General features: G+C 67.3%; 127 protein-coding genes (1 of these 127 only partly in view). 51 read left to right on the top strand and 76 right to left on the bottom strand.

Translation table 11 applies throughout. The features are described from left to right. Together PX554_RS20325 and PX554_RS20320 are read right to left on the bottom strand one after the other, a co-directional pair. On the bottom strand, positions 1–774 hold the 5' portion of the coding sequence (locus PX554_RS20325) for a capsule biosynthesis protein (protein ID WP_275504303.1). 477 nt of this gene lie to the left of the window's left edge; 774 of the gene's 1,251 nt are visible here — the first part of the coding sequence; the start codon lies at positions 772–774; its stop codon lies off the left edge, out of view. Next, positions 771–2,480 (bottom strand): capsular polysaccharide export protein, LipB/KpsS family, encoded by a 1,710-nt coding sequence (locus tag PX554_RS20320; protein ID WP_275504302.1) that lies wholly within the window; start codon positions 2,478–2,480, stop codon positions 771–773. The genes PX554_RS20325 and PX554_RS20320 overlap by 4 nt, the downstream gene beginning before the upstream one ends. A gap of 168 nt (positions 2,481–2,648) precedes the next feature. On the opposite strand from PX554_RS20320, the gene PX554_RS20315 reads away from it, so the two are divergent. The 5 genes from PX554_RS20315 (at position 2,649) to PX554_RS20295 (ending at position 6,044) form a co-directional block, all read left to right on the top strand. Continuing rightward, the gene (locus tag PX554_RS20315; protein WP_275504301.1) at positions 2,649–3,434 is read left to right on the top strand and encodes a SapC family protein; all 786 of its coding nucleotides are present in this window, start codon (positions 2,649–2,651) and stop codon (positions 3,432–3,434) included. A gap of 34 nt (positions 3,435–3,468) precedes the next feature. Then, positions 3,469–4,074, top strand: coding sequence for an OmpH/Skp family outer membrane protein (locus PX554_RS20310; RefSeq protein ID WP_275504300.1), 606 nt, complete (start codon positions 3,469–3,471; stop codon positions 4,072–4,074). A 16-nt stretch (positions 4,075–4,090) separates the two neighbouring features. Beyond that, the gene (locus PX554_RS20305; RefSeq protein WP_275504299.1) at positions 4,091–4,753 is read left to right on the top strand and encodes a hypothetical protein; all 663 of its coding nucleotides are present in this window, start codon (positions 4,091–4,093) and stop codon (positions 4,751–4,753) included. 22 nt (positions 4,754–4,775) lie between these two features. After that, positions 4,776–5,051, top strand: a complete 276-nt coding sequence (locus PX554_RS20300) for a DUF7662 domain-containing protein (protein WP_275504298.1) — start codon at positions 4,776–4,778, stop codon at positions 5,049–5,051. Between the two features lie 93 nt (positions 5,052–5,144). Beyond that, a complete protein-coding gene (locus PX554_RS20295; protein WP_275504297.1) occupies positions 5,145–6,044 on the top strand; it encodes a lytic transglycosylase domain-containing protein in 900 nt (299 codons plus the stop codon). 9 nt (positions 6,045–6,053) lie between these two features. Here PX554_RS20295 and PX554_RS20290 read toward each other — a convergent pair whose 3' ends face one another. Next, positions 6,054–6,467 (bottom strand): XRE family transcriptional regulator, encoded by a 414-nt coding sequence (locus tag PX554_RS20290; RefSeq protein WP_275504296.1) that lies wholly within the window; start codon positions 6,465–6,467, stop codon positions 6,054–6,056. A 235-nt stretch (positions 6,468–6,702) separates the two neighbouring features. Beyond that, positions 6,703–7,134 carry a hypothetical protein gene (locus PX554_RS20285; protein WP_275504295.1) on the bottom strand — a complete coding sequence of 144 codons (432 nt, stop codon included), beginning with the start codon at positions 7,132–7,134 and terminating at the stop codon, positions 6,703–6,705. Between the two features lie 359 nt (positions 7,135–7,493). Here PX554_RS20285 and PX554_RS20280 point away from each other — a divergent pair, with 359 nt between their 5' ends. From PX554_RS20280 to PX554_RS20190, 19 genes are all read left to right on the top strand, one after another. Then, complete coding sequence (locus PX554_RS20280) at positions 7,494–7,814, top strand: TrbC/VirB2 family protein (RefSeq protein ID WP_275504294.1); 321 nt, start codon at positions 7,494–7,496, stop codon at positions 7,812–7,814. Positions 7,815–7,870: 56 nt separating this feature from the next. After that, complete coding sequence (traL, locus tag PX554_RS20275; protein WP_275504293.1) at positions 7,871–8,161, top strand: type IV conjugative transfer system protein TraL; 291 nt, start codon at positions 7,871–7,873, stop codon at positions 8,159–8,161. A 3-nt stretch (positions 8,162–8,164) separates the two neighbouring features. After that, positions 8,165–8,734, top strand: coding sequence for a type IV conjugative transfer system protein TraE (locus PX554_RS20270; RefSeq protein WP_275504292.1), 570 nt, complete (start codon positions 8,165–8,167; stop codon positions 8,732–8,734). Beyond that, a complete protein-coding gene (locus PX554_RS20265; protein WP_275504291.1) occupies positions 8,731–9,534 on the top strand; it encodes a type-F conjugative transfer system secretin TraK in 804 nt (267 codons plus the stop codon). Before PX554_RS20270 ends, PX554_RS20265 begins: the two co-directional genes overlap by 4 nt. Next, positions 9,531–10,856 (top strand): TraB/VirB10 family protein, encoded by a 1,326-nt coding sequence (locus tag PX554_RS20260; RefSeq protein ID WP_275504290.1) that lies wholly within the window; start codon positions 9,531–9,533, stop codon positions 10,854–10,856. Before PX554_RS20265 ends, PX554_RS20260 begins: the two co-directional genes overlap by 4 nt. Beyond that, entirely contained in the window at positions 10,843–11,709 is an 867-nt protein-coding gene (locus PX554_RS20255) for a DsbC family protein (protein ID WP_275504289.1), read from the top strand. The genes PX554_RS20260 and PX554_RS20255 overlap by 14 nt, the downstream gene beginning before the upstream one ends. Further along, positions 11,706–12,461: a TraV family lipoprotein gene (locus PX554_RS20250; RefSeq protein WP_275504288.1), complete on the top strand. Its 756-nt coding sequence runs from the start codon at positions 11,706–11,708 to the stop codon at positions 12,459–12,461. Before PX554_RS20255 ends, PX554_RS20250 begins: the two co-directional genes overlap by 4 nt. Continuing rightward, the gene (traC, locus tag PX554_RS20245) at positions 12,458–15,040 is read left to right on the top strand and encodes a type IV secretion system protein TraC (protein WP_275504287.1); all 2,583 of its coding nucleotides are present in this window, start codon (positions 12,458–12,460) and stop codon (positions 15,038–15,040) included. Before PX554_RS20250 ends, traC begins: the two co-directional genes overlap by 4 nt. 4 nt (positions 15,041–15,044) lie before the next feature. After that, positions 15,045–15,521, top strand: coding sequence for a hypothetical protein (locus tag PX554_RS20240; RefSeq protein ID WP_275504286.1), 477 nt, complete (start codon positions 15,045–15,047; stop codon positions 15,519–15,521). Then, entirely contained in the window at positions 15,514–16,095 is a 582-nt protein-coding gene (locus tag PX554_RS20235; RefSeq protein ID WP_275504285.1) for a type-F conjugative transfer system protein TrbI, read from the top strand. Before PX554_RS20240 ends, PX554_RS20235 begins: the two co-directional genes overlap by 8 nt. Continuing rightward, positions 16,076–16,600, top strand: a complete 525-nt coding sequence (locus PX554_RS20230; RefSeq protein ID WP_275504284.1) for a S26 family signal peptidase — start codon at positions 16,076–16,078, stop codon at positions 16,598–16,600. The genes PX554_RS20235 and PX554_RS20230 overlap by 20 nt, the downstream gene beginning before the upstream one ends. Continuing rightward, positions 16,600–17,241 (top strand): type-F conjugative transfer system protein TraW, encoded by a 642-nt coding sequence (gene traW / locus PX554_RS20225; RefSeq protein ID WP_275504283.1) that lies wholly within the window; start codon positions 16,600–16,602, stop codon positions 17,239–17,241. Before PX554_RS20230 ends, traW begins: the two co-directional genes overlap by 1 nt. Further along, positions 17,241–17,516: a hypothetical protein gene (locus tag PX554_RS20220; protein ID WP_275504282.1), complete on the top strand. Its 276-nt coding sequence runs from the start codon at positions 17,241–17,243 to the stop codon at positions 17,514–17,516. Before traW ends, PX554_RS20220 begins: the two co-directional genes overlap by 1 nt. Then, on the top strand, positions 17,513–18,535 hold the full coding sequence (gene traU / locus PX554_RS20215) for a conjugal transfer pilus assembly protein TraU (RefSeq protein ID WP_275504281.1): 1,023 nt from the start codon (positions 17,513–17,515) through the stop codon (positions 18,533–18,535). Before PX554_RS20220 ends, traU begins: the two co-directional genes overlap by 4 nt. Further along, a complete protein-coding gene (trbC, locus tag PX554_RS20210; protein ID WP_275504280.1) occupies positions 18,535–19,290 on the top strand; it encodes a type-F conjugative transfer system pilin assembly protein TrbC in 756 nt (251 codons plus the stop codon). The genes traU and trbC overlap by 1 nt, the downstream gene beginning before the upstream one ends. Beyond that, on the top strand, positions 19,290–21,137 hold the full coding sequence (locus tag PX554_RS20205) for a conjugal transfer protein TraN (protein WP_275504279.1): 1,848 nt from the start codon (positions 19,290–19,292) through the stop codon (positions 21,135–21,137). The genes trbC and PX554_RS20205 overlap by 1 nt, the downstream gene beginning before the upstream one ends. 112 nt (positions 21,138–21,249) lie before the next feature. Then, entirely contained in the window at positions 21,250–22,011 is a 762-nt protein-coding gene (locus PX554_RS20200; protein ID WP_275504325.1) for a conjugal transfer protein TraF, read from the top strand. A 95-nt stretch (positions 22,012–22,106) separates the two neighbouring features. Further along, positions 22,107–23,477 (top strand): conjugal transfer protein TraH, encoded by a 1,371-nt coding sequence (locus tag PX554_RS20195; protein ID WP_275504324.1) that lies wholly within the window; start codon positions 22,107–22,109, stop codon positions 23,475–23,477. Between the two features lie 16 nt (positions 23,478–23,493). After that, on the top strand, positions 23,494–26,352 hold the full coding sequence (locus PX554_RS20190) for a conjugal transfer protein TraG N-terminal domain-containing protein (RefSeq protein ID WP_275504278.1): 2,859 nt from the start codon (positions 23,494–23,496) through the stop codon (positions 26,350–26,352). Between the two features lie 5 nt (positions 26,353–26,357). Here PX554_RS20190 and PX554_RS20185 read toward each other — a convergent pair whose 3' ends face one another. Then, positions 26,358–26,564, bottom strand: a complete 207-nt coding sequence (locus PX554_RS20185; RefSeq protein WP_275504277.1) for a hypothetical protein — start codon at positions 26,562–26,564, stop codon at positions 26,358–26,360. Between the two features lie 204 nt (positions 26,565–26,768). On the opposite strand from PX554_RS20185, the gene PX554_RS20180 reads away from it, so the two are divergent. The 4 genes from PX554_RS20180 (at position 26,769) to PX554_RS20165 (ending at position 29,323) form a co-directional block, all read left to right on the top strand. After that, positions 26,769–27,653 carry a hypothetical protein gene (locus tag PX554_RS20180; RefSeq protein WP_275504276.1) on the top strand — a complete coding sequence of 295 codons (885 nt, stop codon included), beginning with the start codon at positions 26,769–26,771 and terminating at the stop codon, positions 27,651–27,653. Between the two features lie 123 nt (positions 27,654–27,776). Next, complete coding sequence (locus PX554_RS20175; protein WP_275504275.1) at positions 27,777–28,043, top strand: hypothetical protein; 267 nt, start codon at positions 27,777–27,779, stop codon at positions 28,041–28,043. Positions 28,044–28,389: 346 nt separating this feature from the next. Beyond that, entirely contained in the window at positions 28,390–28,830 is a 441-nt protein-coding gene (locus PX554_RS20170) for a hypothetical protein (protein WP_275504274.1), read from the top strand. A gap of 22 nt (positions 28,831–28,852) precedes the next feature. Then, the gene (locus tag PX554_RS20165; protein WP_275504273.1) at positions 28,853–29,323 is read left to right on the top strand and encodes a hypothetical protein; all 471 of its coding nucleotides are present in this window, start codon (positions 28,853–28,855) and stop codon (positions 29,321–29,323) included. Positions 29,324–29,373: 50 nt separating this feature from the next. Here PX554_RS20165 and PX554_RS20160 read toward each other — a convergent pair whose 3' ends face one another. The 5 genes from PX554_RS20160 to PX554_RS20140 form a co-directional block, all read right to left on the bottom strand. After that, positions 29,374–29,904, bottom strand: a complete 531-nt coding sequence (locus PX554_RS20160) for a hypothetical protein (RefSeq protein ID WP_275504323.1) — start codon at positions 29,902–29,904, stop codon at positions 29,374–29,376. A gap of 277 nt (positions 29,905–30,181) precedes the next feature. Then, a complete protein-coding gene (locus PX554_RS20155) occupies positions 30,182–30,730 on the bottom strand; it encodes a DUF2726 domain-containing protein (protein ID WP_275504272.1) in 549 nt (182 codons plus the stop codon). A 1-nt stretch (position 30,731) separates the two neighbouring features. Further along, positions 30,732–30,932 (bottom strand): hypothetical protein, encoded by a 201-nt coding sequence (locus tag PX554_RS20150; RefSeq protein WP_275504271.1) that lies wholly within the window; start codon positions 30,930–30,932, stop codon positions 30,732–30,734. 43 nt (positions 30,933–30,975) lie between these two features. Beyond that, positions 30,976–34,038 (bottom strand): MobF family relaxase, encoded by a 3,063-nt coding sequence (gene mobF / locus PX554_RS20145; RefSeq protein ID WP_275504270.1) that lies wholly within the window; start codon positions 34,036–34,038, stop codon positions 30,976–30,978. Between the two features lie 3 nt (positions 34,039–34,041). After that, on the bottom strand, positions 34,042–35,829 hold the full coding sequence (locus tag PX554_RS20140; protein WP_275504269.1) for a type IV secretion system DNA-binding domain-containing protein: 1,788 nt from the start codon (positions 35,827–35,829) through the stop codon (positions 34,042–34,044). On the opposite strand from PX554_RS20140, the gene PX554_RS20135 reads away from it, so the two are divergent. Continuing rightward, positions 35,785–36,264, top strand: a complete 480-nt coding sequence (locus tag PX554_RS20135; protein WP_275504268.1) for a hypothetical protein — start codon at positions 35,785–35,787, stop codon at positions 36,262–36,264. The genes PX554_RS20140 and PX554_RS20135 overlap by 45 nt on opposite strands. An 82-nt stretch (positions 36,265–36,346) precedes the next feature. On the opposite strand, the gene PX554_RS20130 is transcribed toward PX554_RS20135, so the two are convergent. Further along, positions 36,347–36,637: a ribbon-helix-helix protein, CopG family gene (locus PX554_RS20130; RefSeq protein ID WP_275504267.1), complete on the bottom strand. Its 291-nt coding sequence runs from the start codon at positions 36,635–36,637 to the stop codon at positions 36,347–36,349. A gap of 439 nt (positions 36,638–37,076) precedes the next feature. On the opposite strand from PX554_RS20130, the gene PX554_RS20125 reads away from it, so the two are divergent. Next, positions 37,077–37,301, top strand: coding sequence for a DUF6437 family protein (locus PX554_RS20125; protein ID WP_275504266.1), 225 nt, complete (start codon positions 37,077–37,079; stop codon positions 37,299–37,301). A 177-nt stretch (positions 37,302–37,478) separates the two neighbouring features. Here PX554_RS20125 and PX554_RS20120 read toward each other — a convergent pair whose 3' ends face one another. The 11 genes from PX554_RS20120 to PX554_RS20070 all read right to left on the bottom strand — a co-directional run bounded on the left by PX554_RS20120 (position 37,479) and on the right by PX554_RS20070 (position 47,296). Then, the gene (locus PX554_RS20120; RefSeq protein ID WP_275504265.1) at positions 37,479–38,609 is read right to left on the bottom strand and encodes a DUF2493 domain-containing protein; all 1,131 of its coding nucleotides are present in this window, start codon (positions 38,607–38,609) and stop codon (positions 37,479–37,481) included. Between the two features lie 71 nt (positions 38,610–38,680). Next, the gene (locus PX554_RS20115; protein ID WP_275504264.1) at positions 38,681–39,214 is read right to left on the bottom strand and encodes a DUF736 family protein; all 534 of its coding nucleotides are present in this window, start codon (positions 39,212–39,214) and stop codon (positions 38,681–38,683) included. Between the two features lie 706 nt (positions 39,215–39,920). Continuing rightward, a complete protein-coding gene (locus tag PX554_RS20110) occupies positions 39,921–41,183 on the bottom strand; it encodes a hypothetical protein (RefSeq protein ID WP_275504263.1) in 1,263 nt (420 codons plus the stop codon). Positions 41,184–41,419: 236 nt separating this feature from the next. Then, positions 41,420–41,710 (bottom strand): DUF7673 family protein, encoded by a 291-nt coding sequence (locus PX554_RS20105; protein WP_275504262.1) that lies wholly within the window; start codon positions 41,708–41,710, stop codon positions 41,420–41,422. A gap of 15 nt (positions 41,711–41,725) precedes the next feature. After that, positions 41,726–42,160 (bottom strand): DUF4262 domain-containing protein, encoded by a 435-nt coding sequence (locus tag PX554_RS20100; protein ID WP_275504261.1) that lies wholly within the window; start codon positions 42,158–42,160, stop codon positions 41,726–41,728. Positions 42,161–42,256: 96 nt separating this feature from the next. Further along, positions 42,257–42,946, bottom strand: coding sequence for a DUF5983 family protein (locus PX554_RS20095; RefSeq protein WP_275504260.1), 690 nt, complete (start codon positions 42,944–42,946; stop codon positions 42,257–42,259). Between the two features lie 201 nt (positions 42,947–43,147). After that, the gene (locus tag PX554_RS20090) at positions 43,148–43,807 is read right to left on the bottom strand and encodes a DUF6915 family protein (RefSeq protein WP_275504259.1); all 660 of its coding nucleotides are present in this window, start codon (positions 43,805–43,807) and stop codon (positions 43,148–43,150) included. Continuing rightward, complete coding sequence (locus PX554_RS20085; RefSeq protein WP_275504258.1) at positions 43,804–45,615, bottom strand: PcfJ domain-containing protein; 1,812 nt, start codon at positions 45,613–45,615, stop codon at positions 43,804–43,806. Before PX554_RS20085 ends, PX554_RS20090 begins: the two co-directional genes overlap by 4 nt. Next, entirely contained in the window at positions 45,612–46,136 is a 525-nt protein-coding gene (locus tag PX554_RS20080; protein WP_275504257.1) for a hypothetical protein, read from the bottom strand. The genes PX554_RS20085 and PX554_RS20080 overlap by 4 nt, the downstream gene beginning before the upstream one ends. Positions 46,137–46,227: 91 nt before the next feature. Further along, on the bottom strand, positions 46,228–46,713 hold the full coding sequence (locus tag PX554_RS20075) for a hypothetical protein (protein ID WP_275504256.1): 486 nt from the start codon (positions 46,711–46,713) through the stop codon (positions 46,228–46,230). Positions 46,714–46,813: 100 nt separating this feature from the next. Next, a complete protein-coding gene (locus PX554_RS20070; protein ID WP_275504255.1) occupies positions 46,814–47,296 on the bottom strand; it encodes a hypothetical protein in 483 nt (160 codons plus the stop codon). Between the two features lie 144 nt (positions 47,297–47,440). On the opposite strand from PX554_RS20070, the gene PX554_RS20065 reads away from it, so the two are divergent. Next, a complete protein-coding gene (locus PX554_RS20065) occupies positions 47,441–47,638 on the top strand; it encodes a helix-turn-helix domain-containing protein (RefSeq protein WP_275504322.1) in 198 nt (65 codons plus the stop codon). Between the two features lie 10 nt (positions 47,639–47,648). Here the strand turns inward: PX554_RS20065 and PX554_RS20060 are convergent, their stop codons facing one another. The 3 genes from PX554_RS20060 to PX554_RS20050 all read right to left on the bottom strand — a co-directional run bounded on the left by PX554_RS20060 (position 47,649) and on the right by PX554_RS20050 (position 49,240). Then, positions 47,649–47,954 (bottom strand): hypothetical protein, encoded by a 306-nt coding sequence (locus tag PX554_RS20060; protein WP_275504254.1) that lies wholly within the window; start codon positions 47,952–47,954, stop codon positions 47,649–47,651. 116 nt (positions 47,955–48,070) lie between these two features. Continuing rightward, a complete protein-coding gene (locus tag PX554_RS20055) occupies positions 48,071–48,700 on the bottom strand; it encodes a hypothetical protein (RefSeq protein WP_275504253.1) in 630 nt (209 codons plus the stop codon). Positions 48,701–48,829: 129 nt separating this feature from the next. Then, on the bottom strand, positions 48,830–49,240 hold the full coding sequence (locus PX554_RS20050) for a winged helix-turn-helix transcriptional regulator (RefSeq protein ID WP_275504252.1): 411 nt from the start codon (positions 49,238–49,240) through the stop codon (positions 48,830–48,832). Between the two features lie 96 nt (positions 49,241–49,336). Here PX554_RS20050 and PX554_RS20045 point away from each other — a divergent pair, with 96 nt between their 5' ends. After that, entirely contained in the window at positions 49,337–50,062 is a 726-nt protein-coding gene (locus tag PX554_RS20045) for an SDR family NAD(P)-dependent oxidoreductase (protein ID WP_275504251.1), read from the top strand. A gap of 37 nt (positions 50,063–50,099) precedes the next feature. On the opposite strand, the gene PX554_RS20040 is transcribed toward PX554_RS20045, so the two are convergent. The 21 genes from PX554_RS20040 to PX554_RS19940 all read right to left on the bottom strand — a co-directional run bounded on the left by PX554_RS20040 (position 50,100) and on the right by PX554_RS19940 (position 67,728). After that, on the bottom strand, positions 50,100–51,023 hold the full coding sequence (locus PX554_RS20040; protein ID WP_275504250.1) for a hypothetical protein: 924 nt from the start codon (positions 51,021–51,023) through the stop codon (positions 50,100–50,102). Beyond that, positions 51,020–52,504 (bottom strand): DUF3560 domain-containing protein, encoded by a 1,485-nt coding sequence (locus PX554_RS20035; RefSeq protein ID WP_275504249.1) that lies wholly within the window; start codon positions 52,502–52,504, stop codon positions 51,020–51,022. Before PX554_RS20035 ends, PX554_RS20040 begins: the two co-directional genes overlap by 4 nt. A gap of 129 nt (positions 52,505–52,633) precedes the next feature. Continuing rightward, positions 52,634–53,137 (bottom strand): hypothetical protein, encoded by a 504-nt coding sequence (locus PX554_RS20030; RefSeq protein ID WP_275504248.1) that lies wholly within the window; start codon positions 53,135–53,137, stop codon positions 52,634–52,636. 150 nt (positions 53,138–53,287) lie between these two features. Further along, positions 53,288–53,539, bottom strand: coding sequence for a hypothetical protein (locus tag PX554_RS20025; RefSeq protein WP_275504247.1), 252 nt, complete (start codon positions 53,537–53,539; stop codon positions 53,288–53,290). Positions 53,540–53,602: 63 nt separating this feature from the next. Continuing rightward, positions 53,603–54,358, bottom strand: a complete 756-nt coding sequence (locus PX554_RS20020) for a hypothetical protein (protein ID WP_275504246.1) — start codon at positions 54,356–54,358, stop codon at positions 53,603–53,605. Positions 54,359–54,656: 298 nt separating this feature from the next. Further along, on the bottom strand, positions 54,657–55,625 hold the full coding sequence (locus PX554_RS20015) for a M28 family peptidase (protein ID WP_275504245.1): 969 nt from the start codon (positions 55,623–55,625) through the stop codon (positions 54,657–54,659). A 3-nt stretch (positions 55,626–55,628) separates the two neighbouring features. Continuing rightward, positions 55,629–57,200 carry a hypothetical protein gene (locus PX554_RS20010; protein ID WP_275504244.1) on the bottom strand — a complete coding sequence of 524 codons (1,572 nt, stop codon included), beginning with the start codon at positions 57,198–57,200 and terminating at the stop codon, positions 55,629–55,631. A 394-nt stretch (positions 57,201–57,594) separates the two neighbouring features. Beyond that, on the bottom strand, positions 57,595–58,830 hold the full coding sequence (locus PX554_RS20005; RefSeq protein WP_275504243.1) for a hypothetical protein: 1,236 nt from the start codon (positions 58,828–58,830) through the stop codon (positions 57,595–57,597). A gap of 30 nt (positions 58,831–58,860) precedes the next feature. Beyond that, positions 58,861–59,694 (bottom strand): Mom family adenine methylcarbamoylation protein, encoded by an 834-nt coding sequence (locus PX554_RS20000; protein WP_338061615.1) that lies wholly within the window; start codon positions 59,692–59,694, stop codon positions 58,861–58,863. 85 nt (positions 59,695–59,779) lie between these two features. Next, positions 59,780–60,535, bottom strand: coding sequence for a PRTRC system ThiF family protein (locus PX554_RS19995; protein WP_275504242.1), 756 nt, complete (start codon positions 60,533–60,535; stop codon positions 59,780–59,782). Beyond that, a complete protein-coding gene (locus PX554_RS19990; protein ID WP_275504241.1) occupies positions 60,525–61,184 on the bottom strand; it encodes a PRTRC system protein A in 660 nt (219 codons plus the stop codon). Before PX554_RS19990 ends, PX554_RS19995 begins: the two co-directional genes overlap by 11 nt. Next, on the bottom strand, positions 61,181–61,993 hold the full coding sequence (locus PX554_RS19985) for a PRTRC system protein B (RefSeq protein WP_275504240.1): 813 nt from the start codon (positions 61,991–61,993) through the stop codon (positions 61,181–61,183). Before PX554_RS19985 ends, PX554_RS19990 begins: the two co-directional genes overlap by 4 nt. An 8-nt stretch (positions 61,994–62,001) precedes the next feature. Next, positions 62,002–62,898, bottom strand: a complete 897-nt coding sequence (locus PX554_RS19980; RefSeq protein WP_275504239.1) for a hypothetical protein — start codon at positions 62,896–62,898, stop codon at positions 62,002–62,004. Positions 62,899–62,941: 43 nt separating this feature from the next. Next, positions 62,942–63,166, bottom strand: a complete 225-nt coding sequence (locus PX554_RS19975; RefSeq protein WP_275504238.1) for a hypothetical protein — start codon at positions 63,164–63,166, stop codon at positions 62,942–62,944. A 3-nt stretch (positions 63,167–63,169) separates the two neighbouring features. Further along, positions 63,170–63,379 (bottom strand): PRTRC system protein C, encoded by a 210-nt coding sequence (locus PX554_RS19970; RefSeq protein WP_275504237.1) that lies wholly within the window; start codon positions 63,377–63,379, stop codon positions 63,170–63,172. Positions 63,380–63,438: 59 nt separating this feature from the next. Then, positions 63,439–63,873: a PRTRC system protein E gene (locus PX554_RS19965; protein ID WP_275504236.1), complete on the bottom strand. Its 435-nt coding sequence runs from the start codon at positions 63,871–63,873 to the stop codon at positions 63,439–63,441. Between the two features lie 37 nt (positions 63,874–63,910). Then, entirely contained in the window at positions 63,911–65,554 is a 1,644-nt protein-coding gene (locus tag PX554_RS19960; RefSeq protein WP_275504235.1) for a PRTRC system ParB family protein, read from the bottom strand. A 192-nt stretch (positions 65,555–65,746) separates the two neighbouring features. Then, the gene (locus PX554_RS19955) at positions 65,747–66,040 is read right to left on the bottom strand and encodes a hypothetical protein (protein WP_275504234.1); all 294 of its coding nucleotides are present in this window, start codon (positions 66,038–66,040) and stop codon (positions 65,747–65,749) included. After that, positions 66,037–66,591, bottom strand: coding sequence for a hypothetical protein (locus PX554_RS19950; protein ID WP_275504233.1), 555 nt, complete (start codon positions 66,589–66,591; stop codon positions 66,037–66,039). Before PX554_RS19950 ends, PX554_RS19955 begins: the two co-directional genes overlap by 4 nt. Further along, positions 66,588–66,782, bottom strand: a complete 195-nt coding sequence (locus tag PX554_RS19945; protein ID WP_275504232.1) for a hypothetical protein — start codon at positions 66,780–66,782, stop codon at positions 66,588–66,590. Before PX554_RS19945 ends, PX554_RS19950 begins: the two co-directional genes overlap by 4 nt. Next, entirely contained in the window at positions 66,769–67,728 is a 960-nt protein-coding gene (locus PX554_RS19940) for a KOW domain-containing RNA-binding protein (RefSeq protein ID WP_275504231.1), read from the bottom strand. The genes PX554_RS19945 and PX554_RS19940 overlap by 14 nt, the downstream gene beginning before the upstream one ends. 350 nt (positions 67,729–68,078) lie before the next feature. Between PX554_RS19940 and PX554_RS19935 the strand changes: the two genes are divergently transcribed. After that, entirely contained in the window at positions 68,079–68,462 is a 384-nt protein-coding gene (locus PX554_RS19935) for a nuclear transport factor 2 family protein (protein WP_275504230.1), read from the top strand. 86 nt (positions 68,463–68,548) lie between these two features. Here the strand turns inward: PX554_RS19935 and PX554_RS19930 are convergent, their stop codons facing one another. From PX554_RS19930 to PX554_RS19870, 13 genes are all read right to left on the bottom strand, one after another. Beyond that, the gene (locus PX554_RS19930; RefSeq protein ID WP_275504229.1) at positions 68,549–69,082 is read right to left on the bottom strand and encodes an AAA family ATPase; all 534 of its coding nucleotides are present in this window, start codon (positions 69,080–69,082) and stop codon (positions 68,549–68,551) included. Then, positions 69,079–69,963 carry a hypothetical protein gene (locus PX554_RS19925; protein WP_275504228.1) on the bottom strand — a complete coding sequence of 295 codons (885 nt, stop codon included), beginning with the start codon at positions 69,961–69,963 and terminating at the stop codon, positions 69,079–69,081. The genes PX554_RS19930 and PX554_RS19925 overlap by 4 nt, the downstream gene beginning before the upstream one ends. A gap of 28 nt (positions 69,964–69,991) precedes the next feature. Continuing rightward, entirely contained in the window at positions 69,992–70,786 is a 795-nt protein-coding gene (locus PX554_RS19920) for an N-6 DNA methylase (RefSeq protein ID WP_275504227.1), read from the bottom strand. A gap of 123 nt (positions 70,787–70,909) precedes the next feature. Further along, positions 70,910–71,110, bottom strand: a complete 201-nt coding sequence (locus tag PX554_RS19915) for a hypothetical protein (protein ID WP_275504226.1) — start codon at positions 71,108–71,110, stop codon at positions 70,910–70,912. 146 nt (positions 71,111–71,256) lie between these two features. Continuing rightward, the gene (locus PX554_RS19910; RefSeq protein WP_275504225.1) at positions 71,257–71,619 is read right to left on the bottom strand and encodes a DUF3768 domain-containing protein; all 363 of its coding nucleotides are present in this window, start codon (positions 71,617–71,619) and stop codon (positions 71,257–71,259) included. Positions 71,620–71,759: 140 nt separating this feature from the next. Further along, positions 71,760–72,347, bottom strand: coding sequence for a hypothetical protein (locus PX554_RS19905; protein ID WP_275504224.1), 588 nt, complete (start codon positions 72,345–72,347; stop codon positions 71,760–71,762). A 121-nt stretch (positions 72,348–72,468) separates the two neighbouring features. Continuing rightward, entirely contained in the window at positions 72,469–73,374 is a 906-nt protein-coding gene (locus PX554_RS19900) for an ArdC family protein (RefSeq protein WP_275504223.1), read from the bottom strand. Positions 73,375–73,532: 158 nt separating this feature from the next. After that, positions 73,533–73,727 carry a hypothetical protein gene (locus PX554_RS19895; RefSeq protein ID WP_275504222.1) on the bottom strand — a complete coding sequence of 65 codons (195 nt, stop codon included), beginning with the start codon at positions 73,725–73,727 and terminating at the stop codon, positions 73,533–73,535. A gap of 106 nt (positions 73,728–73,833) precedes the next feature. Then, positions 73,834–74,322 (bottom strand): hypothetical protein, encoded by a 489-nt coding sequence (locus tag PX554_RS19890; RefSeq protein WP_275504221.1) that lies wholly within the window; start codon positions 74,320–74,322, stop codon positions 73,834–73,836. Next, positions 74,261–74,512: a type II toxin-antitoxin system Phd/YefM family antitoxin gene (locus PX554_RS19885; RefSeq protein WP_275504220.1), complete on the bottom strand. Its 252-nt coding sequence runs from the start codon at positions 74,510–74,512 to the stop codon at positions 74,261–74,263. Before PX554_RS19885 ends, PX554_RS19890 begins: the two co-directional genes overlap by 62 nt. A gap of 262 nt (positions 74,513–74,774) precedes the next feature. After that, positions 74,775–75,248 carry an HAD family hydrolase gene (locus PX554_RS19880; RefSeq protein WP_275504219.1) on the bottom strand — a complete coding sequence of 158 codons (474 nt, stop codon included), beginning with the start codon at positions 75,246–75,248 and terminating at the stop codon, positions 74,775–74,777. Positions 75,249–75,329: 81 nt separating this feature from the next. Further along, positions 75,330–75,521, bottom strand: coding sequence for a hypothetical protein (locus PX554_RS19875; RefSeq protein WP_275504218.1), 192 nt, complete (start codon positions 75,519–75,521; stop codon positions 75,330–75,332). 477 nt (positions 75,522–75,998) lie between these two features. Then, on the bottom strand, positions 75,999–77,048 hold the full coding sequence (locus PX554_RS19870) for a deazapurine DNA modification protein DpdA family protein (RefSeq protein WP_275504217.1): 1,050 nt from the start codon (positions 77,046–77,048) through the stop codon (positions 75,999–76,001). 109 nt (positions 77,049–77,157) lie between these two features. Here PX554_RS19870 and PX554_RS19865 point away from each other — a divergent pair, with 109 nt between their 5' ends. Next, a complete protein-coding gene (locus PX554_RS19865) occupies positions 77,158–77,427 on the top strand; it encodes a hypothetical protein (protein WP_275504216.1) in 270 nt (89 codons plus the stop codon). A 6-nt stretch (positions 77,428–77,433) separates the two neighbouring features. Here the strand turns inward: PX554_RS19865 and PX554_RS19860 are convergent, their stop codons facing one another. Continuing rightward, complete coding sequence (locus tag PX554_RS19860; RefSeq protein ID WP_275504215.1) at positions 77,434–78,741, bottom strand: hypothetical protein; 1,308 nt, start codon at positions 78,739–78,741, stop codon at positions 77,434–77,436. Positions 78,742–79,102: 361 nt separating this feature from the next. Between PX554_RS19860 and PX554_RS19855 the strand changes: the two genes are divergently transcribed. Beyond that, on the top strand, positions 79,103–79,582 hold the full coding sequence (locus PX554_RS19855) for a hypothetical protein (RefSeq protein WP_275504214.1): 480 nt from the start codon (positions 79,103–79,105) through the stop codon (positions 79,580–79,582). 11 nt (positions 79,583–79,593) lie between these two features. Here PX554_RS19855 and PX554_RS19850 read toward each other — a convergent pair whose 3' ends face one another. The 6 genes from PX554_RS19850 to PX554_RS19825 form a co-directional block, all read right to left on the bottom strand. Beyond that, the gene (locus PX554_RS19850; RefSeq protein WP_275504213.1) at positions 79,594–80,106 is read right to left on the bottom strand and encodes a thermonuclease family protein; all 513 of its coding nucleotides are present in this window, start codon (positions 80,104–80,106) and stop codon (positions 79,594–79,596) included. Further along, a complete protein-coding gene (locus PX554_RS19845; protein ID WP_275504212.1) occupies positions 80,103–80,288 on the bottom strand; it encodes a hypothetical protein in 186 nt (61 codons plus the stop codon). The genes PX554_RS19850 and PX554_RS19845 overlap by 4 nt, the downstream gene beginning before the upstream one ends. A gap of 766 nt (positions 80,289–81,054) precedes the next feature. After that, complete coding sequence (locus PX554_RS19840; protein WP_275504211.1) at positions 81,055–82,272, bottom strand: replication initiator protein A; 1,218 nt, start codon at positions 82,270–82,272, stop codon at positions 81,055–81,057. 157 nt (positions 82,273–82,429) lie between these two features. Further along, positions 82,430–83,500, bottom strand: coding sequence for a ParB/RepB/Spo0J family partition protein (locus tag PX554_RS19835; RefSeq protein WP_275504210.1), 1,071 nt, complete (start codon positions 83,498–83,500; stop codon positions 82,430–82,432). A 32-nt stretch (positions 83,501–83,532) separates the two neighbouring features. Further along, the gene (locus tag PX554_RS19830; protein ID WP_420833471.1) at positions 83,533–84,738 is read right to left on the bottom strand and encodes an AAA family ATPase; all 1,206 of its coding nucleotides are present in this window, start codon (positions 84,736–84,738) and stop codon (positions 83,533–83,535) included. Positions 84,739–85,001: 263 nt separating this feature from the next. Beyond that, positions 85,002–85,841 (bottom strand): hypothetical protein, encoded by an 840-nt coding sequence (locus PX554_RS19825; protein ID WP_275504209.1) that lies wholly within the window; start codon positions 85,839–85,841, stop codon positions 85,002–85,004. A 324-nt stretch (positions 85,842–86,165) separates the two neighbouring features. Between PX554_RS19825 and PX554_RS19820 the strand changes: the two genes are divergently transcribed. The 5 genes from PX554_RS19820 (at position 86,166) to PX554_RS19800 (ending at position 88,662) form a co-directional block, all read left to right on the top strand. After that, on the top strand, positions 86,166–86,411 hold the full coding sequence (locus PX554_RS19820; protein ID WP_275504208.1) for a hypothetical protein: 246 nt from the start codon (positions 86,166–86,168) through the stop codon (positions 86,409–86,411). Then, the gene (locus tag PX554_RS19815; RefSeq protein ID WP_275504207.1) at positions 86,392–86,730 is read left to right on the top strand and encodes a hypothetical protein; all 339 of its coding nucleotides are present in this window, start codon (positions 86,392–86,394) and stop codon (positions 86,728–86,730) included. Before PX554_RS19820 ends, PX554_RS19815 begins: the two co-directional genes overlap by 20 nt. 15 nt (positions 86,731–86,745) lie before the next feature. Further along, positions 86,746–87,864 (top strand): site-specific integrase, encoded by a 1,119-nt coding sequence (locus tag PX554_RS19810; protein WP_275504206.1) that lies wholly within the window; start codon positions 86,746–86,748, stop codon positions 87,862–87,864. Between the two features lie 76 nt (positions 87,865–87,940). Then, on the top strand, positions 87,941–88,204 hold the full coding sequence (locus PX554_RS19805; RefSeq protein WP_275504205.1) for a type II toxin-antitoxin system VapB family antitoxin: 264 nt from the start codon (positions 87,941–87,943) through the stop codon (positions 88,202–88,204). Continuing rightward, the gene (locus PX554_RS19800; RefSeq protein WP_275504204.1) at positions 88,201–88,662 is read left to right on the top strand and encodes a type II toxin-antitoxin system VapC family toxin; all 462 of its coding nucleotides are present in this window, start codon (positions 88,201–88,203) and stop codon (positions 88,660–88,662) included. The genes PX554_RS19805 and PX554_RS19800 overlap by 4 nt, the downstream gene beginning before the upstream one ends. A 123-nt stretch (positions 88,663–88,785) precedes the next feature. Here PX554_RS19800 and PX554_RS19795 read toward each other — a convergent pair whose 3' ends face one another. The 5 genes from PX554_RS19795 to PX554_RS19775 form a co-directional block, all read right to left on the bottom strand. Then, positions 88,786–89,286: an RES family NAD+ phosphorylase gene (locus PX554_RS19795; protein ID WP_275504203.1), complete on the bottom strand. Its 501-nt coding sequence runs from the start codon at positions 89,284–89,286 to the stop codon at positions 88,786–88,788. A gap of 3 nt (positions 89,287–89,289) precedes the next feature. Next, positions 89,290–89,640 (bottom strand): MbcA/ParS/Xre antitoxin family protein, encoded by a 351-nt coding sequence (locus tag PX554_RS19790; RefSeq protein ID WP_275504202.1) that lies wholly within the window; start codon positions 89,638–89,640, stop codon positions 89,290–89,292. Between the two features lie 122 nt (positions 89,641–89,762). Continuing rightward, complete coding sequence (locus PX554_RS19785) at positions 89,763–90,092, bottom strand: hypothetical protein (protein WP_275504201.1); 330 nt, start codon at positions 90,090–90,092, stop codon at positions 89,763–89,765. Positions 90,093–90,183: 91 nt separating this feature from the next. Beyond that, complete coding sequence (locus PX554_RS19780) at positions 90,184–90,414, bottom strand: hypothetical protein (RefSeq protein WP_275504200.1); 231 nt, start codon at positions 90,412–90,414, stop codon at positions 90,184–90,186. Between the two features lie 75 nt (positions 90,415–90,489). Then, on the bottom strand, positions 90,490–91,035 hold the full coding sequence (locus tag PX554_RS19775; RefSeq protein ID WP_275504199.1) for a FecR/PupR family sigma factor regulator: 546 nt from the start codon (positions 91,033–91,035) through the stop codon (positions 90,490–90,492). 173 nt (positions 91,036–91,208) lie between these two features. Here PX554_RS19775 and PX554_RS19770 point away from each other — a divergent pair, with 173 nt between their 5' ends. The 4 genes from PX554_RS19770 to PX554_RS19755 all read left to right on the top strand — a co-directional run bounded on the left by PX554_RS19770 (position 91,209) and on the right by PX554_RS19755 (position 94,638). Continuing rightward, positions 91,209–91,898 carry an energy transducer TonB gene (locus PX554_RS19770; RefSeq protein WP_275504198.1) on the top strand — a complete coding sequence of 230 codons (690 nt, stop codon included), beginning with the start codon at positions 91,209–91,211 and terminating at the stop codon, positions 91,896–91,898. A gap of 54 nt (positions 91,899–91,952) precedes the next feature. Further along, positions 91,953–92,507: an RNA polymerase sigma factor gene (locus PX554_RS19765; protein ID WP_275504197.1), complete on the top strand. Its 555-nt coding sequence runs from the start codon at positions 91,953–91,955 to the stop codon at positions 92,505–92,507. A 60-nt stretch (positions 92,508–92,567) separates the two neighbouring features. Beyond that, positions 92,568–93,563 (top strand): FecR family protein, encoded by a 996-nt coding sequence (locus PX554_RS19760; RefSeq protein ID WP_275504196.1) that lies wholly within the window; start codon positions 92,568–92,570, stop codon positions 93,561–93,563. Between the two features lie 256 nt (positions 93,564–93,819). After that, on the top strand, positions 93,820–94,638 hold the full coding sequence (locus tag PX554_RS19755; RefSeq protein ID WP_275504195.1) for a helix-turn-helix transcriptional regulator: 819 nt from the start codon (positions 93,820–93,822) through the stop codon (positions 94,636–94,638). 169 nt (positions 94,639–94,807) lie between these two features. On the opposite strand, the gene PX554_RS19750 is transcribed toward PX554_RS19755, so the two are convergent. The 5 genes from PX554_RS19750 to PX554_RS19730 all read right to left on the bottom strand — a co-directional run bounded on the left by PX554_RS19750 (position 94,808) and on the right by PX554_RS19730 (position 99,397). After that, positions 94,808–95,839 (bottom strand): class I SAM-dependent methyltransferase, encoded by a 1,032-nt coding sequence (locus tag PX554_RS19750; protein WP_275504194.1) that lies wholly within the window; start codon positions 95,837–95,839, stop codon positions 94,808–94,810. Positions 95,840–95,846: 7 nt separating this feature from the next. Beyond that, the gene (gene kdsA, locus PX554_RS19745; RefSeq protein ID WP_275504319.1) at positions 95,847–96,704 is read right to left on the bottom strand and encodes a 3-deoxy-8-phosphooctulonate synthase; all 858 of its coding nucleotides are present in this window, start codon (positions 96,702–96,704) and stop codon (positions 95,847–95,849) included. A gap of 8 nt (positions 96,705–96,712) precedes the next feature. Continuing rightward, positions 96,713–97,549 (bottom strand): 3-deoxy-manno-octulosonate cytidylyltransferase, encoded by an 837-nt coding sequence (locus tag PX554_RS19740; RefSeq protein ID WP_275504193.1) that lies wholly within the window; start codon positions 97,547–97,549, stop codon positions 96,713–96,715. After that, positions 97,546–98,538 carry a KpsF/GutQ family sugar-phosphate isomerase gene (locus PX554_RS19735; protein WP_275504192.1) on the bottom strand — a complete coding sequence of 331 codons (993 nt, stop codon included), beginning with the start codon at positions 98,536–98,538 and terminating at the stop codon, positions 97,546–97,548. The genes PX554_RS19740 and PX554_RS19735 overlap by 4 nt, the downstream gene beginning before the upstream one ends. Before the next feature lie 112 nt (positions 98,539–98,650). Beyond that, positions 98,651–99,397, bottom strand: a complete 747-nt coding sequence (locus PX554_RS19730; RefSeq protein ID WP_275504191.1) for an STN domain-containing protein — start codon at positions 99,395–99,397, stop codon at positions 98,651–98,653. Between the two features lie 351 nt (positions 99,398–99,748). Here PX554_RS19730 and PX554_RS19725 point away from each other — a divergent pair, with 351 nt between their 5' ends. The 7 genes from PX554_RS19725 to PX554_RS19695 all read left to right on the top strand — a co-directional run bounded on the left by PX554_RS19725 (position 99,749) and on the right by PX554_RS19695 (position 107,540). Further along, a complete protein-coding gene (locus PX554_RS19725; protein ID WP_275504190.1) occupies positions 99,749–100,444 on the top strand; it encodes a helix-turn-helix transcriptional regulator in 696 nt (231 codons plus the stop codon). Positions 100,445–100,452: 8 nt separating this feature from the next. After that, positions 100,453–102,225: a ShlB/FhaC/HecB family hemolysin secretion/activation protein gene (locus PX554_RS19720; protein ID WP_275504189.1), complete on the top strand. Its 1,773-nt coding sequence runs from the start codon at positions 100,453–100,455 to the stop codon at positions 102,223–102,225. Positions 102,226–102,537: 312 nt separating this feature from the next. Continuing rightward, complete coding sequence (locus tag PX554_RS19715) at positions 102,538–104,352, top strand: DUF2341 domain-containing protein (RefSeq protein ID WP_275504188.1); 1,815 nt, start codon at positions 102,538–102,540, stop codon at positions 104,350–104,352. Between the two features lie 22 nt (positions 104,353–104,374). After that, on the top strand, positions 104,375–104,791 hold the full coding sequence (locus tag PX554_RS19710; protein ID WP_275504187.1) for an ExbD/TolR family protein: 417 nt from the start codon (positions 104,375–104,377) through the stop codon (positions 104,789–104,791). 46 nt (positions 104,792–104,837) lie between these two features. Continuing rightward, the gene (locus PX554_RS19705) at positions 104,838–104,990 is read left to right on the top strand and encodes a hypothetical protein (protein ID WP_275504186.1); all 153 of its coding nucleotides are present in this window, start codon (positions 104,838–104,840) and stop codon (positions 104,988–104,990) included. Beyond that, positions 104,990–105,703, top strand: a complete 714-nt coding sequence (locus PX554_RS19700; protein ID WP_275504185.1) for a hypothetical protein — start codon at positions 104,990–104,992, stop codon at positions 105,701–105,703. The genes PX554_RS19705 and PX554_RS19700 overlap by 1 nt, the downstream gene beginning before the upstream one ends. A 40-nt stretch (positions 105,704–105,743) precedes the next feature. Further along, complete coding sequence (locus PX554_RS19695) at positions 105,744–107,540, top strand: putative porin (protein ID WP_275504184.1); 1,797 nt, start codon at positions 105,744–105,746, stop codon at positions 107,538–107,540. Positions 107,541–107,820: the final 280 nt, after the last annotated feature.

The raw sequence follows: 107,820 nt of genomic DNA, 5'->3' as shown, positions 1-107,820 counted from the left end.
GTCGCCGGGCGCGTGTGCGGCGAAGGATGCGACGATCGTGGCGATCGCATCGGCCATTCCTGCGAACGGCGAATGGGTGCGGATCTGGTGGTCGGAATCGAGCTGCAGCGGCAACATGAAATAGGGCCGGCTTCCCAGCCTCGCGAACGCGCGCGCCGCGCGCCGGCGCGCGATCGGGCGGCACAGAAGCTTGCGCATCCAACCGCCCAGCTCGGCCGCCGCGCTATAGGGCCTGTGCGAGCGAAAGCCCGGATAGCGCACGGCGAGCAGCCATGTCCCGACGAAATAGACCAGCGCCTCGCGGGCGCGCAGGCGGAAGCTCGACGGAATGGGCGGATGGTCGGGGAGTGGCGGGACCGTCTCGGCGAGCCGCAGATACACCGCCGGGTGGCGCGGCAACGTCGAGAAGCCGTTCACGCCGTCGCGCTCGAGCGTCACCCAGTCGGGGCGGATATAGCCTTCCTCGAACACATGGATCCGGGCGCCGAGCGGTCCTGCCATCCGGCAGGCGACGCGGTGCAGCGGGCGGCAGTCGCCGTAGAGAACGATGTCGGTGATCTGTCGCGAGCGCACCAGCCCCTCGAAGCGGGCGGGCCAGTCGCCGATCGTTCCCCTGAAGTCGACGGCCGGCGCCGGCCAGCTCAGCCGGTCGCCGCCGTTGAAATTGACGCGGTGGCACTGGTGGCCTTCCGTCTCGAGGCGACGGGCGAGCTGCGCGAAGAAGGGACCGGGCGGACCCTGGAGGAACAGGAAGCTGCGGGCCTCGACGCTCATGCGCGCAGCGCTCCCAATGCGCGCCCGGCGACGGCCATCCGTCCCTGGACCATGCGCAGCCGGCTGAGCAGGCCCGGACGGGCCTTTCCGAACAGGGTGGCGTAGCGCCACACCAGCACTTCGGGCGGGCAGGGGAGGTTGGTGACCGGATCGAGATAGCGGGGATAGAGAATGAGCGCGCCGGCCGCGAGCTGCTCGATCGTGAGCCTGCGCTGCCGCCGCGCGATCGGCGGCGCCATGTCGGTGGTGAGCCCCCAGCCGGCATAGAAGGGCTGGCCGTGGGTGACGACCTCGCATCCGCGCGTCAGCGCCTCGAAGCCGGTAAGCGAGGTGAGGACGTGGACGGCATCGACCTGCGACAGGATGTTCGCCATGTCGCCGTCCGGCAGCACGATATCGGCGTGCGCCAGCGCGTCGTTGTGGAGCACATGGCCCTTGCGCAGGCCCGCGACGACGTCGGGATGGGGCTTGTAGGCGATCCACGCGTCCGGCTCGGCTTCGCGGGCGCGCCGCAGCAGCTCCAGGTTGGAGCGGATGCCGGCACCTCCGAGACGGACCGAGAGATCGTCCTCGACCTGGCCGGGCACGAGCACCCGCCGCGGCCGGTCGGGCAGCTTGAGCGGGTCGAGCAGGCCGGCGCCATATTTGGTGATGCCGTAACGGGTGATCATGTGAAGAAGGTCGGCGGCGCGGCGGATCAGCGCCTCTTCGAAGTCGGTTTCATTGAGCAGCCGTTCGAGGCCGCTCGGGCCGCCGGGGTCGAAATGGATGCCGTCCATGTCGACGACGATCGACCGGGGCGGATGGAGATGGGCGCCGAGGCCGATCGAACGGATGAACCCGTCCTCGATCCGCGCGATCGGCCTGCCGGCCTGCGCGGCGCGGGCCGGCAGGTCACGCGGGCTTCGCGAAGGCCAGATCGCGATCGCCTTATCCTCGGACACACAGGCTGGGTCGATCGACCGGGAGAGCGTCACGCGTTCGGGCGACCAGAGCAGGCTGGCGACTGCCTCGCGCTTCCATTTGGCGATGCCGACGGCGACCGCAATGCGCCGGTTCGTGTCGACCTGGCGCCGCCAGTCGCCGAGGATCGTGATCCAGTGGGCGGCATCGATCGGACGGCCGCTATAGGGATCTCCATAGCGGTAGGCGGCGATGCGCTCCGCGAGCCGCGCGAGGATGGACGCCCGGTCGAGCGGCTGGCGCGTGCCGGGGTCGAGGACGGTCCGCCCATGCGCGCAGGCGAGCAGCGCGATCTCGTCGTCCGGGCCGGCGACGATCAGCTCGGCCTGCTCGATGAGCGCCCAGGGATCGGCGTCTCCGTAGAGCGTTTCGACGCCGGGCAGGACAGGCGAGGCGGCGAGCCGGCGCGCGCGGTCGGACAGCGACACCAGGATATCCTGCGCCTTCCCGCCGGTCGCGTCGACTGCGCCGCGCGCGTCGCGCAGCGACCGGAGGCGCAGCAGCGTCCTGAAGGACCGTTGGGGCCGGACGCCCCAGAAGCTGCCGCCGACGCGCGCGGCGGCGATGAGCGCGGCCAGGGCCTCGGGCGAGAGCGTTTCCTGAGGGCTATCGACCCGCACGGGCCGGCCGCGGGGACGCGCGCCGCGGAACGGCGGCGCGCGCAGGATCGGGCGCGTGCCCGCCGTCGAAACGACGCGGGCATCGCCGCCGGGGTTCGGTCCTGTGTGCCCGTTCGTCGTCATGTCACCAGCAGGAATCGGAGAATGGTTGCCCTTGCCGTCATATCGCCAGGCCAGTGCCCGTTGGGGACTACAGGAATATGTAGTCCCCCGAAGCGTGGCCGGTTTCTAGGAAGCATCGGCGCGGCGCGTCCGATTGCGTCGTCGCCCCATGCAAGCAGCAGGATCTGGATGACCGAGACTTCCCCACCGCCGGCGCACCAGCCTTTGGCCGCCCGGTCGCTTGAGCCGCTTTCGCCCGAGCGGCATGCCGCATGGCGCCTGAAGACCGCCGATTTCGGCTTTGCGCGCGAGGCGCCGTTTATTCCGGTCGTGGTCAGCGAATTCGCCCGGGCCGCGCGCACCTATCCGATCGTCTTCTCGGCCTCCGATCCCTCGCCGCTCGCCTTGCTCGGGATCGACCGCGCCAATCTTTTCCTCGGCGATGCGTCCGGGGATGCCGCTACGCCCGGCATCGTCTGGCGGGAAGGCTATGTTCCCGCCTATGTCCGCCGCTATCCGTTCGGCTATCTGCGCGTCGGCGAGTCCGACCGGTTCGTTCTGGGCATCGATCCCGGATGCGAGGCGATCTGCACCGACGGGACCGAGGGACAGCCGCTGTTCGAGGACGGCGCGCCGGCGGCGATCGTCCAGACCGCGCTGGCCATCTGCCAGGCGTTCCAGGGGCAGGCGGAGGCCAGCATGGCCTTCGTCCGCGCGCTCGAGGACAGGGGATTGCTGGTCGAGCGCACCGCCGAACTGACGCTGGACGGCGGCGGCCGGCACCGGCTCACGGGTTTCAGGATCGTCGACCGGGCGAAGTTCGATGCGCTCGATGGACCCACGATCGTCGAATGGCACGCGAAGGGCTGGCTCGAGGCCGTCTCCTTCCATCTCGCATCGCTCGACCTGCTGGCCGCGCTGGTCCGCCGTCACGGCGACCTGCAGGCTGCATTGCCCGATCAGGTCGCCGCCTGAACGCCTGTTTTCCCTTGCAGAGGATTGCTTTCCCATGCGCCGCTTTCTGTTGCTGTCCATCGCGCTCGCTTCAACTGCCCCGGCCCGCGCCCAAACCGCGGGTCCGGCGCCTGCCACGGCGGGCCTGGGCGGGCCGCTGGTCGCGGGCGTCTGCCTCCTGTCGCGCGAGGCGGTGTTCGCCAACGCCAAGGTCGGTCAGGCGATGACGGCGCGGCTGCGGGAACTGGCGCAGCAGGCCCAGGCCGAGGTCGATGCCGAGCGGCGTCCGATCGAAGCCGATATTCGTGCGTTCAACGCCGAGTCCGCCCGGCTGTCCGCCGACCAGCGCCGGACGCGCGAGCAGGCGCTGGCCGCGCGCCTGCAGCCGGTCGATGCCAAGGCGGCGCAGCGCTCGCGTGAGATCGACGCGACGCGCGTCAAGGCGCTCGGCCGCGTTTCCACCGAGTTTCAGCCGGTCGTCGCGCAGGTCTATCGCCAGAAAGGGTGCGGCCTGCTGCTTGATCGCAACACGGTTCTTGGCGGCAATTTCGGCAACGACTTGACCGCCGCGGTCGTCCAGGGGCTCGATGCGCGCATCCAGACGATCAGCTTCGAGCGCGAGGTCCTGCCGCCGGCAGCTCCGGCGGCCCAGCGTCCCTAGAACATCGGTACGGGCGATGCGGCGGCTGCAGGGTAAGCAGGCATTGGAGCGGGGGGTTCACAACCCCACCGCGAGGCATGAGGAGTCTGACGGGAACGGGGCCGCGCCGGGGAGCTTCCTGATCAGCCTGACCGACGTCGCGCGGATCGTGATGTGGGTCGGGGACATCGATGAGGATGCCGAACGAACGGTATTGCAGCGCCTGCTCTATTTTTCGCGCCTCGATTTCCCGCTGGCGCGGGCGCGCGCCTACGCGCCGCGCTACCTCACGGTCGCGGCGCTGCTGAAGATCCTCGTGGCCTTCGAGCTGCAGCAAGCCGGGATGCCGCCGATCCGGGTCGTGCGCCTGGTCGAGACCGATTGGGAGGCGATGCGGCATGCCTTCGCGGCCGCCGGCAGCGCCTCCGGAGCCAGCGCGGCGCCCGTACTCATGCTGGCGCCGGTCGCGCTCGCCGAGATCGCGGTCATCAAGTCGACGGTCGAGGAGCCGCTGTCGGAGACGCTGGGATACACCGCCGATGCCGCCGTGCTCGCCGACGCCGCGCGCAAGCATGCACGGCTCGTGGTGATCGACAGCTATCGCCTCGTTGAGCGGCTGCGCGCGGCGCTGCGCCGGCTCGGCGGCCTGGTCGGACGCGACGCGGACAATCTGATCCGCGAATTCTGCCAGTCCGCATAGCAGGGTGAGCAAATATGATCCCTTGCGCCGCTTCCTGCGGCGGCGCTCGCGCGAGGATGCGGTCACGCTGCGCTTCGACGAGATCGAGCTGATCCTCGGCGCCATGCTGCCCAAGGCGGCGCGCGAGGCGGCCTGGTGGTCCAATGCGCCGCCCATGGGCCGGGGCTATGTACAATGCAGCGCCTGGCTCTCCGCCGGCTTCGAGGCCGAGTTGCTGGCCGGCGAGCGCGCGCGGTTTCGTCGCAAGGGGAGCGCGGGACTGCCGGCCGCGACGCAGGCCCTATGCCCAGTTGAATAGCGCCGGGACGGGCCGCGGGCGCAATCGGTCGCGATTGACAGCTCGATCGGGCCTGTTCTCAACTCTGCACAATTGCTGTGGAGAGTGCCTGCGATGCGATCCTTTCTTCGAGCCGTCACGGTCCTCCTTGCCCTTGGGATCGCGGCGACGTCCGCTGCCGGGACCGCGCAATCTCGCTCCGCCCAGGTCATCGCGATGGCGGCGGGGCAGGGGGCAGACGCCGCGCCACCATCCGATCGGCCGCCCGCGACGGGCGAGGCGATAGTGCCTGCGTCCGCCGAAGCGGCGTTCCGCGTCCATGATCTCAGCCGCCGGTGGGTCGAATATCAGATGGCCGACAGCTTCACAGGCGTCGCGGCCGAGGGAACCGGCGCGGCGCCGCCCGAAGCGGCTTCGGCCACGCCGCTTCCGCCGCCTGCCATTCCCATCCCCGCATGGATGCTCGGCGACCGGTTCCCGCAGACGCCCGTCGGCGACCCGGCCGGCTGCGCCGCCGGTCCCTATCGCCCGGCGGGCTTTCTTTCGGTCGACGCCGAGACGCGCCGGCGCGTCTATTACGACATGATGCGTGGTATCGCCTGCGAGCACGGCATTCCGGTCGGACTGTTCGATGCCCTGATCATCAACGAGAGCCGCTATCGCCCCGATGCCGTGTCGCACAAGAACGCGTTCGGACTGACGCAGCTCATGCCGGACACGGCGACCGGCCTCGGGGTCAATCGCTACGACATCCTCGACAATCTGCGCGGCGGCGCGCGCTACCTGCGCCAGCAGCTCGACCGGTTCAGGCAGCCGCATCTGGCGCTCGCGGCCTATAATGCCGGGCCGGGCCGGGTACGCGGCGGGGAAATGCCGCCATTCCCCAACACCCGGGCCTATGTACGCGACATATTGCTCGACTGGCGCCGTCTCGCGGGTGCGTCCCGCCCGGTAGACATGCCACCGGCCATCAAGGAGCCGGCGTCGCGCCATGCGGCGATGCTGATCTTCTGAGGCAGCGGATCAGATGGAGAAGTCGCTCAAGGTGGCGCGGCGCGTGGCGGTCGCGTTGATTTCCTCGACGACACGGCGAACGACCGCGCGGCGCAGCACGTCTGCCCAGCCGGGGCGCACCTCGGTGCCGTCGATCCCTTCGAGCGTTTCGAGCTCGTCGATGACGTTGAGCGGCAGCTCGCGGAACATGTTGCACAGCATCGCCACCACGCGCGCATAGCGTTCGGAGTAGAGCAGTTCGAAATCGCCGATCGTCTCCACCAGGATCACCGCCAATATCGGGTCGATCTCGAGTGCCGACAGGATCTTTCGGAACTCGGTGAGCCGCATCGTCGCGCGGCCTTTCCCCGTCCGCCGGTCGGGGTCGCCGTGCAGCAGCAGGCCGAGCCGGGTCTTGGCGATTCCGGTGCGGGTCGAGAGCACGCGAAGGCTCACTGCGCGCGAGCGCATCGCGTACCGGATCAGCGGTATATAGTCCTGTCCTTCGGCTTCATCCCTGGGCGGTGCCCGGCCGGAATCAGCCGATCCTGCCGTTTGCTCCATGGAGGCACTTGCTCCACGCCTTCGTGGGTTGGGCAGTCAATCATAAGCTGATGAGTGTGGCAAGCCGGACGGACAGGTTTCCGCTTTCGAATTCAGCCTGTTGCGGTGCAGCGGATCAAGGCGGGCAATCGTCCTCGACCCCGCGCGGCTCGCTTGCCGCATGGCTGCTGCGGCGCACCGCGAGGTCGGTGGCGCGCTCGGCGATATAGTCGAACAGCAGGATCGAGAGCGCATCGCCGACGGTCAGGTCGCCGCCCAGTTCCTGCGCCAGCCGCTTCTTCACGTCGATCAGCGAATTGGCGCTCGTCCGCGAGATATTGAGGTGGATCCGGATGCCGCCCTTGGTCGGCGTCGCCTCCAGATGCTCGCGCAAGGACACCAGATCCTCGACGCCGAGCCTCGGTTCGACCTGCAGGCGGTCGGTGACGAGCTTGGCCAGCGTCTGGTAGCGACGTGTTTCATTAGACCGCAAGCGAATGCCCTCGGTCGTGAGCAGGAAGAGGTGTTCCGAGATATCGAGAGCGTAGGCGCGTGTACGGCCCGTCATTCCTGCCTCTGCTTGCGGTGGGTCCTCTTTTTGAAACCGGCCGGATGTCGGGAGCATGACAGCCCCGCACCGAATCGGTTTCGACTGCACGTCAGTCTAGCCCGAGTCGGGGTCGTCCCCCAACAAGGGACGCACGATCCATAGTTTCAGGACGGCACGTCCCGAAAGTCGGGACAGCCTGTCCCGTCCGCCAGGCATCGCCGTCCCGAAATCGCGGACGAGGCAAAAATAATCGGCCCTCGCTCGGCCCGATTCGCGGCGCGGCCGCAGCCTCGCATTGCGTGGGCGTCTCCACGGGCGAAGTTCCTTTCCGGGGGCAGCAAAGCACCCGCCTCATCTCGCCTGGAAGGAATTCGCTCATGCAGCTGACCTATGACCGGAAAAGAGCCTTGGAATACGCCCTGTTCCTCGCCGCGATGCTCGCGCTCGCCATGGTGCTGTTCGCCGGCGCCGCCCATGCCGGCGCCGACACCACCTTCGACACAGCCCTCACCAAGTTCACCGATTTTCTCGAAGGCTCCGGCGGAAAGATCATCACCGTCCTCAGCCTCGCGGGCGGCATCGTCGCGCTTGCCTCGGGCCGCTTCTCGCTCTCCCAGGTCGCCATTCCGGTCGGCGTCGGCGTCGGCGCCGGGACCGGTATTCCGATCGTCACCTCGACCGTGACGGCCACCATCTGAATCGCGGCATTTTTCCCGGCGCCGTCTTGCGGGCGTCGCCGGGCAGGGGGTGGCGTATGGCAGCAGACCGCTATGTCGTTCCGCAGCATCTGGACGATCCCGAGCTGATCGGGCTCTGGACGCTGGATGAAGCCCTCGCGATGGTCATTCCCTTCGTCGCGGGCATCCTGACCCAGCATATCCTCATTGGCACATTCTTCTCGTTTGCCGGCTGGTGGGGCCTCAAGAAAGCGAAGTCAGGGCGGAGGGCATCCGGGCTGCTCCATCTGGCCTACTGGTATTTGCCGGCGGGATTCATGGGCCTCCGGGCCACGCCGCCCTCCCACCTCCGGCTGATGGCGGGCTGAGCGATGGACCTCGCCCACAGCCACGCCCTCGGCCAGCGCGTGCTGCGCCAGCGCAACCTGCTGGCCCTGCTCGCCGCCGGCCTGGGCGCACTCAGCCTGATCCTCCTCCTCGTGGCCGGCACCCGCGACCGCGAAGTGGTCCTCCAGCCGCTCTTGACCTCGCCGGTGACGATCTCGAGCTCGGGCGTGTCGAAGGACTATCTGGAGATGATCACGCGCGACGTCGCCGTGCTCACGCTCAACCGCAGCCCCCAGAATCTCGACTATTGGCTCCAGTCGGTGCTGGCGATCGCCCACCCGCGCGCGCAGGGCCAGCTCAAGGCCGAGCTTCTCAAGATCGTGGAGGAGCAGCGCGGCTCGAGCATCGTCCAGGTCTTCACCATCCGCTCGATGCGCGTCGATCCGCACGCCCTCGTGTCGCAGGTGACGGGCGAACTCATCACCATCGTCGGCAACAAGGTGGTTTCCCGGGAAGCCCGGACCTTCCGCTACACCTGGGAATATACCGGCCTCAGCCTGAAGCTCGTCGGCTTCGGCATGGTGGCGGCCGACCAGCAGGACAAGCAATCATGATGTCGGTCTGCCTCATCGCCGGTATGGCCGCCGGCTGCGCCTTTCTCTCGCGCATCGACTGCCACGCGAGCCGCACGACCGGCGCGGTCCTGGTTGGCGGTTCGCTCCTCATCATGGCATCCCCCGCTTTGGCCGACCAGACGGTGATGGCTGCCGACAGCGCCCAGGTCGATTGCACCGCATCCGCGCGCGATCTCACCCGGATCAGCCTGGTCGAGGACCAGTTCGCATCGGTATCGAAGGTGTCGTCCGGCTCGGCGCAGGACGATTTCACGGTCGTCAACGAGCCGCTGCGCGGCGATATCTATCTGAGCGTGCCTGAGGGCTATGGCCGCCCGTCGCTGTCCTTCTTCGGCACGACGCGGCGCGGCTATGTCTACAAGTTCGTCTGCCGGATCGACGGTGACGATGCGCGCCAGGTCTTCGTCAGCAATCCCGCGATCGCCCGCGGCGACGCGGAGGGCGCGCGCCATGAGCGCGCAGGGCCGCGCGAGGCCGCCGTCGCGCTCATCCGCGCCATGTACGGCGGCGGGGTGATCGACGGCTACGAGATGCGGCAGCGCTCGCTCGCGCCCGCCAATATCGGCGCCCTCAAGGTCCAGCTCATCGCCGAATATCGCGGGGAGATGCTGAACGGCCGGGTGCTGCGCATCGAGAACAAGGGCCGCGACACGATGACGCTCGACAGCAAGGTCATCGCGCCCGCGAGCGCGCTCGCCGTATCGGTGGCCGAGCCCGAGCTCGCCCCCGGCCGCGTCACCACCGCCTATCTCGTCTGGCAGAATGGGAGCAGCCAATGAGCCTGCGGGCACTCCTGCGCCGCCGCGCCGCTTCGGCGCCGGCCGGAACCGACGATGTCAGCCCGGTCGCGCCCGAACTCGGGCTCAACGATGCGGTCCGCAAGCGCCAGCGCATGCTGCTGGCGGGCGCGGGGATCGCCGGGATCGCGCTCTCGAGCCTCTGGATCTTCTCCGGCGGCGAGGGCGACACGGCCAAGGGGGACAAACAGACCGCCGAGGTCGAGGTGTCCACCGCCGATCTCGTCAATCGCAATCTCTCCGACCGGGAATGGATGGCGCTTTCAGAAAACCGCTTCCAGTCGACCGAGAACCAGCTGCGCGCGATGGGCGCGCAGCAGCAGCGCGTCGACCAGCTCGCCCAGCAGGTCGAGCAGCTGCGCGGCGCGAACCAGGCGATGGCCGCCGACGGGCAGCGGGTCTTGTCCGCCTACCAGGCCGAGAACGAGCAGCTGCGGCGCCAAGTCGCCGAAGCGCGCGCGGCACCCGCGCCGGCGCCCGGCCCGACCGCGCTCTACGGTTCGGGCGCGCCGCCCCTCTATCAGCGCCCCGGCGACGCCGCGCCGCCTGCCGGCGGCGCTCCGGCGGCATTGCACGCGAGCGAGGTCAAGCTCGTCTCCTTCACCACCGGCGAAGGTGGCGCGGCGACCCGCGCGCCGGCGGGCAACACGGTCTATTCCAACAGCCCGAACTATCTGCCCCCCAACAGCTTCGCCTCAGCGCGCGTGATCGTCGGCGTCGATGCGAGCGCCGGGGTCAACAGCCAGACCGATCCGCTGCCGGTCGTGCTGCGCGTGACCGGCCCGGCGCGGTCGGTCTTCGACAAGGGGCGGCTGCTCACCACCAGCATCGAGGGCTGTCTCATCAACGGCGCGGCGCGCGGCGAGCTCAGTTCCGAGAAGGTCTATGTGAAGCTCCAGCGCATGACCTGCCCGCAGCCCGGCGGTCGCTATGCGGTGAGCGAGGTCAAGGGTTTCATCGCCTATGCTGGCAAGACCGGCGTGCGCGGCCGCGTCGTCAGCCGCGAGGGCTCGCTCGTCACCCAGGCCTTCATCGCCGGCCTGTTCGGCGGGTTCGGCCGCGGCTTCTCTGCCAATGCCAACAGTTTCCTGCAAGGGACCAACATCACCACCAACGGCCGCCGCGAGCAGCTTTCCGCCGGCGACATCCTGCAGGGTGGGTTCGGCGAGGGCGTGTCCCAGACCGGCGACATGGTGTCCAAATATCTGATCGAGCGCGCCGAGCAATATCAGCCGGTGATCGAGATGCCGACCGGCATCGACGTCGAGATCGTCTTCCTGGAGGGTGTCTATGTCCGCAACTAGCCGATGGGCGGCGCTGCGCCGGACCCGTCTTCCGCTTCGTCCCCTGTCTGCTATCGCCGGCGTCGCCGCGCTCGGCGCCGCCGGCCTCGCGCTCGCGGGCGGGTTCGGCGATTCCGGTGCCGATGTCATGGCGCGGCTGAAGGAACGGCTGCCGAAGACGCAGATCACCAAGCTCGACTGCGGCAAGCTCGCCGGACTGTGCGAGGTCACCGCCGGCAGCAACCTCTTCTATGTCGATCATGGCGGGCGCTATCTGGTCATCGGCCGCGTCTACGACATGGAGACGCGCAAGGACCTGACCGCGGCGCGGCTGCTGGAGATCAACCCGGACATGCTGCTGGGCGGCGCCGCCGGCGCCGGCCGGGGCAGGGAGGCCGATGCCGGTGCCGAACTGGGCGCGCGGGCCGCCGCCGCGCCCGCGGCGCCGCGCACCGTCTCGGTCGCCGGTCTGCCGAGCGACGGCGCGATCGTCTGGGGGAAGTCGGGTGCGCGCGACACGGTGACGATCTTCACCGATTTCCGCTGCGGCTATTGCCGCGCGCTGCACGAGGCCCTCTCGGCGATGGACGTGCGCGTGGTCGAGCGCCCCATCTCGATCCTCGGCAGCCGCGATCTCGCCAACCAGGTCTATTGCGCAAGGGACAAGGCGGCGGCGGTTCGCGCGGCCTATGGCGGCCGCGACGTCGCCGGCAGCGGGCGCTGCAATACCTCGGGCCTCGACGCCAACGAGCGTTTCGCGCGCGAGCATGGCTTCGGCGGCACGCCGGTGATCGTCAGGTCGGACGGCGCGATGCTCGAAGGGTTTCGCCCCAAGGAGTTCCTCGCCCGCTGGCTGGCGGAGGGACGCTCGTGAGCGCGCGCGCCACCCGCCCCGCGCTCGGGCGCATCGACCGCGCGCTGCTGCCGATTGCCGCGCTCGCCGGCCTTGGCGGCTGCACGTCCTTCCTCGGCGGCAATGTCCGCGGCGACTTCCTGTGCCGGGCGCCCGGCGGCACCTGCGCGCCGAGTGCGATGATCGACGACCAGGCGCTTGGCGTGATCGCGCCGCCCGAGGAGGCGCGGGCCGAAGCGCCTCCCTTGCCCGAGCGCCGGTCGGCGGGCGTGCGCGCGGCATCCGCCGCGCCCGCGCGCTCCCGCGAGAAGGTTCTTCGCATCGTCTTTTCGCCCTATATCGACGAGCAGGGATGGCTGCACGAAGCAAGCGCCGTCCATGCCGTCGTCGAGCAGGGCGACTGGCAGATCCCGGCGGCTCCGGGCGACGCAGCGGCAGCGCTGGCTGGCCCCGGCCAGACGCTCGCCGATGCGGTCGACCGGCCGATGGCCGCCGAGGCGCCGGCGGCGGTCGCTTCCGATCCCCCGTCGGAAGCGGCCGTCGCCGCTGCGCGGGCACGCGCCCCGACCAGCGTCGAGGCGATCCGGGCCGATGTCGAGGCACGGATCGCCCAGCGTCGCGCCGAAGCAGCATCCGGGCAAGCCGCCCCGTCCACGCCGCCGCCCGCATCTGTCCCGGCCGCGCCGCCCCAGGCAACTCCGGCTCCGCCCGATGGCGTGGCGCCGGTCGTCCGCGCCGGAACCTTCCCGTCCGGCATGGAGGATCCGCAATGACGGATCGCGCGGGCCTGTTCGACGGGCTCCTTGCCCGGCTGTTTGGCGAGCAGAGGGCGCCGGATCGCACCCGGCCCGACCTCGCCGTGCCGATGCTCGCGCATTGGCTGCCCTATCGCAGCTACGACCAGAAGACGGGGCTGTTCTACAACTCGGCGTCACGCGGGTTCGTCGTCGAGGCCGCGCCGATGGTGGGATCGACCGAGCGGACCGGCGAGATCCTTGCCCAGTTCCTTTCCGAAGGCGTGCCGTCACCGGGCTGCGTCCAGTTTACCCAGTGGATGAGCCCGCGCGTCGGCGAGCGCCTCTCCCAATGGTATCTGCCGCGCTATGCAGCGCGCGGCGTCTATGAGCGGATGGCGCGCCATCGCACCGAGTTCCTGACGGACGGCGTCTGGCAATCGCTGTCGGCCGACGCGCCCTTCTCCTTACGCAACCACCGCGTCCTCGTCTCACTCTCCTTCCCCGAAAGCGCGTCCATCTCGGTCGAGGACATCGTCGGCGTGCGCGAGAGCCTCATGTCCACCCTGCAGTCCGTCAATGTCGGCGCCCGCGCGCTCGATCCGGTCGCGCTCATCGCCTGGGTCGACGATCTCACCTCGCCGACGACGGCGGCGGGCGACGACGCGCTCTCCTACAACGCGCTCGATCCGATCGCCGAGCAGGCGGTCAGGCGCGATATCGAACTCCGCATCGAACCCGACCGGATGCTGCTGCGCACCGAGCGGTTCCGCCCGACCGGCGCCGATATCGACGGCGCCCCCGAGATCGGCGAGATCTATCCCGACACGTTCGACGTCCGCTCTTTTTCGGTCCGCAACCTGCCAACCCGCTGGGCGCCCTGGGATGTCGCCCGCCTGATCGGCGACATGTTCACCGACAAGCTGCGCATGCCCTGCCCGGTGGCGACGACGCTCTGCCTCGAATTTCCCGACGCCGATGCGCTGTCGGGGCGGGCGAGCTACAAGTTCATGCGCACGACGAGCCTCGCGGACTCGCAGTCGGCGCGCTTTCTGCCGCAGCTGCGCGAACAGTCGCGCGAATGGCAATATGTCCAAGAGGAGCTGCGGCAAGGACGCAAGCTCGTCCGCGTCTTCTACGGCGTCACCGCGATCTCGCCGCTGGGCCGTGGCGATGCCGACGAGCGGGTCCTGAAATCGGTCTATCGCGCGGCGGGCTGGGATCTGCACGACGATCGCTACCTGCAGATGATGGGCCTGCTCTGCGCCATGCCGATGACGCTCGGCAACGGCCTCGCGCGCGACCTCGACCGCATGAAGCGCATGCGCACCATGCTCACCACCACCGCGGCGAGCCTGGCCCCGCTCCAGGGCGAATATTTGGGCGGCGCGGTGCCGCACCTGCTGCTGGTCGGGAGGCGCGGCCAGCCCTTCTTCTGGAGCCCGTTCCAGAACGCCGCCGGCAACCACAATGTCGCGGTGTTCGGCAAGTCGGGATCGGGCAAGTCGGTGTCGCTCCAGGAACTGTGCGCGGCCTTGTGCGGTGCCGGCGCCCGCGTGGTGGTGATCGACGACGGCCGCTCATTCGAGCACAGCGCCAAACTCCAGGGCGGCGCCTTCGTCGAGTTCACGATGAGCTCGGGATTCTGCCTCAACCCCTTCGGCATGATCGACCCCGAGCGGGCCGCGGACGATCCCGACTATCTGCTCGACTGCATGGCGATGCTGAAGGCGATCGTCGGCCAGATGGCCCGGCATATCGATCGCCTCAACGACACCGAACGCGGGTTGATCGACAGTGCGGTGAACTCGGTCTGGGCGGCGAAGGGCAGGAACGCGGGGATCGACGACCTGATCGCCGCGCTCACGGACAGCGGCAACCCGCTCGCGGCCGATCTCGCGATCGCGATGGGTCCGTTCGGCAGCCGCGGCACCTATGGCGGCTTCTTCGTCGGCGAGGTGTCGTTCGAGCTTTCGGCGGGGCTGACCGTGTTCGAGCTGTCGGACCTGTCGTCGCGCGAGGAGCTTCGCTCGGTCGTCCTCACCGCGATCATGTTCCTCTCGAGCCAGGTGATGCGCCGCATCGACCGGGCCATCCCCAAGATGCTTCTGATCGACGAGGCCTGGCAGCTCCTCAAGGGCGGGGCGATGGCCGATTTCGTCGAGGTCTATGCCCGGACCTGCCGCAAATATGGCGCCAGCCTGGTGACGGCGGCCCAGTCCCTGAACGACTATTACAAGGCGAGCGGCGCGGTGGCGGCGCTCGAGAACAGCGACTGGTTCGTCATCCTCGAGCAGAAGGAGGAGACGATCGCCGATCTGCGCAAGCACGAGCGGCTGGCGCTCGACGACTATGCCGACGCGCTGCTGCGGTCCCTGAAGCGCCACGGCACCGAATATTCCGACATCATGATAAAGGGACCGGACACGCTGGCGATCGGCCGTCTCGTGCTCGATCCCTTTTCGGCCACGCTTTATTCATCGAGCCCCCGCACCTTCGCGGCGGTCGAGACGCTGGTCGCGCGCGGCTTTCCCATCGACGAAGCGATCGAACAGGTCGCTTTCCCCTTGAGCGACGAGGCAGCCGCCGACGGCGATGCCCGCCAGGCAGCGGAGTAGCAGGATGGCGACACAGTATAGTCCCGAATTCGCGCGTGCCGATCGCAAGCCGGCGCCGGATCGCCGCCCGCGCGGGGTCGGCGTCCTCCTCCAGAACTGCCTGGAGGCCGAAGCGTCGGGCGCGCCGGCGAGCGATCCCGTAGCGGCAAAGGGCGGGGACGCGCCCGGTCCCCGGCGTCTCGGGATCGGCGACATGATCCATTTCTTCCTGCATCTGCTGGGCGTCGTCATTTCCTCCCAGCTGATCGTCTGGGGCATGTTCTTCCTGCTGTTCCTGCTGCTCGGCAACGCCTCGATCGACGGGATGATGCACCAGCTCGCCAACCTCTCGACCCGCTATGTCGCGGCCGGCCTCGACCGGCAGATGCAGTTCAAATGGATCTTCGCGGCGGCCGACCTTCTGCTATGCGCCGGCGTCCTCCTCCTGCGCTGGCGCCATCTTCTGCCGCCCGAGCGCCCCGGAGCGGCGAGCGATGTCTGAGCGCGAACCCGAGCTGGACCTTCCCCATCCCGTGCTTCCGGCGCGTACCGCGAGCACGGGGCTCGCCGGCTTCACCCGCGGCCAGCTCCTCTGCGGCGTCCTCGTCATCGCCGCGCTCGTCTGGGCGATCTGGGTCACCCACGCGATTCTTGCCCGAGCCGACCGGCGGCAGGACATCGTATCGGTGCGGCTGTCGTCGATCGTCGGCGAATATGTCCAGGCGCAGGCGCGCAGCGCCGCTCCGCCCGAACGGGTCGAGGCCGAGATGCGCCGGTTCATGGCAGCGCTCGACCGGCAGCTCGAACGGCGCGGCGCGCAAGGGCAGATCGTTCTCGTCGGCGAGGCGGTGCTGAGCCGCAACGTGCCCGACGTGACCGACGATCTGCGCCGCGCCGTCTATGCGTCGGGGATCGCGATGCCGCAGGGTGGGCCGGTTGCTCCGCCCGCCGCCGCGCCGGCCGCAGTCGGCGGCGCCATGCCGGGCGCTGCCGTTCCCGCTGACGCGCTGCCGCCGTCGCCGTTCAAGGGCATGGCGGGATCCGAAGGAACGGGCGATGCCGGCGGCGCGAACTGAGCCCTTCCGCCCGCGCTGGCGCCTGTGGATCCTGGGCGCGGCGTCTTTATGGGCCTGTCTGGCCCTGGGGGCGCTCGCAGCCTGGCGCGACGGCCATGCGCTTTTGATCAATGCAAGCGACTCGCTGCCCAACTGGGCCTTTTTCATCGAACGCAACAAGGCGCCGGTGCGCGGCGACTATATCTTCTTCGATCCTCCGGCCTCGGCGCTGCTCACGAGGCATTTCGGGAAACGCGCGGGACCGTTCGGCAAGCGCGTCATCGGCCTGCCGGGCGAGCGCGTCGAGCATCGCGGCGCCCTCGTCCTCGTCGCGGGCAGGGTGGTTGCGCATATGAAGCCACGCACCCGTCTGGGCGAGCCGCTCACGCCCGGTGCGACCGGCATGATCCCGCAGGGCTGCTATTATGTCGGGACCGATCATCCCGACGGGTTCGATTCGCGCTATGCCGAGATCGGATTCATCTGCCGCCGCCGGATCATCGGGACCGGGAGCGCGATCCTGTGATGCGCCGCCGCGCCCGCGCCGGTGCCGCCGTCCTGCTGGCGTTGCTCGGCCTGTCATCAAGCCAGGCGCGGGATCTCGGCGTCCTCGGCCAGACCTTCCCGATCGTCGAGCCGGACCTTTTGGCGACGATCGAGGCGAAGCTTCGCCGCCTTGAACAGACCGGCGGGATCGCGGCGGCCAATGCCGAGTTCGCACGGCGCGCCGAGCGGCACGTCCGCAGGCCGAGGCCCGTCGACGGCATCGCCCATGCGACCGAGGCGCGCAGCTGGACCTTCGATCCGGCGATCACGCTCGAGAGCGATATCCGCGATCACAAGGGCAACCTGATCGCGGCGCGCGGTGCGCGCGTGAACCCGCTCGATTTCGTGACGGTTCGCCAGGATCTCGTCTTCGTCGACGGCGACGATGCCCGGCAGATGGACTGGGCGACCGCCACCTATGGCGACGCCAAGGCGAAAATCATCCTGGTGGCGGGATCGCCGATCGATGCGATGACGGCACGGCGGCGGCGCTTCTATTTCGACCAGGAGGGCCGGCTCACCGCGCGGTTCGGCATCCGCCACGTTCCCGCGATCGTCACCCAGGACGGCAAGGCGATGCGGGTGCGCGAGGTGCCTCTGAAGCCGAAGGGGGCGGGATGATGCCGCTCTGGCTCGATCTTTTGCGCACGCCCATGGCGGCGCCGGAGACGCCGGCGCTCAGGCGCTGGCGCCTGTGCTGGCTCGGGCTTTGCGTCGCGCTGGCCGGATCGATCCTTGGACGGGCTCTCTTGCACGTTGCGATCGGGCGCGGCGCATCGGCGGCGGTGGCCGGCCTGCTGCTCGCGGTGGTCCTGGTCGGCCTCATCTACTGGCGCCGGAAGCTGGCGGCCGACCGGGACTGGCTCGACCGCATGGGACAGGAGCCGGACGCATGAGCCGGGTCCGTCCGATCCTCCTCATGGCCCTGCTTGTCCTCGCAGGCCTGGCCTTCGCCCCCGGCGGCGCCCGCGCGGCCAGCCCCACTTGCAACGGCAAGTTCGTGAACCCGGTGACCGACGTGTGCTGGAGCTGCCTCTTCCCTCTGTCGATCGGCGGCCTCAAGATCTGGCCGAGCGGCCGGCCCGACACCAACAATCCCGCCTCGCCGATCTGCGCCTGCGCCGATCCCCTGCCGCGCATCGGCATCTCCGCGGGCTTCTGGGAGCCGGTGCGGCTTGCCGATGTGTCGATGAAGCCCTGGTGCTTTCCCAATCTCGGCGGCCTGCGGATCGCGCCTGGCCTCGACATCGGCCAGGGCTATATGGCCGGCCCCTCGATGGTCGGCGGGCGGGCCCAGTCGACCGCCAAATGGCATGTCCACTGGTATGTCTATCCGCTGCTCTACTGGCTGGAGATTCTGACCGACTTCCTGTGCTTCGAGCAGGCGAGCTTCGACATCGCCTACATCACCGAGATCGATCCGCTCTGGCAGGACGACACGCTCACCGCGCTGATCAATCCCGAAGCCGTGGTGTTCGCCAATCCGCTCGCCGTCGCCGCCTGCGCGGGCGACTGCGTGGCCGCGACCGCCCATCTTCCCCTCGACAGCCTGTTTTGGTGCGCTGGCTGTCAGGGGTCCATGTATCCGCTCAACGGCAACATCCCCGCGAGCATCGGCCATGTGCAGTCCTCGCGCCTCGCTCTGTCGCGCTTCGCCTACAAGATGCACCGGCAAGGCCTCGCCTGGGGAACGATGGGCTCCAAGGGCCTGTGCGAGAAATATCTGATGCCGATCATGCGCAAGCAGCAATATCGCATCCAGATGGTCAATCCGATCCCGACCGTGTCGGGGCGTTTCGCCTGCTCCGCGATCGGAGCCTCGACCATGCCGCCCGACGCGGGGCGCGCCTATCCCGCCGGCGGCGAGGACATGGGCTATCTCGTCTGGCGCAAACGAAACTGCTGCGTGCTGTGATGAAAAGGACGCACCTTCTTCTCGCCGGCCTCAGCGCTCTCGCGGGATTAAGCGGCCTGTCCGCGCTGCTTGCCCAGAGCGTCGATGGCCTCGACCTGGAAGCGGTCCGCAAACGCGCCGCCGAGCTGCGCGCGGACGCCGAGACCTTCGCCGATCATGTCCGCAACCGGGGCGAAGCGCATCGCGCCGAAGCCGAGCAGCTGCGCACCGAGGGTATGGAAACCCTGCGCGATCTGGCGGGCGTCGAGCTGCCGGCGGGGCCGTCCGGCCCGGTCGATTTCGACGAGCTCGTCACCGGCGCCGGCGCCAATGCCGCGGCGCCCAGGGGCGAGGCGCCGCAATTGATCGTCTTCGCTTCCTTGTCGATGCCCGAAGCCTCGCTCAAGCGCCTGATCGCCGACACCGCGCGAGCACGGGGCGTGGTCGTCTTTCGCGGCTTCCCGGACAATAGCGCGAAACGCTTCACCGCGGCGATCGCCAGACTGGTCAGGGACGAGGCGGGCTCCGCCGCGATCGGCATCGATCCGCGCCTCTTCCGTGCGTTCGAGGTGCAGGCGGTGCCGACCTATGTCGCCGTCTCCAGCGATTTCGACCTGTGCGAAGGATTCTCCTGCAAGACGCAGGTTCCTCCCTTCGACCGGCTCGTCGGCAATGTGACGCTCGACTATGCCCTGTCGGCCTTTGTCGAGGGGCGGGGATCCGGAGCGGCGGTTGCCAGTGTCGCGCTCGCCAATCTCCGGCGGGAGGCGCCGTGATGCGCCCTCATCGCCTCGCCGCCCTGCTCGTCATGCTGACCGCCCTGCCGGTGATCGGGCAGACGACGCGCGAGCAGGCCCGCGAGGAGGGTCGGACGCTCGCCGAGGAGGCCAGGAAGAACGGCGCCCTCGTCCCGAGCGAGGAGAGCCAGGCCGAGGTCGTCCCCGGCTATGCCGGGACGACCCTGCCTCAATCGACCTATTTCGACGATCCCGACAAGCTGGTTTCGGATGCCAGCGCGGCGGCGGTCTCGAACGACAGCTATCGCACTGTCACCGACCCGGACAAGCTGCGGCCGACCTTCGGCAACGCCGAGATCCTCGCGACGACGCATCGCGCGACCGCGATCGAGAACGACCCCTCGACCTATCTCGAGGGCGAATCCTATGGCGGCACGGCCGGGAGCTGCACGCCCTTGCCGCCTTCGGCCGGCGCCGAGGGCTATTATGAGGCGAGCTGCAACACCGGCACCAAGGTCGAGAGCGCCTATCGCTACTGCCAGGTTCCGCTCGTCGCGGAGGGTGGCGGGGCGTCCGCCTACCACTATTATGTCGCCGGCGACACCGTCTATGGCGCGCCGTTCCCGCGCGAAGGGAGCTTCACGGCAGCGCTGGCCGCCGGAACGTGCCGGGCAACGGGCAAGTCGCTCGGCGGATGTCCGGCGAGCACCGCCGTCGGCCTCGACCCGAACAAGTTCTGCGGCGACTATTCTGTCCGCGAGATCGTCTGCTCCGCCGAAATGTCGGTATCGGCCGGGCCGGGGACATTCATCATGCCGATCACCGGACAGCATTGGTTCGCCCGGGAAGCCGGCGGCGAGCCCGAACTCCACCAGGACGAAAGCGCCTGCGCGGCCTATGCGGGCAATGCGCAATGCTCCCGGCAGATCGACATTTGCACCGAAGGCAACGAAACCAGGATCATCAACGGCGTCCCCGTCAACCAGAACTGCTGGGCATGGCGGCGCGAATATTCGTGCAACGAGCTGAAGCCGGCCGATGATTGCTCGGACCTCGAAGGCAATGCCGCCTGCACCTTCGATCGGAACGAATGCCTGGACGAGGATCCCGGCGGCGGCCCCTGCAAGGTCACGGAGAAGGTCTATCGCTGTCCGGTGCCGGGCGGCCCGGCTGCGTCGGACAAGCAATATATCTGCGGGGACGACGTCTATTGCATCAACGGCGATTGCGAGCCGATCGTCCGCGAGGCCTCGACCGAGTTCAAGGACGCGCTGGTGGCGCTCCATGCCCTCGGCCAGGCCGGCGACGAGTTCGATCCCGCGAACCTGACCGTCTTCTCAGGCGAACGCGATACCTGCCACAAACCCGTGTTCGGGCTGATCAATTGCTGTGCGGGCAAGGTGTCGGGCCTGCTCACGGTCGGCGCGGGCGCCGCGGCGCTCGCGGGCGGCCCTGCGGCGATCGCGGCCGTGGCGACGCCGTTCCTGACGCTGTTCGCCTGCTCGACCGAGGAGAAGATGCTCGACATCAAGGACCGCATGGGCTTCTGCCACAATCTCGGCACTTATTGCTCATCGAGTTTCCTCGGCATCTGCTCGACCAAGCGCACCGCCTATTGCTGCTTCGAGAGCAAGCTCTCGCGCATCTTGCAGGAACAGGGCCGCGTCCAGCTCGGCAAGCCCTGGGACAGCGCCAAGAAAGAGCAATGCAAGGGCTTCTCCATCGACGAGTTTGCCCGGCTCGACCTGTCGAAAATGGATTTCACGGAGGTCTATGCCGAGTTCATGGACGCGGCGAAGCTGCCCGACGAGATCGAGACGATCGCCGACATCCAGTCGAAGATCACCAACTATTACGAGCTTCATGGAGCGCCCGGTGGACCCTGACCGCATCCGCATGCCGGCGGGCCGGCACGGCCGTTCCTCGAACCATCGCACTGTGTGCGTCCTGTTGGCTCTGGCGGCCACCTGCCTCGCCGCAGCCGGCCTGACGCCGGCGATGGGACAATCCGCGGGCGGCGCGGCCGACGGCGTGGAAACCGCCCGGCCGCAGGACGATTTCTATTGCGGCGAGCGCCGGCTCGGCACCTGGTTCTATTGCGACCGGCCGAAGCCCGCCCCGGAGGCGCAGGCGCAAGCCCCTGCGCCCGAACCGCCCGCCGCCGAGCGGCTCGCGGCGATCACCCATCGGCTCGACGAATTGAAGGCGCGGGCGATCCTCGAGCCTTCCGAGGAGAATGTGATCGCCTATGTGCGCTTCCAGCGCGAGCAGCTCGACCGCGCCTCGACTTTCTCCGACGTCTGGCAGCGGGCGCTGTGGCAAAACCCGGATCTCGACTATACACTGCAGCGGCCGGTTTCGACGCTCGGCAAGCGCGCCTGGCTCGACAATCGCCGGGCCGATCGCGACGCGGTCCTGACCAGGCTCGGCGAGCGCTACGGCATCTTCTATTTCTTCGCGCAGTCCTGCGCGGCCTGCGACATCTTCGGGCCGGTGCTGCGGTCGGTCACGGACAGCCACCGCCTCGCGGTCATGGCGGTGTCGATGGACGGCGGGCCTTCGCGCGACTTCCCCAACTATGTCGTCGACAGCGGCCAGCGGGCCCGCATGGGCGTTCCGGGCAATGAGACGCCGGCGCTGGTCCTGTTCGACACCGCGACGAAGCGCACCGTTCCGATCGGCTTCGGCATCATGAGCGCCGACGAGCTGATGGACCGGATCTTCGTGCTCACCAACACCAGCGTCGGGAGCGATTACTGATGGACCGACCCGCTTTCACCGCACGCCGCACGCGCTGGCGCAGGTCCGCCGGCCTCGCCGCCATTGCCGCAGCGCTCCATCTCGCCGCCGTGCCGATGACGGCGCACGCCGATGTCGCTGGGCAGATGAACAGCTTCTTCAACGACGCTTCCGGCGCCGCCAATGTGACCGGCCCCACCGCCTTCCAGGGGCAGTCGGCCGGCTATTATTCGCTCGGCAATCTCTGGACGCGCTTCCCGCAGCGCAGCGTCTCGCCCTTCAACCTCCAGCTCCCCTCGGCGCGCGCTGGCTGCGGCGGCATCGACCTATTCTCGGGCAGCTTCTCCTTCATCAACGCGTCCGAGATCATCGCGATGCTGAAGGCGACCGCCAACAATGCGCTCGGCTTCGCCTTCAAGCTGGCGATCGATTCCGTCAGCCCCGAGATCGGCAAGGTGATGGACGAGTTCAGCCAGAAGGCGCAACTCCTCAACCAGATGAACATCAACTCCTGCGAGACGGCGCAGGCGCTGGTCGGCGGCATCTGGCCGCAGATGGACACGACCCGGGCAACGATCTGCGAGGCGGTAGGCAACAGCCAGGGCGTGTTCAGCGATTGGGCGGCGGCGCGGCAGGGATGCAACAACGGCAACCAGCGCGACAGCACGATCGCCGGCAACAGCGATGCGGCCATGGCCGGCCAGCTCGTCGGCGAGCCGCACAACTACAGCTGGGAGGCCTTGAAGAAGTCCGCGAAGTTCGGTGCCTTCGACCAAGAGTTCTCCGAATATATCATGACGCTGGTCGGCACCATCGTAACGCGCCCCTCCGACGATCCGGCGGTCGGCGGGACCGTCGTCATCCACGGTCCTGCCGAAGACGCGGTGGTGACGGCGCTGCTCGACGGCACGGCCGACGCACCGCCGGTCAGGATCCTGCGCTGCAACGATGACCCTTGCCTCGACATCGGCGAACAGACGCTGAGCGTCCCGGCATCTTCGGCCTTGCGGCCGCGGATCGCTGCGATGATCCGCGACATCAGCCTCAAGATCCGCTCGGATACCGCAATCGATGCCGCGGAGAAGCAGCTCCTGAACCTCGCCACCGTTCCGCTGTTCAAGATTCTCGCAGTGCAGGCCGCCGCCAAATATGCCCTGACCGACGGCGAGATCGAGACGCTGGCCGAGATCGTCTCGGTCGATATCCTGAACGCCATGCTCGACAATGTCCTCGATCGCGTCGAGCAGGCCAAGATCCATTACCAGACCGCCGACCAGGCGACCGCCGGACAGTGGCAGCAGCAGATCGCCGCGACCCGCCAGAAATTCGCGCAGCGCGGCGTCAAGCTCGATCAGAAGCTCGCCGTCACCATGCAGATCATCGATCGGTCGATCATGCTCGAATCGACCCTCCAGAATAGCATGACGCCGGGGATGGCGGCGGCGCTCAACTTCTCGCGGGGACTGAGCGCCCAGGGTCTCAACTGAACGGCGGGGCGGGGCGATGCTCGAGGTCTTCACGATCGGCGGCGGCGAATATCTCGTCAATGTCTTCAATGCCGTGGCGGCCTGGTCGGGGGGAGGAGGCTATCGCGCGCTGATTCGCGTCGCGATGGTGATGGGGCTGATCTACGCGCTGCTGGTGGTCGCCTTCACCCTCAATTACAGAGCATGGTTCACCTGGTTCCTGCAAGCCACCGCCATCTATTTGTGCCTGATGGTGCCCACGGTCGATATCAAGGTGACCGATCGGCTCAACCCGGACCTGGCGCCGGCGACGGTCGACAATGTCCCGCTCGGCCTCGGCGTGCTGGCAAGCTTCACCAGCCAGGTGGGCGACTATCTGACGCGCACCGCAGAAACCGTGTTCGCCATGCCGAGCGAGCTCAATTTCAGCGGCAACGGCATGATCTACGGATCGCGCCTGCTCGATGCGACCCGCAATTTCGAGATCCGCGACGCCGAGTTCGCGACCAACCTCGAGGAGCATTTCAAGTCCTGCACCTTCTATGACGTGATGCTCGGCTTCAAGTCGATGACCGACCTCGCCAAGGCCGCGGACCTCTGGGCCGCGATCGGGCCGGGCTCGGAAGCGCGCTCCCAGAAATGGGTCGAGCGCCAGACGGACGGTTCGGTGGCGACCTCGATCCTGACCTGCCGGACGGCCTGGCAGACGCTCGACGCGCAATGGACCCCGATGATCGAGGCCAGCCTGCCGGTTTGGGGCAAGTCCGCCTATCCGAGGCTCAGCAATACCCTTGCCGCCGAGAAGCTGCGCCACGACGTCCCCATCGCCGCGCAGGCCTTCACCGGCGGCTCGCCGACCTACGGAACCGTCCTGCGGCAGAACAGCGCGATCAATGCCTTCGCCCAGGCGCGCAACAGCATGGCGGGCGGGGCAGGGGCCGCGGCGATCGACACCTACGCGACGACGCGCGCCGATATCCAGGCGCGCAACACCTATACTTCGATCGCGCAGCAGGCGATGGCCTGGGTGCCGGTACTCCATATTGTACTCACCGTGGTCTTCTTCGCCATGTTCCCGGTGATCTTCCCGCTCTTCCTGATGCCGCAGACCGGCGTCACCGCGCTCAAGGGCTATGCGACGGGCTTCTTCTATCTGGCCGCATGGGGACCGCTCTACGTCATCCTCCACATGATCTGCATGACGCGGGCGGAATCGGCGTCGAACGGGATCGCCGGCGGCGGCGTGACCCTCGGCACCTACGCCGGCATCGGCGCGGTCAATGCCGAAGCCGCCACCATTGCGGGCTTCATGCTGATGTCAGTCCCGTTTCTGGCGGCGGGCCTCGCCCGCGGCGCCATGGGCATCGCCAGCCATAGCATGTCGATGCTGGCGCCCGCGCAGAACGCGGCCGAGCAGGCGGCGGCCGAGCAGACCACCGGCAACTACAGCTATGGCAATGTGAGCGAGGGCAACTGGACCACGAACATGCGCCAGAGCAACCAGTGGCTGTCCGCCGCCAGCTATATGTCGGGCGCGCCTGGCGTCACCGTCCGGCAGGACAATGGCGCGACCGTCGGCGGCTTCGGCAACGGCATGGACGTGATCGACACCAGCGGCGCCATTTCGCGGCTGCCGTTCACGCCGACGATGACGACGGGTACGATCGCTGAATGGCGCCAGATGGCGAGCGAGGCCGAGCGCCAGGCCCAGAGTTTCCGCAATGCCGCGGCTTCCGTGCTGACCGCGCAGCATCGCGACGCGGTATCGACCACGCTGTCGCACGAGCGAACCGCTGGCGCCGAGGCGAGCAGCGGCGTCCAGTCGGGCACGTCGGTCGAGCAGTTCGACCGACGCACGGGCACCAGCGGCGAGAGCATCGAGCAGCGGTCGAGCGAGAGCGAGCGGTCGGCGGTCACGGATAATCGCGACCGGCGGGTGATCTATTCGGAATCGGTCGGCGGCTCGATCAACGCCGGCTCTCGAGTCGGCGCCGGCGGAGGGGGGCAGGGCCGGCCTGCCAGAACGGGCGGAGGGAACGCCGGCACGCAGGGCGGTAACAGGCAGGGCGGGGTTGGTGGACCAATTGGCGGAATTTCGGGCTCGGTTGGCATCAACGCCAACCAGCAATCCTCTCTCGATCATCAAACCCAGCGGTCCAGAAACGCGGAAAGCCAGAGCAGTTCCTCCAGCTCGATGCGCGACGATCACGCGAGCGGGGATTCCGCCTCGTCCTCTGAGGGCACCTATGAGCGCGCGGGATCGTTCAACCGCTCGTCGACGACGAGCTCGGATGCCTCCGTGCGCGAGGATTCGCTGGCGCTGGCGCATTCCTACACGCGCTCGGCCGAGCGGCTCGAGGAGATCGCGCGGTCGCTCAACCGCGACGCGAGCTATGCCGAGAACCACGGCATGCAGCTATCGGAGAATCTGAGTCAGGATCTCACGCAATGGTATCGCCGCGAGCAAGCCCGCAATCCAAGCATGGACGTTCCCGATCTATGGGCGACGGATCTTTCTCATCATCGCCAGGCCGTCCGCGCGGAGCTGATCGCCCGCTGGATGGACGAGCGCAGCGACGTCATCCGCTCGGAGATCGACGGCGATCTACGGCGCCCGGATCTTGTCCACGTCGAGCGGCCGGATGTGGGATCGGCGGCTGATGTCCGCGGACGCTATGCGCCCAGCCGCGTCGGCGGCCGTGGCGGGCCGCCGCAAGCGCCGGGCGCGCCCGACGCGCAGGCGATCATCGATGCCGGAAGGGCGGAACTCGACGAGCAGCGCGCGGCGGCACGCGCGGGCCGCAATCTGAACGTCGAGGCGGGATCGCAGGTCCGTCAGGAGGTCGACGGCAGCCACAATATCGGGTTCTTCAACGACCCCGATCTGCGCAAATAGGCTTGCTACGAAACCGCGAGCTTCATCGCGACCAGCCCCAGGCAGAGAAGCACCGCGCAGAACATGTTCGCAGCGATCTTGGCGTTCGAGGAACGGCCCACATCTTCGGGAGGCGAGGAGAGCAGCCCTTCGTCATCATGGGCGTACAAGACCACCGGACCATCGGAGCGATCCTGAGTGGCGTCGAACGTATTCCAATCGAACTTTTGCATGATGAACCTTTACGGTCATGTTACAATGTTCGATACTTGTTCACAACCAGAATTGGCGTGAGGCGACTGCGCGCGTTTGAATGTTGCGAGCACGGCAGCCAAAGCTCTTGGAGGCTTCCCCATTCCTGATATCGTCGAGCGCGCGGCTTCGACCGGATGCAGGACGGTGACGATGTGTTCTCGCGGCATTGACAGGATCTCCAGGTGAACCGCAGCGGCGATGGCCGGATCGCCGCGCCCGATTTTCGCGTATCGCTCGATCCCGACCTGCCGCCGATACCCGGCATGTCATCGGCGGTCCCGTCATTGCCCCCGCTCGCATCGAGGCTATGGTCCCTGCTCGCGGCCTCGGGCGCGCACATCGTCCTTCCGCCGGCGGAGACGCCCGATCCCTCGCTCGTCGACGAATTCCACGCGATCATGACGGCGGCCCGGTCCTTTCGCCTCGGGCCGGACATGGATCTGGCCGAAGCGCTCTGGACGCGGGCAGGGGCCTTTTGGGCCGGAGAGGTGGCAACGAAGCTTCGGGAGATTACGCGGATTCATGGTCGAGCCGCCGCGCAGGGTTTTCTGCTGCTCTATGCCGGGGATGTGGACGATCGAATCGTCTTTTCGGGCCATGCCAGCCCGTTCGCGGTGACGGACAGGATCGACCGATCCGATTTCGCGATCGGCCCCTGGCTGGTTCTGATCGCCTGCCGCCTCGACCCGATTGGACAAGCCGAGCCGGTGCGCGGCTATGCCCAGCCGATCCTGAGCGGCCGCCGTTTCGTGCCGGTAGGCTCGACCCTTGAGCGCGATGCCTTGACCGCGCTGATCGAGCTTCAGGCGAAGCTCGATGCCTATGGACTCGACGCGACCATCGAACGATCCTTTCCGGCTGAGAGCGCGGCCTGCGACGTGCTGCTCTCCATCCGCAACCGCGATGGCCATACACAGGAATTGCGGATCGCCATCGCTGCGGCCGAAAGGGCGATCGGGAAAACAGCGCCGGAGGATAGCGACGGCTTCGTTCTCACGCCGCGGAATTGGCAGGATGGTTCGTTCGTCGCCTGGCTTGCGCAGACGATTCTCGAACGTCCGGCATAGCCGAAGTCTTTCGGCCCGCCGTGTTGGCCGTCCCGGCGCTCGGACCTGCCGTCAGGAATGACTCGACGCATGTTCTCTATTCGTTCTAAATCGCGGCGACTGAACGTCTGATGGAGATTCGCCATGCCTGTGACGACCAGAACGATCGACTATACGGTGCCGTCCCATGCGGACGATCCCGATGCGATGATCAAGGCCCATATCCGCGGCTTGTTCGAAGCACTGGGCGGTGCTTGCGAGGGCGCGGCCGGTGAGTTGGGATCGGCTTTCGCATTGGGCGGCGAAGGATTGCGCGGCCTCAGTCCCGACATTCATGAATGGTTCGCCAATCTCGTTCGCTCGAGTCGCCAGCAAGCGGATGATCGCCAAGGCGAACTGCCTTTGTCATGATTAATTGCATCAACCAATCGATACTAACCTAATATAGGATAAATGCCCACGATTTAACATAAGATATCTTATCGCTCTTATAGTATGTAAGCGCAATTTTGAAAAGAGACATCTTCGTAATCTTCAAAATCGTCGGAATTTAGCAACCCTTGAAAGCACAGATCACTTCCAGAGTCACGCGCGGAGGCGTTTTTTCGCGTTTAATCAGCGCAGCAGGCAGACTTGCTACCGCAACATCGCGAATCTAGTTTGACCCCTGTTCACAGATATCAGGGGGAGAGTGTGAAAGGAGAGCCCTGTGCCCATCCCCCCTGCGCTTGCGGCTCCATCGGCGCCCGAAGCCCTCATGATCGATGCAGTGCGTTGCTGGCGTGAGGCGGTTGACGGGCGCCAACCAGTCGTCCCCATCCTGTTCGCCAGGCTGGAGTCGTGTCGCGCCGGTTTTCTCGCGCCGGCCGTCGATGCGCTGCTCTCCCTCCACGAAGCATGGTCTGGGCGCCGCTTCCACGCCGGCACGGCGTCGGCTTCCGATCTGACCGGGGACGAACGGCAACTGCTCCTGCTGCTCGAAGCCGGCGCGCCATCCGCAGCGACAAGCGCGCTAAGGCCTATGCTCACCGGCCCGATGCGGATTGCGCTACATTCGACAGCAATCATCCTGCACCAGGTATTCGGATGGCAGACAAGCCGATCGAATTCATCAGCCCCGGATCGCGCGATCTTCTTTTCCTCGGAGACTCCAGCGCCTGCCTACAGGACCGCCGACCCTGAAAGGGAAACCTGCTAACCTTTGACCCCGATGGAGAGGCATGGGTGCGATGGACATACCGGCAATGCTAGCAAAGTGGAAAGAAAGCGCCCTTGCCAAGGTCCAGGCGGCCGAACTCGCCACTGCAACCGACCTTCCCGGCCATGCTCTGACGGTCTTGAACGGTTTCTGGTTCACCGCCGAACAGATGAATGACGCGTCGCTGATCCTCAGCGCCGTCCGCGAGGAATTCGAGAAGAGCCCAATGACCGAAGTGGCTTTCCTCAGTGAATATGCAGCGTCCGAGCGACTGGAACCGGAAGATCATGCCGCCGCGGCCTTATATGCGCGAGCGAGGGCGCTGGAGAACTGGGTCGAAGACTGCGATCGTCCGCAACGGTTCGACGCGCGGGAAGTGTTCGATGCGGCCACCCGCTGCGAGCTGATCGAGATCGATGGCCTTCCGTCCTTCGATCACGATCGCCTCCGATTGATGCTCGTGATCCGCAACGACGATATCGACTGGGAATAGGCATCCCTGCCCCTCCGCATCGAACGCCGTCACCAGTCTCGCGCAAGCGATCAGCCGAACAATTCGCCCTGGCGGCTGAAACGGGCATGGGCGGCGGCCCTGGGCACAGGCTGCATGAGGAGACGCCGCACCGGTGGCGCCAGGGTATAGACGGCCTGGCGCCCTGCCCCGCGATTTTGATGGTCGACACGATAGCCCTGATAGTGCCGCCGCAGCAGACCGGCGTCGACCAGCTCGGAAACCGCACGGCTGAGATTGGTTTTGCCCGCACGGCGAACGCGCGCGCGAACCTCCTCCTCGATCACTCGCTCTCCAAGGCCGGGCTGGTCGGGCAACTGGCCGCTACGCTCCAGCTCGTCCCGGACCTTCGCGGCAAGCGCGAGCCGGCGAGGATCACGATCGCCCATCGGCGAGAGGGCATCGCACAGCCAATCGCGCAGCGAGACGAGCGCCCTGCCCTGCACCACGAGCGGACCTGCGCTCCCGTCAGGACGGGCCGCCTCGGCGATCAGATTGAGCAGCATGAACGCGTAGCGCGGCCGTTTCGACGCCTTTGCGACCACGGCCACCAGCGTCGGCATGTCGAGCTGGTGGGCGGTTATTCCAGGGAGCGGCGCAACATTCGTCATGGCGGAACGAATCAAGCACATAACGGCGCCGATGTGAATCCCCGATCGCCAGATTTCACCGGGATTCCTGCGCTTTGTCACCTGCGACACTTTACCTGCGGCGACGCGCAAAAGTGTCACGTCTCGCCTTCGCGTCCTTGCCCCTCCCCTCTTCCATCCGGCAACCATGAGGGATCGTCAGCCTATATCGATGCTTCCGAAGCTCACCCTCGCCCCCGAGGGTAAAGTGTCACGACTGATTATTTCCTGGTCGATCCCCCTGCTCTCCCGGCAAGAGCCCGGCGATCGCTGGCCTCACATGGGATAGCGTCGGCCGCGCCGCCGCCGGGATGCGAATGGTGCGATACCCGGCCCGGGCGGTCATTTCGTCCCGATATCGGTCCCGTTCAGCATCGTGGCTTCGATCGTCCACCTCGACCAGGGCGATCACCGCGCCCGTCGCCCGATCCTGAACGACAAAGTCCACGATCTTGCGCGCATAGGCATTGCGCTCCCAATATTCTGTCCGCCTCTGTCGATAGCCCGGCGGGGCCAGAAGCGCTCCCATCGCCACCTGCGCATGGATCCGGCAGGCCGGAAGCAACTGCTCGAGGACAAGGAGCATGGCCTGCTCCCGCCTGGTCAGCAGCGGTTTTGCCACGACCTGAGGAACATGCCGCCCTCCTGCACGCCAGCCGCCGAGGGCGGCGATCAGCAGCATGCCGCTCAGGATCAGCACGGCGAGACCGAGATAGCGCCCGAAATTCTCGGTGAGCGCATGGGCGAGCACGTCGGCCACCTCAGTTCCAGCCATTGCGACGCCCCTCGCCACAATCCTGGAGGTGACGGCCGTCCAGGGCGGATTGGCGAATTTCAAGCTCGATCCGCCCGCCGACATTGCGTGTGCGGACATCGCCGGATTCGAGATAGTTTCGCTCCGCAAAATCCCGCGCAGCGCGTTCATCGGCAAAACTGCCGGCGCTTTTGAACTGCCAACCCATATCGCTACCTCCCTCGCAAGGCGGGTTTCCCGCCGGATAATGGCTAGAGATCGAGCCCGATGCTGCGTTCGGGCAATGGCAATACCGGCGCCGGCGCCTCTTTCCCCGCAGGGGGAGAAGGCGCCTTCAGACTTTCAGCGTCGGAAACCGCGGGCTTGGCGACGATGGGCGGCGGCGGCTCGGCGGCGGGCCACTCGCCGCCATCGGGGGGCTTGTCGAGTTCGGGCGGGAGGGCCGGCGCGGTCGGTGCCGGACTCATCGGCCCTCCCGTCCCCCCTCCGGTCAGCCCGCTAATTCTGAAATTCACCCGACCCGTGGTTTCGAGCGAGGAGGTCTTATCGCCGGTATTGCGCTCAAGGGCCCGCGCCAGCTTCTCGACATCATCGACCACGAGATGAAGCTCGTAGCGCACCCGCGTCACTATGACGTTGAACAGCCGCTGGTTAGACAGATTGCGCTCGTAGGACGACATCACGGCGATCGCGTTGTCGACCGAGATGCCCTGCGCCATGTGCATGTTGAGGCTGTAGGCGAGATCGATACGGCCGAGCATGGGATCGCCAGCCGGAAGCGTCACCTGCTGCTTGCCGGCCGTCTCGACGACGACGTCATTGCCATTGACGGCAAGCACGCGCGCGAGCGCGCTGTTGTCCATGCCGCGCTTCTTGTCGGTGGCCGTCCAGCGAATCCGGTCCCCTGCCTGAATCTGGATCTCCTTCCTGATCGCCAGCCCGAGCCGATCCTCCTTGAGATCAGGCGGTATCTGCTTCGGGTCGAAACGATGGCGGTGCTTCCCATCCGTCACCTCGACCTTGCCGCTCGCAAGCACCCTGGTCACAGTGTAGAGGCCGCGGTCGAGGCCGATCGCGCGAACGGACAACATCGCCTCGAGCGTCTGGCCCGGTCGATAATTATGGGTATATCGCAATTCCTCGCGCGTCAGATTCACCCGGTCGAACACGGTCAGCTTGAGACTGGGTCCACCGATCGAGCCTTCTGCGGCCAGACCGTCCTGGATCAGCCGGTTGAGTTCGGCGCGTGTGTCACGGCCCGACGCGAACACGGCCGTCCGCTCGCGTTCCTCGGGGCTCAGGGCGAGCCACATATCGGCCGCACGGGCGACGTGCTCCTTGTCCTCGATGACCTTCCCGCCAAGGACTTCCATCGCCTTGCGGGGCCGACCCATATTGGCGAGCGCCGCGACCGCGCGCAGTTCAGGCGTGCGCTGCCGCAGATTCTGGACCATGCGTGCCATGGTCGCGCCGGCAGCCTGAATCAGGGCGAACGCCTTTCCCGCGTCGATCGACAGGAGCTGCTTGCGGTCGCCGACCACGACGAGCTTCTCGACCTCGAGCAGATTGGCGATCTGGTGCAATCGCAGCATCTGATCGTTCGAGACCATCGACCCTTCGTCGACGACCAGCACCTTGCCGCGCATCGCATCGCGCGCTTCCTCGAAATACGTCCCCGACGGCTGCCGGAGATGGCGGCCATGCTCGATCAGGAATGAAGCGATCGTCCGGGCCTCGATCCCGGCATCGTTTGCCAGATCCCTCACCATCTTGTTCTGGAACGCGAGGCCGATCACCGTGCGTCCTTCCGCCTCGGCGACGCGCGCCACGGCGTGCAGCATCGTGGACTTGCCGGCGCCGGCCAGGCCCTGGATCGTGACCATGCGGTCCTCGCTCGACAAAGCGAGCACTCCGGCGGCGATCTGTCCGGCATTGAGCGGCTCTTTTGCGACCGCCCGCAGGCGGTCCGGCGCCTCGGCCGCGGACAGGATTGCTATTCCTTTTCCCTTGCCTTGCTCCATTTCGGTCAGGATCTTGGTTTCGGTCGCAAGCGCCTCGGCGGTTGTAAGTTCCTTGATCGTCCCGTCATGACGCGGGACGCCCTGAACCAGCGCGCCCCGCTCGACGAGCTGGTCGATGCGATGCTCGACGGAATCGACCACGACGCCCCGCAGCCCCAGATCGAGCGCGGTCTTGGAGAGCTGGTGCCGGTCGAAAGCGGCCTCGCGCTGCGAGAGGATCCGGATTGCCGACGCGACGGCGAACTGCGCGCGCGCCGTGCCGGGGGACTGGACAAGACGCGCGAGCCCGCGGTCGACCAGAGGATCGGCGGGCCGGAGAAATTCTCCGACCTTGGCCCAGGCGCCCGAGATCGCCGACGACACCGCCTCATAGCCGCGGCCGAGAATGCCGGTGGCGGATCGGTCGGTGCTTCGTGCCTTCGCTTCCGCGAGGAGCTCCGATCCCGTGAAGCCCAGCTCGCTCGCTTTCTCTTTCCATTCCGCGCGCAGGCTCTCGCGGTCCACGACATTGAGCTTGGGATCACGCGTGTTGATGGTCACGGCGTTGCGGCCCTCGGGTGTGCGGATGCCAAGCTCGGCCGCTTTCTCGAGAATGGTCGTGCGTCTCTGGCTGAACGCATCGATCACCGCTCGGGAGATGCCGGCGATCTCGAACATGCCGTGCTTGCCGGCGCTTTCGATCCGGTAGCCCAGCTGTTCCAGCCGCTCGCGCAGATGCGCGTGATAGATGGCGCCGATCACCGTATTGTGGCGCCAGATCGCGCCATTGTGGAGCGCCTGCCACTCGCCGTCCGGCATCCTGGTCAGGTTTTTGACGACGGCGTGAATATGGCCCTGAGGATCGAGCGCCCGGCTCGTATCATGGGCGAACAATGAATAGACGAGATTGCCGCTTCGGATTGGAACCTTCCGGTTGTCGATGTCCTTGCGGCCTTCGGCGAGGTTCTTCTCCACCCATCGCATCGTCTCGCGCACGGCCGCCATGTTGGCCGCGAGTATCCTGCGATCGCCGCCGATATAGGCCATGATCGACGCCGATTTCGGCATGGAGAAGGTCAAATCCATGCCGGGCTGACGGTTCTCGACCTGGCCGACCATCTCCCCGTTGGGCAGCTCGCCGTTCAACAGCTTCTCGAACGTCTCCTTGTCCACCTCGCCGGCAAGGCCGAGTATCTCGGCCCCCTCCCCGCCCCATGCGCTGGTCTCGGCGGACTCTTCGGACGTATAATAATCGTCCTTGGTGAAATATTCCGCACTGCCGGCGGCCGAACGGATGGGGCTCATCGACAGCATGGGTCAAAGCCCGAGATCGAGGTCGTCGCGATCCGCCAAGCGGCCGGAATAGTCTTCGCGCAGTTCCCTCAGCGTCTGGTCCTCGACATCCGGCGCGCGTGCAGGCGTATCCCGTCCTGTCCGCTGCTCGGCATCGCGCTGAGCGCTATTGTCGATCGCGGCACGCGCCTCGGAACCACTGACTGTTGCCGGTGTCTCCGCTTGCGAGGATGGACTTTCCTCAGCATCACGCGACACTGGCCGCCCCGCCTCCGTGTCATGGGTATCGTCCGATTCTGCGGACAGGATTTTGGCCGCCAGTTCCTTTGCGACATTGATCGGTTCGGCGGTGGCTTCGGTGATCTGCACCGAACCGTCGCGGCCTCCTGCCTCCCCTTCTTCGGTATCGTCGAAAACCGCCTCGGCGCGTCGCGAGCGAACCGGCATGAGGTTCGGACGGGCAATGAACCCCTCGGCGACGCTGGGGTAGTTATGCCATTGCAGCTCGATGCGCGCGGCCGGAAAACCGTCGGGAAATTTCACATATCCGCACATCGAGGGGAGGTTCGTGATGTCGTCGGGCAGCACCAGCGGCTCGACCTGCTTGCGCGGGGTCAGCGTCGAGGCGTCGCGGGTGTTGTTGTAGCCATAGCTATAGGCCTCATCCATTTGCCGGACTTCGCGGCTGCCGATATATTGCGAGCATTCCTCGGCGGTCTTGATGTCGCCGGTGGCAAGGATCAGCTTGGTGCGCGCCAGCGACGAGAGATTGCGCGCGCCTTCCTCGCCATAGACCTCGACCAGTCGCTGGAAACTGTGGAGGCCAAGGATCATCGCGCCACCGAAGTTACGCGCCGTCTGAAGCCCCTTGGTGATGGCCGGCAGACGGTGAAGCGCGCCAACCTCATCGAACATAAACCACGTCCGCAATTGGCGGGTTCGGGGCATTCGCATCAGGCTGTTGATGGCGAGATCCATCCACAGCGTCAGCAGCGCCTTGTTCATCTCGAGATCGTCATAGTCGGAGGTGACGAAGAGGATCGATCCCGGGGCCTTGTCGGTCGTCATCCAGCGGCGGATCGAGAACGGCTCGCCCTCGTCGGGAAGGAAGCGAAGAATCTGCGCGTTGGTATTGAAGACGGCCCGTACGGATTCGGCCATGCGGGCCGCTTCCGGGGCCGTCAAGGGATCCGCGATTGTGTTTACGAGGTAGCGGTGAACCCGCTTCAGGTCGGCCGTCATCAGGTTCTCAGCCAGGGCCAGATTCGTCGTCTGGCCCCGCTCCTGAAGCCGGACACACATCTCCACGAAAAGCGTGCGCGCGGCCAGTGCCCAGAAGGGTTCTGCGGACCCGCCATCGGACGGAATCAGCGCGGCCGCGGCAGTGGTGAAGTTGCTGTAGCTCGAGCAGTCGTTGAAGATCGACCAAGCTGGACAACGCGTGTCCATCGGATTGAGGATCGTATCGCGATCAGGATCGTAGAAGGCTTCGACATAGGCGCCGGTCAGATCGAAAACGACCGCCGTATCCTGTCGCCGGCGCATCTGTTCGATGAGGTTGCGCAGTGCGGTCGTCTTGCCCGCTCCGGTCGTCCCCATCAGCATCGTATGGGATTGCTCCAGCCGGTACGGCCAGGGAATTCCCGCAAGCGTATAGGGATGATGGACACCCCCGGCCTTGCGCGTCTCGAAGGGGAGTTTGAGCACCTGGCGAGGGGTCAGGTCGGGGAATAGTTCGCGGGCTTCGGCTTCGAACCGGCTGCGGTTATGTTCAATCACCTCGGCCTGCAGCAGATCGCGGTCGACGAGCATGGCGCCGCGTTCATGGCGCTCCTGAAGGATCGACTTTCCGCGCCTACGCGACAGATCGACGAACCAGATGCTCAAGGGAATCGCGGCGAAGCCGGCGACCAGAAACGCGCCGAGCAAACCTCGCAATCCTTTCGCCCAGGCCGCCTCGACCTGCGGGACCGACTGGACGATCGCCATGACCGTGCGGCGCACGCTGCCATCGGGCAACGTCAGGTTCACGCGCTTCATCGGATCGAAATCGACCCAGTCCCAGGCGAGGGCATAGAGCTTCATCAGGATGAGCTGGATCTCGTGCTCGTCGAGGGTGAAGGCGAGGATCAGCGAATAGGCGACAAGAAAGACGATCGCCCAGACGATGAACGGGAGCTTGGCTCCCGCGAGGAACATCAGCACCTCATGGGTGAGGAGCTGCGAGCCGCGGGTGAAATTCCCTGAATTACGCTGCACCTCTCCGCGAGCGGAATGGTGCGTGAGAGGGATGGGACGTCCGTCGCTGCGGATGTCGGTGCGGGTGCGGTTACGCGCCATGATAGCGTTCCACCCTGCGCGGCGTTTCTTCCACCAAGCGGTCGCGATACTCGGGAAACTGTTCCCGGATGATCACGTCGATCGCCATCTGCATATATTCAGCGATGTGCGCCAGCCGGCGCTGGCTCGACCCGATCTGCTCGGCGGCATCGGCATAGGTTCGAAGAGCTATGCGCATCGCAGCTGCCCGGGAAATGCCTTCCTGGGCGGCGATTCGATCGAACCGGCTGAACAGCTCGGCCTCGAGGCGAAGCGAAGTCTGAACGCTGGATGGTCGCATACAGCCCCCTTGCGGATGGGGCTGATGGAGCCTCAAGATTGGGCGCATTCTAGCGGACGGCGCGAGCTGCGGCAACGAAAACGCACCCTGCCGTGCGCATCCCGTTGCATCCCGCATAAATGGCCGAAATCCGCCCTTTCGCTTGCCTCCTCGCCGTGCATCCCAACGGGATGCACGGAATGTGATTCACTAAGTGCTTGCAAAGCAAGCATAACCCCATGCACCTTGGTGCATAAGGTGTGCTGAGAGCTGCCAAGTCGGTGGGGTGGTGCCGTGTGGGCGCCCGTTCCGGGCTGATGAGGGATTGGTCCCGCCTCCGGCGGGGTATTGGCGTGGCCGCAAGGTCGGGCAGGACGCTGGGGCCGCTATCCGCCGGTGCGGCGGGCGGCTATGATACCGGTCGGCAAACGGGAATGGTCGATGTGCGAAGGAGTCGAACATGCCCAAAAAGGGACCGAGCAATGCCGCCGCGCTGGCGCGGCTGGCAAATGAGCGTGCGAAGCTGGACGCGCGGGAGCGGGAGATTGTCGCGCGTGTGGGCGAGGAGCTGGGCGCGGTGATGGTGGCCGCCGGACTGGCGGACATGACGCGCGCGCAGTTCGCGCCGATCGCGGAGCGGATCGCGGCGCTTGGGGTGGCGGAAGCGGCGCGGCGGCTCGCCTGATCGCTGCGGTTATCCGCATGAAAAAAGGGCCGAGCGGCGTAGCCGCTCGGCCCCTTCATTTCGACACGCTCGATCCTGGGCGGGACGGCGCGGGCTAGCGCGATGCGAGCGCCGCCGTCAGGCGGCGCTCGGACCGATCGGGGGTGCCATGCGCCACCCAAGGGCGGCGCATGGTGGTCAGTAGCGCGAACCCATGTTGCCGAAGGGCGCGTCCTCTCCCTGCTCGAAAGGCGTCGCCGTCCCGCGCCATTCGCGCGGCTGGTCGGGGACGATAAGCGGTTCGCGGTCGCGGTCGGTGAAGTGCCTGCCTTCGGCGCGCGTTTCGGACACGGTAAGGGGGCCGCGCCCGCCGTTCTGTTCGCGCTTGCGAAGGATATGCAGGGGAATGTTATTGGCCCGCAGTTTTCGGGCAAGGTCAACCTGCACATAGGAGTTTTCGCCAATGACGGCTTCGGCAAATTCGGTGCGTTCCCAACGGTCGTTGCGATAGAAACCGGCGCGCTTGCCGAGGGATTTCTTCAAGCGCCAAAGCACCGTGTCAACGCCCCTTTTGGCGGCCCATTCGGTGCCGATTTGCTCGATGCCGGTCCATTGCGCGCCGGTGTGAAGCACCATGTTCGGATAGCGCGCCTTGATGCCGTCGAGTAGCTGGAAAACCATGTCCACATCTTCCCACGCCCCGCCGGATACGAGGACGTTAACGCCCTTGGGATTATGCTCGAAATGCTTCGCCGCTTCGCGGGCTTTCAACCAGTCGATGGCTTCGATTTGCGAGGCGGACAGGGCGCCGCCGGTCTTGCTGCCGCGTGTGGTGTTGAATGGGCGGCCGGCTTCGGCCGCGTAGATCGCTTCGGCATGCCTGCGCATGGTTTCGATGGAGGCGCGGGCTTCCGCGAGCGACTGGCAAATCTGCTGCTTTTCCTCGACCTGTGTTTGATAGACTTCGCTCGGATCGAACCTGCGGGCAAGGTCGCCAAGCTCCTGCGCGGCGCGATCCTCGGTGCGGTTGATGCGATCCGCGACGACATGGAAGCTATTGACGAAACCCCAAGCGAGGCTCTGGGCGTATTCCTCAAGTCGCGTGTCGTTGGTGAGGCGGAAAATCGCGGAAATGATCTCCTCCACGCAAAGCCGCGCGGTGTGCGCATCGGGCATTTCCGCTTCGGTCGGTTCCGACATGATGGAAAGGCGGGACTCGATCACGGTTTCGGTGAAGCTGGACGCGAAGTTCTCGGCGCTGGTCAAGCTGGCATAGACTTCCGCGAGGTCGGTGAAACTGCTAAAGGATTTCGGTTTCGTTCGTGCCATGTGATTTCACTCCGAAAGCGAATGGCGGGGACGAAAGGCCCGGAGTGCTTCCATCACTCCGGGCCAATCGCTTAGACGGCGGGGGTGGGTTCCTCGGCGGGCTTGTTCGCCTTGCCGCGGCGATTGCCGCTATCGACGGGATCGCCCATCGGCGCGGGATCGCCAGCGGGGATGGGCGGCAAGCCGGTATTCGGCGCGGTGCTTTCGCCGAGGCCGTCATCGGCGGGGACACCCGGTTCGCCACTGCCAGCCATTTCGGGGCTGCTCATCGGCGCGCGGCGGTTGTTGCTCGGCTCGTTCAGCACGACGTTGAAGCTGCCGTCGTTCTGGCGGAACAGGGTGATGTAATAACGCTTGTCGGTCTTGGGCGGGGTGATGGAACCCTGATAGAAGATCACGCCCGTTTCGCGCGCGGTCTGCTCGAACAGCGCGCCGAGCCGCGCCCAATCGCGCGACGGATTGAGGCCCATCACCTCGCAGACGGGGGAGCGTTCCTTCGTGCGCTCCACGGTCGCGAGATAGACCGTCACCGAGAAGTCGGGCGCGACCAGACGGCCGATGAAAACACCCTGCTCGTTGCGCTTCAAGTTACCGATGTTAGCCATGTTCAATACTCCGAAAGCTCCGGCGCTTCCATCGCCGGGGTTGATGCCGTCCAGGGCGCGTCCCCTTCCGACATCCTCTTTATACAAGAGGCTCGAAAAACGGTCTATCTCATTGTTTTCTTGACACATTTCATCGTGCCTGGTGAACCTGAGCCTGAACCGGGAGCGAAGCGACCCACAAAGAAACATATTGCGGAGCAATTCATAATTGATCAGCCGAGGAGAGCGGCGTCGCCGTCGATCATCGCACCCGGAGCCACCTTCGCCTGTGTCCCAAGGCGCAGGCCCGCCCGCCGGGGGCAACAGAAATCACGGAGGGTCCGCCGCGCAGCGGTGGAAACCGTTATTTCTGTTGAGGCGGCTTCCAAACAAACAAAAATATCGGCCGCTTGCGGCCGATTCCATCTTGCCGCCGACCCCGGCGGGCGGGTCTGCAACGCCGGGACACTGGCGAGGGTGGCGCAGGGTGCGATGATCGACCTGCTCCGAGGCTGATGCGGGGCGCGGCGTCCCCGACGCGCCCCGCCAAACAAGTGACGCGCGGTCCGTCAGGACCGCCTGCCGCTGACATCCCGCCGGCGATCGGATGCTCAGTCCTGATCGATCCCGGCAGCGTTGCCTTTGAGCGCGGAGTTGGCGGAGCCGGCCGCATCCGGCCGGCGACACAGGATGGCTCCGGGGTGACGGGTCTGATGTCGTAGCCGATCTATGTGAGGTGATTATATTGGTCGGCGACGTCGCGCGCGCCGCGCGCGGGGCCGGCAAGATCGGCGACCCGCGGCTCGAGATGGCTGCGGACGATGGCGCGTGTCAGGCCGGCCTTCCCGGCGGCGACCCGGGCGAGCTGTTCCTCGAAGCTGAGCGGGCGCTGTGCCTGCGCATGCCGTTCGGCGATGCGGGCGGCCTGTCGTGTAGCCAGCCAATGCGCCTTGGCGTCCGCGAAGCTCATGGATGCAAGGAGCTGGCGGAAGGCGAAGATATCCCGCGCGCCGGCCGGAGGCCAGAACGGATCGGGCGAAACCTTCCGGCGCGCGCTGCCGGGCAGCGTTGGCGGCGGCAGGGATCGCCCCTCGCGTGCCAGTTCGGCGGCGAGCGCATCGCGGAGGCGATAGGCCGAGGACGTTCCGATCACCAGTTCGAGGGCGGCGCGGCGGACGGGGACGCGGTCGAGCAGCATGGCGCGCAGCGCCTGCTTTTGTGCGTCGGTGACGAACCGGCTGCTTTCGGCGTGGACATGCCGGATGCCGGCGGCATCGCATCCCGGCAGGCTCTCGCCCTTGCGGCGCAGGCGGCGCACGAGGCGGTCCCGAATCCGGGTGCAGCTCGTCTTCGAGACGCCGGTGCGCTGGGAGACTTTGGCGGTCCCGAGCCCTTGCATGAACAGCGCCTCGACCTGCTTGCGTTGTGCCGGGTCCAGTTTGGCGCCGCTATAGGCCATGCCGCCGCCGGGCGGTGGCAGCGGCGCCTTGCCGCGCGACAGCAGTTCGCGATTATAGCGGCGGCGCTGTTCGGATACGCAGGTGGCCGAGATGCCGAGGCGAAGCTGGATCTCGGCGCCCTTCAAGCCCTTCTTCAGGGCATAGCGCAGCCGCTCGATGCCAGCATCGGTGAGACGGCCGCGTGCATCGCGTTCGGCGGGTCGGTAGCCGTGTCGGATGCAGAGCGCGATCGTCACCGCGTTGGAGGCGCTCGCCTCGCAGACGCCGAGATGCTTCCCGATCGCGGCGAAGGACCAACCTTCAGCCTCGCGCAGCCGGATGGCTTCGTCCAGCGCCCCGCCCTGCAACCGGGTTTTCGGGGCGGGGCTGCCATGCTCTGTCTTGAGGCCGAGCTTGTGGGCCTTGGCCTGGATGGCGTGCGGGCTCCGGCCGGGAAGCCGGGCCGCGAGGCGGCATCCCTCGTCGGGGTAGCAGGCGCGCAGCGTGGCGAGTTCCGGCGCCGACCACCGCGCGGCTTTGCTTGTGTCCATGATGAAGGCTCCGGGTGAAGGGAGCTGCCGCAGGGGCGCCCGGCCGGTGACGGTCGTGGCCCATGCCCGGGCAGCTTCCCTGCCCCTTCACCTCCTTGCCTTCATCGCCGGTCCCTTCGGGACCGGCGGGTCCGTCGCTCGCCGGGGATGCCGGTGATCGTTCAGCCTTTGGTGGCCGGGCGCGTCCACTATGTCGCGATGCTCCGCGCGGCGGGCGGTGCGCCGCTGGCCGAGACTCAATCGTCTGCGAGGTCGCGCCAGTATCGGAGCAGGACGACGATATCGTCCTTATGACCGAACGCATCGGGATAGATGGCGCCGGGATGCTGGCCGAGAAAGGCGAACACTGTCGCCATGTCGGTGCTGACCTCGCGGTCGACCGCGAACAGGTCGGCGAGGTCGAAACCACCGCAGTCTGCGCCATTGTGCCAAGCGAGCAGGAAGTTCGCCACCCGGCGGGCTTGCCCGGTATCGCTGCGCGCAAGATCGAACAGACGGTCGACCGCGGCGCGGACGTCGGGAGGCATCCATGCTCGGCTCCGTCAGGCGAGGGGAATATCGTAGCGCGGATCGCATCCGGGTTCGCCGGGAAAGATGCCGAGCGGATCGCAGAACAGAACCTGTAGCACGCTATAGCGGTCATGGCCGAGATAGCGTGCCGCCATCAGCGTATAACGCCGTGCGGCGCCCGGCCCGGCCAGTTGAATGCGCACCGGGAAGCGGCCGCCGAGGCTGATCTCACCGTCGAGCGGCTGTCCGGCCGAGCGCATGCGCTGCCCGAGATCGTTGAGGATGTTGCCCATGGTGTCCGGCGCGAAATTGCCGAGGATCAGCAGTTCGGGCAGGCCGTAGCCGGCATTGCCGACCGTGTAGGCGAAGCCGGGTTCCTCGTCGTCGGGGAAGACCGCGACGAGATGCTGGCCGGCGCGATCGATGTTGGCCTGGATGAGGCCTCTATATTGTTCGAAGAAGGGCATGGCGCTCTCCTGAAGACAGGGTGCGTAGCGCGCTCCCGCTCCAAAGTTGGGCGGAAGCGCGCGAGGGTGGTGAGGCCGGCTTCGCCGGCCTGCCGATCAACCGAACAGGGGCAGCGGCTCGATCAGCTCGCCCTGCGGCCCGATCAGCGCATAGTCGGCACCATGAGTGCGAGCGAAGCGAAGGATTAGGGCAAGATCCTCAGGAAGCTCGGCGACGATGTGATGGCGAGCCGTCGGAACGAGCCATCCGAACAAGGTGCCGAGGGCTTCCAGCGGGTGGTCGGCCGCACGCGTTCCGGTCCATTCGGCAAGCTTGTCGCGCGTGCCGGCGGTGAGATGCTCGGTGCTGATCCGCAGCACACGTTCGTCGACATACATGGCGCCGCCGGTCAGCGGTTCGGGAGCGATCGAGCTGACCCCGATCCCGATACGGAACCCCGGACGATGCCCCGAACAGGCTTCGACCGTGGCTTCGTCATCGATTGTCGCGGGGTCGCGGTCGTCGCCGACTTCGGACCAATGTTCGCGACAGTAGCTGGCCATGTCGGCGACGAGGGCGCGCCTGGTGGGTGCGAGAAAATGGTGGATGTCCCACGGCAGGTAGATCACGCCGTGGTGAACGTCGACGGGCCAGGGAACCTGCCAGGACCGGAACTGGTGCTGCACGGCCTCGATCTGGGCGGCAAGCAAGGCGCCCTCGCCGCCGGCGAGATTGCCGGGCGTCACGAGAAAGGTTCGCATCCGGTCGAGCAGTTCGAGATGGTCGATGCGCGTCAACAGGGTCATATCGGTTCTCCAGTCGGTCAGGATGGTGAAGGAGGAGCGGCAAGCCGGCTCTCACCCCGGCTCACTCCCTGCCCTCCCCCTCCCCTTTCGCTGGCGAACCAGGGCGCGGATCCTTCCCGGCGCCGGAGGCGACGGGTGCGGCAGATGGCGAAGCTGGCAGCGATTGGGAGTTCGCGGAGCGGGACGCCGCCTGGCAAGGCATCAGGTAAGGCCGATGCGGTCGCGCGAGGTCGCCTGCAGCATCCAGCGCTGGCCTTTCATCCGCCGGAACAGGTCCGGCGCCGCCGGCAGGCGGCCGAGGATGGCGCGCACATGATGTTCAGCGACCACCCGGGTCGGCACGGCCCCGTCGCCATTGACGAGAGCGGGTCCGAAGCGATGCTCGGTTTCATGGATGCCGAAGGCCTGATGGCGGAAGAACAGATGGGCCGGGCCGCCGGTCCACGCGCTCGTGGCGAGGAACCAGCGGTGAAGCGGCAGATAGTGGCGGGCTTCGCCGCCGAAGCGCCGCGCGCTGATGGCGGCGAGGTCGCCCGCGTCGGGCAGGACGGCCGGGAACCAGGCGGGCATGTCGAAGTCCGCGAGCCAGTCCGCCGCCGAGGGCAGGTAGCGGCAGTCCTCCTGGATATGCTGTCGCGCCAGCGTATCGACCGCTACGGTAACGCCGTCGACATTGCGGACGGTCGTTCCGAAGACGGCGACGGCCTCGGCGATGCCTTCTTCATGATGGCGCAGCGCGCGATGGGTGAAGTGGCAGTGGGCGGCCTTCGAGGCGTCGAACCAGGCGTGGAGGGCATGATAGTCGGTCCAGCTTCCGCCGTGGATTCGCGCGGACGAGCGCGCATGATCGTAAGGGTTCATGGAAGTGCCTCCTGTTGGGAGCCTTTGGTCTGGACCTGCTGGTCCCGGCGGGTGACGGCGCCCAGGATCGTGCCGAACGCTTCGGTCAGCCCCGAGGTGACGCACCATTCGTCGAAGCTGTCAGGCACGCCCCTGGGAAGCAGGACGCGGTAGAGCGGCCATGCCATGCGCGCATGGTCGAGCGGTAGGGGCGCGTTGCGATAGGCATGGTCCCCCGACCCCTCCATGTCCTTGCGGTGGGCCGCGATCCTCGCATGGGCGATCGGATGACGGCCGGTTTGCAGGTCTGTCAGGAACTGCTGGAGGATCGCCTGGGGTCCGGCGCCGGGCGTTCGGTTCGAGTGGGTCCTGAACTGGCCGACCCTGATCGCGAGCCTGCCGCTCGGCGCTTGCGACAGCAGCAGTTCGAGCGTGGCGCGCTGACCATCGGCATGGCGAAGCGAGAAGATCTGCGTGTCGCCGCGCCGGCATTGCGGATAATAGCCGCCGACGCAGTGGTTGAGCGCATTGCCCTCGGCCACGAGATCGCCGGCGCCGGTGAGCGGCACGATTGCATGCTCTCCGTCGGCCGATCGCCAGGGTTCGCACAAGGCGGGCCAGCCGGGCCGGTCGACCTTGTTCTCATGACGGACCGCCGCGAGCGTCGCCGCCCGGCGGTGCCAGGCCTCGATCGCTTCTCCGAACGATTTGACGCCGCGCGGCCCGATGATGGCGTGACGCAGCGCGCGTAGCCAGAGCCGGTGCGCCTCGCCGCCCGAGACATGGGATGGCGGTGTAAGGGAGCTGATGAACCATTGCAGTTCATAGCCGTGCGTCCGGTCGACCGGTCCGGCGAGGCTGCCCGCGAGCGGACGCAGCAGATCCTCGCTGAGCGCGGCGATCGCATCCTCCCCGCCCGACGCGGCACTGATATAGTCTGGACGCAGCAGCGCGTGGATCGCTCTGGAATCGAATATGTCGGCTTCCCACTGGCGCCCTTCGGGCCATTCATGGAGCGGCACTTCGTGTAGCCGCAAGGCGTCGATCTTGGACTGATGGTCGGTTGCAGCCCCGAGCGCCTCGGCGAATGTCCGCACGCCGCGCAGCCGGGCCAGATGCGCCGTCTTTATGTCGAGATGGTCGGCCAGCACGCGCCGCAGCGGTCTGCCCTCGTCGATCGCGGCGCTGATCGGCGGTTCGAGCAAGGCTTTGGCGACGGCGGCGTAGATGTCGAGCGCCTGGCGCCGTCGTGTCATGACGAGCGCGCGTTCGGGCTGGCCGCACAGGTGGGTGGCAAGCGTCCATTGCGCGACCGGCAGGAGATAGACCTGGTTTCGCTGGACGAAGCCGATGTCACGCGAGCAGATGACCCGGAAATGCGACCGGCCCAGTGTCGTCGCCATGTCTCGGAGCGTCGTGAGCGCCCGGCCGGCGATATGGGTCGCCTGCATGATGGCAGAGGGCGTAGCGCCTGCCTCGACCAGCCGGATGACGAGCTGGGCGAAGCCGTGCGTGTCGAGCCATTTTGCCGGATCGAAATGGCCGTGAATCTGTGGCTGGAGGAGCGGTTCGCTGATCGCCTGTGCGAGCAGATCACCCAGTTCGGCCGCCAGCGGGTGAGTGGCGATGTCGGGCTGGCAGGCCGGATAGGCCATGACATCGTTCTCGCGCTGGGCGATGGTGATGCTGACGGTGGAGAACGCCATGACCGTCGTCAGCGCGTCGACCGGCTCGGTTTCGGCGAGAGCCTCGATCTCGGGCACCGCGGCGGCGAGTTCGCGCAGCGCGGACGCCTTGCGCGCGCCGAAGGCGTTGGAGGGGCGGGTCATGCGCCTGCCTCCTCAAAGGCCGTCTTCTCGAACGGGGCGATGTCGGGGAGGAGGTCCGGGCTGTCGTCAGCGGCCGTCCCGGCGATCTCGAACGCGTCGAGCATCGCGTCCGGTTCGTCCGGATCGTCCGGATCGTCCGGATCGTCATCCTCGTCATAGTCGTCGTCATCATAGTCGTCGTCCGCGCGGTAGGTCATGTCGCATTCGACGCGCTCATGAGGGTCGGTTTCGAGCGGGCGGATGGTGACCGTGCCGTAGCCGCCTTCATTGTTGACCCAGTCGCCGTCGGGGAGGTCGCTGGAATAGTCTTCGAGGAACCCGCCGAGGAGGATAGGACGGCCGTCGTTGTGGAGCGCGATCGGGAGTTCGGGCAGGCGGTAATCCTCGCGGCCGTCGGCATAGCGGACCGTTGCGAGGGTGCTTTCCCCGGAGTCGCCGCCGCCGTCGAGCGCGAAGGTCGCGGCGACGATGCCGAGTGCGCGGAGCAGGTCGCAGGCGCTGTCGATGAGAATGTCGGACATGGGAATCTCCAAAAAAAAACACGAAAGCCCGGCGCGCGGCCGGGCTTTGGGGGGGAGGGTCGGGTGGATCGGGCCTGAGCCCGGAGCGGCGTCAGGAGCTGGCGGCTGGCGCCCCGGCATGTTCGGGATAGGCGGCGACCAGATTCGCGCGCATGGCCGCCTGGGCCTCGCGGTCGGGGAATTGTCCAAGCGTCAGGACGGCGGCGCGGATCCCCGAGGCGAGGTCGCCATGCGTGACGTGGATGACCGCGCCGCGCTCGCCATAGTCGACCGGCGCCGTGAAGCCGGCATCGTGCCAGCGGCCCGGTCCCTCGTCCTCGAGGCGCAGCGCATAGGCGCGGGCGTCGGGGTCGCCGTCGTCGACCCGGACCGCGAGATCGTAATAGGTGCCGAAGTCGTGGGGATTGGAGCGGACGGCGATGGTGACGCCTTCGGGCGGCGGACCGAACATGGCGACGAGCGCGGCGCGATGGAGCGTGCATTCCAGCCGGGCGATGCGCTCGAAGTCCGGCGTATGCCCGAGCTGGGCGCAGCTTTCCTCATAGGGAACGGGGCCGACGATGAGGGAGGATGTCATGGGAGTATCTCCTGGGCCGCTTCATCGCGGCCACCCTCTCCCTCCCCCTTCCCCTTGCCTGACCGTGGGCGCATCGCGCCCTGACGCCGGGAAACGCGGCTCAGTGCCGGCCGAGGATCAGGTCCGCCGCGCGCTCGAAGGCGAGAGGATCGTCCTCCTCGAGCAGCACCGCATCCGGCGTCCGGGCGACGGCGACCAGCTCGATCAGCATGCGGTTCGCAGGCGTCGCGGGGTAGGCGCGTACGCGGTCCTGTTCGATCGCGAGCACCATATCGCGCAGGCGAAGGCGCAGGTCGGCGATAATCGCGGCGCGATCCGCGAGCATGGCGACCTCCAGCTCGAGCGTCGTCGGGAAGCTGTGCCCTTCGGCCTCGACCGGCGGCCGGCTGTGCGCCAGTTCGGCATCGACCTGCGTGCGATCGAAGCCACGGAGCGCACGCAAGCGGATCCGGCCGTCGCGAGTGTGGTTGTCGGCGAGGAAGGCGCGCTGCCCGTCGATCATCACCGCGCCCCAGAAGCGGAGCGGCCGCGCCCCGACGGGCAGGGTCACGCGCGTCTCGCAAAGCTCGATCGTCATGGACATGCGGTCGATTCCGGCCTGATCCTTGCACGGTGGTGGTCGAGACGATGTTTAGCATGCGTTCGAACGAATCGGAACTATCGTTCCTAGAACGATCCTTCCGATACTGGTTCCCATCATGTCATGGATCTCAGGGAGATCATGGCGATGAATGTGCGTCGGTTACGTCATGATTGTCAGTGGACGCAGGAAGAACTGGGCGAACGTGCCGGGCTGAGCGCGCGCTATGTGGGGGCGGTCGAGCGGGGCGACGTCTCCGCCAGCGTGACGGTGCTCGGCAGGATCGCCGACGCATTGGGCGTGGAGCCGGGGGTGCTCCTTCGCAATGGCTCTCCTGCTCCGTAGGCGGGCTGGGTCAGCGCACCCAGGGCGCGCGGGGCCGGCTGCCTTCGCGAAGCCGGTCGGCCCGCAGGGCGCGGGCGAAATCGTCGTCGAACGATGCGAACGGGCGGATGGCTTCGAGCGCGGGTTCCGGTTCGCGGATTTCCTCATAGCCCGTGCCGATCCAGAGCAGGATGGCCGCCTCGTCATCGACATCCTCGTCCTCACGCCGGACGATGGCGAAATAGGTGGCGAGCGGCGGATCCCAGCCGATCGCGACCGAGAGAGTGCCATCCCGGGCGATGGCATCGGAGCTGGGAGCGAGTTCGTGGCGGCTCATGGCAGCGTCCTTCCTGGGTGGGTCGGTGCTCAATCGTCGTGCCGTGGGATGATATTATGTAGGATCGGCGTCAGCGCGGCATTGATTCGGTAGAGCTGAAGATGGCTATCGCCATGTCATGCCACCAGCGCGTTTTCGAGGCGAAGCTCCCGGGCGATCCGGTCGGCCAGCGTGATGGGGTCCGTCAGTTCCTCGACCGACGCCCAGTGATTGCCGCCGCCGCTATAGTCCTGCCGGCTGCTGACGCTGCGGAACATGATCTCGCGCCCGTGGCCGAGGCAGCTTTGCCCGAGCTGGACATAGATCTGCTCGCCGTGGAGGATGACCTCGCCCGAGCTGGCGATTCCGCCGCGGTGGGATCGCACCGAAAAGTCGGCGCGCGGCAGCGCGAGGGCCTTGGCGAGCGCGCGCAGCGCCTTCTGGCCTTCCCGGTGGAAGGCGTCCTTGGCCTGCGCGTCGTAACCGAGGTCGCTGGCCATCAGCTGGGGGAGCAGCGGCTGGCGCGAGGATCGCTCGACGGCCATTTCGCAGGCGCGCAGCAAGGCGTCGTCGGCTGGCCCGCGTGCCTGTGCGATCATGCCGAGATGACGGGCGAGAAGCAGCAGGGCAGGATCGGCGTTGTGATCGAGGCCGCGGCGTTTGCAGTCGTCGATCGCGGACAGGATCGCGGCGAGGGACGAAGCGATCGTGTCGAGACCGGACGGATCGAGCGCGACGGCGTAGCGGCGGGACGGCGAGAAGGTCATGGCAAGGCTCCGTTGCTGGATACGCCCTGCCCATCCCCCTCTCCTTTTCGCGGGAGATGCCGCCCGCCCGCAGGGCGGTGACGCGAAGAAGATCGCCGTAGCCGGTGTCTGTCGTGCCCCGGCCGACGCTCAGGGTTCGGCGAGACGGACGGCCGGAAGCTGTCCTTCCTGCATATCGCGCAGTGCGCGGTGCTGTTCGATCTCGTCGAGATGGGAGAGCATCCACATCGCCAGTTGCGTCAGCGGCTGGGCGAGTGACTGGCCGAGAGGGGTCAGGCCATATTCGACCTGTGGGGGCACGCTGGGGTGAACCGTGCGTGTCACCAGCCCGTCGTGTTCCAATGATCTGAGGGTGCGGGAAAGCATCTGCTGCGAGATGCCGCCGATCAGCCGTTTGAGTTCGTTGAAGCGCCTTGGCCGGTCCATCAGCATCGTGACGACGAGAATGGTCCATTTGTCGCCGATGCGGCCGAACATCCGGTTGACGCGCTGGCACACCCCATCCGTGCCGGGCTGATCGGGTGGGGCGGGCATAGCCATGTGACCAGGTCGTCCTGAAAATATGCGTTCTTGTGAAGCATAAGTCCCACAATCATAGTTGGTCAACTGAACATACTACCTACGAAGGAACCAACGATGACCGACAAGAAGACGATTGCCCTGTTCGGCGCGGGAAGCGGGCTCGGCGCCTCCCTCGCCACCCGCTTCGGACGCGAGGGCTACCGGGTCGCGCTGGTCGCGCGCAGCGCCGGGCCGCTCGACGAGCGCGTCGCCGAGCTCGCGGCCGCGGGCATTGAGGCCGCCGCCTTTCCCGGCGATCTGACCGACCTTACCGCCATTCCTGCGCTCGTCCGTGCTATCGAGGCGCGCTTCGGCGGCATCGATGTCGCGGTTTATGCGCCGGTTCCGTCCGATGTCGGTTTCGTGCCCGCGGTCGACCTCGATGCTGCGGGGCTCCGGTCGGTGACGGACATCTTCACCTATGCGCCCATTGAGGTGGCGCATGCGGTGCTGCAGCGCCAGCTGACGCGCGGAGACGGCGCCATCGTCATTGTCGGGGGCTTGACGGCGCTGGTGACGATCCCGGGACTGAGCGGCGTTGGCCCCGCCATGGCTGCGGCACGCAACTATGCGCTCACGCTTAACGCCGAGGTGGCGTCGCGGGGCGTCTATGTCGGCACGGTCAACATCGGCGCGATGATCGAGCGTTCGGCGGGCCTTCGCGCGGCGACCGCCGGCGGGACCGAACTGGATCCGAGCTTCCCCGTCATCGATCCCGACGAGATTGCCGGGGAGATCTGGTCGCTCGTGACGCGGCGCGACCGGGCGGAAGCGATTTTGCCGGCCGGTGCCGGCCATTGACGAAGATGGGAGCCGCGACGGAAATGATCGCATCTTTTCAGTCGTTCGCCAGATTGGTGATCCGCACCATATAGTGGCTTTGCCCCGGCGACGCGCCGAGATGCGTGCGGCACTGCTCGACGATCGCGGTCCAGATATGCTCGGGCATGTCGGAATCGGAGCCTTCGCCGCCAAGGTCCGGGTCGACCAGGACGACGACATCGGAATATTCGTCGGGCGCGTCGCCGCGATGCCAGGTGAACTTGGGAACGTCGCTGCGCAGCCATGCGACGAAGTCCTTGTCGGCGAAGAACTCCGGCGCGTTCAGCACCAGTCCCTGGCAACGCTCGGCGTCGAGGCTCGTGAACGCTGCCTTCGGGTGCTGAAGGCGAATGCGGATGATCTTGGTGCGCACCTTCGCCGTCGCGAAGGTGTCGTGGGGCAGATGCTCCAGCACCTCCATGCCTTCGGCCTCGAAGCTGTCGGGCACCAGCGCGACCAGTGTCGGCGCCTCGACATGCCCATGGGGTCCCATGAGGTCGAGCGCCGCCGCGATATGCTGGCGCGCATGGCTGAACGGCGGGTTCATGAGGACGCGGGGGAACTCGACCTTCCCGCGCACCTCCGCCGAATAGTCGAGAAAGCACCGGTTGATCACCGTCCCGAACCGGCGGAGTTGGCTTGCAACCCCGATATGGCGTTCCACCTGCACCAGTTCGCAGCGGCTGTGCCCGCTTTCGAGGAGCGCGCGGGAGAGATTGCCCGTGCCCGCGGACGGCTCGAGTGTCAGATAGTCGCCGACCGGACCGAGATAGCGCACCATCCGTGCCGCGACCTCGGGCGGCGTCACATGGCACTCGGTGGCTTTGTCGACGGCGACGATCTCGGGGGCGGACGGGATGTCGACCTTGTCGAAGTCGCTGCGTGCCTTGGCCGCGATGCGCAGGGGCTTGGCGGGCCGTGTATAGACGCTGCGTTTCATGCTGCCGTCTCCTCGCTCGCGGCGCGGCGCGCGGCCGCTTCGACGGCATCGAGATCGAACGGCAGCGGCTTTCCGGGCTTGTCGGTGAGGACCACTACTGAGTCGGGCTTGTAGAATTCGCTGCCGATCGTCGAGATGCGGATGCGGGCGACCGGCTCGCCCGACCGCACGCGCTCCTGCCTTTGCCATTCCATCCGCACGCGGCGGGCATCGGCGGCGATCTCTATCGTCTTGAAGACATCGTAGTCCCCTTTCGAATTGGCCGAGTAGATCGCCTGGGTCGTCTTCCGCACCTCCGCCGCCTTGGCCGCGCCGGGCTTGCCCTTGCACGCTGCGGTCATGTGCAGGTCCCATATCCGCTGCAGTTGCTCGGCCTGTTCCTGCGTGAGATTGATCAGCGGCACGCTATCCGGCTTGGCCGAGGCGCGGCGGGCTTTTTTCTCGGTCACGATGTAGCCGCTCGACTGCATGAGGTCGCGCCAGTCGTCCTCGCTCAATTCGAGGGCGGTTTCCGACGCGATATGTGCAGGGAGCGGCACCGGGCTTTCGAGCTGCAAGAAGCCCGGATCGGTGGCGGTGCATTTGGGGCTTTCCGCGCCATGCTCGCGCGCGAAGGCCTGGAGGATGACCGGGGTCAGCGCGCCCTCATAGCGGGGCACGTCACCCAGCATCGAGCGCTCGAAGGCGAGCCGATTGAGGACATGCTCGATCCAGCGTCGGCGCGTCGGACCGTTGACGGCAAGGGTCGCGGCAGCGATACATTGTTGCCGGGCGTCCGCTGGGGTGATCTCGCCTTTGTCGACCTTGGAATAGAGCTCATAGCTCGACCAGGTGCGGCGCGAATCCATATGACCGAGGACGTGCCGGATCTGGGCGTCGGTTGTGCATGTTTCCCAGATTGCCAGCGCCGCATGGGCCGCGTTGATGCCGCGCTGAAGATCCCGCAGTTCGGTCAGCAATGTCTTGATGCGGTTGGCGCGCACGCGCGGGTCGCCCTTCATGTTCGCGAAATGCTCGACTCCGCCGGCGCGCGAGAGCCAATAGTTGGCGGCTTGTCCGGCTTTCACCGCCGCGCTCTGCGCCGCGTGCATCCGCTCCTGTGTCTTGCGCGCCCGGCGTTCGCTATGATGGCCGACCAGGATGGGCTGCCCCATATCGAAGGCTTGGCTGAGTTCGTCGGCGCGGCGCGCGAAGGCATTGGCTTGCGCATAGCGCTTGTGCGCGAGGCCGTCGAGCCGTTCGGCCTTGATCACGGCGCGCTCGACGAGCGTCATCTCCTCCGCCTCGATCTCGCCTGCCAGTTCGACGGCGAGATCCTCGCGCTGCGGCGTCCATTTGGGCGCGACGAACAGTTCTTGCTTGGGGGCCCATCGGAAGCCGGCCTCCTTGATGCGGGCATAGGTTTCCTCGTCGAGGCGCGTGGATGCGTAGAGGCGAAGCTTGTTGTCTTCCGGGCTGTAGGTCGCAGTGAAGCTGGTCATGGGCCGTCCTTTCGTGAGGCTTGCCGTCGGGCGCGCGAAGGGCAAGCTGGAGTGCGGCGCCGACGCGCGTGCCGGCGCTTGATGGATCGGTGATCTGGGCGATCGCCCGGTTGCCGGGCGCCGGGGATGTCAGGCCTGCGCCGCCATCGGGCACACGCGCAGGAAGACATGCGCGGGATGGGTCTTGTCGATCATGCCGAGCAGCAGCGTGACCCCGGCGAGCAGCTCGCGCCGGCTGGCGAACGTCTCCGTCGTATAGGCGCCGCGCGCCAGCAGGTCGGGATCGCTGTCGAGCTGTCCGGCGAGCTGCGCCGGCCATTGGCACAGCAGGAGCCAGGGCCAGCCGGGTTCGCTCGGCGCAAATTCGAAGAAGGTGACGCCGGGTACCTCGATGCTGCTCGGACGGTGATCCAGCAGGTTGGGCGGCACCGGCCTGTCACGGTCGGCCGACAGGAAATCTTCGAACTCGCCGAGCTCCTGCTCGTTTTCGACGATGACCGGATAATAGCGGCCGAGCGCCAGTCCGTCGCCGGCGAGCGTCCGGGGAATGTCGATGACCATGAGCAAGGGCGCGAACGGGCGCGGGTGGCGGTAGAGGTGCCGGCGCGCGGCGATATGATCGGTGAGACGCACGATCATTCTCCTTGTGCAAGGGGGGAAAGGGCCGAAACGGGGCAAGGTCGTCGTCCCGGCGGCGCATCCTCCCCTCTCCCCCTCGCCTTCACAGCCGCCCGACAAGGGCGTGATCGACAAGGGCGCGATCCGGCATTCCAATGGCCGTGCTCACGGATCGGGCGGGGCATCTCCCGACGCGATCTGTTCTTGCACGAGCCGCCATTCGGCCAGCGCGGCGTCCCCGCGGGTCTTGAAGGTCGGTCGCTCCTCGAATGGCCGCGGATCGCAGACGATACGCCACTTGCCGTCGGGATAGTTTCTCGAGACGCATCCAACCGCCCGGCTGGGGTAGGTGACGCCGTGGACATACCAGCCGCCGTGGCGCCAGCGCGAATAGGTGAAGGTGGGGCCACGGGTCATGGGCGGTTGTCCTTGTCTGGAACAGGATCCAGCGACGCGGGCGGGTCCGTGGTTGTCGGGCGCCTATCGCAACCGGGCCGTGCGACTGCGCGCATGGGCGATCGCAGTCCTGGCGATGTCGTAGAGCGCGCGGCAGCGGGCCTCGTCGTCATTGCCGTCGATGTCCGCGATGGAGCGCGCCCGACGGATATCGCCCTCGGCTACATCGCCGGGTGCCAGCGGGGCGAGCCGGTCGTCGGCGCGCAGCATGTCCGCGATGACCGCGCGAATGTCGGCGTCGCCCGGTCCGCTCCGGTCCTCGAGCAGCGGCGGCTCCTCGGAGACACCGAACAGATCGGCCTCGAGATCGTAGAGGCAGTCGTAGAGGGTCTTGCCGGCGATCCGGTCGGCGGTGATGACGGTGACGCTGCCGCCGGGCGCAGCGAGCGCGTTTTCGACGGCGATCCCGCCATGGACGGTCAGGATGGTGATGCGGCCGATGGTCGCCGAGCGGGCGACGATATCCTGGAACAGGGTTTCCCAGGCCTGCGCGGTCAGGTCGAACCCGATCGTCCCGTCACCCAGCGTCATGAGGTCGATCGCCGCTTCGAGCAGGTTGACCGCGGCGGGCGACCGGTCGTGGCTTTCGATCGCGGCCGCGCGCAACTGGCCGAGCGGCAGGACCAGCCCCTCGCGGATGCCCGTCCTGCTGTAGAACTGGAGCCCGTGCGGAGCGGACAGATGGTCGAACATGGCGGTGAGGACGAGTCGTTCGAGTGGCGTCATGTCGCTTTCGGGAATCGCGGGTTGGACGGAGGAAAAGGAAGGAAAGTCGGTCATGTCGGTCTCCTTTGGGCTTGAACCGCCACCGCCCTCCCCCCTTCGCTTTCCCGGCGCGGCGTCGACCGCCCGGAGGGCGGGGACGAGAAAATCGCCTGCAAGGGGCAGAGGATGGCCGGACGTGGCGCGGGGCTGGCCGCCCGTTCGCGGGCGAACCCGGGCGATGGCGCTGCTATGAGGATGTGGCGAATGTCCGGCGGGGTTGTCCGCGTGCCACGGGGATCGCTCCGTCGAACGATGGAATGGAAGAAGGGAGTGGCGGGGACAGCCCCCTCGGATCGCCGGCGCGACTGGCGCCCTACAACGGCATGAGCGAACGGTAGGCGGCGCGGTCGTTCATTTCTTCCTCCCAGGCGGCTCGCCGGAACTCGTCCGCGGTGATGCCGCATTCCTGCAGGATCTGTGCGGCCAGCCGAGGATATTCGGCGACCGCCTCGACGAAGTCGTCGCGACTGCCGCGATAGCCTTCAAACCAGTCCCAGCGATCGTCCTCCTGGACCGATGGGTCGCGCGCGATAGTCAGACGGGAGGCGTCGAACCGCAGCATCGCGGCCAGCAGCTTCTCGCAGTGGCGCACGTCTAGCGTTTCCAGGGGGCCGTGCTGGCCGTGATAGCCGACCGACAGGTTGGAGCATTCGGGAATGATGCCCGCATATTCGTTGGTGTCGGTGTAGATACCCGTGTCGTCGGGTTCGTATCGGAAGTCCGGGTCGAGGTTGTTGAGCGCCGCTGCCAGGCTCTTGGCGAACGCGTCCGAACTGGTCCGCCCATAGCTTTGATGCGTGATCACATCGTCGAAATCGGCGCGGTCGAAGGCGATGGCCGCGTCGAATCTTTTCAGAAGCGCGGGATTGTTCTGCTCGATCCAGCGCGATCCGAGGCAGCCGCGTTCCTCGCCGCGGTGGAACAGGTAGAAGCCGGGACAACCGGCCGCGATCATGTTGAGCATGATCCAGATGCCGGCCCCGTCGTCGGCGCCGAGCGACATGCCCGGCTTGCCGTCGCTCAGCGCCGCAACCCCGGCGGCGTCGATGCAGACCTGCTGATATCCGTCGCGGCGCGCGACGGTATCGATATGGCAGCTCCACATCACCCGGGGCGCATCGCCGATCGCGAGCATCCGGTTGCCGAAGACGTCGGCGGTCATGCCGGGAACGGTATCGAGGAATTCGCGGGCAAAGGCGCGTTCGGCGGCGCTGTCATGGGGGCGTGCCCATGACAGGATTTCGAGCAGGCCGGCGCGGCCCGCAACGCTGCAATAGGTCATGGGTCAGGCTCCTGCGTAGGCGTGGACCGGAACGGGCGCGGTCGTCGCGATGGCGGCGAGAGGATCTCCGCGCGGGCTGGGCGGCGCATCGTCGGCGAGTGGCTGGATATTCTGGCGCAGCGTATCGATACGAAGCTGGGCGGCCTCGGCTCGCTCGCGCCGCAGGCGCTCGGCCTGGGCGCGCGCACCGGCGGCCTCCCAGAGGGCGACCTCCGCGTGGATCGCGGCCATCTCCTCCTGGAACTGGTGCCAGGTCAGGATATGGGCGTTGGCGAGAGCCTCGTCGTCATCGTCGAACGGCTCGGGAACATGGTCCTCGCTGAGCCATTCGCCTTCATATTCGGTGAGGTCCTCGGCGTGGAACCATTGGCCGGTCGCGGCGCATTGGCGGCAGGAGCTCTTGGCCCACCATTCCTCGCGGTCGTCCAGATAGACGGCGCCGTAATCCTCGGCATTCTCCTCGAGGACGGTGTTCGCACCGCGGTTGTTGTAGACGGTGACGAAGGATTCATCGTCACTATAGCGGCAGTTGTTATAGTCGCAGTAGGTGCTGTGATCGCCGCTGCAATCATAGCACCATTCCTCGGTGCTGCCGTCTGCGAAGTGGACCGTGTCGCGGTCGTCGGTTTCGCGGTCGCAATGGTCGCAACAGGTTGGAGCGTCCGCCACCCCGTTGGTGTTGTCGGACGAAATATCGCCCTCGCCGATGACGAGATACTTGCCGTCGTCGCGCAGATTGTCGCCCTCGTCGATATAGGGGACGACGAAACTGTCGCCATATTCGATGCGCCGGATGCGCGCGCCGTTGAGGCTTCCTTTGGTGTAGCCGGCATTTTCGAGGAGCAGCCTGAGACGCGACACATCGCCGTAGATGCTGGTGTAGATCTTGCGGGCCGGCCATACGACGCTGCGGGCCAAGGCGTCCTTACGCGGGCCGATATAGGCGAGCGCCGTGTCTGGCCCGGCATAGACCCGCGTGGGGTGGCATCGGCTTGTGAACACACTGGCCTCATGGGCCATGCAGCTGCTCGGGCCGCCGACATAGACCTCCTCGATCTCGTCGGCGTCCTGGGTGATCTTGAGGGCATGTTCCTGGAGCAGCACCGAGAGCCTGGCGCACCACTCCTCGATCGCATTGTTGTCGAGATACTCGCTGAAGAAGCGGTGGAGATAGCGGCCGGGCGACATCACCAGCTGGCGGTCGGCCTGGCCCTTGGCTGCGTTCTCGGTGAACGCGATCTTGCCCGGCTGCGCGGCGGAGATGTGGCAGAAGTGCTCCTCGTGCCGGGCCTGATACCAGGGCTCGTCATGCCAGGGTGTGGGCTGATAGGCGCCGTCGGCGAACCGCAGCTTCTCGCGCGTCTGCCAGTCGAGGTCGCCGATGTTCCCGCCGGCAAGCGTTATGCGCAGTTCGGCATCGGGCGATTGTCGCAGAAGGCACTGGCGGGCGGCTTCGGCTTCTTTGTAGCTTGACCAGAGATATTGCTGGCCCTCGTGCGGTGCGTAGCGGAAGCCGATCGTGAGCGGCCGCCATTCGTTCTCGGTGTGGGGATAGAGGATCTGGAACTGTGTCATGGACATGACTCCGCGCAGCCGGGCCTGCGTGGGCGCGGCTGGATTGATGGGGGAATCCGGGGAGGCGCGGCGGACGCGCGGACGCGGCGTGCCGGACGTCGGTGACGTGGCGGGCACGCTGAAGCTGCCGCCGGCGATGGCGGGTTCGATTCAGGCTTGGTGTGAAGCGATCCGGTGGCGACCGTTGGTCAGGCGCGACCTATCAGGACACATCTTGTCCGTTCGGCGGGATCGCGGCCGGGGCATGCCGGGCGGACCCGTGGCGAAGCCGCGAAAGAACTGGTCGAGGCTCAGGCGAACCGAAAGGCGCATGGGGGTTCTCCGGGACTGTTCGCCCCTCATCCCCCTCTCTCCTCTTGCGGCGCGCTCGCGCGCCTGGCGCCGGGTTCGCCGATCAGACGAGCCGGAGCGAAGCCGCAAATTGGCGCAAGAGCTCGGTCATTGCGTTTCGCGCATGGCGCTTGTTGCCGATGACGATCTCGGGATGGAGTGCCTCGCCGAGCGCGGTGCGGTAGCCGATCGCCGGGCCATCTCCGTCCTCGATGACGATGCGGTGGCCGCGCGGCTCCGCCGGGCCGGCGTATCGCGCCGTGAAGTCCCCGAGGCGCCCCGAGAGCCCGGCCGCCATCTTGCTCCATCTGATATGTCCGCCCGCGAACTGGTCGCCGGGCGCGCGGCCGCGAGCGAGCCAGCGGCGGAATTGCGCGCGCTGCTGGATCACCGAATTGCGGGTCCGTTCCATCGTTCGGGCAAGCGGCAGGAGAGCGGCGTCGGCGTCGAGACGGCCGAGCTCCGCGGCGTCGGCAACGACCAGGATATCGGCGTGGTCGCCCTCGCGCAGCAGTCGGCGCAGCGCGGCGCCATCGGTGGGCGCCGGGTCCGTAAGGAGCGATAGCGGGCGCAGCCCGGTTGCGGCATCGATGACGAGGATCGTCGCGGCTTCATGTCCGGGCCGTTCGCGGAGCATCGCAAGGATGTCGATTTCCCCGGCCACGACCTCGCCGGCGCCGAGCAAGAGCAGGCGCCGTCGCCATGAAACGGGCGCCGGGACGTCGGTCGGACTAGGCCATTGGCTGGGAAGCGACCGTGCGGCGCGCGGACTATCCGTGCGCAGTGCTTCCGGGGAAGCTGCCGCGAAGGAGCGGCGGGCGACGTCGAAAAGGTCGTCGGGCTGGCCGCCGCCATCCAGAAACCCTTGAGCATAAGCGGGACGGCGGATATCCGGTTCGCCCGGTCGCGGCGGCGAAGGCGCGCGCGCGATCCATCCGGCTCGGGCTGCGTAGCGCCCGTCGGCATAGGCGACCGCAGCGTCCCAGCCATAGCCGTGGACGTCGCGGGCGTGGAGGATCGAAACATGGCGGCTGTCGGTGCTGCCCTGTGCGAGCTGGCGCTCGATCGAGGTGAAGTTCGCGGTCACGCGCTGCCGCTCGCACTCCAGTCCGATCGCCTCGTTGAGCGGGCGAAGCGCCTGGACGCGCTCGCGGGCGCGCGCCATGCGCGCGTCGAGCGGCGCATCGTTCGGCAGGTCGGGGAAGCGGCGCCAGGCGTCGGCGAGCGCATGGGCGTGGTGGGTCGGACGGCCGTGCGCCATCCAGCATCCCGCATCCGCGGGATCGAAGCGGTCGGTCATGTCGAGTGTCCCCTGGACGGGGCCCGCGCGTCAGCGGGCAAGCATGAACGGAAATTGCGGATGCGCCCGCGGGAGTTGCTTGGGATAGGGTTTGCGCGGGAGCGCCCGACCCTGCCGCCGCGCCGCGGGGGTGAGCTCGAAGCTGTACGCGAACAGGCCAAGCGTCCTTTCGGCAACCAGGATGCGATCGCGCCGCAGCCGGGCTAACCAGATGTCGGGTGCTTCTTGGATATTCGGTCGTGGCGCGCCGAGACGCACGAGCTGGTCGATCGCACCCGCCGCGCCGCGCTCGCCGAGCCGGATCTTGGACAGGCTCCGCCCGGAGATCGGGGTGCCCGCGATACGGTAAGCGGTCCTGGGCGGGGTCATCCCGCGGAAAGCGCCGCTCAACGCAGCATAGCACTGGCCGATATGGCCGGCCTGCGGGTCCGAATAGGAGACGACGGCCTCGATGCCGGGCCGCTCGCGGCGCAGCAGGCGAAGCGCCCGCGACAGGAACCAGGTTTCACCATTCCCAGGGATTTCGGACAACAGGAAGAAGCGCGCGAGGGTCGTGCCCCGGGCCGGGTCGGCGAAGCCGGTATGGCGAGTGATAACGCTGGCCGTCGACGGCGTGGCGAACACGGCAATGCCGACCAGGGCAGCCTGCTTGCCGAACAGGCCGACCGCGACCTGTGCGGCGGGGTAGTTCGGCAGATAATGGTGCGCGGCAACGAATTGGCGTGCCGGCGACGGGTCGAGTTGGTCAACCGCGAAGTCGCTGGGGTCGATGACGGTCAGGTCATCGACATAGCGGGCGCGGCGTTCGCGCCAGCGCTGGCTGCGGGTGGTGAGCATGGTGGCGATCTCCATGATGATCGCCATCGCCCTCCCCCTTTCCTCTCGCGGCCCGGAGGGCCTGGGGAAATGTCGGCCGGCAGGCCTCCGCGGAAGGTTATGCGCTTGCGCTTCACTCGGTGCGCGGTAGCGGGATCGGGACGGTCTGGCCGCTGGCGAGGTTGATGAATCCACCGGCGTGGCCGATTGAACCGCGCCCCAGGAGATCGAACAGGAGTCCAAGCGCGTGGCTCGCGACGATCCGGTTGATGAACAGCGATTGGCGCCGGAGCGCCTCGGCGATCGAGCAGGACGGCGCATCGTCGTCGGGCTGGCTCTCGTCGGCCAGCTCGGGGAAATATTCGAGCACGGTCGGCAGGCGGCGATATTCGTCGACCGCGCGGCTCGGGCAGCCGATCAGATATTGTCCGTCGGTGGCGCGATTGCCGAGATCCATCCAGTAGACAGGGACGCTCCTTGCGTGGTCGAGCGCCGCCCCGAGCGCGCGGCGGGCTGAGGCCGTATCGACGCAGCTGATGAGGATATGGGAGTCATCGACCCCGATCGCTTGCGGAGCGCGGCCGTGAACCGCCGTCCAGTCGAGGCCATGCGCCAGGTTGATCCGTTCGGTGAGCGTGTGCGCCTTGGAGTTGCCCAGGTCGCAGCGGTAGAAAGGCTGGCGGCCCAGATTGGCTTCGGTCACGATATCGTCGTCGACCGTCGTGACGTGCAGCGATCGCGGGGAGATCGCGCGCAGCGCCGTGTCGAGCGATGCCAGGCCCATCAGCATCTGGCTGCCGTTGCCGCCGCAACCGACGAGCAGGATATTGATCGTGCGATGGGCGAAGGCGGCGGGAAGATAGTGGCGGTCCATGGCGTCAGGCTGCATGGTGATCTCCTGCGAAAGGACTGCGCGGCATCGGCAGGAACAGGCCACCCGCGCACAGCCGCGAGGCCGTCATCGGGCCGTCCGGCTGGCCGAGCCGGCCGAAGACGAGCGCCATCTTCGTCGCGTGCATGTCGTCTTCATTGTCGGTGGCGCTGAAAAAGGCGCGGCCGATCCCGTGACTGTGGATGTCGCAGACCAGATGCCAGCCGGATTCGAGGACCGGGGGGCGGTAGACGAGCCGGGTCGGCGTGGCCTCGTCGATGGCCGGCAGACGCACGACGAATTCTCCGGTCGTCTCGTGCCACAGGATGAACGCGGCCGCCTCATTGGGCAGCGCCGCGTGGAAATGATCGAGAATCTCGTCGAGATGGGCGCGGGGAATGCGGCCGCAGCGCAGATCGGCCCTGGGCGCGCCGACGCTGCCATAGGGAAGATAGGCGTCGATCGGCGGCGTGACGAGAACATCGAGCGCGAGCCAGGGCCGGCGCAGGACCAGCATGACGCCGTCCTTCCCGATCGCCAGACCGTGGCCCGTGCGGGCCGCGCGCAGCGCATCGAGGCCGGGCGAGCGTCCTTGGTGCGGGACCGGATAGCAGGGCATGTCGGCAAGAACCGCGGCCGCGGTCGGATCGTCGGCGAACATGGTCATCGCCTCGCGCCCGCGATAAGCTGGCCGAAGGTCATCGCACCTGTCGCGGCCCTCCTGCCCGCATCTGCTCTAAAGGGCTTGAGACGCTTCACCGGAAAACGGCGTGCCTTGCGCGCGGCGAGATCGTCCCAGAGCCGCGCGAGGCCGCCTTTCCCGGTGATGGTGAACTCCTGGCCCGGATTGGGATGCGTCGACCAGCTGTCGAACAACGCGCGTTCATAGTCGGGGATGGAAGCGACGCCGGGCGTCTTCGGCTGGGGGATATTGCCCCAGCAAAGCTGCCCGTTGACGAAGACATTGAGGACCGGCGAATGTAGCAGTCCGGTGTCGGCGGTGGGGCGCTCGTTCGCCGGCAGGGCATAGACGCCGAGGCCGGATCGGGTGGCGACGAACAGATGCGCCGGATAGGGAACCGGCACCACCGTTCGTTCCGAGAGGAGCTGAAGGCCCGCCGGAGGGTTCGACAGCGCGAAATAGCCCGCGCGGACCGCTTCGGGAACCCACCAGGCGAGCATCTCGGGATGCGCGACCAGCACATGGCCGGGCAGGATCTCGGGTCGGGTCGTCCGGCCAAGGACGTCGGTCCATTGCCGCAGATGCGCACGCGTCAGCGGGGTGCCCGCGGCGATGGTCGGCCGACCGTCCTTGTCATGCCTGATCGTATGGATGCTCGCGAAGGCCGCCGTTCCTTCGCGCGGGGCCACATAGGGGCTTACGTTGCGGATCGGTTCGCTCCGGTAGAGCAGGATCGCCCTGGCCAGCATCAGGCCGCCATGGGTGGCTTCGAATTGAGTCGAATGGTTGGACATGGGAGACCTCAAAGGGTGGTTGGATCGAGCTGGACCAGGTCCTGGACGGCCAAGAGGAATTGCGCGCCGAGCGTCAGGGACGCGAACCAGCCGTCGATCCGGTCGACCTGCTCCAGCTGGCAGAAGCCGGCGACGTCCATGAAGCCCATTTCCATGCCCTGGCGCGCAAGGTCGTCGAGCTCGCGCGCGAACTGCTCGAAGGGCACAAGGGTCAGCGGCGGCATCGGCGCGCATTCGTCATAGCCGGGGAGGTAAGCGCCCACGATCTCGCGATCGACGTGCCAGATGTCCTGGTCCGGCGGGACGCCCGTGACGGCATCGCGCGCCTTGTCGAGCGTGTCGAGCTTGCGGCGCAGTCCGGCCGGGAGCTGGTCCGATGGCGCCGCATTGTCCCCGATCATCCAGTCGGGGCGCCGCGCTCTCATGGCTGATGGCAGCGCCTGCTCGTCGATCTCGTCGGGATCGACACCCTGATGATGGATCAGGCACTCGCGGGCGGCTTCGTCGTCGGTTTCCCCCTCCCAATAATACATCGACATTTCCTCGAAGAGGTCGCCATAGGCGAAGACCGGGAGGACACAGCCCAGGGTCTGTTCGAGCGTTCGATAGACCGCGGCGCGCCAGGCAATCGGGGCATCGCTGTCCTCAATCCATCCGAGGTCCAGTTGCCCCAGATCGTCGCAGATCAGAGCCAGCGCCGGCGGCTCGGCCATTGTGCCGTGCAGGACCACCACCCGGAAATCGGCGAGTTCGATCGGCCGCAATATGTCGAGCACCGCGCTGCTGAAGACCCGCTCGATATGGCGGCGGGCCTCGACGCGGGTATAGCGCCGGACCGCCATGTCCCGCGCGGCGGCCCAGCGCCCGATCAGCCGGTGATGCGCCGCCAGCGGCGCGTCGAACATGGCCGGGATGTCGGCCGAGAGCGTGACCGGCCGCCCCGCAAAGTCAGCCGAGCGGCGCGAGCCGCAATCCGGAGGGTGGCGCGAGCGGCTCGGGCGTTTCGCCCCTGTCATGGGCGGGATCGGCGAGGATCCGCGCATGAAGCGACTGGGCCTGTCGCGAGCAGGCGGGAGGGGTGGAACCGGTACTGTCGCCATCGTCGGACTCGATCCATTCGAGGAGGGATTTGCGGGGTTCGGGCGGGATGGCCGCTCTGTTGCGGCGTGCCACGGGTCAGCTGCCCTTGGTGCCGACAGCGCGCCGATATTCGGTGACGTGGGTCGTGCCGATCACGCCGGCATCGGCCATCTCGGCATTGAGGATCGCCGGATAGAGCGTCGCATGATAGGCGCGAAGCCCGGCCCGGTCGCCGGCGAGATGCGACGGCACCGGAAGCTCGATGCCGTCGTAGCGGTAAACTGGAGTCAGAACATTGATCTGCATGGGAATGCCTTCCGGCTGAGGGTCATGGAAGAGGTCGATCGGAGGGAAGATCGGCGAGGTCATACCCACAGGCTGGCGGGCTCCTCCGGCTTGGCATCGGCCGGCGGGCCGCTCGGGGTCGGGGCCTTCGCAGGCGTGGCGGGCGTGGTCTTCTTGGCGAGCGCCGCCGCGGCCTTGGCCTTCATCGACTCCGCTGCGGCGGTCTTCGCGGTTTCGGCCGCCTGCCGCTGCTCCTCGATCTGGTCGGCGAGCGTCCTGCGCGCGGCGATGAGCTGGCCGAGCGCGCCCTCCGGCCCGCGGCCGAGCTCGGCGTCGATCTCCGCGGCGGTTCCCGTGATCGCGATCGGCCGGGCCTCGCCGGGTTCGAGCTTGCGGTCGGCGCCTTCCACCTTGCGCGGCAGGATCGTCAGGGTGACGCTGTCCTCGGGGCCGGCAACGAGATCGATGCCGAGCGAATAGCATTTGATGAGGGGGAGCAGGCTGGAAATCAGCATGATGGTCGTCCTTTGTCTGTAGGAGCGGGGAAGCGGGTCAGGCGGCGAGTTCCGCAATCGGAGCGTCGGTCTGCCGGGAGACATCGGCCGGGGCCGGCGGCGGGCCGTATGTCCCGTCGAGGGCCATGGCGCTCGGCAGCCGCCCGGCCCAATCGAACCCGAGCGCGGCGAGCATGCTGCCGACAAGCTCGGCCTTCTTGCCGCCGAGCCGCTTGGCGAACGCCTGGTCGCCCATATGCGCGATGAGGCCGACCTCCCGGGCGATGAACTTGAGTTCTTCCTTGGTGAACTGCTCGAGGAAGACCTTGTCGACCTGCCAGCTGTCGCGCAGGTCGACCCCGAACGCCCTGGCGAGGTCGGCGACATGCTCGAAGCTGGCGACGTCCTTGGCATAGGCCGCGCCGATCGCGGAGAGCACCGTCGCGCCCTGGCCGTCCGGCAATTCGCGGATCGCCGCGATCTTGCCGCCATAGTCGAGGTCCGGAAACGAGGCATCGACCAGCAGGCCCGCGCGCGCCGTCAGCGTGTCGGGCTTGATCTGCGAGAGCGTGCCCGACATCGCCGCGACCAGGATCGCGGTTCGGGCGTGTTCGGCATTTCCCGCCAGCGCCCGGGCGAGCGCGGTACGCCAGGTCGCTTCGCGCAGCTCCCTGGTCCGGCCCGCGATCGATTTGGCGGTGACGGCCGACTTGGCGGCGCCCGCCGCGGAACCGGCCGGGGTCGACGCCGCGGACGCAGGCTTGCCCTTCGTGCCGGCGGACGCGGCATCGCCTGTCGCCGGCGCCGGATCGTCCTGCGCTGCCATGGTGTCGAGGTCGGCGTTGTCCTCCTCATCGTCTTCGCCATCGTCGGAGGGAAGCGCGTCGGCCGCTGCCGCCTGCGCGGCGCGCTCCTGCTCCTCGCGGCGGGCCTGCTCGACCGCTTCGGTCTTGAGCTGGAAGCAAGCCGCATTGGTGCAATAGCCGTCCTCCACATGGGTTTCGAACAGGACGCGCTGGACGCCCGAGTTGAACGCGCAGGCCACGCATTCAGCCTTGTCGAAGCAGGCGGTCGCCAGGCTTTGCGTGACCTTGGCGAGCAGGTCCCGGGTCTTGCCGACGTCAAGGCCGGCGCGCAGGATCGTCTCGAGCGCCTTGTCCTGCTTGTCCCTGGGGACGGCGGCGAGCAGCTCGGCATGGCCCACCTTGATGCGGCGCTCGTCGAGCGCGGTCTTGACCGGCTCGGACAGTTCGGCGAGCGCGAGGCGGCGATCGAGCTTCGCCCGCGACCAGCCGAGCCGCCGGGCGGTTTCGGCGCGGTCGCCATGGCATGCCGCCAGCCGGCGGGCCGCTGCATCCGCCTGTTCCGTTTCCGACGCGTCGTCGCGATTGTCGTTCTCGTCGATGGCGGCTTCGAGCGCCTCCTGGTCGGTCATCTCGCGGATGAACACCGGGATCGCGCCGTCAGGACCGAAGGCTTCGAGGGCCGCCCTGAAGCGGCGCTCGCCGGCAACGAGGGTGTAGGTGTCGCCATCGCCGCCGGGGGTCGGGCGAAGCAGGGGTGGCTGGAGGACGCCGCGCAGGCGCATCGAGACGACCATTTCCTCATGCTTCTGGCGGTCGAAATAGCGCCTGGGATTGTCTCCCGGCCTGATCCTGGACAGCGGCAGCATGGTGGGATGGGGCGGTTCTGGCGTGGTCAAGGGGGATCTCCTCGTGGAATGCGGCAGGTCCGCCCCGTGAAGGGTGAGAGCCGCCTGTTGTCCGAGCCCGATGCTCGCCCTTCCCCTCCCCCTCTCTCCTTCCGCTGCGGCGCGCTCGCGCGCCTGGCGCCGGAGCCGGGAGGACAGGATGTCGCGCGGCGAGGGGACCGGGCGGACGCCGGGCCGACGGGATCAGCGAAAGGCGATGAGGAACTCGACGCGGATCGCGACATTGCGGTGGCCGGGAAAGCGCGCCTCGGCCTGCGGGCTGAAAAAGCAGACGCTGTGGCTGCCGCGCCGGACCGGATCATGGACGTCGTAGCCCGGCCAGTCGGACGGTCGCAGATCGTCGATCGGGTTTTCGGGCCAGTCGCCATCGTCCCGGCCGTCCGAGACGATCAGCACCTGGACCTTGGGATGGCCGAGGTCGGCGATGGCTTGATCGAGGCGAACTACGTCGGGCCGGATCGCGCCGGGCCTGGTCATGCCGCGCCTATGTGCCCGGCGATGATCGCGCGGGTGAGCGGTTCGATCTCGCCGCGATCGGCGGTCTGCGTGCAGTCGCCGGGGAGAACGACAAGGTCGCCCGCTGCCGCACCGCGCTTGCTGATGAAGATCCGCCAGACGTTGCGCCTGATCTCCCCTTGCTCACGCGGCTGCGTGTCGGGATGGAACATGTCGGCCCATTGGCGCCGGTCGGGATCGTCGGAGAGATCGGTCCAGTCACCGAGCATGCCCCAGACGAAAAAGCCGTCTACCTCGGCATGATGTTCGCGGGCCGCGCGGGCCGCCGCCTCCCTTTTGGGCGCGTCGCGCCGCGCCTGGGCCTCGGCCTGTTTCCACTGGAGATCGGCAAGGCCGCGCTCGAGGCCATGGATGACGTCGCCCGCAACGGCTTCCTGCCGCCTCGGCACGAGATAAGAGTGGCCGTTCGTCTCGAGTTGCCGTGCGCCGTAGCGCGCGAGGGTGAGCAGCGCTTGCAGCTCGGTCTTGCTGAGCGTGAGGCGAAGTCCGCTGGTCATGGCTTGGGTTTTCATGGGCGTGCGTCCCTGTGCCAGGGTTTGAGGCCCGCGAGCGGAAGCTTGTGCTCCCGCGCGCTGTGGTGGTTGCCGTCGGCGAAGAAGCCCCAGTGGCCGGTCGAGGAATAGCGCCGGAAGAAGAGCTTCTCCCCCTCCTCGGTCCTGATCCACATGCCGGGCTCGATCGGATATTTCTCACGGCTGTCCATGGACGTGACTCCGCGAGGAGGGGCGCGGCGTTGTCGGATTCGCGAGGGAAAGGACCACCAGCTGCTCGGGCGGCATCAGGAAGGTCGGGGGACAAAGCTCGTCGCCGGTCATGTCGAGGGTGACGAAGAGGCGACCGATGGTCTTAACGCGGACCAGCCCTTCGCGCCCCTCATGGGGTCCGTCCACGACCCGCACCCGGTCGCCCGCGATCGGCGGCCAGAGGCTGCTCGCCGCGCCGTCGACCGGCGCCCAGCGCGCGAGATCGACATTTTCCGCGTTGCACGCCTCGCAGAAATCGCAGTCGTGGACGCTGGCGAGCACCCATTTTCCGGACGGCGTGTCCCAGGTGGCGCAGGCATCGCGGACGATGCGCCCGCCCCCGCAATTGCGGCAGACGACATGCAGCAGCGGCAGCCCGGATCGCGCGGCCTGAAGCGGTTCGGCCATGTCGTCCGTGGGGTCCTGCAGCAGCTCGGCGAGGCAATCGTCGAGCGATTTGCCGGCGATGCTGTCCGCCGTCACGACGATGACCAACCCGCCGATCGCCTCCGGGCGATGTTCGGCCTGCGTCGGTGCATAGCCGGTGACGATGGCGAGATGATCGAGCGTCGCCGAGCGCCGGACGATGTCCAGCAGGATATGCTCCCAGGAGAATCCTTCGAGGTCGAAGACCAGATGCGATCCGCAGCCGAGCGCAAGATCGAGGCTGTCGCCGAGCAGACGAAGCACGGCGGGCGAGAGGCCCCGGGTTTCGCGGATGGCGCCGTGCAGCTCGGCGAGCGTGAGCACGAGCTTCTCGCGCATGCCCGTCCAGCTGTGGAAATGGATCCTGTCGCCCTCGATCCGGTGATCGAACATGGTGGCGAGGAGCAGCCGCTCGATCGGCGTCAGGTCCTGCGCGGGAATGGCCGGGAGAATGACAATGCTGGTCTGGAAGTCGGTCATGATGGTGTCCTTTCATCGTTCCGCCATGCTCATCCCCCCTTCCCTTCCTCCCCGGCGCGTCAGCGCCTGGCGCACATCGTGGGCCGCGCCGGGCGCGTGCGGTTTTCCTTGTCCGTCGGGTCGGAAGCAGGTTCGCCCGGGCAGGCGCGAGACGGATATCCGCATGATCCATTCGGCTTGACCGGCGCGATCGGCCGCGGCCATAGGCGAGCAATGGTCAATCCGATTCCGCAACGAGCCTATTATCGCCGCGTCTGAAACGCGGCTCGGATCGACCATGATTCATCGAGACCGCCAGGCTGGCGAATTTCGATGAGAGACGTCGGCCTGGCCTTTTTCAGGAACCAGGCATGACGAGTATCGAACTTTGCGAACACTATCTGGCCGGCTTGAACAGCGGCGATCTGGATGCCGTTCTGGCGCTCTTTACGCCGGACGCGCAGGTGTCGTCTCCCCTCTACGGCGTGCGCGACGCGCGGTCGTTCTATACTGATCTGTTTGCCGACACGGAGCGATCGGAAACGCAGCTGCTCAATGTCTTCGACACGTCGAGCGGCGGCCCGGCCATCGCCCTGCATTTCGAATATGACTGGACGCTCGGCAGCGGCAAGCTCGTCAAATTCGAATGTGTCGATGTTTTCGAGCTGACCGAGGATGCGCAGCGCTTCCGGAAGATCACGATCATTTACGACACGGCCCATCTGCGCGCGGACTTCGAGGCGAGCAGCCGGTAGCATGGGATGCGCGTTGCGCCGGGAGCGATTGACTTCCGCGCAACGCGCGATCGCCGGGGATCGCGGGCCGTCGTGCCATGTGCGCGTCAAAGCACCTGTTTCAAGGCATCGACGACGATGTCGGCGCGTTCGGCGAAGGTGATCCTGGGCAGCGCCTCGATGTCGTAACCGAGCGACGCGAACGCGATCAGCAGCCTGTCATATTCCTCGATCGCGTCCTTCAATCCGTGCTGCCGGTCGAGATCGCTGACATAGATCTCCGGCCAGGGCGGAGTCAGGAACACGCGCCGGTTGTAGCGTTCCGCGGAATAGGTTTTCAAAGCTGGCCGACCGGTCGCATGTTCGAGCGCCGCTGCGGCATCGATCAATCCCCAATCGAAGAACACCGGGCCCGGTATGTGCCGCGCCCGGTCCCGATCGCGCAGCGCCATGTCAACGGCGCGTGTCGCGAACGCCGCGAGATCGACCCAGGGCAAGGCCAGTCCCGAACCGCCAAGTTCTTCCGCGACGATGCGCCGGCCGGGTTCTTCGACGACCGCATAGCCGCGCCGCGCCAGTTCCAGGATCAGCGTCGATTTGCCGCCGCCCGAGCATCCCGAAATGACAATAAAGCGGTTCAAGATTCCTCCTCGCCGAACCGGTCGAGAACCCCCTGGATGTCGCACTGCGCCTGCTCGAGCCGCCGCACCGCCTCGGGCAGGTCGGTGCAGTCCTCCGGGCCGGACAGTTCGATCATCAGGAAGGTGAACAGCGTGTCGTCGCAAGCGCGGACCTCGTCGAGCGTGGTCACATGCGCGAAGTCGCCGCCGCCGAACACAGCTGCGCACTGGCGCTGGAAGCTGTTGAACATGGCGGTGTCCTGTTGCGGGAGAACCGGATCGGCGGGAAGCGAGAGGATCGTGAGGAACGGCGCTTCGACCAGCTCGACCTTCTGCACGCGCTCGCGCGGGGTCATGTCGAGCCGGACATAGAAGCCGAACCGGCCTTGGCGGATGATCTCGCCTTCCCGTCCCTTGAAACGGTCGCCGCCGATGCGCGATCGTTCGATGATGCGCACGCGCGCGCCGACCGCGGGCTCCAGCGGCGCCGGTGGCCGTTCGACGGCCTGCCAGTCGCAGAGCGCGTCGCTCTCGGCGCCGCAATCGTCGCAGGTCGCGTTGTCGAACATGCCGGTCAGCGTCCAGTCCTGCAGGTCCTGGTCCCAGCGGACGGTCGCGTTGCGGCTGACATCCTCGCTGCCGCAGATCCGGCACACCGGCTTGACCGGCGCGCGGCTCGCCGTGGCGCCCGCCTCGTAGCCGAGGTCCGCGAGCCCGGCGAGGAAGCGGTTGGTGTCGGTCATCATGCCGACCGCGTGGACCACGGCCGCGTAGCGGGCACGGGCGGCTTCGGACGGGAACTCGTGCTCCTCGGCGGTCATCAGGCTGTGATATTCGCGGGCGAGCGTGGGGCCGCTTGCGCGCAGCACGTCGGCGAAGATCTGGATATGGCGGATACGCATGACGTCGATCCTCTCATCGGGGCTGGGGCTAGAACAGGCTGAGCTGGGAAGGAGCACGATAGGGTTCGGGTTTGCCCCGAGGCGCGGCCGGCGGAGGCTCCGCCACTGGCGGAAGCGGTGCGACGGGGCCGCGCGTCGCCTCGCGCTTGGCGAGCTTCGCGTTCCAGCCGCCGAGGATATGCGCCGGCGTGTACCAGTTCTCGCGCGTCTCCAGCGACAGCGAGTTGCCGACGACGACATGCGCGGGGATATGGAGCAGCGAGAATTGCAGATAGGCCATGTGGACCGCGCGCGGGTCGATATCGACGGCGGTCACATGGAGATGTCGCTGGTAGTTGATTCCCTGCGCATGAAGCGCGTCCGCCAGCGCGATGACCATGGCGCCGGCGCCGCAGGCGGGTTCCATCCCGGAGATGAAGCCCTTTTCCTCGATCAGCGTCTTCGCGCTGTCGCCGCCGCCAAGCGTCATCGCCGCCATCGTGCGGCAGAGCGAATAAGGCGTGAAGAATTGCCCGCGCACGGTGTTGGCGACGCCGAGCTCGCCGAAAACGAGGCCGAGCACGTCTCGGTGCTCCTCCTCGAGCGCGAGCGCCAGTTCGGCCAGCACGCGGGGAAACATCTCGACGGTTTCGCGATCGTAGCGCCCGACGATCTCCATGTAGCGGGCCTCGCGCGCGTCGCGCTGGCGCAGGTCCACCGCGTTGGAGATGGCGATGGCGGCGGTTTCCATGCAATCGGAGAACAGCCGGTGGATGTCATGACGATATTGGGCGGATTGCAGGAGCTTGCAGATCGCCTTGATGGGATCGGATGGCACAGCCATGGCGCGGGTCGTCCTGTGAAGGCGCAAGGCACGCGGCACGGCCGGCCCGGGGGCGACGGCCGGCCGCGACAGGCGCGGGCGATGGAAAGGCGGCTCAGCCGCGGGGGATGCGGGCGAAGCGGATCAAGGGTCGGTGCAGGTGGCCTTCAGCGCTTCCCGGAAGCGTCTGAGCGCAACGCTCGCCGCGAACGCCTTGGGCCGGTCGCGCGCAACGATGGCGTTCCATTCGGCCTGGGCGCCGGCAAGGCCGGAACGGTCATGGGCGGCGATGAGCGCGGCCACCGCACGGTCGGCCCAGTTGTCGGGCCGCGCGGAAGGGATCATGGCGGAGGTCTCCTGAAACGGAAATGGCACCGGCATGGATCGGGCCGGCTCGCCTTTCCCTTCCCCCTTTCCTCCTGGGCGCCCGGTGGCGCGCGGCCATCGGCCGCTGGCCGGACCTGCTGTGGATCGGGCGCCGGTGCGGCAGTTCAGTCTTCGCCGCAGAGCATGATCGTGATGACACGCACGGTGCACGCCGCATCGGCCGGATCTTCCGAGCCGAACCGGAGCGTCGGGTCGTAATAGTCGATCCGGAAGCGCAGCCGGTGGCCGTCGATCGTGAATTCGGCGCGGTCGCGTTCGGGCGTATCGCCGCTGAACCGGGCCTGCCGCAGCGCCATGAGCAGACGGGCGCGCGCCCAGACCCGCTGCAACTGCGTGTCGTCGGGCGCCAGCGCCGCGACGCAGGCCGGCGTCACGACATGCCGGACGGTGCGGTCGAAGGCCCAGCGGGCATTGTCGTTGAGGATCGCGATCCGCTCGGCGCGCGAGGGAGCGTTGGAAGAAGCCATGATGCGTCTCCGTCGTGGGTGGCAGGGAAGGAAGGCATGGGTTCGCGCGGCCGCGACGAGCGCCCGGGGAAACGTCTTTTCGAGAAGGAGGTGGCGGAACCTGCGTTCAGGCTCCGCCCGGGTGCATATGCCGGCGCAGCTCAGGCCGTGCCGATGGTCTTGAGTGCGGTCTCGATCGCCTTTCGCGCGTCTTCGGTACGTTCGTTTTCCTCGTCCATCCGGGCGATGATCGGCAGGAGATGGGGTCGTTGCTGGTTGAGCCAGGCGCGGGCGTCGTCGCCATCGACATAGCATTCGAAGCCGACCGGATCGCGCTCCGTGCCGGCGATCGAGATATAGTCGAACATCCTCTGCAGCTCGGTATTCTGTTCGGCCATATGAAGCGCGACAGAGTCGGCCGGATAGTCGCCGCCCCATTCGCATTGCGCCAGCTCGAGGATATCCTGCTCGCTCGCCTGGGCGAACCAGGGGGCGGCATCGAAATCGACGTCGATGCGGTAGTCGTCGCTGTGCGCCGACGCCTGAACCTTGATGTCGAGCCTGGCCGTCGAGCCGGAGCTGTCGGCAAGATGGTCCTTGTCGACCCATTCTCCGCCCATCGGCAGGGTCGAGCTAGCCTTACGGCGGTCATCGAAGACCGCGAGGTCTTCACAAGCGATATCGACCCACCGTTGGGCGCCGGACCAGAACAAGGCGCGGTCACTCTGGTTGCGGACGAGCCATGTCATACTATTTCCTCTCAAGGGGCATTGGTGCGGACATCCACGTCGTTCCCCACGTCGATGGATGTGGCTTGACCAGGCTCAAATGCCGAAGCCTGGCCGTGATCGCGGGGAGCCGGCTGGATCGTCAGACGGCGCGGGCGAGTCGATCGGATTGCTGGCCGTGCATCCAGTCGGCCGCCTGCTGCGCCTTGCTCGCGGCCGCGAAGATCGCGCGGGGGTCGTCTTTGAGCGAGCGTAGCCAGGAAGCGATATAGGCGGCATGGTCCGGGCGCGGATGGTGGGCGATGCCGAGGTCGGCGAGGATGAACGCCGCCGTCAGATCGGCGCAGATTTCTTCGAGAGCGCGCCCGGCCCGATCGAACCGCTCCTCGAAATTGCGGGCAAGCCGGTGCTTTGCCCCGGTCGCGTGCGCGGCCTCGTGGATCAGCACGCCGGCATGATGCGCGGGGCTGCGGAACGCCGCGAAGGGCGGCATGAAGATCCGGTCCTGCGCGATGCGGTAGTGCGCTTGATGGTCGCCGACCTCGAGCGGGATGCGCAGCGCCGCGAAGAAGGCGTCGACCTGGCCGAGCCGGGCGCGGTCCGGCAGCACCGCGGCCGGGCCGGGCGCATAGCCGTCGACCTGGGCGAGGTTGAACAGGGTGAAGGCGCGGCCGAAGACTCGGGCCTTGCCCGGCTGGTCGTCATGATCGTCGTGCGACGCCGCCTCCTTCCAGAGAATGACGGTGGTGCCGTGCTCGCCCTTGCGGACCTGGGCGCCGGCGGCTTGCCACTGGCGATAGGTGCCCCATTGGCCGCTCCCGTAGCCGTGCAGCGTGGCGGCCGCCCAGAGGAGGAGCACGTTTACGCCGCGATAGCGTTTGCGCGAGCTGAAATTCTCGGGCCGCGTGATGGCGGCGCCGTCATGATGCCAGGGCATGCGCAAGCTGCCCGCGCCCGCCTCGATCGCGGCGACGATCTCGGCGGTGATGCGGGAATAGACATCGGCGTGGTTTGGGGCATGGACTGCCGGGGGACGGGATCGGGACATGGCGGTGCTCCGCTGACGGGCGGAGCGAACATGACGCGCTCCTTCAGCCCGCCACCGCCCTCCCCCTTCCCTTCGCTGCCCGCCGCCACCCCTCGGGTGGCGGGACGCTGCCTCGCGTGCGGTTCGGTCCGATCGCTGAACCTGGGTTATGGCGTGCCCTATTGCGTGGGAATGTCGAGTTCGTCCGCGAGGCCGAGATCCCTCAACCGCTGATGATCCTCGATGCGGACGATCTCATAGTCGTCGGATCGCCAGTCGAAATCGCCCCTGCGGACGTCGCCGAGCGTTGCCCAGTCCCCGTCGGGCCAGACCGCGATGTCGTCGCCATGATAGGGGCGTGTTGTATCGGACATGGAACCGTCTCCTCATTGCCTGCCCCGATCACTCCCCCCTCCCCTCTCCTGCTCCATGCCGGCAGCGGCCCCGCCGCTTGGCGAGACGGGGCGAACAGGGGGCGGGTCAGGCGTTTCGGTCGATCGGGCGGCCGATCGCACCGGCGACGATCGCATCGCGGATGCGGCGAAACAGTCCCGCCGGCAGGAAACCGTAGCTGACGCCGGGTCCGCCCTTCTTGACCGGCCGGATGTCGTAGCCGGGCCAGGTGAAGCGATTCCATTCCGAGACGATGATCCAGGATCGTTCGGCCGTGAGGCCCAACTGGCGGCGCACCGCGTCCGGCACCTCGATCGCATGCTGGTCCCTCGCCGGCGGCGTGGTCGTCATGGGAACGACGAGAACATCATCGAAGCCGTCGGCCGAGCGGGTGACGATCACCACCGCCACGGGGCGGTCCTTGATGCCCTCGTCGCGGCCGGCGCGATATTCGTACTCCCAGAGGTAGCTGTAGTTGATGACCTCGCCCGGCTTGGGCAGCATCAGGTCCCGGTCAGGCGTCGTCGCACTCGGGCGCGGGTTCGACGGCCCGGATCGCTTCGAGGGTGTCTTCATCCAGATCCTCCACGCGGCCCGCGACGCGCTCACGGCGGCGCAGGCGGCGATATTCGTCAACGGGGACCATGACGAAGCGCACGCGGCCGTTCCTGCTGACCCCGACCGGGCGGATCATCGCCTCGTCGGAATAGCGCCCGAACTGCTTCTGCAATTCGCCGGACGGAACGATTTCCATGCTTTTCGCCATGGCGGTTTCCAGTCTGTTCGAGCTTCGCGGGTTTCGGAGGACGGATTTCGGCGTGTCGGGATCTTCGGCTGCGTGCGGATTTCGCGGGTTTCCAGGCTTCGACGTGACGCGGGGTTCCGGTTTTCGGCTTGCGATAGCGCCCCGGTAAATAGGGATAATCCGGTAAATCGTCAAGATCGGGAAGTTCCGGTTCACGACGGAGGCGCGTGCGTCGCACGGGCGAAGCCGTCGCGCGATGTCCCTCCGGCATGAGCCCATCGGGCTAGCAGGCCAGCAGGTGGGTGAGTTCGGCCAGCGATGCTCTGGCGGTGACATGGGTGATCCATCGGCCGCCTCGCCCGATCCACAAGGAACGATATTTCTCCCAGTCGTCGATGAGGACGTCGCCGGGATTGCGGATGTGCAGGCTCTTGTCCTTTGACAAACAGGCGATCATCGGCTGCGCTTGGCCGATATGGCGATCGACCCAGGCGCGCTTGTGCGCCGGCGCATCTGCGACTGAAGAGGGCACGCCGGTCAGGATGACCGGACGGAACGGTTCGAGCCCGCGCCAGAGATCGGCGAAGTCGGGCATCGGCGGAAGCCGGGCGTAGAAGCTCTCCACCCGGCAGACCGCCTGCCAGTCGACATTCTCGGCAGCGATCGACGGGCGGGTGCCGAGCATCTGTTCGTAGCCGCTGTCGAAATCGGCGAGCACGCCGTCCATGTCGACGAAGATGGTGGGGAAGTTGGTCATGGAGCCTCTCCTGGGAGCAGGACGGCGCTCAAATCGGGACCATGGCCGATCCCCGGAGGGACCGGCCCGGCCGGGCAGCGCCTAGAAATGATCGCCCGCGGCAATGCTGGCAACCCAGTCGGCTGCCTCGTCGAACTCGGCATCCTCGTCCTTGACCAGCGCCGCCAGGGCGGCGGCGGCGTCGCGGCCGAGATGTCCGAGACGTTGAAGCCCGGCGAGCAGGATCGGGGCAAGCGCCTCGGCGTCGGCGGTGTTGATGGTGTCGATGGGCATTGCGGTTCTCCATATGTGCTCAGAGTCGCCGCCGCGTCGAGCTTCCGCGGCATGATCGCCGGGGATTCCCTTGGGCGGCACACCGCCCTCCCCCCTTCCCTCCGGCAGCGGCGGCGCCGAGCCGCCTGGTCGCGGACGGCCGGTCGATCGGTGCACAAGCTACCCGTCAGGACCGATAGCCGGCTGGTTCGAGCTGGAGGATGCGGCAGGTGCCGAAGCCGGCGTGGGACCGGTAGGGTGGCGCGCGTTGCGGCGGGGCGGCCTGTCTGCGTCAGAAGCCCGCTTGCGCGCAGAAGCGGTAGAGCTGCTGGACGCGGGGATCGTCCGGCCCGAGCTTCGCGCGCGCGGCCTCACTGTGCGCCGCGTCGCGGACGCCAAACATGGGCTCTTACAGGCAGGCGCCGACATCTCGGCACTGGATGGGGAATATGACAGGGCGCTGGAGTGGGTGCTCGGCCATCAAGCGCCATAGCGCGATCAACTATTTTCGGTTGGCTGGTCCTGATCGCTGTCCGCCGCCCACTGCGCGATCCATCCTTCGGTAATCTGGTCGGGGCCGATCTCCCCCGTCTCGATCAAGGCTCGTATCTCCTCGCGCGCGCCGGCAAGCGCGGTTTCCCAAGGAGAAAGGGCTGCCAGCGGCAAGGACAGCAACAGCTCGTGCTGGAATCCTGCCTTCCCCAGTTCGAGGCGCCGCAACTGCGTGCCGGTCCAGCGATCCATGTGATCGGCAACGAAGGCGTCGGTCTTGGATTGCCCTCGGGCATGGGCCTCGCGCCTCGCCGCGACGCCGAATGCGGCCGAATCGATGCTGGCCACGCGCCTCGCCAGTGGCGCGAGCCAGCCGAGCGCGAGCCCTTTCACCCCGAACAGGTGGAGCCTGATATCGTCCGGCAAGGCGCGATCGAGCGCGCTCAGCACGGCGAGCAGCCCTTCGGAACCGTGGATCGGCCGTCGGCACATCGAGCCGACCCCGAGGGTCATGCCGGGGCGCAGAAGCCCGTGCATCCGGTCCAGGCAGCGCAGATAGTCGCCTGGCTCCCTTCCCTGCAGGACGGGCATGAAGCTCGCGGCGTTGCCGGCATCGAGCGCGCGCACATGACAGGCATGGTTGAGCGCGACGGTGCGCGCGATCCGGTCGAGCACCTCATCGCGGTTCCGCGCGATCTCTTCCTCGACACACAGGTCGAGGCTCGCCCAGCGTCGGAACGGATGGCTCGCGGCGAGCGCCACATAGTCGTCGACCGACCAGGGCAGCCCGCGATAGCGCGAGGCGAGCACGAACCCGGCGGAATCGAGATCGATCGACACCAGCCCGGCGGCATTGGCGAGGGATTTGAGGTTCCAGCCGCGCCAGACGGGATAGCCGGCGCTGCGATCCCAGCACGAGAAGGCGTTGGCCGAGACGAGCACGGGATAACGGCGGTGGCGAGCGCGCTCGAGCAACGCGCCGCTGCGCAGATGCGGCAGCCCGACGATGATCTCGATGTTCGGGATGTCGCCCAAAGGGCGTGCGGGTTCGTGCATGGCGGGCTCCGGCGGTATTGCCGACGCGCCGGATCCTGCGCTCTCCCGCTTGCAACCGCCGGCCTGATGGCGCGTAGTGGAAGCATCGGGTGGAGAAGCTGGAGGCCGGTTGGTACAGCGAATGTCGGTGGTCGATTTCGAGAACTGGGCAGCGCTCTATGCGGCGACGGCCCTGTGTTGCCTGATGGCAGCGCTCGCTGCGGGGATCGCGGTCGGCGTCGAGCTCTATCGCGAGCGTGCCTGGACGCAGCTTGCCAGCGTGCGCGGAGCGATCGCTTTCGTGCCGCGGACCTGGTGGCGCTGGCAGCGCCGCTATTTGCTGGCGACGCCGATGATCCTCGCGATCGTCACGGCGTTCGGCGTCACGCTCGACTGGTGAGGCGCATCAGCCGCTTCGCTGGAGGCCGAGCGCGGTATCGAGACGGCCGGGAAGCTCGCCGTTTTCCAGTTGTCCGGCGTCGATGGTGACGATCGGTGCGATCATCGCCATGCGCGGATGCGTGATTGCCTTGGTCTTCTCATAGTCTTCAGTATCGAAGCCGAGCGCCTCGACGATCACGCTGTCCATCGCGCCGGTTTCCCGGGACAGGGTTTCGACCAGAAAATCGGGGCGGCAGCTGCCGAGCGGCGTCAGCGTGTCGAACGCCGGCTTGACGATGCGGCAATCATGGCCCGCCTGGTCGAGCCGCCGTTGGTAGCGCAGCAGCGCCAGCGCGGTCGCCCGCTCGAACGCCGAGTCCACCGGCACGAACCGCCGGCCCGAGCAGATCGGCTGCGCATAGGCGCGTAGCGCGCTGTAGCCCCTGGCCTCGGGCAGCTTGCCGACGACAATCAGCGCCAGATAGGGGCCGGCGACCCGGACACCATGGACTGAGGGCGAGACAACCTGCGTCGCGACCGGGATCGGATCAGAGCCCGCGGCGATCACCTGCTGGCCGCGCACCTCGTCGGCGAACACCAGCAGGAAGCCCTGTGGTTCGTGCCCGCGCGGCCAGCTTTTGGCCTGGTCGCGCAGTCCTGCGAACACTCGCCGGCTGTGATAGGCCCGTCCGTGCGTCCACAGCACCCGCGCCAGCGCGATCCCGGGCGCGACCTCGATATGCTCGGCGGCGGCCATGATGGCGCTGAACTCGGTGGCGATGCTGCGCTCAGGCGCATCCTGGGCGAGCGGCGGCAGGACGTTGCGCGCCGAGACGTCGAGCAGCCGCCAGAGCAGCCGGGCGAGGCGCGGAACCGAGCAGCTGTGCACGCGGTGATCGGCCGCGTCGGCGACGGGCTGCTGCGCGAGGCGCCAGGGAGCGGGTTTGAGCACCGAGAAGAAGCCGTCGGGCCGCTCCAGCGCGGTTTCGTGGCCTTCGACGTCCTCCTGGGTCCTGATAACCTGTTCGCGATGGAATGGGCAGCTCTCGCGATGCTCGGGCCGCTTGGCGGCGGTCAGGCGGCGCAGATAATAGGTTTCGCTTTCGCTGAGATAGGCGGGTGTCAGGATCGGCGGATTACACTCGCTCCCGAGACAGTCGCAGGCAATCCATTTCTCGCCGATCCGGGCTTGCTGCACGAGGACGATGCTGGCGGCTTCCTCCTGTCGGCCCCCCTCCCCCATATACCAGCGCACCAGCGCGGCGCGCACGGGTTCGGGCACCGCGATCCGGTCGATCGACCGGCCGTTGGAATATCGCTCGATCAGCCACATCGAACCGCAAACCTCCCTGGCGCGCGGTCGGCTTGCGGTTCGACCAAAGGGCACGCGTTTTGCCGTGCGGGAGAAGGCGGCCGATCGGAAGCCTGTCTTCATCCCCGGGCGCCGTCATCATCGCGGGACAGGACCATGTCCGTCAAGCCGTTCGCGCGACTATGCGTTGCCCCCTTTGGTCACGGGGCGATATCGGCGGTTAGCCCGGTGGATTGCTATCCCCAATGATAGTAACCGGATACTTGCGAACATGCGGCCCCGAGGTCGATGCATGGCGGTCATGTCAGCACGATGTCCAAAGCTTGTGGGACAGCTTTGTTCATTTTATGTTCGAGGGCACCTCCCCAACCGGAAGAATGCCATGCCCCTGCCCGAAAACGCCTTCGAACCTCTCGATATCGACATCCTCTTGACCGATGCCTCGCTCGATCCGGCACTGCGGCCCGAGCGGCGGGCGATCGCGGCGCTGTCGATCGGCGTCGGGCTGAACGACGCTTTCTATTCGGTGCTTGAGCTCGAGGACGTGCTGATCGCGATCGGCAAGGACGTGCCCGGCAGTCGGTGCCGCCTCGCGACCCTGCTCGGCAATCGCTGCGACGATTATCAGCGGGCGATCTACTATGCGCTGGCCGGGCGCGGCGCGGCGAAGCGGCTCGAGGATCTGGGATGGCTCATCGAGCTTCTCGGGACGCGCAGCGCGGTCGCGCACGAGGCCGTCGAGGCGTCCCATGCCACCAGGGCGCCCCGCTCGCCCTATGTGACCGCCGAGGCGGATGGCCCGGTTGGCGCGTTTCCAGCTCGGTTCGCGCTTGGCCCCGACTGGAGCAGTCGCCGGGACTGAACGCGGCCGGGTCACTGACGCTTCTCGCAGGCCAGCCGTTCGCCCCGGCGCCAGCGTGCCGGATCGACCCACCGGCCCACGAACGCGCCGCGCTTTGCCGCCAATGCGCGCCTGTAGGCATCCCGATAGCGCGTGGCCCGCGCGGGATCGTCGCGAAGATAGTCCGGCCGGGCGATTGCGAAGCCTGCTTCGATCATGGCGAGCCCGACGTCGCGGCCGGCGACGCTTGCCGTGACGACCGGGCGACCGTGGCTCGCTTCCGGTCGCAAGACGATCGCGGTGTCCCGGTCGCGCAACAGCCGGGCCAGATAGTCCTGGGCCTGCTTGCCACAGGCTTGGCATTGGCCCGGGCGCGGCTCGCACCGCTGACGCCGTTCGAACGCATCGATGCCTGCAATCCGCAGGTTGATCGCGATCGTGTCGCCATCGAGCGACCGGGCGCGTGCGGAGAGGCTCTGGGCGGTCGCGGTGCCGATCGGGAGGAGCGCGGCCGCAAGCATGGCAAGGAAGAGAATGCGCTTCATTCGGCAAAGCTTAGCATGATTTGATCGGTCGGCTTGGGCGTTGTCGTGACGCGGAAGGGCTGGATGGCGATGCCCGTCCTGACGATGACAAGCTGGCGGTCGCCGGCCTCCGAACGCCGGCAGGCATATTCATGGGCCCGGGCGAAGCCGTTGAGACGGGCGGTCGGGCTGAGTTGGTGCAACATCGGTCGGGATCCGTATCGGAAGAGACATAGGGACCGGCGGATTATTTCCTTCGGCCGCCAAGCTCCCTCCCCCTTCCCTTGTGGCCGGCTCGCAGAGCCGGGGTGCTGGGGCTCGAAGAGTGTTCGATGTGGTAGGATCGAACGGTTGTTTGTCAGACGGCGGTGCGCGGTAGAGCCAGTCCCCCTCCGTTGGTCTCCCTTTCAGTCGAGGGGGCTGGACGGCCGACATGAGATTTGCTCAGTTCTCTATATGTTCTTTCGGTCGATTGGATGCGATTGCGGGCTGCGGACGGCGACAATTCGGGGCGCGGGTTGCGGTAAAGCGCCCTTTTCTCCCCTTTCCCTAAAATGAAATGATCTCTGGGAGGGTTAGAATAGGTTTATTGAAGAGTTATGGAGTTAAGGGGCGCGGCGTTTGCGAGTCGCAAGGCGGAATCCCACGAGTCGCGGATCGATCAGCGTTCCGGAAGTGTCGGGGAATCGTTCCCGAAGTGTCGAACCTGCCGTTCCCGAAGTGTCGATGGCCCGTTCCCGGAAGGTCGAATGAGGTTCCCGAAGTGTCGATGAGCGGTGCGTGGATGGGGTTCGGGCGGGCGGATTGAATCCTTTCTGCGCTCGAAGCGCGAAAGGACGTTCAATTGGCATGGGTTTGGAGGGGATTTGTGGCGTTTCGATTGCGCGGCAGGCAACCGGCCTCCGAGAGACACGACACATCGGGAACGCCTGAGGGGTTTGAGCACGGCACGGCCGGCATGCCATGCGGTCAGCCGCGCAGCGTGTGGCGGTTTTTTTCGTGATAGCGGCGCACGAAGCCGATGAATGCGCTCTGATAGTTGACCGGAGTGCGTGATTCGTCGCCTTCGATATATTCGCGGAACAGCATATGGAGATTTTGATAGTCCCAGCCCGGATATTTGGCCCGCAGGTGGTTCATCGTCTCGTCGGTGATCTCGCCTGCGGTCGCGCGGGTCGCGAGGCTGGTCACCGTCCGGCGGAGCAACCGCGAAACCTCGAGCGAGCTGGCCTGCGGAGCGCCGTCGAGCGCGATCGTTTCGGGCGCGTTCGACGGAGTGGGCGGGGAGGGGGGGGGCGCCGTATCGCCGGCTTCGGGGGCTTTGGCGCGTAGCGATCTGGTCGGCCTGGCGTCGGGTTGCCGGGTCATGCGGAGTTGCGGTTCGCGCTTGCCGGGAAGCTGCTCCATGGCGAGGCTGAAGCCGGGCAGCTCATTGCGCTCCGCGATGCGCGCGATCTCGAACTTGAAGCGCCGATATTGGCCCTCGGCGCCGGACTTCTCGAACAAGGTGGGCAGGCTGATCGCGAAGCCGGCCTCGCCGGCGCCGCCAGCATGTTTGCGTGCGACACGGTAGAGCCAGCGCTCGCGCCCGCCCGAGATCTGGAAATAGGCTCGGTCGATGGCGAGGATGCCACCCTTCATCAGCACGCCCTCGTAGAACCAGTTCGAGAGCTCGATCGTCATGCCGCGTGAGCGCTCGGTGTTCTTGTCTACGAGCTGGTTCCAGCCGTCCAGCCAGGCGAATGTCGCTTCGCGGCGGTTCTCGGCGCGGATATTGGTCTTGACCGTGGTCGAGACGAGCCGGTCGAGGGCTTGACCCAGCAGTTCGTATGCGCGGCCGGTGGTCGGCCGGCCGATTGCGCGCAGGAGGTCGAAGGGCATGAGGTGCAGCTTGCGCGGGATGTCGTTCAAGCCGCGGCGCTGCATGTCGGCGAGGGTAGAGGCGCAATAGATGAGGATGTCGGCGTCCCAGATCGTCGCCATGCCGTAAGTGGGGTTCGCGGAGACATGCACCCAGGCTTGGCCATCGGGGGATAGATAGTCGATCGGTTTTATCCGCTTGCTCTTGGCGAGCGAGAAGAAGGGCCGCTCCATCATCTCGCGCTGATCGCGGAGCGGCAGGTCCTCGATGTAAGGGAGGAAGAGATCGAGCTGGTCGTTGACGTGGGGGCGACTGGGGCGGCTCACTGGACGTTCCGGGGCTCCGTGAGAAGGGGGACGAAAAAGTTTCCTCGAAGAAACTTTTGGGAAGTCGCTCGCGCGATGGCCGGGAAATTTCCGTGACGAAGGCTGAAAAAGTTTCTTCGAGGAAACTTCTGAGGCGCCGCTCGCTCGTCTCCGCACATCATGGCTGCAAGCCGTGCCCCGTCTCGGAAAGATGGGCAAGGGCTTCGCGCAGCGCTGTTACCAGTTCGTCCTCGCTCGCACCCGATCCGGCGTGAAGTCGGATTGTGACGCCCTGACGATTGGCCGACATGATGCTGAGGGCGTCGCGCCCAAACCCGCTCTGGACGACGAATCGATTCGGCGCTGCGCGCGGCGAGGTGGTTGCGGCCAGAAGGCGGCGGATAACTTCCGGGCCCGGGAGCGGCAAGGCGCCCGTCCGCTGGCGGTCGCTTTGCTCGCGGGCGAGCTTCCGGGCGGCCTCGATAACGAGTTTCGCCTTGCCTTTGTCGTCCAATGCCTGGGCCAGGGGATAGGCAGGGGCGAGCTGAACGTCATCGGGGGAGGCGAAGGCAGCGAGTATGCCGTCGGGCAGTTCCGCGACCTTGAGCATCTTGGAAAGCCAGCCTTTCGAGACTTTGAGCCGCTCGACCATGCGGACTTGCTTGCCGCCATAATGGGCATCGAGCGCGGCGCGGTAGTTGCGCGCTCGCTCGATATCGGAGACGTCCTTGCGGGCTCGGTTTTCGATGTCGGCAAGCCGGAAGGCCGCTTCGTCGTCGATTTGGACCACATCGACGAGCAACTGGAACTCGGGGTAATTGTTGGCCCGCAGCCAGCTCACCGAGAAATGGCGCCGCGTTCCGACGATGAGTTCGAGGTCGTGGTCGGGATCGTCTTCAATCCGGCGCGCGACGGCGGCCACGCGCTGTGCGCCTTCGGCGATCAGCGCGTCGATAAGATCGCGGCAATTGTCTTCGGTGAGCCGGTTGTAGATCCGCGCGTTGCCGGACCAGATCTTGACGCGCGCGGGATCGACGAGACGGCGCGCGACCTGCTGGATTTCGCCGCTCGCGAGGCGCGCCAGCGCGGATTCGCGCCCGAGCAGGGTGCTGCCGGCGAGCCTGGCGTTGCGCGGGGGCGGGGAGGGGGCCGCTTCGGTCGCGGGCTCCGCAGCCGCGGGCGGCGTGGTGGGTTGCGGTTCGCTCGACAGCAGGTTGGCGAGATAGGCTCGCTGGTTCTTGCCGGCCATTCTAGCGCCTCGCTCTCATCTCGATGGTGGGATCAGGCCGCTTCATCGACAATCCCTTCTGCATTCGGGGGCGTGACACGGCCCCACGACCGGCGGACGAGCTGCTCGACCTGTCCGAGTGCCTCGTCGAGATTGACGCGGCAGCGCTTGTGGGTCTTGGGCGCGCCGATCGGTTTCTCGAGCTCATAGACGGTCATCATCCGCATCGCCGCATGGCTGATTTCGGCGGATTCGAAGATCGGGACCGGCAACATGGCGGGGCCGAAGGTCTGATCCATGATTTGGCGGACCATTTCGTGGCTGGGGTCGCCCGCACTATACTTTGAGCAGATCAGACGGACAAACTCGTAGCTGACATCGATGTCAGCGCTCTGGAGCTGTGCGACGACCTGTTCCATCATCGAGAGGAACTGGACGGTCGAGCAGAAATCCGGCGTCGTCGCGGCGAGCGGGACGAGAAGGGAATTGGCGGCCTGCATCACCGCGAGGCTGATGGTGCCGAGTGCGGGCGGCGGATCGAGCAGGACGATGTCATAGTCGCGCGCAAGGTCGAACAGGCCGGTTTTGAGCTTGCGGAACCGGGCGGTGAGGACGGATTGGCCATCGGCGCCGGTCGCCGCGAGCTCATATTCGACGTCGAACAGCTCGAGGTTCGAGGGGATGAGGTCGACATTGGGCCAGGGTGTCTTCTGGATGGCGTAGAGCAGGTCGGACTGCGTCGGGTCGATCGAGAGATAGGGATAGAGCGTTTGCTCGCGGCTGACGTTGAAATGCGGATTGAAGCCGAACAATGTGGTGGTGGTCGCCTGGCTGTCGCAGTCGACGACGAGGACGCGATAGCCGCCCACCGCGAGCTTGTGGGCGAGATGGGTGGTGACGGTCGATTTGCCGACGCCGCCTTTGAAGTTTTGGACAGCGATGATCGCTGGCCGATCGTTGGCCCCGCGCCGGGGCGACGCGTCGAGCACTTCGCGCATGTTGAGTACCTGGTCGATCGAATAGCCGGGCCGCTTGCCATTTTCGGGTTCGATCTCGGGCAGGCGTCCGTCTTCTTCGGCCTTGCGGATGCGATTGGGCGAGCAGCCGAGCATCTGCGCGACCTCGGCGATTCCCCAAGTGACATTGAGGGTTTTGCGGGCTTCTGGGAGGATCGATTGCTGCCGCAGCCGTTCGACCATCTTCTCGCCGGCTGAAGCTAGATCGGCGATTCGCGCCGCTTCTGAATTCAATTCGGCCATAAATCCCCGATTTGAAGCCCTTTTGGCGCAAATTGGCGTAAAAGGCTTCAATCGTCAAACCGAACCGCGATCTTGGTGATGCGGCTCGCCCGGGCGATTCTAACAGATCACTTAAAATCAATATGTTATGGTGGTCCATAACCAGCCGCCTGATGTGGACAAATTGGATAGTCGATCTTTCGGGAACGCTTTGAGGGTTGAGGATTGCCCGAATCGGGACTTCGACTTTGGGGAAGGGGCGTCGGAGCGGGCGAGGCGGCAGCTCAACCTGGCCGACGGTTGAGCATCGCGTCGATCGCGGCCATCTCGCGGTCGAAGTCGGCGATCACCGCCTCGAGTTCGGGTGCCGGCTCGGGGACGCTGCGCGGGCGTCCGGCCGGCGCGGCCGCGAACCCGAAATGGACGGCCAGATCGGGCATGACATAGACGCGCCACGAGCCGCGCCCACTGATCTCGCGCACCAGGCCGGCGCTTGCCGCCTTGGCGAGCAGCTTGCCCGCGCCCGAAACCGTGATCTTCAGCGCCTGGGCGGCCTTTTCCGGCGAGAGCACCGGGCGGTGCTGAAGCAAAGCGAGGAGCGGCGTCATCATGCCGGGCCGCCGCTGCGCCGCGATCGTCTGGATCGCCCGCTTTCGGTCGGCCTCGATGGCGTCGAGCCGCTCGCGTCCCTGCGCCGCGATCCGGGCGAGTTGGCGCAGCAGCGCCGTGAGTGTCGCAGCCGCGTCGTGGCGGGGAAACCGGAACGCCTTGGCGCCGGCGACGAGGCAGGGGAGTGGGGAGGCGGTGATTTCCATCCGATGAAGCAGGATGGGCAGATGGAGCCAGGGTGCGGCGCCGCGGTCGGCGCGTGCGAACTGGCGGACGATCTCGAGCGCGCGCACGAGCGTCGGCGCTTCGCTCCAGCTTTCAGGCAGTTCGGCGGAAAACGGCAGATCCTCGCGCCAATGCCGCCCGGCGGCGCTGAGCGACGCCTGCCAGGTGCCGAGCCCATCGAAGGGGTCGGTGAGTGTCTCGCGGCGCGATCGATTGGGTAGCGTGACGTCGGCGGCGTGCGAAAAAACCTCCGCTTCGTCGATTTCGGCGCCCTGCAGCTGGAGTGCCATGCTATAACCCGTCCACGAGGACCGCGAATTCCAGGCCGAACCGACGCAAGTCACGGAAATTCGCGCATCGAGCCGGGCGATCTCGCGCGAAGTTTCTTCGAGGAAACCTGCCAGTCGCGGCGTCCAGGGCACGTCTGTGAGGGCAGGGGTGGGGGGTGGCATCCTGTATTTCTATCCGCTGGAAGGTTTTCCGTCCAGTTTGCTGGGATGCCTAGTGTTGATAATGGATCGTTATCAATACTCTATACAATAGAAGACCTCGATGGTAACGACTGGACGACGCGTGTGCCGGCGCGGTTTGGCGGACTGGAACGGGGACAGGACATGGCGACGCTTCTGCTTCTGCTGCGGCTGCTGAGCACGCTCTGGCTCGTCATCACGGTTGGGCAAAACGGCGCGCGCGCGGATTCGGGTGCCTTTGGCTTTCCCGCCTGGCTAGTCGCGGCGAGTCTCCTCGGCGGCCTGGTCGTGACGCTCGCGCTCATCTGGGAAGCGCCGATCCGCAAATGGTGCGCCGGCGCTGCCGAACGCGATCGCGCAGAGTTCCTCGATGATCGTCGAGGAGGGTGAGGTGCGCGCGGAAGAGTGGCGGATGGACGATCGGATCGCGGTGGAGCAGCTGGCGGCGCTGGTGCGCGACTATGCAAGCGGGCGGGAGAGCGATGTCGCCGCCGGACGCGAAACGCCGCGTCTCGCGGCTTTGCTGGTCCAGAAATATGGGTGGGGCGTTCATGACGCGGCCGTAGCCCTGTTCGGTTCCGAACGTGCGCGGCCGGTCATCGATGCGGCCGATCAGGCGATGGTTTCGATCGATCCCGACTGGCGCCGCCATGATCGCGAGCGTTGGGAAGCCCGGCCGGCGGATCTTGCCAGCGGCTCATCGGCGTAAAAGGATATCGCCGACGTGACCGGGGACACGAAAACCGGAGGCACGGCAACCGATCTTGTCGTCCGCGATGTGCAGGCTCTCGTCGGCACCGCCGCCGTGCTTGATGCGGAGCTGGTCTCCGCGGCCGTGCGGGGCTGGTCGGACAATACCCGACGCGCCTTCCTGTCCGACCTGACGATCTGGAGTGACTGGTGCCGTCGCCAGCGTGTCGATCCGCACGTCGCCGCCGCGAGCGATGTCGCCGCCTGGATTCGCGCGCTCGCCGGCATCGATTCCTCGGTCGAGGAAATCCGCGCCATGGCGACGATCGAGCGCTACATCGTCAATATCGGCTGGGCCTATCGCATGGCCGGGCTCGACGATCCCACCGCCGCGCCGCTGGTCAGGCTCGAGAAGAAGGCGGCGCGCAAGACGCGGGGCGTGGCGCAGCGCCAGGCGCGGGCGCTGCGCTTCAAGGGCGACATCGCCGATTTCGACAGTCCGGCGTCCGGCGTGTGCCTCGTTCATCTCGTCAAAGCCTGTCGGCGCGACCTGCTCGGGCTGCGCGACGAGGCGCTGCTGCGCACCGCTTATGACAGTGCTGGCCGGCGTTCGGAACTGGTGGCGATCGACGTCGCCCATATCGAAGGGCCGGACGCGCAAGGCGCCGGCACGCAGTTCATCCCCAAGAGCAAGACCGACCAGGAAGGGGAAGGGGCTTATGCCTATCTTTCCCCGGCGACGATGCGCGCGATCGCGCGCTGGCGCGAGGCAGCCCATATCGACAAGGGGCCGCTGTTCCGCCGGGTCGAGACGCATTTCGACGGCTCGGTGCGGTCGGTGGGGCGGGAGGCGCTGCATCCCAACTCGATCACGCTCATCTACCGTCGGTTGATCCGCGCGGCGCACGCGAAGAAGCTGCTCGGCGCCATGAGCGAGGCCGAGCTGGAACGCTGGGTCAAGGCGGTGTCGAGCCATTCGATCCGGGTGGGCGTGGCGCAGGACAATTTCGCGGCCGACGAAAGCCTGCCCGCGATCATGCAGGCCTACAGGTGGCGCGATCCCAGGACGGTGATGCGCTATGGCGCGAAGCTGGCGGCGACGAGTGGCGCGAGCGCGCGCATGGCGTCACGATTCTTGTCTGGATCGGAATAGGCCGCGATCTAGCCACAACTGGATTCGGCTAGCCGTTGAACGCATGGCGCCCTATATTACTGGCCGGAGAATCGTCATGTCCCGCGCCGATCATGTCCAGCTCAATGTCCGTTCCGCTTTCGCACATGCGCGGGCGCATGAATTGGCGCGTCGGACGGGCATGACCGCGACGCAGGTGGTCGAAGATGCGCTACGCGGCTATGTCCCGCCTGGCGTAGCAGTGACGGTCGGCAAGCTCGTTCTGCGTGGGCCCATCCTGGTGCGGCCTGCGGGCGGATCCAGTGTCAGCCTCGAGGAGGCCAATGCCGCGCTCGAGGCCGCACGGGAGCGTGACGATTGAAGGCCCAAGCGCTGCTTGACAGTAATGTCGTCATCGCGCTGCTCGCGGAATCCCATGAGTATCACAAGCCGTCGATCGAACTGCTGACGGATGAGCGGCGCGGGGACTTTGCGGTCGCGGCGCATAGTTATGCGGAAAGCTACAGCACCTTGACGCGCCGGGGCGAACGAGGGCCCTTCCGGTTCACTGCGGAGGAGGCCTGGGCGGCGCTCGAAAGTGTTCGTGCCGTGACCGAGCTTGTGGGGCTGACGCCGGCGCAGTCCTTCGACGTGGTCAGGGGCTATGCACAGGGCGGCGGGATCGGTGCGCGACTCTATGATCTTTTGATCGGCGAAGCGGCCGTGGTTCACGAAATCCCGGTCATCGTGACCTGGAACGTGGGCCATATGCGCAGCCTGTTCCCGGACCTGAAGGTTGCGACACCCAAGGAGTTCGCGAGCACGGCCGGGAGGCGCTGATAGAGGGACGATCCGCCGCTTGCGGTGCGGCGGATCCTTGTCTGGTCAGCCGTTGAGCCGGTCCTTGACGGCCTTGGCGAGCGCTCTCCCGCACGAAGGCCGCGCCATTGTTGGATCGCCTGGTCAGGAAAGCCGGTTTTCATCGTCGATGAGCGTGAGGCGGGAAGGCGGCGCCGGCCCCCAGCGCCAGAGGATCAGGTTGAGATCGTCGCCGTCGGCGCCGGGAGCGAAGCTGCGGACCAGCAGGCCATGATAGCCGGTGTCGGCGAGGCGGCGGGCGAAGGTCTGCGTCGGCGCTTCGCCGGTGTTTTTCATGCTGTCGCGCCAGCCCGGATCGGCGAGCGCGGCGGCATCCATGCCTTGCGCCGCGAGCGCGGCCGCGTCGCGGCTGTCGAAGACGTGCTCGATCTGCGCCTCGAGCGAGACGAGCGTCGTGGGCTGGAGTGAGCCGATCTGATTGGCTTCGGTGAGCGCGGTCAGGACTGAGAGCGAGGTATAGAGGGCTGGCACGCCCCTGGCGTTGAAGCGGCCGCCATGGAGCGCGGCCCCGCGGCCGGACAGGGGCTCGCGCGCATAGGCCGGATTGAGCGCCCGGTAGAGCTTGCCTTCATAAGCGAGCGGCACGGATCAGGCGTGGACGCCGGCATCCACGGCATCGATATAGTCGAGAACCTCGTCGGCGCGGCCGTCGCGCACGAGCTGCATGGGCGTCTGCCCTGAGAAACCGGCAAGGGGCTGCGAGCGGTACCAGGCATAGGCCATGATGGCCGAGCCGAAGCGCGGCTCCACCTTGTTGAGGATCTCGACCATTTCGCGCAGGCGCCGCTGGGTCTTGTCCGAGATGATCCGGTCCCGGCGCTGAACAGCGTCCTTGCCGAGGCCGACGGTGCGCGCGACTTCCTCGCTTGTCGTGCGCAGCGCTTGCGCGATCTTGCGCGGCGCGAAGAGGCCGTTGTCGGCATATTGTGCGAGGCCCATAGCCGTGACTCCACGATAAAACCCGTTTATATGACGCTATATGGCGTCATATTAAGCGGCGTTCAAGTTTTCTGACAGCCGATCATGATCGGCGTCCGCCCGCAGGCCGGTCCCCGAGCCGGTCAGGGCGTCCCGTCGCGAGGCCGCCACAAGGCGCCCCATGGGCCTTTTTCCTCATGTTTGGGAACGAGGATCTCCATGGCGCTGCCATAGCCATAGGGTGTGCGGACCAACCGCCTCGTGCGCCCGTCCTCGGCCAGCAGGAGCAGGGCGATCCGCGAATGGAACAGCGAGCGGGGCACGATCAGGCCGTTCTCATAGCGGGCCTGGGCTCTGCCGGCGGCGAAGGTCAGCAGGAAATCGGTGAGCTTGGCGCCATGTTCGTCATCGGGCAGGTTGCTGTAGGCCGGACGCGCAAGCCTGCGGCAGACGTGCTCGTCCCATCGCAGCATCGTTTCGTGAATCCTGCACCTGAGCGGGCCTGCCTGTCTCACCATCGGACCGGATTTTCTGTCAGCAGGGCCGGAGGCTTTGCCGCGCCGGCTATGCCGCGGCCTCGTGCTTGACCGCTTCGGCTTCGAGCCGGGCGACGACCGCCTGCCAGACCCATTTGCGGCTGGCGCGCCGGCTACCCGTCAGTTTTGCCCGGGCGATGTCGAGTGCCTTGTCGCCATGGGTGGCGCGCAGCCAGGTGCATTTCTGTTCGACCACGTTGTCGAACGCATGGCTGCGCCGCCATCGGTGACGGCGGATCCAGCGCAGCTTCAGGATCATCTTCATTCTCCTGTTGGGACTGACTTCGTGGGGCGGGTGGACCGGCTCCGAGGGTTCACTCCGCCGGCCTCTGATCTATGGCGTGTCGCCCTCGATCTCGGGCTTGCCGATCAGGTAGAAATAGGTCGGACGGTCGAAATAGACGCGCACGCATTCCTCCTCGTCGTTGGGCGGCGGTTCGTCGGGATCGATATCGCGCCAGTCCCGCGCGACATGGGCGACGAGCGCCGACCAGGCCGCCGCGTCGTCGGCATGGAGCGAGATGCGCGGGTCGTTGTCGATGAACATGATCAGCACCGAGGGGCCGCCGTCATCGTCGGAGCCGGCGGGCCGGGCCGGATCCGAATCGGCGTCTGGCCCCATGCTTTCGCTTGTGCCGGGGCCGCTGGGCGCGGCATCGCTCTGGAAGACCTGGACGGTCAGCCGCCGTTGCCGGATCGCGCCGCGATAGGCGTCTTCATGGGCGGCGCTGCGTGATCGCCATGCGAGAAACCGCTCGTCGTCGGCCTTGCTGGCCGTGCCCGAGGCGAGCTGGTTAAGCCAGGCCAGCGCCTCGCCATGGAGGTCGGGAGGCGCTGGCGCGAGGGGCGCCGCGCGGGTTGGCGTTTTGCGGTCGGCCATGGAATTCCGGCTCCGGCGAAACTGTCGAGATAAATTCCGTGCATAGACCTGAGGGCGGGCTGGCGGGGCTACGTGATTTTGTAGCTGTGGAACCCTGCAATGGTCGGTATGTCACATCGTCGTCTCGAACCGCTGTTTAGGACGCACAGCCGTCGGTGAATCTGCGAGTCTGCATGTCTTGGCCAAGTCGAACCAACATAGCGGGGTTTGCGTGCTCGTGCGTGGTGCATGGGGCGATCGTCGGCGGCTTTCTGCTGTCGGTCTTCTCCGTTCCGCCGCGGATGCTCGCGCCCGAGCGTTCGACGGCGCCGCTTGTCGTGGAACTGATCCCGCTCGACAGGCTGGCGCGCTCGGACGGGGAGGCTGAGCCGCGCAAGCGCGAGAAACACCGTCCGGTGCTGGACGATCGCGGCGCGGGACCGGCGATCGGCATGCGGTCGGCGAGCGTCCTGCCGCGCGAGAAGGCCGCGGTCGCGGTGCCCGCGATGACGGCCGCACCGGCATCGTCGGACGCGCTCGCCGGCGCGCAGGCGCGGGCCGACATCAGCGAATATCAGCGTCGCCTCTACGATCTGGTGGCGCGCAATTGCCACTATCCCGACGGCGCGAAGCGCCTGCGCCTGTCTGGCGTGACTCACATGGCGTTCCGGATCGACCGCACGGGCAAGGTGCTCGAGAGCTGGATCCAGGACAGTTCGGGCTCCGACATGCTCGACGATGCCGCGCTCGATGCGCTCGCGCGCGCGGCGCCGCTGCCGCCGATCCCGGCCGGCTTCCCTTCCGAAATGCATTTCGTGATCGAGATCGATGCCTCGTTGCTTCAGCAGCAGCAACAGCAGCTTGCCGATCGCGCGGGCAGCTAGGGGTGACGTTATTTCGCTGAACCCCATCCCGTATCGCATTCGGGAGCGCCGCTGGTGAGCGCTTCCGCCAAGGACAAGCTGGTTGCCGCGCTGGTATCGGCCTATCCCCGGCTGACGCGCATGCTGGCTGACCGGCTCGGCTCGGTCGACCGCGCCGAGGAGGCGCTCAACGACACCTATGTCCGGCTGCATCGCGAGTCGGTGCAGTTCTCCGAGGTGCGTGACCCGCAATCCTATCTCTACCGGATGGCGATGAACGCGGCGGGCAACCAGCGCGAGCGCGACGACTTCTATCTGAGCGCCGCCGACATCGAGGAATTGATCGAGCTGCCCGACGAGGCGCCCGATCCACTACGGGTTGCCGAAGGGCGCTCGGAGCTCGAGGCGGTGCAGCGCGCGCTCGATGCGTTGCCCGAGCGCCGCCGCGCGGTCTTCCGGCGGGTCTGGATCGAGGGCGCGAGCTATGCCGTCGTGGCGGCGGAATTCGGGTTAGCCGAGCGCACCGCCCGCTATGAATTGCTGCAGGCGGTGCGGGCGATGCACGAGGCGACGAAAAAAAATTCAGCGGCGGCTTTGCAAAAACGCCTCGCCGAACTGTCTTCTAAGTAGAGGGCATGTGATGTGTGATCGATTGTCGCCCTCGATGGAGCGCGTGGACATCTTGCCAGAATGACCGACCGGAATGCCTGGACCGACGCAGATCTCGCCCGCCTTCGCCTCGAAGGGCTGGAGCATCTCGTCCGCCTGCGGTCAGGCTCGGCGACGCAGCGCGATGCTGCGGCGTTCCTGGCCTGGCGCGGCACGAGCGCGGCGCATGAGGAGGCATTCCGCTCGGCCGTCGGCCTCCAGCGGCTCGTGCGCGAAGCCTTCGCGGAACGGGTGGAAGAAGGAACGCCACGGTCGGCCGAGGTGATCGCGATCGAGACGGTGCCGCGGCGGCGCCTGTCCCGGCGCGGCGTCCTTTCCGGGGCGCTCGCGGCCTCGTTCGCCGGCGGACTGTTCGTGGTCGGCCGCTCGCTCGACATGGTGCCCGACCCGGCAACGCTGCGCGCCGATGTCAGCACCGCGGCCGGGGAGCGCCGGCTCGTCAAGCTTGCGGGCGGCGCGACCGTCGACCTCAACACGCGCACCAGCATCGTCTTGCGCAAGGATCTGGCGATGCCGGCGGTCGAGCTGATCGGCGGCGAGGCGCTCCTGACGAGCGCGCCAGGCGGCGCGGCGGCGCTGGTCGCGGGCAAGGGAACCAGCATCGGCCGGTCGGGGCGGTTCAATGCGCGGCGGGACGGCGATGAGGTCTGCATCACCTGCCTTGCCGGGACGGTGGATCTGGCCTGGCAGGAGCAGCAGCGCCGCCTGCGGGCCGGCGAGGAAGTGCGCTATGACGGGGAGCGCGTCGGCGCGGTCGAGGCGGGGATCGACGCCTCGGTCCTGACCGCCTGGCGGCAGGGCACGCTGATATTCCGGGACATGCCGATGCGCACGGTGGTCGCCGAGATCAACCGCTACCGGCATGGCAAGGTTCTCCTTGCCAATGATCGTCTCGGTGCGCGGCTTCTGACGGGCACCTACCGGATCGACGGCCTCGACGCATTCTTCAGGCAGGCCGAGCTGGGCCTGGGCGTGAAGGTCATGCATCTTCCCGGCGATGTGGTGGTGCTGAGCTGAGGCGCAGGGGGCGGTTTCGGTAAGGACGGGATAGGCAAGCCGTTCGCCAGGGCGCGCGGCAACAGCCTCATGCCCGGTCGGCGGTGGCCTCTGTTCGTAAAAAAAGCGTGGGAGGCAAAGGTTGCCGCAGCACGGCTCGGCAGGCCATTTCCGGCTTGATCCTAGCATGATGTCACCGATTTGTAACAAAAAACTTTTGCCAAACGCCCCCCTGCCAACTGTCATCCTATTAGGAGCAGTGCGAGGACTTGGATTTATGGCAGGGGGGCAGGCGCTCGAGCGTATCGCCGGCGACAGGGGCACAGCGGCCGGCGCGATCGAGGCGGGATCCGCCGGCATCGCGGACGCGATCGACGAGCTTCTCGGCATCAGCAGCTGCGGGACGGCGGATGACCTGCGGACCTGGCTTCGCCGGTTCGCCCGCGGCCTTGGTTTCTACGGCTGCCGCTATATCCATCTGGGGCATGTGCTCAGCGGCATGAAGCTGGAGGACAGCCCGCCGCCGGTGCGGTTCTTGTCGACCTCGGCGCGGGACGATTTCGGGCCGGACGGCGACAATTGGGCGCTGTGCGATCCGGTGGTGTCGCGGATCAAGCTGTCGTTCACGCCCTTTCCCTGGTCCACCGGCGAGCGCCGCGAGATGAGCGAGACGCAGCGTGCCTGGCTGGCGCAAGAGCGGGCGCTGGGGGTCGGCGCGGGCCTTGCGGTGCCGGTCCAGGACTATGCCGCGGGGCCGGCCTATCTTAGCTTCTACGGCGTGGAGGAGGAGACGGCGATCCGTCTCATGGAGGAGCGCGCGCCCGAACTGGCGTTCGTCGGCGCGCAGTTCCATGCGCTGGCGAAGACGCTGCTGCCGGTCGCCGGCACAGGGCATCAGGCGCTCCTGACCCAGCGCGAGATCGATTGCCTGCGGCTGGCCGCGCTCGGCTGGACGATCTCGCAGAGCAGCAAGGAACTGGGCGTCGCGCATGAGACGGTCGTGTTCCATCTGCGCAAGGTGAGCCGCAAGTTCGGAACCAACTCGAAGCTGCGCGCTGTGGCGCTCGCGGTCAGCGCCGGTCTCATTCATATCTAGGGCGGCATTGCTCACCCGGTCGGAACTGGATTCGGTCGCGCGGCATTGCGGAATCCCACGTCGCTGGTTCGTCCGCCGCAGCGAGTGCATCGAGCTGCGCCCCGGCCCGAAGGCCAGCTACGGGCAAGGCCGTCGCTGACAAGATCGAATGCCCGGAGCCCGGCGCAGCTCATTGTCCCTCGCCTTTGGTCACGATGATGCCGAACGAGGTGCTGATGAAGCCGTCGATCGCGAGCTTGAGATGATGGGGCTCGCCCGGCAGGCCGGCGCCGCCGGTCGGATCGTCGAACGCCCAGGGCGGCAGGTCGATGAACCGGTCCATTAGCTGGCTGCCATGATCGAAGTCGAGGACGGCGACCTTGTGCCCCTGCGCTTCGAGCCTGCGCGCGAGCGCCTCGATGTGCCGGCGCTGGAACAGCACCGTGATCCAGTTGTCGAGCGTGGGCCCGTCATTCTCGATATTATATTCGAGCGTGTGGACGGCGAGCCCGCCGGGGCGCAGCGTGCCGAGCGAGGCTTCGATGAACGCGAGACCGTGCGCGATGCTGCCGAGATGTTCGAGCGCGCAGATCGACCAGCAGAAGTCGTGGCCTCCAAGGTCCGGGGGAATCGCGTTCATGTCGACGGTGTGGACGTCGACCAGCCTTTCGTAGGTGTCGCGATCGACCAGTTGCGGATGATGCGCGCGGGTTCCGAGATGCTGGCCGGTCGTGGCCCAGCCCTTTTCCCGGGCATCTGCATCGGCGACGTCGGTCGCGAGGACGCGCACGCCGCGCGATGCCAGATAGCTCGGGATCGGCTCCGCGCCGCAGCCGAACCCCACCCCCTTGCGGCCATCGGCCAGCATGCCGTGCTCGTGGAGCGCCTGCAGCACATAGGCGAGTTCCCAGAGCTTGCGGTGATAGACGCGGCCGGTGCGCAGTTCGCTCGTCCAATGCGCGCACCAGTCGCTTTCGATATCGGCCTGGGTGCAGGGTTTGGAGGCGAGGCCGATGACACGCGCCGTGGTCGGGCCGGGCGGGGGCAGGGCGGCGGCCAGCTTGCGGGCGAGGTCGTAGCCGAACGCTTTCAGGTTCAGCTCGATGATGCGGACGTTCTTGGTGACATCGTTGAGCGCGTTGAGGTTGGGGCTGGAATCCTCGCGCACCAGCGCCAGCAGCCGCTTGAGGATCCGGGCTTCGAGCCTGCGCGCGAGCGACATCGGCGGGTCAGCGCCGCATCGCCGGTTCGACCGCGAAGCTTTCCTTGACCGCGCGGTCGAGCGTGACGAGCTGCGTCACCACCGCGTCGAGGCGGTGGAGTGGCCAGCTGTTGGGGCCGTCGGAGAGCGCCTTGTCCGGGTCGGGATGGGTTTCGAGGAACAGGCCGGCGACGCCGGCGGCGACCGCGGCGCGGGCGAGCAGTGGCACGAAGCGGCGATCGCCGCCCGAGCTGGTGCCGAGCCCGCCCGGGCTCTGCACCGAATGGGTGGCGTCGAACACGATCGGGGCGCCCGTCTCGGCCATGACCGCGAGGCCGGTCATGTCGTTGACGAGGCGGTTGTAGCCGAAGCTGGTTCCGCGTTCGCATAAGAGGAACCGGTTCTCGTCGAGCCCCGCCTCGCGCGCGGCCTCGCGCGCCTTGCCGAGCACCGGCGCCATGTCGGTGGGCGCCATGAACTGCGCCTTCTTGATGTTGACGGGCCTGCCCGAGCGCGCGGCGGCGGCGATGAGGTCGGTCTGGCGGGCGAGGAAGGCAGGCGTCTGGAGGATGTCGGCGACCTCGGCGACCGCCGCCGCCTGGCGGGGCTCGTGGATGTCGGTCAGCACCGGCAGGCCGGTCTCGCAGCGCACCTTGGCGAGGATGGCGAGCCCCTCGTCGATGCCCGGTCCCCGATAGGAGGCGCTCGACGTGCGGTTGGCCTTGTCGAAGCTGCCCTTGAAGACGACGAGCAGGCCGAGTCGGTCGGCGAGGGCGCGCAGCTGCGCAGCGACGGTGAGCGCGAGCGCCTCGGATTCGAGGACGCAGGGGCCGGCGATCAGGAACAGCGGCTGGTCCTGGCCCACCGCGCGGCCGAGCAGGCGCATGGCGGTCATCAGTCGATCCGCCGCGCGGCGAGCGCGGTTTCCACGGTCACGATATCCTCGGGGTTGTTGACCTCCCAAAGCCCGCCCGGCGGGTCGGCGACCTCGACCATGCGCATCGGGATCCCCGCATCGAGGAAGCGCAGTTGCTCGAGCCCTTCGACCAGTTCGAGCGGCGATGGCGGGAGCTCGGCATAATGGCCGAGCACGTCGCGGCGATAGGCGTAGAGGCCGATATGGAGATGGACCGGCGCATCGGCGGTGCGCTCGGGCACATAGGGGATCACGCGCTTGGAGAAATAGAGCGCGTTCATCAAGCGGTCGAACACGACGGTGGTGCCGCCGACGCGCCCGGAGCGGGCGTCGCACAGCAGCCGGTCGAGCATCAGCGCCGGGCAGCGGATCATCGGTGTCGCGACCGCGAGGCGCGGGTCGGCGCGCAGCGTGTCGATCAGCGCCTCGACCGCGAGCGGGGGCGTGAGCGGCGCGTCGCCCTGCAGGTTGACGATGATGTCGGCGTCGATCCCGGCGGCCTGGACGGCTTCCCAGCAGCGCTCAGTGCCGTTGCGGCAGCCGGGCGAGGTGAGGACCGCGGTGGCGCCGAACGCGGCGGCGGCGTCGGCGATGCCCTCATCGTCGGTGGCGATCACCACCGGCACGGCCGGCGCGACCGCGCGCGCGGCTTCCCAGCTGCGCTGCACGAGGCTCTTGGGCGTGCCGTCGGCGCCGCGCAGCGGCGCGAGCGGCTTGCCGGGAAAGCGCGAGGAGTCGAGGCGCGCGGGCACGATGATGACCACGCCGTCCGTGCGCGATGCGAGGTCGGTGCCTCCGACGAGCGAGAGCGTCATGCGATGCCTAAGCGCAGGAGGTCGTGGATATGGACGAGGCCGATGACCTTGCCGCTCAGCACGCCGTCGAGGACGAGGACGGCGGTGATGCGCTGCTCGGTCATGATCGCGAGCGCGTCGCGGGCCATCGCATCGGATTCGAGCGTGCGCGGCCGCCTTGTCATGATGTCGGCGGCGGTCGTCCTGTTGGGGGTCCTGTGGGCGAGGATCGCACGGCGGATATCCCCGTCGGTGATGACGCCGGCGAGGCGCTCCTGGCGGTCGACGACCGCGGCGATGCCGAAGCCCTTGGCCGAGATCTCGGTGACGACGGCGTCCATCGGCGTCTCGGGGGTGACGAACGGCAGCTTCGCGCGCTTGTGCATGAAGCTGTCGACGCGCACCAGGTCGAGGCCGAGGCGGCCGCCGGGATGGAGCGCGAGCAGGTCGGCGGCGGTGGTGCCGCGCTGGCGCATCGCGGTGAGCGCGAGCGCGTCGCCGAGCGCCAGCATCAGCGTGGTCGAGGTGCTGGGCGAGCTGCCGAACGGGCAGGCCTCGGGGGCGGGCGGGAGAATGAGGCGGATGTCGGCGGCGCGGCCGACCGCCGAGGCTTCGCTCGAGGTGATGGCGAGGATGGGCAGCCCGAAATGCTGCGCGCGGCGGATGATGACCCCGAACTCGCGGGTGTCGCCCGAGTTGGAGAGGATGAGCAGCGTGTCGGTGGCCGTCAGCATGCCGAGGTCGCCGTGGACCGCGTCGCTGGCATGGAGGAACAGGGCGGGCGTGCCGGTCGCTGCCAGCGTGGCGGCGATCTTGCCGGCGATATGCCCCGACTTGCCGAGACCGCAGACGACGACGCGCCCGCGCGTGGCGAGGATCGCGCGGACCGCGAGCGCGAAGCTGTCGTCGAGGCTCGCGACGAGCCGCCAGAGCGCCTCGGCCTCGGTGGAGACGGCGCGCCGCCCGGCTTCGAGGATGGCTTCGAAGTCGGAATCGGCAGCGTCGGTCACGCTGCCTGTCCTGTCCAGCATTGGCGAGGCCCTGTCCGTGCGGTGATGTCGATGCCGCCGGTTAGGCGGGGGAGACGGTGGGCGGAACTACCTGTTTCTGTAGCGCCGGGCGCTATCGCGGTTTGCCGGCGAGCGTGATGGCGAGCGGCTGGACGAGCCCGGGCGGTGGGGGCGGCGCGCTGGCGCCGTCGAGCACCGCGACCAGTGCCGCATCGGTCGTGCGCCTGCCCGAGCCTTGCCGGATCGCCAGGCCGGCGATCCGGCCCTCGGCGTTCACCCTCAGCTCGACGGTGACCGAGAAGCTGAGCCGGCCGGTGCGCGGATCGGCGCGCAGCAGCGTCTGGAGCTGCTCCTCGAGCCGGCTGTAATAAGCGAGCCGGTCGGCGGCCGGGAGCGCTACCGGCGCGCGCTCGCGCACGACGACGCGGCCGAGCGGCACGAGCGGGCTGTCGTCGGCGGGACTGGCCGGACGGATGAAGACGGCATTGGCGCCGCTGTAGCGGGCGACGAGGCCGGTGCCGGCGAGCAGCAGGCGCAGCGCCTCGCGCGGGGCATAGCTGCCGCGCACCGCCGACGAGCGCCGGCCGCGCGTCACTGCGCTGTCGTAGAGGAGCTGGACGCCGGTCAGCTGGAAATAGCGCGCGAGCGCGGCGTCCAAGGGCTGCGCCGGGATGTCGAAGGCGATGCGGCCGGCCCCGGCGGCCTGGGCATGCGCCGGCTGGGACGGCGGCGCGATCAGGGCGGCGGCCATGGCGAAGAACAGCGTGGTGCCGATCGCCCAGATCGGGGTGCCGAGTTCAGCCGGCAGGCACGGTGGTTGATCGCGCCCGGGCAGGGCGGGCGGCGGCGGCTGTTCCAAGTCCGCGCGATGGGGTGCTGCCGCGTCGGCGCAGTCGGCACCGTGGTCCTGTCGGCATGAACAGCCGGAATCTTCGCAAGGCGGCGCGGTCGATAAATCCATGATCGGCTATTGGTCTTTGCATCAACGGAACGATTTGGCGCCACATTCAAGAATAACATTTTCGTTTCATTTGCACGGACAATTTCTGACCTTCCCGGTCGCCCCGCCGCGGCAAGTCATGTCATTATTCTGTAACAAAAAACTTTTGCCAAACCACCCCTCCCCAGCTGTCTTACTAATGAGAAGCCTTGCTGGGGGTAAGTCGCAATGTGTGTCATGGGGCCGGTCGCGGACGGATGCGGCGGCGGGATGTTCGATCCCGCCCTGTCGGCCGGCCGCATCTGGAGCGAGCCCGCGGCGGCGGCGCTCCTGCACCGGCTCGGGCGGCTCGACGACTGCGACAGCGCCGGGGCGCTTGCCGGCTGGCTCGAGGATTTCGCCGGCGCGTTCCGGCTCAGCGGCGGGCGCTATGTCCATCTCGGCCATGCCTCGGCCGACATGCGCGCCGAGGAGGGCTGGCGGGCGCCGCGCTGGCTGGAGGCCGGCAGGGTCGCCGATGCGCCGTCCGTCCATGAGATTTGCTTGGGCGACGGCTCGACGCCGTTTCTGAGCGGCGTGACGGGCGGTCGCGAGGGCGAGTCCTGGCTCGAGATTCCGGTGCAGGATTATGCGGCGGGGCCGGCGGTGCTGGGGCTGTTCGGCGCGGCCAGGCGCGCGAAGGGTCTGCTCGCCGATCATGGCCCGGCGCTGATGCTGGCGGGCGCGCGCTTCCATGGGGCGGCGCGGCGGCTGCTCGCGGGCAAGGCGGGGGCGCTCACCGACCGCGAGATCGCCTGCCTTCGCCTGACCGCGGCCGGGCGGACGGCGGGCGAGATCGCGCGGCCGCTCGGCATCGCGCGCCGCACGGTCGAGTTCCACATCGGCAAGGCGGTGCGCAAGCTCGGCGCCGCCAACCGGATTCATGCCGTCGCGATCGCGGTGACGGCCGGGCTGGTGCGTCTGTGAGCAAGGCCGTGAGCGACAATCTGAGCAAGGGGTGGTTGGTGCAGAGCGGGACGATTGCCGTCGGGGTTGCAACTGGCGCGGTTCGCGCGCGCCGCGCGGCGTTCTTGTGCGCGGGGCTTTCGCTCGTAGCGCTCTGCGCGCCGGCACGGGCCCAGGATGCGCCGCCGGCCGCTGCAGCGCCGGCGGGCGAGCCGCAGCGCGCGCCCGACACCTTCTTCATCTCGGCGATCGACGTGCTCGGCGCGACCAAGCTGCCGAGCGCCGAGATCGAGCGGCTGATCGAGCCTTATCTCGGGCCCGGCCGCAGCAATGCCGACGTGGTCGCGGCGCAGAAGGCGCTGCAGGCGGCCTATGCCGCCAAGGGCTATGAGGCGGTCGAGGTCGAGATCCCGGTTCAGCCGAGCGACCAGTTCGCGCAGGGGATCGTGCGGCTCCAGGTCAACGAGGCGCCGCTCGGCCAGGTCCAGGTGGTCGATGCCAAGCACCATTCGGCCGAGACCGCGCGCGCGCAGGTGCCTTCGCTGGTCGAGGGCCAGCCGATCAACCTCGCCGCGCTCCAGCGCGACATCGGCGCCGCCAACCGCTTTCCGGACCGCACGATCACGCCGCGGTTCAAGGCGGGCGCGGCACCGGGCACGGTCGATATCGACCTGAAGGTCGAGGACAGTGCGCCCTGGCATGCGAGCGTCGAGCTCAACAACGACAACAGCCCCAACACCGATCCGCTGCGCGCGAGCGGGACGGTGCGCTACACGAACCTGTGGGGGCAGGGGCATACGCTCTCGGTGACCGGCTCGATCGCGCCGCAGGATCCCGACCAGAGCACGGTGATTTCGGCGTCCTATAGCGCGCCGCTGATCGGCACGCCCTGGTCGTTCCTGCTCTATGGCTACAAGTCGAACAGCGACGTGGCCGCGCTCGGCGGCACCAACGTGCTCGGCAACGGCTACCAGATCGGCTTTCGCGCGACCTACCGGCTGCCCTCTGAGAAGACCTTCCAGCAGATCAGCTTCGGACCCGATTTCAAGTCGTTCAAGGAAGCGATCTCGCTCGGCGAGACGGCCTTGCAGCCGACCCATATCCGTTATGTGCCGCTGGTCGCCGAATATGCGCTGTCGGGGTCTGACGAGCATGAGACCTATGGCCTCAGCCTCGGCGTCACCGGCGGCCTGCGGGTCATCAAGCGGCGCGCCTGCTTCGAATATCCGGCATCGGTTATTCCCGGCGGGCTTTCGATCTGTTCGCTCGGCGACGGCACGACCGGCGTCGTCGCCGACCAGTTCCGCGGCCGGGCGATCGATGCCAACGAGAATTTCTTTCACCTCAATCTCGACATGAACTACACGCGGCTCCTGCCGAGCGACGTCCAGCTTGCGCTGCGCTTCGCAGGCCAGCTCGCGGATTCGCCGCTCATCACCAACGAGCAGTTCTCGCTTGGCGGCGTCTCCAACGTGCGCGGCTATTATGTGTCCGAGGCGGTCGGCGACGACGGGTTCGTGTCGTCGATCGAACTGCGCTCGCCGAGCCTCGGCACTCTGTTCGGCCCGTTCGTCGACGAGCTGCGCTTCTTCGCCTTCGCGGACGCGGGCTATGCACGGGTGCGTGCGGTTGCCGAAGGCCAGACCGACGATTTCCGGCTGGTCGGCGTCGGCGGGGGTCTGCGCTTCCAGATATTCAAGCTGCTCTCGGGCGAGTTCCTGGTCGGCGTGCCGCTCAAAGCCGGGCCGGTCACCGACAAGGGCGACCCGCGCTACAGCTTTTCCGTCAGAGGCGAGTTCTGATGGCGGTCGCCGCTGTCCTCCCTATGGTCCTGCGGGCGCGGGTGCTGCCGCGCCGCCGGCTTTGCCAGTCGGTCGGAGCCCGCTCGGGTCCGCGTCCCGGTGGCCGTTCCGCTCCGACCGAAGGGGCGGCCGTGGTCCTTGGTCTGGGCCAGGTTCCCCCGGCGCGGGGGTCGCACTCCCTCACCCGCCGCGCGGGGAAGAACCCCGGGACGCGGGGCTGGGGCGCCAGTGACGTTCCGGCGCGCATGAGCGCATCATCGATCAACGCCCGGCATGCGGGCAGCCAAATGACAGGGAAAAGGGGTTAGCGACGTGGGCCGTTTGATATTGACCTGGCTGATCGCGCTCAGCGCGTTCGCATCGCCGTTGATGACGGGGCCGGCGCTGGCCCAGGAAGCCGCTGGCCAAAGTGCCGGGTGGTGGAACAAGGAGTGGCCCTATCGCCGGGCGGTCGCGGTCGACACGTCGCCTTCGGGCGTCAACATGTCGGGCGCGGCGGGGCGCGCCCTGGTGCTGGTCCGGCTCCACTCGGGCAATTTCACCTTCACCGATGCTAACGACAACGGTGCGGACCTGCGGGTGGTGGACAGTGACGGCAAGACGCCGCTTCCCTTCCATATCGAGCGGTTCGACGCGCAGAACGGGCTGGCGGCGCTCTGGGTCAGCGTTCCCAACGTGAACGGCGGCGAGAAGCGTTCGATCTGGATCTATTACGGCAACAAGAACGCGCCGGCGGGTTCGGACATCGCGGGCAGCTATGATCCCGACACGATCGCGGCCTTTCATTTCAGCGATGCGGCCGGCCAGCCGCTCAAGGACCTGACCGCCAATCGCAACAACGGCCAGAACGGCGCGCCGGCGGTCAACGAGAACGGCATCGTCGCGCGCGACGCGCGCTTTGCGGGACAGGGCGAGATCGTGGTTCCGGCAAGTCCTTCGCTGACGCTGCCTGCGGGAGGCCCCTTCACCTTCACCGCCTGGGCCAAGCAGGATCAGCAGACCGGCGAGCAGGCGGTGCTCGCCTATGGGCCGCTGGTGGTCGGGATCGCGAACGGCGTGCCCTATGCGCTGGTCGGCGAGCAGCGTTTGCAGGCGAACGCGCCGGTCAAGGCTGCGGAATGGACGCATCTGGGCTTCGTCGCCGATGGACAGACGCTCAAGCTCTATGTGAACGGCGTCGAGGCGGCCAATGCCGCGGGTGCGCTCCCGGCGCTCGCCGGGCCGCTGTCGCTGGGCGGCGGGGCAGGGCGGCCTTATTTCGGCGAGCTGGACGAGGCGCGCTTCGCCAAGACGGCGCGGCCGGCCGCACTGCTGCTGGCGAGCGCGCAGGGCGAGGGTCCGGCGGGCAAGCTGGTCAAGGTCGCCGAGACGCCGGAGCGGCAGAGCGAGGGCGGCGGCAACTTCTTCTATGTGCTCGGCAAGGTCGAGACGGTCGATGCGTTCGTCATCGGCTTGTGCATGCTCTTGCTGGCGCTGTCGATCGGCGTGACGGTCTGGAAGGCGCGGTATCTCGGCGCCGCGCAGAAGGGCGACCGGGCGTTCTCGCGGCGCTATGTGGCGATGCACGAGCAGCTCGCGAGCCTCAAGGGCAATGCCGATGTCGGCGCGGTGGAGCGCGCGGTGCTCGACAAGTCGCCTTTGGCGCGCATCTTCGAGATGGGCGTGGACGAGCTCGGCGTGCGCCGCAAGGAGCGCGGCCTAGTGCCCTTGTCGGGCGCCGCGGTCGAGGCGATCCGCTCGGCGGTCGATGCCGTCGTCGTGCGCGAAAACCAGAAGCTCGACAGATGGGTAGGAATCCTGGCGCTGGTCGTCGCCGGCGCGCCCTTCATCGGGCTGTTCGGCACGGTCATCGGTGTGATGAACACCTTTGCCGGCGTGGCGCGCGCGGGCGACGTCAACGTGAACGCGATCGCGCCGGGCATCGCGGCGGCGCTCATGGCGACGGTCGCGGGGCTGCTCGCGGCGATCCCCTCGCTGTTCGCGAACAACTGGCTTGCCGGGCGCATCCAGCATCTCTCCGACGACATGCGGGTGTTCGCCGACCGGCTGATCACGCGTCTCGCCGAGATGCAGGAGAATGCCGCGACGCCGCCGGCGCCCAGGCCCAACACCAAGATCGCGGCCTGAGGCGGGGCAGGGGAGAACGGACATGCAGGTCGAAGGCCGCCGCAAGGTCTATAACGAGATCAACGTCACGCCGATGCTCGACTTGGCGTACGTGCTGCTCGTCATCTTCATCCTGATGGCGACGGCCTCGGTGCAGGGCATCAAGGTCGATCTGCCCAAGGCGAGCAGCGCGCAGAGCCTGTCGCAGCCGCAGACGATCACGCTGACGGTGGGCGCCGACGGGCAGGTGTTCATGGACGCCTTCCCGGTGACGCTCAGCGATCTCGAGGCGCGCCTCAGGAACGCCAAGGCGAGCAACCCCGACGTGCCGATCGTGCTCAAGGGCGATCAGGTCGCGCAATATGGCAAGGTCACCGAGGTGCTCGACCTGCTTCGCCAGCTCGACCTCAACAAGGTCGGCCTGGTGACCGGCAAGCCGACGGCCGGGGGCGGGGCTTGAGATGTCCCGTGGCATGGACCGACCGGCGATACGAGGGGAGGGCGGGGTGTCCCGCTGGCCTGGCCTTGTCGCCGAGGCGCGCAGCGCCGGCCTCGATATCGAGGGCTGGGGCAGCGACATCGCGGGCGCGCGGCGGCTACTCGCCGGGCTCGATGCCGGACGCGAGCGCGCGCTCGTCTATTGGGAGGGCGAGCGCTGATGGCCGCGCCGACCTTCGACACTTTCGAGCCGGAGCGATCCGGCGCGGTGCAGCGGGTGCTGCCCTGGGCGATCGGGGCGGCGCTGCTGGCGGCGCTCGCCTGGTTCGTCTGGACGCAGCTCAATGCGGTGGGCGGTGTCGCGGTGCCGGCGCCGAGCGCGCAGCAGATCAGCATGCTGCCGCCGCCACCTCCGCCACCTCCGCCGCCGCCCGAGCCCAAGGAGAAGCCGCCGGAACCGACCGAGCAGCCGCAGCCGAGCCCGGTCGAGGCGCCCAAGACGCCCCAGCAGCAGGCGGCGCCGGTGACGATCGCGGGTCCCGCGCAGGCCGGGACGGACGCCTATGGCGTGCAGTCGGGCTCGGGGGCGGGCGGCGGCGCGCCGGGAAGCACGGGCACCTGCCTCGTCAATTGCGGGGCGGCGCCGGGCGGAGGCGGGATGAGCGAGGGCTTCTACCGCCGCTATCTCAGTTCGGAGCTCCAGTCGCGGATCGACGGCGACGACCGGTTCAACCGGCTGGTGTTCGACGCCGAGGTGCTGCTGACGGTGACGCCGGAGGGGCGGGTGACGGGCGCGCGGCTCGCGAGCGGGAGCGACAGCGAGACGGTGCGGCGGCTGTCCGCGGCGTTGAACGAGATGCGGCTCAACGCGCCGCCGGCCTCGATGGTGTTTCCCTATCGGCTGCGGCTGCGCGGCCGGAAGCCTGGAATGTGATCGGATTTGCGACGCCCGCTGGGCGCAAAGGGGATAGTTGATGTCACAGGGATTGAAGGTTCGGCGGACGGTATGGATGGCGGCGCTGCTGTCGTCGGCGCTGGTGGGCGCCGTGCCGGCGCTGGCGCAGGACGCGGCGCCGGCCGCGCGGCGCGACAGTGCGGTCGAGACGATGGTCAAGCTCCTGATCGAGGAAGGGATCATCCCGCCCGACAAGGCGGCGGCGCTGACGGCGCGCGCGCAGGCGCTGGCCGCGCAGGAGCAGCAGCAGGCGCCGGCCGCGACCGCCGAGCTGACGCCGCCGCCCGCGGGCGCGGTGCGCGTGCCCTATGTCCCCGAGACGGTGCGCGCGCAGATCGCGACCCAGGTGCGCGACGAGGTGATGGCGCAGGCCAAGGCCGAGCGCTGGGCGGCGCCCGACAATGCCGCGCCCGACTGGGTCGACAATATCCGCATCCACGGCGACCTGCGCGTCCGCTCGGCCTCGAGCCTCTATTCGCGCGACAATGCGACCAACAGTTTCTACGATGTGCCGGCGTTCAATTCGAGCGGGCCCTATGACGTCTCGGGCAATGGCAACCAGCTGATCCCGCAGATCAACACGATCCGCGACAAGGTGAACAACATGCAGATTCGCGCGCGGATCGGCATCGAGGCGACGGTTGCCGAGCGGTTCCAGCTCGGCTTCCAGCTGGCGACGGGCGATGATGCCGGGCCGATCTCGACCAACAGCAACCTGACGGGCGGCTTCAGGAAGCGCGACGTGTGGATCCAGAACGCCTATGTGCGCGGCGAACTGGTGGACGGCGTCACCGCGATGCTCGGCCGGTTCGACAATCCGTTCCGCACGACCGATCTCATGTTCGACCCCGACCTCGCGCTCGACGGCGTCTATGGCGAGGTCGACGTGACGAAGATCCTGCGCCAGGACGGCTTCCACCTGGCGGTGCGGGGCGGGGCGTTCCCGATCCAGTTCGAGCCGACCGATTTCCCGTCGACCTCGGGCGACAAGCGCAACTGGCGCGACCGCTATATGTTCTCGGGCCAGGTCGAGCTCGCCAAGGAGTTCGCCGGCGGGGTGCGGGTCGACCTGTCGGCGGCCTATCACAACTTCACCTATCTGCGCGGGCATGTTTCGGAGCCGTGCGACACTTATTCGGCGACGAACATCGAGTGCTCGACCGACATTCTGCGGCCGCTCTGGGCGAGCAAGGGCAACACGCTGTTCTATTTGCGGCGGATCGACCAGGAGTTCGCGACCAATCCGGCGCAGCCCAACAACCCGCAATATCTGGGGCTGAAGTTCGCGTATCGGGTGCTCGACGTGAACGGGTCGGTGAGCGTGCCGATCAGCGAGCGCGTTCAGGCGCGGCTGACGGGCAGCTATCTCTATAATTTCGGGTTCGACCCCGAGAACATCTGCCGCGAGGGCGAGGATGCCGGGCCGATCAACAATTATGTTGTGACCAACGGCGACGCGAACCAGCTCGCCTGCGGCGCCAATCCGGGCAAGTTCGTCGGCGGCAACGAGGGCTATGGCGCCTATTTCTCGATCGGCGACCCGGACCTGTTCAGCGTCAATCCGAGGCGCGCGCGGCGCGGCGCCTGGGCGATCAACGCGGCCTATAAATATCTGCAGAGCGACGCGGTGCCCGACAGCTTCACGGACTCGGATTTCCATCTGGGCGGCACCAACGCCAAGGGCTTCATCCTGGGCGGCGCCTGGGCGCCCTATAACGGCATCACGATCGGCGGGCGCTGGCTGAGCGCGAGCGAGATCGTCGGCCCGCCGCTGAAGATTGACGTGCTGCAGATCGACCTCGGAGTGGCGTTCTGATGCAGCGGATGCGGGATCATATGAAGGTCGTTGGACTGGCGGGGAGCCCCCATGCCCCGTCGGCGAGCGCGGCGGTGTCTGCGATGTTTGGCCATTCCATCGCAGATGCCGTCGCTGCCCCGCGCGATGCGGCGCGGCCTTCGATCCCGATGCGCGAAACCATGTCCTCGATCTCACGGCGGATCAGCCCCCGCAGTGCCGTGAGGGCGGTGGGACGGCCGGCTCACCCCGCTGGCCGTCCCGCCGCCGGGCGGGCATCGCAGCCGATGCCCGCGCTTAT

The sequence above is a fragment of the Sphingomonas pollutisoli genome, assembly GCF_029167165.1.
GTDB classification, from domain to species: Bacteria; Pseudomonadota; Alphaproteobacteria; order Sphingomonadales; family Sphingomonadaceae; genus Sphingomonas; species Sphingomonas pollutisoli.
Note: the sequence above shows the minus strand (reverse complement) of the source record. Positions and strands in the feature narration are given on the sequence as shown.

Excerpts from the sequence above, each read along its gene's own strand:
- PX554_RS20120 (WP_275504265.1), bottom strand. The coding sequence starts at position 38,609 with ATGGCACGAACGAAACCGAAATCCTTTAGCAGTTTCACCGACCTCGCG.
- PX554_RS19880 (WP_275504219.1), bottom strand. The coding sequence starts at position 75,248 with ATGACCAACTTCCCCACCATCTTCGTCGACATGGACGGCGTGCTCGCC.
- PX554_RS19760 (WP_275504196.1), top strand. The coding sequence starts at position 92,568 with ATGACCGACCGGAATGCCTGGACCGACGCAGATCTCGCCCGCCTTCGC.
- PX554_RS20015 (WP_275504245.1), bottom strand. The coding sequence starts at position 55,625 with ATGACCTATTGCAGCGTTGCGGGCCGCGCCGGCCTGCTCGAAATCCTG.
- PX554_RS20125 (WP_275504266.1), top strand. The coding sequence starts at position 37,077 with ATGCCCAAAAAGGGACCGAGCAATGCCGCCGCGCTGGCGCGGCTGGCA.
- PX554_RS19935 (WP_275504230.1), top strand. The coding sequence starts at position 68,079 with ATGACGAGTATCGAACTTTGCGAACACTATCTGGCCGGCTTGAACAGC.
- PX554_RS19780 (WP_275504200.1), bottom strand. The coding sequence starts at position 90,414 with ATGATCCTGAAGCTGCGCTGGATCCGCCGTCACCGATGGCGGCGCAGC.
- PX554_RS19785 (WP_275504201.1), bottom strand. The coding sequence starts at position 90,092 with ATGCTGCGATGGGACGAGCACGTCTGCCGCAGGCTTGCGCGTCCGGCC.
- PX554_RS20045 (WP_275504251.1), top strand. The coding sequence starts at position 49,337 with ATGACCGACAAGAAGACGATTGCCCTGTTCGGCGCGGGAAGCGGGCTC.
- PX554_RS20240 (WP_275504286.1), top strand. The coding sequence starts at position 15,045 with ATGGCGACACAGTATAGTCCCGAATTCGCGCGTGCCGATCGCAAGCCG.
- PX554_RS20070 (WP_275504255.1), bottom strand. The coding sequence starts at position 47,296 with ATGTCCATGACGATCGAGCTTTGCGAGACGCGCGTGACCCTGCCCGTC.
- PX554_RS20040 (WP_275504250.1), bottom strand. The coding sequence starts at position 51,023 with ATGAAACGCAGCGTCTATACACGGCCCGCCAAGCCCCTGCGCATCGCG.
- PX554_RS19855 (WP_275504214.1), top strand. The coding sequence starts at position 79,103 with ATGCCCCTGCCCGAAAACGCCTTCGAACCTCTCGATATCGACATCCTC.
- PX554_RS20305 (WP_275504299.1), top strand. The coding sequence starts at position 4,091 with ATGCGGCGGCTGCAGGGTAAGCAGGCATTGGAGCGGGGGGTTCACAAC.
- PX554_RS19725 (WP_275504190.1), top strand. The coding sequence starts at position 99,749 with ATGTTCGATCCCGCCCTGTCGGCCGGCCGCATCTGGAGCGAGCCCGCG.
- PX554_RS20175 (WP_275504275.1), top strand. The coding sequence starts at position 27,777 with ATGCCTGTGACGACCAGAACGATCGACTATACGGTGCCGTCCCATGCG.
- PX554_RS19790 (WP_275504202.1), bottom strand. The coding sequence starts at position 89,640 with ATGGGCCTCGCACAATATGCCGACAACGGCCTCTTCGCGCCGCGCAAG.
- kdsA (WP_275504319.1), bottom strand. The coding sequence starts at position 96,704 with ATGCGCCTGCTCGGCCGCGCGGTGGGCCAGGACCAGCCGCTGTTCCTG.
- PX554_RS19890 (WP_275504221.1), bottom strand. The coding sequence starts at position 74,322 with ATGAAGACACCCTCGAAGCGATCCGGGCCGTCGAACCCGCGCCCGAGT.
- PX554_RS19980 (WP_275504239.1), bottom strand. The coding sequence starts at position 62,898 with ATGTTCGACGCGCCGCTGGCGGCGCATCACCGGCTGATCGGGCGCTGG.
- PX554_RS20140 (WP_275504269.1), bottom strand. The coding sequence starts at position 35,829 with ATGCTCGTCGACCGCGATCTGCTGCAGGCCGAGGTGATTGAACATAAC.
- PX554_RS20035 (WP_275504249.1), bottom strand. The coding sequence starts at position 52,504 with ATGACCAGCTTCACTGCGACCTACAGCCCGGAAGACAACAAGCTTCGC.
- PX554_RS20020 (WP_275504246.1), bottom strand. The coding sequence starts at position 54,358 with ATGACCGACTTTCCTTCCTTTTCCTCCGTCCAACCCGCGATTCCCGAA.
- PX554_RS20080 (WP_275504257.1), bottom strand. The coding sequence starts at position 46,136 with ATGTCCGACATTCTCATCGACAGCGCCTGCGACCTGCTCCGCGCACTC.
- PX554_RS19870 (WP_275504217.1), bottom strand. The coding sequence starts at position 77,048 with ATGCACGAACCCGCACGCCCTTTGGGCGACATCCCGAACATCGAGATC.
- PX554_RS20320 (WP_275504302.1), bottom strand. The coding sequence starts at position 2,480 with ATGACGACGAACGGGCACACAGGACCGAACCCCGGCGGCGATGCCCGC.
- PX554_RS20090 (WP_275504259.1), bottom strand. The coding sequence starts at position 43,807 with ATGAACCCTTACGATCATGCGCGCTCGTCCGCGCGAATCCACGGCGGA.
- trbC (WP_275504280.1), top strand. The coding sequence starts at position 18,535 with ATGAAAAGGACGCACCTTCTTCTCGCCGGCCTCAGCGCTCTCGCGGGA.
- PX554_RS19775 (WP_275504199.1), bottom strand. The coding sequence starts at position 91,035 with ATGGCCGACCGCAAAACGCCAACCCGCGCGGCGCCCCTCGCGCCAGCG.
- PX554_RS19770 (WP_275504198.1), top strand. The coding sequence starts at position 91,209 with ATGTCTTGGCCAAGTCGAACCAACATAGCGGGGTTTGCGTGCTCGTGC.
- PX554_RS20270 (WP_275504292.1), top strand. The coding sequence starts at position 8,165 with ATGGACCTCGCCCACAGCCACGCCCTCGGCCAGCGCGTGCTGCGCCAG.
- PX554_RS19835 (WP_275504210.1), bottom strand. The coding sequence starts at position 83,500 with ATGGCCGGCAAGAACCAGCGAGCCTATCTCGCCAACCTGCTGTCGAGC.
- PX554_RS20105 (WP_275504262.1), bottom strand. The coding sequence starts at position 41,710 with ATGCCTCCCGACGTCCGCGCCGCGGTCGACCGTCTGTTCGATCTTGCG.
- PX554_RS20235 (WP_275504285.1), top strand. The coding sequence starts at position 15,514 with ATGTCTGAGCGCGAACCCGAGCTGGACCTTCCCCATCCCGTGCTTCCG.
- PX554_RS20130 (WP_275504267.1), bottom strand. The coding sequence starts at position 36,637 with ATGCGACCATCCAGCGTTCAGACTTCGCTTCGCCTCGAGGCCGAGCTG.
- PX554_RS20025 (WP_275504247.1), bottom strand. The coding sequence starts at position 53,539 with ATGACCCGTGGCCCCACCTTCACCTATTCGCGCTGGCGCCACGGCGGC.
- PX554_RS20000 (WP_338061615.1), bottom strand. The coding sequence starts at position 59,694 with ATGGCGATCATCATGGAGATCGCCACCATGCTCACCACCCGCAGCCAG.
- traW (WP_275504283.1), top strand. The coding sequence starts at position 16,600 with ATGCGCCGCCGCGCCCGCGCCGGTGCCGCCGTCCTGCTGGCGTTGCTC.
- PX554_RS19740 (WP_275504193.1), bottom strand. The coding sequence starts at position 97,549 with ATGACGCTCTCGCTCGTCGGAGGCACCGACCTCGCATCGCGCACGGAC.
- PX554_RS19755 (WP_275504195.1), top strand. The coding sequence starts at position 93,820 with ATGGCAGGGGGGCAGGCGCTCGAGCGTATCGCCGGCGACAGGGGCACA.
- PX554_RS19985 (WP_275504240.1), bottom strand. The coding sequence starts at position 61,993 with ATGTCCAACCATTCGACTCAATTCGAAGCCACCCATGGCGGCCTGATG.
- PX554_RS19710 (WP_275504187.1), top strand. The coding sequence starts at position 104,375 with ATGCAGGTCGAAGGCCGCCGCAAGGTCTATAACGAGATCAACGTCACG.
- PX554_RS19805 (WP_275504205.1), top strand. The coding sequence starts at position 87,941 with ATGTCCCGCGCCGATCATGTCCAGCTCAATGTCCGTTCCGCTTTCGCA.
- PX554_RS20265 (WP_275504291.1), top strand. The coding sequence starts at position 8,731 with ATGATGTCGGTCTGCCTCATCGCCGGTATGGCCGCCGGCTGCGCCTTT.
- PX554_RS19830 (WP_420833471.1), bottom strand. The coding sequence starts at position 84,738 with ATGGCCGAATTGAATTCAGAAGCGGCGCGAATCGCCGATCTAGCTTCA.
- PX554_RS19910 (WP_275504225.1), bottom strand. The coding sequence starts at position 71,619 with ATGGCTTCTTCCAACGCTCCCTCGCGCGCCGAGCGGATCGCGATCCTC.
- PX554_RS20110 (WP_275504263.1), bottom strand. The coding sequence starts at position 41,183 with ATGGACACAAGCAAAGCCGCGCGGTGGTCGGCGCCGGAACTCGCCACG.
- PX554_RS19940 (WP_275504231.1), bottom strand. The coding sequence starts at position 67,728 with ATGACCGACTTCCAGACCAGCATTGTCATTCTCCCGGCCATTCCCGCG.
- PX554_RS19860 (WP_275504215.1), bottom strand. The coding sequence starts at position 78,741 with ATGTGGCTGATCGAGCGATATTCCAACGGCCGGTCGATCGACCGGATC.
- PX554_RS19970 (WP_275504237.1), bottom strand. The coding sequence starts at position 63,379 with ATGCAGATCAATGTTCTGACTCCAGTTTACCGCTACGACGGCATCGAG.
- PX554_RS19990 (WP_275504241.1), bottom strand. The coding sequence starts at position 61,184 with ATGACCATGTTCGCCGACGATCCGACCGCGGCCGCGGTTCTTGCCGAC.
- PX554_RS20315 (WP_275504301.1), top strand. The coding sequence starts at position 2,649 with ATGACCGAGACTTCCCCACCGCCGGCGCACCAGCCTTTGGCCGCCCGG.
- PX554_RS20050 (WP_275504252.1), bottom strand. The coding sequence starts at position 49,240 with ATGGCTATGCCCGCCCCACCCGATCAGCCCGGCACGGATGGGGTGTGC.
- PX554_RS20295 (WP_275504297.1), top strand. The coding sequence starts at position 5,145 with ATGCGATCCTTTCTTCGAGCCGTCACGGTCCTCCTTGCCCTTGGGATC.
- PX554_RS19955 (WP_275504234.1), bottom strand. The coding sequence starts at position 66,040 with ATGACCAGGCCCGGCGCGATCCGGCCCGACGTAGTTCGCCTCGATCAA.
- PX554_RS20160 (WP_275504323.1), bottom strand. The coding sequence starts at position 29,904 with ATGCCGACGCTGGTGGCCGTGGTCGCAAAGGCGTCGAAACGGCCGCGC.
- PX554_RS19915 (WP_275504226.1), bottom strand. The coding sequence starts at position 71,110 with ATGATCCCTTCCGCGCGGCCCGACAACTGGGCCGACCGTGCGGTGGCC.
- PX554_RS20115 (WP_275504264.1), bottom strand. The coding sequence starts at position 39,214 with ATGGCTAACATCGGTAACTTGAAGCGCAACGAGCAGGGTGTTTTCATC.
- PX554_RS20085 (WP_275504258.1), bottom strand. The coding sequence starts at position 45,615 with ATGACCCGCCCCTCCAACGCCTTCGGCGCGCGCAAGGCGTCCGCGCTG.
- PX554_RS19750 (WP_275504194.1), bottom strand. The coding sequence starts at position 95,839 with ATGTCGCTCGCGCGCAGGCTCGAAGCCCGGATCCTCAAGCGGCTGCTG.
- PX554_RS20150 (WP_275504271.1), bottom strand. The coding sequence starts at position 30,932 with ATGGGTTGGCAGTTCAAAAGCGCCGGCAGTTTTGCCGATGAACGCGCT.
- PX554_RS20205 (WP_275504279.1), top strand. The coding sequence starts at position 19,290 with ATGCGCCCTCATCGCCTCGCCGCCCTGCTCGTCATGCTGACCGCCCTG.
- PX554_RS20185 (WP_275504277.1), bottom strand. The coding sequence starts at position 26,564 with ATGCAAAAGTTCGATTGGAATACGTTCGACGCCACTCAGGATCGCTCC.
- PX554_RS20135 (WP_275504268.1), top strand. The coding sequence starts at position 35,785 with ATGTTCAATCACCTCGGCCTGCAGCAGATCGCGGTCGACGAGCATGGC.
- PX554_RS19825 (WP_275504209.1), bottom strand. The coding sequence starts at position 85,841 with ATGGCACTCCAGCTGCAGGGCGCCGAAATCGACGAAGCGGAGGTTTTT.
- PX554_RS20260 (WP_275504290.1), top strand. The coding sequence starts at position 9,531 with ATGAGCCTGCGGGCACTCCTGCGCCGCCGCGCCGCTTCGGCGCCGGCC.
- PX554_RS20195 (WP_275504324.1), top strand. The coding sequence starts at position 22,107 with ATGACGGCGCACGCCGATGTCGCTGGGCAGATGAACAGCTTCTTCAAC.
- traL (WP_275504293.1), top strand. The coding sequence starts at position 7,871 with ATGGCAGCAGACCGCTATGTCGTTCCGCAGCATCTGGACGATCCCGAG.
- PX554_RS20005 (WP_275504243.1), bottom strand. The coding sequence starts at position 58,830 with ATGACCGACCGCTTCGATCCCGCGGATGCGGGATGCTGGATGGCGCAC.
- traC (WP_275504287.1), top strand. The coding sequence starts at position 12,458 with ATGACGGATCGCGCGGGCCTGTTCGACGGGCTCCTTGCCCGGCTGTTT.
- PX554_RS19875 (WP_275504218.1), bottom strand. The coding sequence starts at position 75,521 with ATGCCCATCGACACCATCAACACCGCCGACGCCGAGGCGCTTGCCCCG.
- PX554_RS20170 (WP_275504274.1), top strand. The coding sequence starts at position 28,390 with ATGATCGATGCAGTGCGTTGCTGGCGTGAGGCGGTTGACGGGCGCCAA.
- PX554_RS20285 (WP_275504295.1), bottom strand. The coding sequence starts at position 7,134 with ATGACGGGCCGTACACGCGCCTACGCTCTCGATATCTCGGAACACCTC.
- PX554_RS19900 (WP_275504223.1), bottom strand. The coding sequence starts at position 73,374 with ATGTCCCGATCCCGTCCCCCGGCAGTCCATGCCCCAAACCACGCCGAT.
- PX554_RS20310 (WP_275504300.1), top strand. The coding sequence starts at position 3,469 with ATGCGCCGCTTTCTGTTGCTGTCCATCGCGCTCGCTTCAACTGCCCCG.
- PX554_RS20200 (WP_275504325.1), top strand. The coding sequence starts at position 21,250 with ATGGGACAATCCGCGGGCGGCGCGGCCGACGGCGTGGAAACCGCCCGG.
- PX554_RS20060 (WP_275504254.1), bottom strand. The coding sequence starts at position 47,954 with ATGAGCCGCCACGAACTCGCTCCCAGCTCCGATGCCATCGCCCGGGAT.
- PX554_RS20100 (WP_275504261.1), bottom strand. The coding sequence starts at position 42,160 with ATGCCCTTCTTCGAACAATATAGAGGCCTCATCCAGGCCAACATCGAT.
- PX554_RS19820 (WP_275504208.1), top strand. The coding sequence starts at position 86,166 with ATGGCGACGCTTCTGCTTCTGCTGCGGCTGCTGAGCACGCTCTGGCTC.
- PX554_RS20010 (WP_275504244.1), bottom strand. The coding sequence starts at position 57,200 with ATGACACAGTTCCAGATCCTCTATCCCCACACCGAGAACGAATGGCGG.
- PX554_RS19895 (WP_275504222.1), bottom strand. The coding sequence starts at position 73,727 with ATGTCCGATACAACACGCCCCTATCATGGCGACGACATCGCGGTCTGG.
- PX554_RS20280 (WP_275504294.1), top strand. The coding sequence starts at position 7,494 with ATGCAGCTGACCTATGACCGGAAAAGAGCCTTGGAATACGCCCTGTTC.
- PX554_RS20255 (WP_275504289.1), top strand. The coding sequence starts at position 10,843 with ATGTCCGCAACTAGCCGATGGGCGGCGCTGCGCCGGACCCGTCTTCCG.
- PX554_RS20075 (WP_275504256.1), bottom strand. The coding sequence starts at position 46,713 with ATGACATCCTCCCTCATCGTCGGCCCCGTTCCCTATGAGGAAAGCTGC.
- PX554_RS20190 (WP_275504278.1), top strand. The coding sequence starts at position 23,494 with ATGCTCGAGGTCTTCACGATCGGCGGCGGCGAATATCTCGTCAATGTC.
- PX554_RS19945 (WP_275504232.1), bottom strand. The coding sequence starts at position 66,782 with ATGGACAGCCGTGAGAAATATCCGATCGAGCCCGGCATGTGGATCAGG.
- PX554_RS19995 (WP_275504242.1), bottom strand. The coding sequence starts at position 60,535 with ATGCAGCCTGACGCCATGGACCGCCACTATCTTCCCGCCGCCTTCGCC.
- mobF (WP_275504270.1), bottom strand. The coding sequence starts at position 34,038 with ATGCTGTCGATGAGCCCCATCCGTTCGGCCGCCGGCAGTGCGGAATAT.
- PX554_RS19920 (WP_275504227.1), bottom strand. The coding sequence starts at position 70,786 with ATGGCTGTGCCATCCGATCCCATCAAGGCGATCTGCAAGCTCCTGCAA.
- PX554_RS19850 (WP_275504213.1), bottom strand. The coding sequence starts at position 80,106 with ATGAAGCGCATTCTCTTCCTTGCCATGCTTGCGGCCGCGCTCCTCCCG.
- PX554_RS20065 (WP_275504322.1), top strand. The coding sequence starts at position 47,441 with ATGAATGTGCGTCGGTTACGTCATGATTGTCAGTGGACGCAGGAAGAA.
- PX554_RS19885 (WP_275504220.1), bottom strand. The coding sequence starts at position 74,512 with ATGGCGAAAAGCATGGAAATCGTTCCGTCCGGCGAATTGCAGAAGCAG.
- PX554_RS19695 (WP_275504184.1), top strand. The coding sequence starts at position 105,744 with ATGTCACAGGGATTGAAGGTTCGGCGGACGGTATGGATGGCGGCGCTG.
- PX554_RS20220 (WP_275504282.1), top strand. The coding sequence starts at position 17,241 with ATGCCGCTCTGGCTCGATCTTTTGCGCACGCCCATGGCGGCGCCGGAG.
- PX554_RS19700 (WP_275504185.1), top strand. The coding sequence starts at position 104,990 with ATGGCCGCGCCGACCTTCGACACTTTCGAGCCGGAGCGATCCGGCGCG.
- PX554_RS19925 (WP_275504228.1), bottom strand. The coding sequence starts at position 69,963 with ATGCGTATCCGCCATATCCAGATCTTCGCCGACGTGCTGCGCGCAAGC.
- PX554_RS19815 (WP_275504207.1), top strand. The coding sequence starts at position 86,392 with ATGATCGTCGAGGAGGGTGAGGTGCGCGCGGAAGAGTGGCGGATGGAC.
- PX554_RS20055 (WP_275504253.1), bottom strand. The coding sequence starts at position 48,700 with ATGACCTTCTCGCCGTCCCGCCGCTACGCCGTCGCGCTCGATCCGTCC.
- PX554_RS20095 (WP_275504260.1), bottom strand. The coding sequence starts at position 42,946 with ATGACCCTGTTGACGCGCATCGACCATCTCGAACTGCTCGACCGGATG.
- traU (WP_275504281.1), top strand. The coding sequence starts at position 17,513 with ATGAGCCGGGTCCGTCCGATCCTCCTCATGGCCCTGCTTGTCCTCGCA.
- PX554_RS19905 (WP_275504224.1), bottom strand. The coding sequence starts at position 72,347 with ATGACATGGCTCGTCCGCAACCAGAGTGACCGCGCCTTGTTCTGGTCC.
- PX554_RS20165 (WP_275504273.1), top strand. The coding sequence starts at position 28,853 with ATGGGTGCGATGGACATACCGGCAATGCTAGCAAAGTGGAAAGAAAGC.
- PX554_RS19965 (WP_275504236.1), bottom strand. The coding sequence starts at position 63,873 with ATGCTGATTTCCAGCCTGCTCCCCCTCATCAAATGCTATTCGCTCGGC.
- PX554_RS20230 (WP_275504284.1), top strand. The coding sequence starts at position 16,076 with ATGCCGGCGGCGCGAACTGAGCCCTTCCGCCCGCGCTGGCGCCTGTGG.
- PX554_RS19950 (WP_275504233.1), bottom strand. The coding sequence starts at position 66,591 with ATGAAAACCCAAGCCATGACCAGCGGACTTCGCCTCACGCTCAGCAAG.